Here is a 94,386-nt window from a genome sequence, read left to right as displayed (position 1 = left end):
AGGCCGCGGCCCGATCGAAGTCGAGCCGCGGGTTCGCCTCGAAGAAGTGGAAATGCGAGGTCACGCTCACCGGAACGGCGGCGGTGTTGCGCACGGCCAGGATCACCATCGGGTTCGGCGCGGCGACCGTGTCCGAGGCGGGCAGGACCGCCCCCGGGGCCCGGTCGTCGCGCTCCTGAGCGCCGAAGGGCTCACTGATGGCGGCCAGGCGGGTGCCGTCCTCGAAGACGGCCTCGACCTGGATCTCGGTGACGATGTCGACGACCCCGGGAAGCACGTCGTCCGGGCCGAGGACGCTCCGGCCCCGCTCCAGGGCCTCGGCCAGGCGCAGCCCGTCCCGCGCCGCCTCGCACACCGTGTCGGCGATCAGGGCGGTCGCCTCGGGAACGTTGAGCCGCAGGCCGCGTGCGTGCCGGGCGCGGGCCAGTTCGGCGGCGGTGAAGAGCAGGAGCCGGTCACGTTCGGTGGGGGTCAGGGGCATGACGTCCCCCGACCGTCCCGCCCGGCGCGGACGCCGGTCGAAACCATCATGATCATTCCTTCCTCCGGAAGGCGGGCGAGGGAATGGCCGGGGCCAGGACATCGCCGTCCGGATGTGTGGTGCGCGAGGCGACGACCGAGGGCCGGTGGCGCGCGGGGGACGCCTCAAGGGGTGCGTCGAGGAGTACGGGCCGGGCGCGGGCCCGTGAGGTGGCACGGGCCGGCCGGCGGTCCGAAGGGGCGGGAGGTTCGGTCCGCCCTGCTCGGAATCCTCACTCTGGCATTGACTGAAAATTCAGTCAAGAGTCTGAACAGACCTGGGTCCGCAAGGAAACATGGGCGTCCGGAGGGAGACGTGCGGGTGGCGGGCAGGAGTCGGGCGGAGGGTGGCGCGAGGAGCGCAGGGCCGAGACGGCCTGGCGCGCAGAGGCCGGCCGGTCCGGGCCGCGCTAGGGCGCTGCGGGGAGGGGCCGGGGTGCGGAAGGGCCGGGGCAGGGAGAGACCGGGGCACGGCAGGGCCGGGGCGCGGAGCGGCCCCGGCGGGCGTCGTCAGCCCCGCCCGAGCCCGGCCAGCTCGGCGTCGATGGCGCCCCGCATCAGCTCACGGGCATGGTCGATCTTGATGCCGCCGCTCAGCCAGCGCATGCTCAGCCCTTCCAGCAGGGCGGTGAGCCGCTCGGCGGCCGCGGCGAGGGCGGAGGCGGGCACCATCGGCTGGACCTGGCCCAGCAGGGCGGCCACCTCCTGGACCCACACCAGGGTCGCCCGCGCCAGGTCCTCGCGCAGGACCTCGTCGAAGACGGCGCTGGCCCGCAGTTCGCCCCAGGCCGAGCTGTTCTCCCGTACCTCCACGGTGTCCTGGAGTTCCAGCAGGAGGGTCTCCTCCAGCTCTTCGCGCGGCGTGAGCGGCGGGTCGTCCGGGTCGCGGTCGGTGGTGTAGCGCTCGGCGCGGTCGTTGATGAACTCCAGCGTCTGGCGCAGGACGCCCGTGCGGTCCTTGAAGTGGTAGTAGATCAGGGCGGTGGAGACGCCGGCCTCGGCCGCGAGTTCCTCCACGCGCAGCCCGCGCACACCGCGCCGGGCGATCACCCGAGCGGCGGCTTCGAGGATCTGAGTACTACGAGACGACATGCTCCGCACCCTACCGGGATGATCGGGTGCGTACGTACGCGGCCCGTCACCAGGAGTGCCGGACGGCGCGCGGGTCGCCCCGGCGGGCGGGGCCGACCGGGGCGGCCCGGCCATCAGAGCGCCGGCGGAACGGCCGGGTGGGACTGGGTGGCGCAGTGGATTCCGCCGCCGCCGGAGGCGATGCCGTCGATCGGGAGCTGCTCGACCCGGTAGCCCGGGTAGGAGGCCCGGAGGATGGCGTGGGCGACGTCGTCGGCGACGCTGTCGCCGAACTGCGGTGCGATCACCGCGCCGTTCGCCGTGTAGTAGTTGGTATAGCTGGACAGGAACTCCTCACCCCGGCCGCGGATCTCCCGCCGGTCCGGTCCGGGCAGTTCGGTGACGGTCAGACGGCGACCCCGGGCATCGGTGGCGCTCCGCAGCGCCCGCGCGGTCTCCTCGTAGACGGCCACCCACTTCTTGTCCGCGCCGGGGCCGGGCTTGTCGAGGATGACGTGGCCGGGGGCGACGAAGCGGGCCAGGCAGTCGATGTGACAGTCGGTGATGTCCTCGCCGGCGAGGCCCGGCACCCAGATCACCTTGTCGATGCCGAGGGCCGTCTTCATGGCCTGCTCGACCTGAGCCTGACTCATGCCCGGGTTCCGGTTGGCGTTCACCATCGAACTGACCGTGGCCAGCAGGGTGCCGTCGCCGTCGGTCTCCAGCGACCCACCCTCGCCGACGAAGCCGGCGCGGATCCGGTTCACCTCGTACTCGGCGAGGAGCGTGCGCGCCGCCGCCGCGTCGTTGGCGAAGGGCTGCGCGAACTTGGTTCCGGCCTTGCCCCAGCCGTTGAAGTCGGTGTCCACACCGGCGACGGCGCCCGGGGCGACGACGAAGGTGGGCCCGAAGTCGCGGATCCAGAGGTCGTCGTTGGGGATGTCGATGACCTGGATGCCGTAGTAGGCGCCCGGTCCGCACTGGTAACGGGCCTCGGCGACCTGGCCGGGGCGCGCCAGCATCACGACCGGCTCGTAGCGCGAGATCACGTGGGCCACCTCGGCGATGTCCCTGCGTACCGCCGCGAGGCCGCCGCCCCAGACCGAGGAGAGGGCCGGCCAGGCCATGTACGTACGGATGTGCCGGTCGGTCTCGGCGGGCATCCGGAGCGCGCCGGTGCCGTTCGGGGCGGCCGAGGCCGTCTGCACCAGCGAGGGGAGGGTGGCGCCGAGGGCCGCCAGCGGCAGGGCCGCCGCGCCGAACTGGAGCACTCGGCGGCGCGAGGTGCGGGGGTTGATATCCATGGTGACTCCCTGATGAGGAGGGGCGGGATGGACGGCATCCTGCCTTAACTGAAAATTCAGTCAACCCTTTCGCGTGTCGCGACGTCGCGCGGACGTGGTTCCACTTCGGGGGATCAGCTCTTGCGGAAGTGGTCGACGGCGATCGTCACGGAGCCTGCGGAGGTCGCCTCGACGAGCCGTACGATCGCGAGTTCCCGCTGGTCAGGGCTTCGCACACAGAAGGGGCGCTCCTTGGCGAGCACCTTGAAGGGCAGGGTCGTCACGGGCCGGGTCTCGATGCCCCGGGCGCAGTCGTCCGGGGTCAGGTCTCCGTTTCCGTCGGCGACGTACGCGTCGGACTCCTCGGGCAGCACGAAGGCGTCGGAGCCGCGCGCGAGGTACCAGGCGGCGCTCTCGACGGGGACCACCTTCCCGGCGCGCAGGTCGAACTCGTAACCGGAATCCGGGGCGGTGAGCTCGGCCTGCGGATATCCGGGCACGTACGCGGACGCCGCGGGCCGGGAGGGGGACGCGGCGGGTTCCGCGCGGACGGGCCGGACGGCCTTCAGCGCGATGGGTCGGCCGCCCGGCGTGTACGCCAGGTAGACCACCCCCATGCCGCCGGAGCCGAGCCGGGCGTGGAGGCGATAGCCACCGATCTCGTGGGGGTCGTCGGCGGACAGGGCCGTGAGGACGGACTGTACGCCGGGAAGCTGAGCGAACATGCGGTGGCTCTTTCAACGATGCGGCAATGACCTGGGCCGCATCGTGCCGCTAACTAAAGTTTCAGTCAATGTGTGACAATGCGAGACGCACACTGCCAGAAGGGAGGATCGACCGGTGTCGGATCGAAGAAGGGCCATCCTCGAGGGCGCCGCCCGGGTCATCGCCAGACGCGGGGTCCGCGGGCTGCGGGTGACCGATCTGGCGGCCGAGGCCGGCGTGTCGACCGCCCTGATCTACTACCACTTCCAGGACCGGACCGGAATCCTGCGGCACGCCCTGGCCTTCATCGGCGACCGGGCCGACCGCTACACGGGGGCCGCCGGCGAGGTGGGCGCCGCGCCCTCGACCGCGGACCCGCACCGGCTCCTGGAGCGGATCCTGCTGCTCGAATTCCAGGACCTGCCCGAGGTGCGCGAGAACAGCACGGCCTGGGGAGAGCTACGGGCCCACACGATCTTCGACCCGGAACTGCGCGAGGAGCTCACCGCGGCCGGCGCGGCCTGGGTGGAGGAGGTCGCCGACCTGCTGGCGGCGGTGTGCCCGGCCGCACCCGGCGCCGCCGTCACCGCCGCGGCCGAGCGACTGACGGCCCTCCTGGAGGGGCTGAGCAGCCGCTGGCTGAGCGGCCTGCTGCCCGCGGCGCACGCGCGTCACCTGATGCGCGGGGCGATCGAGGTCGAGATCGGGCAGCTCGGTACCCGGGCCCACGAAAATTGACTGAAATTCCAGTCAGTGCGACAGTGGTCGACATCCGCCGCACCCCTCGTGTCGTTCACTCCCCCACCCGCCGGTCCGTCCTCCGTACCTTCGCCGGGATCGGCGCCGCCGTCTTCGGTGCGGCCGCCTGCGGTCCCGCCGAGTCCGGCGAGCAGCCCGGACCCGGCGGCTCGCCCCAGCCCGCCGCCGACGGAAAGCGCCGGTTCGGCGCCGAGTGGGAGAGCCACACCCGCACCTTCATGTCCTGGCCGGCCCTCGCGTCGGTCTGGGAGCAGGATCTTCCCTACGTACGCGAGGACATCGCCCGGATCGCGCGGGCCGTCGGCGGCTACGAGGAAGTGATCATGATGGCCCGCCCCGACCAGGTGGACGCGGCACAGAAGGCCGTCGGCTCGCAGGTCGAGGTGATCCCGCTCGCGGTCGACGACCTGTGGGCCCGGGACACCGTCCCGGTGTTCGTCGAGGAGGGCGACAAGGTCGTCGGCGTCGACTTCAACTTCAACGGCTGGGGAGGCAAGCAGGAGCACACGAACGACGCCCAGGTGGGGCGCCAACTGCTGCAGAAGTACGGGATCCCCCGGGTCCAGGCCCCGCTCGTCGCCTGAGGGCGGCTCCTTCGAGACCGACGGCGAGGGCACCCTGATGGTCACCGAGAGCTCGATCGTCAACGACAACCGCAACAAGGGGAAGTCCCGGGACACCATCGAGGCCGAGCTCAAGCGGACCCTGGGCGTCCAGAAGGTCATCTGGCTGGCCGGCGTACGCGGCGAGGACATCACCGACGCGCACGTGGACAGCCTGGTCCGCTTCACCGCCCCCGGAGTGGTCCTGTTGGACCGCGCCCACCCCAGCACCCCGCCGGACTCCTGGTCCCGCTCCGCCGACCAGGCGAAGTCCGTCCTGTCGGAGTCGACGGACGCCCGCGGCCGCCGTTTCGAGGTCATCGACCTGCCGCAACCCGACCTGAACCGCATCACCGGTGAGGGCGACGACTTCGTCTCCACCTATGCCAACTTCTACGTCGCCAACGACTCGGTGTTCATGCCGCAGTTCGGGGACCGCAAGGCGGACGACCGCGCCCGCGGCATCCTGCGGGAGCACTTCCCCAAGCGGGACGTCGTCATGGTGAAGATCGACACCATCGCCTCGGGCGGCGGCGGCATCCACTGCTCGACCCACGACCAGCCCGGCAAGCCGGCCGCCTGATCCGGCAGCGGCCGCGCCCCGCTCCGCACCACCCCGTACGCCGCACCCCAGACCCCACACCCCGCACCTCCGGAGCCACCTTGTCGAACTCCCACCGCCCCGCACGACCCGTGCGCCGTGTCCCGCTGCTGCCGGGCATGGTCCTGATCGCCATCGTGGCGGCGGGCACCGTGGGCGCGTGGCTCCAGTTCGGGGAACGCCAGGCCCTGGACACGGTGTACACGGCGGGGCGCGCCGACCGGGACCGCGTCGACATCAGCGCCACGATCCAGCGCGTCGACGCCGCGGGCCGCGAGATGACCTTGCGCGTCCTGGTCACGCCCCGGGGCGCTCTGGCCGAGGCCGACGGGGTCTCCCCCGCCGAGGACCTCACGATCCAGACGTCCACGGCCACCCGGGGCGATCTCAGCTTCAAGGCCCACCAGCGCATCGCCACGACGGACGTACCCGTGGCCCTGACGGGCGGCTCGATCACGGACTACCCGTTCGACTCCTACGGGGCGGACGTCGAATTCGGGGCGGTGCTCGGTGGGGAGAAGGTCCCGGTCCGGGTGACGCTCTCCAACAACGACGTCCTCTTCGCGGCGACGGTCGACGCCTCGACGACTCAGGGCATCGCGGTCCTCGACATCGGTCTGGCCCGGTCCACCAGCGTGTTCATCTTCGCGATCTTCATGATGCTCGCGATGTGGGCGCTCGCCGTCTCGGTCCTGATCGGCGGCTGGTACCTGGTCACCCGCCGCAAGGGCCTGACCTGGCCCGCCCTCGGCTGGATGGCCGCGACCCTCTTCGCGCTGGCCGCCTTCCGGAACACGGCCCCGGGCTCCCCGCCCATCGGCTGCCTGCTCGACTACATCGCCTTCCTCTGGGCGGAGACGGTGATCGCGTTCTGCCTCGTCACCGTGGTCGTCGCGGGCATCCGCGCCGAACCCCCGGCGACGGCGCCCTCGGACGCGGCCTCGGACACCCCCTCGTAGGCAACCGTCGGCCGGCGGAGAACACCCCCGCAGATCGCCCTCGCGGGCGAGCCCGTTGCCACAGGCCTGCCCTGGGCGGGACCGGGACGGCCTGGCCCGCTCCCGCGACGGCCGCCGTAGGTGCGCTCCGCTGACCGCGCCGTACCGGGTCCACCGGATCGCCCCGCGCAGCTCACGGCACGGGCCCGGCTCCGGCCTGACCGGAGGCGCCGAACCCCGTGAGGTGACCTCCCGGTCCCCTCGCCTCGCCGTCCGGGTCGGGGTGCGGCTGCAGCCAGCCGCGGATGGCGGCCTGGACGCCGGCCTGGAACCGGGTGTCGGCACCGAGTTCCTCCAGCATGCGGGTGATCCGCCGGCGGGCGGTGTGCACGTGCACACCGAGCCGGCGGGCGATGGTCTCGTCCTTCAGACCGGAGGCGAGCAGCCCGAGCAGTTCGCGCTGGTCCGCGACGAGCGGGCTACCAGGGCTGCCCACGGGGGTGGCGCGCGCCCACAGGGACTCGAACAGAGGCAGCGCGGCCCGGTGCACCAGGGAGTCGCCGAACACCAGGGCCGCCCCGTCGGCTCCACGGACTCCGTCCACCCCGTCGACTCCGTCGTCGCCGCCTGGCTGCGGGGGCAGCAGGCACGTACGCCTGTCCACGAGGACCAGGCCCGTCGGCAAGCTCCGACCGATCCGGGCCTGGAGGCCGAGTCCGGTGAGGGCGATCAGTTCCTTCGCCCGGTCCGGGAAGTCCGTGCCCCGCCGATCGGTGACGGTCCGTACGACGACGCCGCGCGCCAGCAGACGGCGTATGCGGTCTTGTCCGACCGCCCCGAGCGCCCCGAGCGCCCCGGCGACCCCGACCTCCCGGGCCTCCCCGGCCTCTTCCCGGCCGGGAGACTCAGGTGCTCCTTCCGTGCGGTCGAGGATCAACACCTCCGTCTCCGCGGCGTCGAGCAGGGTGTCGAGGCGGGCCCGGGCGGCGTCGGTGCCGTTGAGGATCTCGATGCCGGCCACGGCGTCGGGGGGTGGCGCGGGCTGCGGCGGAAGCCGGTGGGCCAGCCGGTCGGCGTAGGAGCGCAGTGAGTTGAGGTCGGCCGACTCCTGGTGCAGGAGGGCTTGCCTGCGCTGGATGAGTACGCGCAGCACGGAGGCCGGATCGGCGGCCGTGTGCGTCCCCGGCCAGCTGTCTCCCTGCGTGCGGGCCGGGGTCCTGTCGTGCGGGTCGGTTTCGATCATGCCGGGGATTTTGACCGCCTTCACAGAGCCCCCACAAGTGTGCATGGCCACTTCTGAGGGGGTCCCGGCTCTGGTCGGCAGCCGTCCGCGCCGCTTGCATGGCGGCAACTCACAGCAATGCATCAGGCACTCATGGTTGAGGAGACCCCTTGCCCGAGCTCAGCGCAGGTTCGACGGCATCCACCCCTGCCGGACGAAAGATATGGCGGAAAGACCTCCGCTCCGCCGGAGCGATCGCGGTTCTGTTGGCGGCCGCGATGACCCTGCAGGCGTCGCCGGCGTGGGCCGCGGACCCCGGCCCCTCGAACGCCTTACCCGGCCAGGACACCGCGACCCCGGTGCTCGTCGAGGGCATACGGGAGCCCGTGGACGCCAAGGCCGCCCCGGCCGACGCGGCACGGCAGCACCTCGCCGCGAACAAGAGCCGCTACAGGATCCCGCGGGCGGGCAGCGACCTCGTCCCCCTGGCGGCGACGACCACCGGGTCGAAGGACGAGACGGTCCGGCTGCAGCAGAAGCACCGCGGCGTCCCCGTGCTGGGCGGCCAGTACGTCGTGCGCATGCAGAAGCAGGACGGCAAGCGCGTGGTCACCGGTACCTCGGGGCACTACTTCACCGCGCTCAGCACCGACGTCACCCCCCAGGTCACCGAGGACGTCGCGGTCCGTCGCGCGGTGACCGCAACGGCCCGCCGGCTGGGAGCGGCCCTCGACAAGGGCCAGGCACCACGGTCCGAGTCCGGTGATCCGGCGGCCACCGGCATGACCGGTGAGGCCAAGGGGCTCGTCGTCCTGCCCAAGGGGGCCGGCGTCCTCGCCTACCGCGTCACCGTGCGCGGCACGGCGCCCGGCACCGGGGCACCGGTCGTGGACGAGGTGTACGTGGACGCCCGCTCGGGCTACCCGGCGCTCCAGTACAGCGCGCTGAAGACGATGGCGGCCCCGGCGGCCCCGGCGGCCGGTGAGTTCGCCGAGAGCCCGACGGCGGACGGCCCGCCGGCCGCTCCCGCGAACCTGGTCCCGGAAACCGGGTCCGGGGCCCGGCTGAGCGGCGCCGCGGCCTCGCTGGACATCGCCTACGACCCGGCGGCCGGCAGCTACCTCCTCGCGGACGCGGGCCGTATGCGCGCCACGAGCAAGAGCCTGCTGTCCACGTGGGACGCCCGTGGCAAGTCGGTGTCGGAGACCTCCGGCAGGTGGCCCTCCGGCATCACGATGTTCTCCTCCCCGAACACCTCCTTCGGTGCGGCGGCGACGGACTCGGGAGCCGTGGACGCCCACTGGAACGCGGGCCAGGTCTACGACTTCTACAAGAAGAACCTCGGGCGCGACAGCCTCGACGGGAACGGCGGGACCGTCAACTCCCTGGTCGGCGTGACGTACTACGGCCAGCCGTACGCCAACGCGTTCTGGGACGGCACCAAGATGGTCTACGGCATCGGGGACAAGGAGTTCAAGCCGATGTCGGCCGACACGGACGTCGTCGGCCACGAGATGACCCACGGCGTCATCGAGCACACGGCGAACCTGGTCTACGCGGGCCAGTCCGGCGCCCTGAACGAGGCCCTGGCCGATTACTTCGGCAACGCGATCGACGTCACCGCGAGCGGGACGCCGATGGGCGATCCGACCGCCGGCCTGATCGGCGAGGACCTGTGCCGTACGAAGGCGGCCGCCGACTGCGCCCTGCGCGACCTCAACGACGGGGCCACCACCTCGAAGAGCTTCCTGGGCGTGTCGTTCGCCACCGACAACGGCGGCGTGCACCTGAACTCGACGATCTTCTCCGGCGCGCTGTGGGACATGCGCGAGGACCTGGGCGGCGCCCTGGCGGACAAGATCGTGTACAAGGCCGTCACCGAGTACATGACGCCGATCGACGGGTTCACCGAGGCCCGGGGAGCGGTGCTCGCGGCGGCCAAGGCGCTGGGCGCGACCGCCGGCCAGCAGAACGCCGTCAAGCGGTCGTTCAACGCCCATGGCATCGTCCCCGGTTGGGAGCAGGCCCTCGGCGTCGACACCGACACCCTCTTCGGCAAGCTGAACACCACCGACTCCGGAGTGGGCGCCGGCGGCGGCTGGTGGACGGCCTCCAAGTCCGACGACGACGGCTCCGAGCCCTACTCCGTGTACGCCGGCCGCCTGGACGGCAAGGGCGCCCCGAAGGTGATCAGCCCCAACGACGGCCGCTACCACACCGCCCCGGCGACGGACGGCAAGACCGTGGTGTGGACGGCGTACGGCCCGACCTCGGTCGACGTCCTCTCCCGCCCCGTGGCCGGTGGCCCGATCAAGACCCTGTACAGCTCCGTGACCGGCGTCGCGGGCCTGCGGGTGGAGAAGAACACGGTCGTGTTCGAGGAGTACGACATCCTCGGTGGCCGGCACGTCGGCTACCTGCGCCCCACCGACAAGGCCCCGGTCTTCACCGACGGGAAGAAGTGGAACACCCTGACCGCTCTCCCCTCCATCAGTGACAACAAGATCGCCTACGCGAAGCTCTACGCGGAGGCGGGTTCCTACCGGCTGGGCGTGGAGGTCGTCGACCTCGCCACCGGCAAAGCGGTCATGACGGAGCAGCTCGACGAGCCGGTGAGCCTCGGCCAGACCGGTATCAACGGCAAGAACGTCTTCTGGCTGTCCGACACCGACGAGAGCGACGGCGGTCTGACGTCGGTCATCAGCTCCGGCCTGGACGGCCGCGGCGCCTTCATCGTCAGCAGCGAGCACAAGCCGGGCGCCTTCGTCGCCTCCGACCTGACGGTCTCGCAGGAGGCGCTGACCCTCGTCGCCCGGACGCCCGACACGCGCTACCGCAACGAGTCGCTGCCCAAGCTGTGGCAGCTGACCACCGACGGCTCCCGCCGCGAACGGGTCTCCTGCAACCGTGGTGAGCAGAGCTACCCGGCGGCCGGGGCGGGCCGCCAGGTCACCTGGCTGGACGCGACCACCGGCTCCACCGACCTGGTGGTCCGGGAACGGCCGGCCGGCACCTGCTGATCCCTCCCGCCGAACCACGGGGCCGACGGCTGTACCGTCGGCCCCGTCCGCGTGCCGCAACCGTGCCGGACCCGTACCGGGAGCGCCCCGGGTCGGGCGGACGGGCCCGCCCACCCCCGTGGCGCGGCCCTCACTCCCCGGCGTGCGCGTCGGCGCGGGCCGCCCGGCGGGCCTCCAGCGCGCGCTTCACCCGCGGCCATTCCGGCCGGGTGATGCTGTAGACCGCCGTGTCGCGGATCCAGCCGTCCCGCATGACCATGTGCTGTCGGAGCACGCCCTCGTGCGTCGCGCCCAGCCCGGAGATCGCCGCCCGTGACGTGGCGTTCCGTACGTCGGTGAGCAGCTCGACGCGGTTCATCCCCATCGTCTCGAAGGCGTGCGTCAGCATCAGCAGCTTCGCCTCGGTGTTGGTTCCGGTCCCCTGCCAGGACCGGGCGAGGAAGGTCCAGCCGATCTCCACCCGCCGCTGCGCGGTGTTGATCATCATCAGCCGGGTCGAGCCGACGACCCGGCCCGTCACCGCGTCCACGGTCGCGTAGGGGATCTGCGTGCCCTCGGCGCGGGCGGCCATCGCGTCCTCGATGAACCCGCGGACGTCGTCCGGGTGCGGGACGGTCGTCACCGCGAGCTCCCACAGGTTGCCGTCCCGGACCGCCTCGCACAGCGCGTCGTGGTGCCGCGGCTCCAGCGGCTCCAGTCGCACGCGCTCCCCCACGAGTTCCCCCGACGCCTTCGCCCGCTCCATGCCCGACCTGCCCGTCCCCCGGTCCATCACGACGGGCCGACCCTACGCGGCGCCGGTCCTCGGCCCCACCGAGTTTCGCCCGGCGGGACGGCCGCAGGGGGCGGGGGCGGGCCGGTCCCGGCCCCCGCGCGCTCAGACCAGTTCGGGCTGCGGCTCGCGTCGTGGTTCCGGCACCCGCGCTCCCGCGGCGGCCGCGTCCTGCCGTTCCCACTGCCTGGTGGTCCGTACGTAGCCGTAGATCACCGAGCCCATCGCCAGGAGGAGCAGCGGCCCGAACACCCACGGGTAGGCGGCCAGCTGCGTCGACAGATAGCGGTACGAGACCAGGTACGCGACGAACACCGCGAAGCCGTAGCCGGTCAACAGGACGCCGGGCCGGTCCCAGCCGCGGGCGAGCGAGCGCAGCCCCGTCTCGATCGTGACCGTGAACACCACGCCGGCGATGATGTCCGCGCCGTAGTGGTAACCGAAGCCCAGCGTGGCGCCGAGGGTGGCGATCAGCCAGAAGGTGCCGGCGTAGCGCAGTGCCCGTGGGGCCTTGCGGGAGTGGATGAAGATCGCGGTGGCCCAGGCCGTGTGCAGGCTGGGCATGCAGTTACGCGGGGTGAACTCGTCGAAGGGCATCGGGCCGGGGGCACCGAGGGGCGGCGGCGTGTTCGGCCAGAGGTCGGCCATCGCCCACTGTCCGCCGTCGGCGCCGTAGGCGAAGATCGGCCCGACCACCGGGAAGATCATGTAGATGCCCGGCCCGAGCAGGCCGATGACGAGGAAGGTGCGCACCAGATGGTGGCTCGGGAAGCGGCGCAGGGTCGCCACGTGGCGCAGCTGGTACAGCGCGACGGCGACCGCGGCCACCGCGAGCTGGATGTAGACGAACTCGAGGACGCGGAAGCCGACCGTGCCGGTGGCCTCGACGATCCGGCCCGCCACCCACGAAGGGTTGCCCAGCGCGTGATCGGCGGTCGCCACGTACTGGTCGAGCACCGTCGGGCGGGTCTTGGAGGTGATGAACAGCCAGGTGTAGCCGGTCTTGCGGCCGGTCACCAGCAGCAGGGCCAGCCCCACGCCTTTGAGCAGCAGGAGGCGCTCCCGACCGGTACGGCGCGTGACGGCGATGACGGCCCAGGCCAGGGTGACCCACAGCGCTCCGGTGCCGAACATCATCTGGGCGCCGACGGCCCACCGTACGAGCCAGAGGACGAGGTCGATGCCGATGGCGGCGGCGAGTCCGATGAACCGCTGTCGCCAGGTGAGCACCACCATCATCAACGCCATGCTGGCGTAGAGGACGGTTCCCGACTTGGGGGCGAAGATCACCTCTCGGGCCTGGGCGGTGATCGGGCCCGGTACGTCGTACCAGCGCGCGGCCAGCTCCAGTGCGACGAGGAATCCGAGGGCGATCGTGCTCACCACGGCCCAGAGCAGGGCCCGAGGTCGAGGCCGCCCGGAGGGGCTGGTGCCGTCACCTGTTCGAGAGAGAACCCGCGATATCGTTGATGTCAATTTCCGGCCGCTTATCGTGGTCCAACGTGAATATTGTCAGATCGAACATGTTAACGGAGTGGGCACGTTTGATTGAGCGTGGGTGCGCCGATCAGTTCGCCCGGGTGCCGGCCTTGATCGGAATGACCTGAGCGGAGAATTCCGCTCCGATCGCGGGGTCGGGTGTCGCCCGCCCCACGGGCGCGGCACGGGCGACCCGGGACCGCGCTGTACCTTGGGTCGTTCCCTCCCCCGTACGCCCCACCTGACAGGTCTGCTCCCCTTGTCCCACTCAGCTGTGTCCATATCCGCGCGACTGCGCGACTTCCGCCCCTCCTGGCTTTCGCCGAAGGTGCTGCGCACCGAGGTGCTGGGCGGGCTGGTGGTCGCCCTGGCGCTGATCCCGGAGGCGATCTCGTTCTCGATCATCGCCGGGGTGGATCCGGCGATCGGGCTGTTCGCCTCCTTCACCATGGCCGTCACCATCTCCGTCGTCGGCGGGCGGCCCGCGATGATCTCCGCCGCCACCGGTGCGGTGGCCCTGGTCATCGCGCCGCTGAACCGGGAGCACGGGTTCGGCTACCTGGTCGCGGCGGTGATCCTGGCCGGGGTGTTCCAGATCGTGCTCGGCGCGCTGGGGGTGGGCAAGCTGATGCGGTTCATCCCGCGCTCGGTGATGGTCGGCTTCGTCAACTCGCTCGCCATCCTGGTCTTCATGGCCCAGGTGCCGGAGCTGCGGAACGTGCCGTGGGCCGTCTACCCGCTGCTGGCGGCCGGGCTGGCGCTCATGGTGCTGTTCCCGAGGATCACCACGGCCGTGCCGGCCCCGCTGGTGGCGATCGTCGTCCTCACGGTGATCACCGTCGCCGCGGGCATCGCGGTACCGACCGTCGGGGACAAGGGCGCGCTGCCCTCCTCGCTCCCGACGCCCGGACTGCCCGACGTGCCGTTCACCGTCGACACGCTGGCCACGGTCGCCCCGTACGCCTTCGCCATGGCGCTCGTCGGGCTGATGGAGTCCTTGATGACGGCGAAGCTGGTCGACGAGATCACCGACACCCGGTCCTCCAAGACCCGGGAGTCCGTCGGGCAGGGCGTCGCGAACATCGTGACCGGCTTCCTCGGAGGTATGGGTGGCTGCGCGATGATCGGCCAGACCATGATCAACGTGAAGGTCTCCGGCGCGCGGACCCGGCTCTCCACCTTCCTCGCGGGCGTGTTCCTGATGGTGTTGTGCATCGTGTTCGGCCCGGTCGTCTCCGACATCCCGATGGCCGCCCTGGTCGCCGTCATGGTCATGGTCTGTTTCGCGACCTTCGACTGGCATTCCGTCGCGCCCGCGACGCTCAGGCGGATGCCGGCGGGCGAGATCACCGTCATGGTGCTGACCGTGGTCTGTGTGGTGGCCACCCACAACCTCGCCGTGGGCGTCGTGGCGGGATCGGTCACGGCGGTGGTCGTCTTCGCCAAGCGGGTCGCCACGCTCGCCGATGTCACGGCGATCACCGACCCGGACGGCGGCCGGGTCGTCTACACCGTGACCGGGGAGCTGTTCTTCGCCTCCTCCAACGAACTCGTGGGCCGCTTCGACTACGCCGGCGACCCCGTCGAGGTCGTCATCGACCTGTCCGCCGCGCACATCTGGGACGCCTCCTCGGTCGCCGCGCTGGACGCGATCGAGCACCGGTACGCACAGCGCGGCAAGAGCGTTCGGATCATCGGGCTGAACGAGCCCAGCGCCCGTCTGCACCGGACGCTGAGCGGTGAACTCGCCGCCACCGGCTGACCGCGGTTCCTCGGGAGCCGTAGGAGCCGCGGGAGCCGGTCGAGGCGTCCGGTGAGGACGACGGCCGACGTCAGTCGCTGATCGCGATCTTGCCGTTGGCCGGGACGGGCTCGGGGATCGCGGTCGACCTGCTCGCGGTGAGGCCCTTGAGCAGCTGGGCCAGGTCGACGCCCGTGGTGGAGCCGAGCAGTTCCATCCCCTGGGCGACGTTCTCGGCGACGGTGCGGGAGAGCCGGTTCGCTCCGTCGGTGGAGATGACGGTCATCTTGTCGATGGCGCCGAGCGGTTCGGCCGCCTTGGCGACCACCTGCGGGAGCACCTCGACCAGCATCTGGACCATCGCCGCGTCACCGTAGCTCTCGAAGGCGTCGGCCTTCTTCTGCATCGCCTCGGCCTCCGCCGCGCCCTTGGCGGCGATCGCCGCCGCTTCCGCGTCGCCCTCCAGGCGTACCGCGTCGGCGATGGCCGCACGGCGGGCTCGTTCGGCCTCACCGCGCTTGGCGCCCTCGATGGCCTCGGCCTCGGCGAGGGCGGAGCGTCGCTGCTTCTCGCCCTCACCCGTCAGACGGGCCCGCTCGGCCTCCGCCTGGGCGGCGGCGATGGCGGCGAGGCGCTCGGCCTCGGCCTGCTTCACGCGGGCCACCCGCAGCGCCTCGGCCTCCTGCTCCGCCTGGTAGCGGCGGGCGTCGGCCGGCTTGCGAACCTCGGTGTCGAGCTGGCGGTCGGTCAGCGCGGCCTGCCGTTCGGCCACCTTCTCCTGTTCGGCCAGGATCTGCTGCTGCCGGTCGGCGTCCGCCAGCGGGCCGGCGGCGTTCGCCTGGGCGGCGGCCGCGTCGGTCTCGGCCTTGATCTCGGCCTGGCGCAGGTACAGGGTGCGCTGCGCGACCGCGATCTCCTCCTCGGCCTTCAGCCGGGCCTGTTCGGCGGCCCGGCGGGCGTTGGCCTCGGCGATGTCGGCCTCCTGCTTGGCGCGGGCGGCCTCGGGGCGGCCGAGGTCCTCCAGGTAGGAGCCCTCGGTGGTGATGTCCTGGATCTGGAAGGCGTCCAGGACGAGGCCCTGCCCGGAGAGACTGGCCTCGGCCTCCTCCGCCACCTGCCCGGCGAAGGCGGCCCGGTCGCGGATGATGTCCTCGACCGACATCCGGCCGACGATGGCGCGCAGCGCGCCGGAGAGCACTTCCTGGGTGAAGCCGACGATGCCGTCCTGCTGCTGGAGGAAACGCTGGGCGGCGGCGCGGATGGCGTCCTCGTTGCCGCCGACCTTGACGATCGCCACGCCTTCGAGGTGCGCCTTGATGCCGCGCAGCGTGACCGCACCGCGGACGGCGATCGGGATGTGCCGGCTGGACAGGTCGAGGGTGTAGCGCTGCTGGACGAAGGGCACGACGAACACTCCGCCGCCGACCACGACCTTCTGGCCGCTGGTGTCGGTGAAGATCTGTCCGGTGGCCGGATCGGTGGACTTCTTGCCGCGCCGGCCCGTGATGAGGAAGGCCTCACTGGGCCCGGCGACCTTGTAGCGGGTGACGACGACCAGTGCGAGCAGCACGAGGAGTACGACCACTCCCACGACCGGAACGACGACTGAACTCATGGTGGATCCCCCCTGCCCGCGCTCACGAGGGCAGATCGGTGGCGGATGGGTAGGAAGGTGAGGCGCCCGGGCCGGCTTTCGGGTCGGCGCTCGGGTCAGCGTTCGACGGCGCGCACGCCGACCGACGTCGGTGACGGCGTCGCCGTCACCCACACCTCGGCGCCGCGGGCGACCGGACCGTCGGCGGTCGCGGCGTACTTGACCGGTTGGCCGCCCAGCCGCAGCATGACCTCGCCGTACCCGCCCGCGGGGATGGCGGTGACCACGGTGCCGGCCGACCCGACGAGCTCGCCGTGGCGCGGGGCGGCCCCGCTGCCGTCCCGGGCGAGGGCCAGGCTCAGCCGGTACGTCGACCAGCCGGCCCCCGCACCGGCCACGGCCCCGGCGGCGGCCGCCGCTCCCGGCCCGAGACCTGTGGTCCCGAGCACGATCGCCCCCGTGAAACCGAGCATCGAGACGAAGCCCGCGATCACCGGGAGCGACAGCCACCCGTCGAACAGTCCGTCCAGGGCGCCGTCGAAGACACCTTCGAGGACCCCGTCGAACACCAGCGAGGCGGCCAGCAGGACGATTCCCCCGATGCCGAGACCCAGAAACAAGTCCATGAGCACCTCCCCACTCAGCCGGTATCACCGCCGGACAAGAGCATCGTGCCGGAGCACGAGAGCGTCGCACATTGCCTACCCTCGGCAATCTTTACGACTCGTTTACGCCGTGGTGCGGCAGGAGGGGTCAACCCGTGGTCCCGGGCCAGCCCAGCAGTCGCGCGCCGATCACCGCGGTCTGGAGGGTGTAACGGTCCGCCGACTCCGCCGGGTTCGCACCGGTGAGGGTGTGGACGCGTTCGAGCCGGTACGTCAGGGCGCGCACGCTGAGCGAGAGCCGGCGGGCGGTCTCCGTGGCCACGCAGCCGCTGTCGAAATAGGCGGTGAGGGTGTCCAGCAGGGGCCGGTGGCCACCGCGCGCCTGGCGGAGCGGGCCCAGGACACTCTCCACGAGGTCGGCGAGGGCTTGCCGGTCACGGCTGAGGACCGGGTAGACCAGGAGGTCGGAGGCGTGCAGCACCGGCCCCGCCAGGCCCATCCGTTCGGCGAGATCGAGGGCGTTGAGGGCCTCCTCGTAGGAGTGGACGACTCCGCCGGGGCCGGGGTGGGAGCGGCCGACGGCGACCCGTCCGCCGTCCGTCGCGGCGTGCGCCTGCTGGGCGAAGTAGGCCAGGACATCCGGCTGGTCGCCGGGGGCCACGCAGATCAGGCTGCCGTCCTTGGTGGCCAGCAGGATGTGCCGGGTGCCGAATCGGCCGAGGACCGCCTCCTCGATGCGGCGCGCCACGGGGTAGCCGTCGCCGTACGGCTCGGGACCGGCGGCCACGGCCACCGCGTGGGCCTGCGACAGGCGCAGCCCGAACCGTTCGGCCCGCTCCGCCAACAGGCCCAGCCCGCTGCGCCCGTACAGCAGGTCGTCGATGAACTCGCGCCGGGCTGCCTCCTCCTGACGGACCGCCTGACGCTGGGAGCGCTCGTACCCTTCGACGAACGCGTCCACCGCCTGCTCGACGGCGGCCAGCAGGGACGTCTGCGAGCGCGTCCGGACGCTCTGGGCGGCGGCCAGGTGGTCCCGTATCAGCCCGCGCAGCGGCAGACCCGCCTCCGCCGCGAGCTGCCCCTCGGCGCGGCGGGACTCCAGCTCGTCGCGGGTGAGGCGGCGCCCCGTGACACACACCTGCCGCAGTATGTCGACATATTCGCCGAGCCGCTCCTCCGGCACTTCCCGGTCCGCCACGTTCTTCCCCCGCTCCCGACGCGCACCTTCACCCGCCACCGACTCGGGACCAGGGTGGCACGTGCGGGGGGCGGTCCCGGCACCGGGACCTGGGGTTCTCCCGCCGATCGGTCCGCGCTCAGCCGCTCGCGCGGGGGGTGGCGCGGGCGAGCAGCCCGTCGACGAACGTGCGGAGACCCTCGGGGTAGACGTCCCGCGCGGCCAGTTCGGCCCATCGGACGCCGATGGCGGCCAGGTGGGGCACCTGGGCGGGGTCCAGGTCGTCCCGGTAGGCGAAGGGCCGGCCCTCGCCCTGTCGGCGGGCGGAGTGGGCGCGTACGAGGACCTCGCCGACGGTGAAGTACCAGATGCTGCGGAAGACGTCGACGCTCTGCTCCGGTGTGCATCCGTGGTCGCCCGCGCCCGCCACGACGGCTTCGACCATCCACATCGCCGATTCGTCGAGGAGGCCGACAAAACCGTCGGCCGAGAGGACCTCCGCCGCCCAGGGCCAGGCCGTGAGGGCGTCGTGCATCGCGGTGGCGGCCGCGACGATGCGCTCGCGCGGTGCGTCGGGCAGTGCCGGACGCCCGATCTGCTCGATGTGGTGGTTGAGCAGGAGGAGCAACAGGTCGTCCTTGTTGCGGATGTGGTGGTACAGGGTCGTCGCTCCTACGCCGATCTCGGCGGCCAGGCGGCGGATCGTCAGCTTCTCCCAACCGTCCTCGTCGATGAGCCGACGGGCGGTCACCAGGATCTGCGCACGGGAGGTCAGGGGCGGCCGGCCGGTGCGGCCGTGCGATGCGGGCGCTCGGGACATCGTCCCATCATGCCGCCCCGCCGCCCTTCGCCTCACCACGGGTGCGCATCGGATCCCGTGTTCACGGCGGGCTCTCCCGTGCTACTTTCGGAACGCGTTCGGAAATCCAAAGACCAATGTCTTGAGAGGAGTTCGTGATGACGCACGACTCGGCAACCCAGCCGGGGCGCACGCTCGCGGCGGTGGCACTCGTGCAGTTCATGGTTTCGCTGGACCTGTCGGTCGTGAACGTCGGACTCCCGCGCATCGCCGCCGGCCTCGGCTTCGGCGCGGTGGATCTGACCTGGGTGATCCATGCCTACGCCCTCACCTTCGGCGGTCTGCTCCTGTTGGGCGGCAAGGCCGCCGACCGCTACGGCCGCAAGCGGATCCTGCTGCTCGGACTCGGCCTGTTCGGACTCGCCTCCCTCGCCGGCGGCTTCGCGCAGGAACCGGGCCACCTCGTCGCCGCCCGAGCCGTACAGGGTGTCGGGGCCGCCCTGCTGGCTCCGGCCGGGCTGGCACTGCTGACCGCGACGTTTCCCACGGGCAGGGCCCGGGTGCGGGCCTTCGGGACGTGGAGTGCGACCAACGCCGCCGGCGGCGCGCTGGGCGTTCTGCTGGGCGGCCTGCTCACCGAGTACGCCGGCTGGCGGTGGGTCATGTTCGTGAACGTGCCGATGGCCGCTTGCGCGTCGGTCCTGGCCTGGCGCGGTGTCGCCGCCGGGCCGCCGGCCGCTCGCGGTGGCCGCCCGGACGTGCTCGGTGCCGTCCTGGCCACGGCGGGCATGACCTTGCTGGTGTTCGGCGTCGTCCGCACGGACCGGTACGCGTGGACCTCGCCGGTCACCCTGACGACCCTGACGGTCGCTGCCGCACTGCTGGCCGCGTTCATCCGTGTCGAGACGGCCACCACCCGAGAGCCGCTGCTCCGGCTCGGCCTCTTCGCCAACCGCTCGGTCGCCGGCGCGAACGCCTACACGTTCCTGATCGGCGCGGCCATGACGCCCAGCTTCTACTTCGTGTCCCTCTACCTCCAACACATCCTCGGGACGGGGCCCGCGCGCACCGGGCTGATGTTCCTGCCGTTCGCCCTCGCCGTGGTCACCGGCTCCGTGCTCGCCGTCACCTTCGGCCACCGGCTCGCCCCCCGCACCCTGCTGGTCGTCGGCGGACTCCTCGGGGCGACCGGGCTGGCCTGGTTCGGCCTGATCAGCCCGGGCGGCGCCTTCCTCACCGACGTCCTCGGACCCTCGATCGTCACCGGCACCGGCTTCGGGCTCTGCCTCGGCCCGGTGACCTCCCTCGCCACGCTCGGCGTCGCGAGCCACGAGACCGGCACCGCCGCCGGCCTGCTCAACAGCTCGCGCCAGATCGGCGCCTCGATCGGACTCGCCGTCCTCGGCGCCGCGGCGCACCGACGCGCCGGTGGGACCGCGACACCCACGACATCCACGACGCTCAACGACGGATACGCGCTCGGTCTGAGCCTCGGCGCCGTGCTCCTGGCCGCCGCGGTCCTCGTCGCCCTCACCGTCCTCCGGAGGAGCGCCCCACCGGCCCGGGTCGAGCGGACCGAGGACCACGACCCACTCCCCGCCCGCTCGTCCGGGCGCCCTTGATCACGGCGTGCCACGCCGGCACGCGAACACCGATGCGTACGACGAAGACAGGAGGCCCATGACCACCACCGAGCCCGCCCCGACGAGGGAGCGCTCCGCACCCCCGCCCGAGGCCGATTCCGCGACGGGACCCAGCCTGAGGGGGCTGCTGCGCCCGTACTACCCGAGTTTCGCCGCCGTCGTGATCCTGCAGGTCGTGGGCGCCCTCGCGGGTCTGCTGCCGCTGCTGGCGGTCGTCGAGCTCGGGCGTGCCCTCCTGTCCCCCGCCCCGGTCGATCACGATCATGTGGGGAGCGTCGTCCTCACGGGTGCGGCCGGCCTCTTCGTCCGGCTGCTGTGCACGGCCGCCTCGTCCGGGATCGGACACATCGTCGACGGCCAGGTGCAGTTCGCCTTCCGTCGGCTGCTGGCGGCCCAGCTCGGGCGCGTGCCGATCGGCTGGTTCGCCCGGCGTCGGACCGGCGAACTGGCCAAGGTGGTGGGCGAGGACGTGAGTGCCGTGCACCCGTTCATCGCCCATACTCCCGGAGAGCTCGTCTCCGCGTTCGTGGTGCCCCTGGTGTCGCTGGTCTACCTGTTCACCATCGACTGGCGGCTGACCCTGATCACGCTGATACCGGTGGTGTCGGCGGTGGCGCTGGTCCCCCTGTTGATGACCCCGACCCGGCTGCGCGAGCAGCGGGAGTTCGACGCGGGCATGGGGCGGATCGCCGACTCGGTCGTCGAGTTCGTGGAGGGCATCGCCGTGGTCAAGGCGTACGGCGGATCCGGGCGGGCCCACCGTCGGTTCCGCGCGGCGACCGACGACTTCGTCCGCATCTTCCGCCGGTGGGTGCACGGCGTCTCCACCGTGGCCGCGGGGATGCAACTCGTCCTGTCACCGCCGTTCGTGCTGCTCGTCGTCCTGATCGGCGGTACGACGCTGATCACGAACGGCGACCTTGCCCCGGCCGACCTGCTGCCCTTCCTCCTGCTCGGGCTGGGCCTGACCGCTCCGGTGGCGGCCCTGGGCCACGGCTTCGACGAGATGCAGGCCGCGGGGCGCGCGGTCGGCCGGATCCGGGAGGTACTCGACGTACCGCCGCTCCCGGAGCCCGCGCACCCGGTCGCGCCGCGGGGACACCGGGTGGAACTGCGTGACGTCCGATTCGGCTACGACGCCGATCGCGAGGTGCTGCGCGGAATCGACCTGGTGCTCGAACCGGGCACGGTCACCGCGATCGTCGGGCCGTCGGGAAGCGGGAAGTCCACGCTGGTGCGGTTGCTGCCCCGGTTCTTCGACCCGACCCACGGGCGCGTCCTGGTCGGCGGTGTCGATCTGCGCGAGCTCGCCGCCCGGGACCTCCACCGGATGGTCTCCTTCGTCTTCCAGGACGTCTCCCTGTTACGCGCGTCGGTCGCGGACAACATCGCGCTCGCGGTCCCCCACGCCGACCGGGAGGACGTGGTGCGCGCCGCCCGGCAGGCGCAGATCCATGACCGGATCCGAGAACTTCCGCGCGGATACGAGTCGGTGATCGGCGAGGACACCGGGCTGTCGGGTGGCGAGGCACAGCGGATCTCGCTCGCGCGCGCCCTGCTGGCCGACACACCCGTTCTCGTGCTCGACGAGGCGACCGCCTTCGCCGACCCGCGGACCGAACTGGCGGTGCGCCGGGCCCTGACGGCACCCACCGGTGATCGGACCGTTCTCGTCATCGCCCATCGGCTGGAGACGATCATGGACGCCGACACCGTCGTCGTGCTCGACGACGGAGTCGTCGTGGAGCGCGGCCGGCCCGCCGAACTGCTCGCACGGAACGGGATGTTCACCGCGCTCCGGCAAGCACACCGATCGGCGGTCGCCGCCGAGGACGAAACCCACGATGACGTACCGCGAGGAGGCGAGCCCCGATGATCCGTACGCTGCTACGCGTGCTCGGCCACGAACACGCCCGGCCCGTGCGTCGCACCGTGGCCCTGATGACGACGACCGCCCTCGTCGAGGGCGTCTCCTACGCCCTGCTGGTCCCCGTGCTGCGGGCCCTGTTCGGCAGCAATCCCGAGGACGCCTGGCCCTGGCTGATCGCGTTCGGGGCCGCGATCGCCGGCTACGCGGTCCTGCGCTTCGTCAGCGACCGGTCCGGTTTCCGTGCCGGGACCACGCTGTTGCGCGGTACGTACCACCGGCTCGGCGACCACCTGGCCCGACTGCCCATCGGCTGGTACGACGCCGGCCGTGTCGGGGAGGTGTCCGCCCTGGCCGGCCGGGGCGTCCTCCAGGCGATGAGTGTGATCGCGCACCTGCTGGCACCGTTCGTGTCCGCCGTGGTGACCCCCCTGACGATCGTTGCCGTCATGTTGGTCTTCAACTGGCAGTTGGGGCTTGCCGCGTCGGCCGCCGTACCGGTCGTGGCGGCGATCCAGGTGTGGACGGGACGCTCGATGGCCGCGATGGACGCGGAGCGCCAGGAACGCGACCACGAGGCCACCGCGCGCGTCGTCGAATACCTCCGGGCCCAGCCCGTGTTGCGGGCGGGCGGGCGGACCGCGGAACGCTTCCGTGTCCTCGACGACTCGTTGCGGGAGGTCCGGCGCGCCTCCCGCCGGACGGCGGTGACGGCCCTGCCCGGTGTGGTGGGGCTGACCCTCGCGGTGCAGACGGCGTTCACCGTCGTACTGGCCCTGGGCGCCTTCCTCGCGCTCGGCGGGCACCTCGGTGCGGCGGAGCTCCTGGCGTTCCTGGTGCTGGCCGCGCGCTGCGCGGATCCGCTGCTGTCGCTGTCGGACATCGGCGGCCGGCTCCGCGGCGCACGGCACGAGCTGACGCGGCTCGACGCGGTACTGTGCACCGCACCGCTGCCGGAACCGGCCGAGCCGGTCCGACCGGTATGCCATGACCTGGAGTTCGAGTCCGTCGTCTTCCGGCGCGGGGCCCGGACGGTGATCGACGGCATGTCGCTGTCCGTGCCGCAGGGCCAACGGCTCGCCGTCGTCGGGCCGTCGGGCGCGGGCAAGAGCACCCTGCTGCACCTGCTCGCGCGGTTCTTCGACGTGGACGCCGGCGCTGTACGGGTGGGAGGTGTGGACGTACGCGCGATGAACGCGGAGGTGCTGATGGAGCGAATCGCCATCGTCTTCCAGGACGTTCACCTCTTCGACGGCACGATCGAGGAGAACGTACGCCTCGGCCGCCCCGACGCCGACGAGGCCGAGGTGCGCGCGGCGGCCACCGCGGCGCGGCTGGACGAGGTGATCGAGCGGCTGCCCGGCGGATGGGCGGCACATGTCGGCGAGGGCGGCGCGAGGCTGTCGGGTGGTGAACGCCAGCGCGTCTCGATCGCCCGAGCCCTGCTGAAGAACGCGCCCGTCGTGCTGCTGGACGAGGTGACCTCGGCGCTGGACCCGGTGAACGAGGCCGCGGTCCACGAAGGCATCGAGCGCCTGATGGCCGGCCGGACGGTGGTCATGGTCGCGCACCGGATGCGGACGGTCCGACGCGCCGATCGTGTCGTCTTCCTGGCCGACGGCCGGATCCTGGAGGAAGGCGACCACGACGCGCTGCTCCGCCGGGACGGCCGCTACGCCGACTTCTGGAACGCGTCTCTGACACCGGCGGCGAGCGAATGAACCGTCAGGCGGCTCGGTCCCCGAGAACGACCGAGAGGCCGCATCGGATATCTCCGATACAGCCTCTGATCTGCGACTCTTTCGAGTCGGGACGACAGGATTTGAACCTGCGACCCCTTGACCCCCAGATCGATGGGTCGGAGAGAAAATCACGACATACGCCACAATCCAAGGACGCACAGCGGGCATGCAGGCACCTGCCGTGCACTCGCCGACATGGGCGGTGGTCCCCAACTGGTCCCCAAGGGGCGCCATCTGGCCTACGGGGAGAAGGCGGGTGCTCTCGCCGGCTTCGCTACTTCGGGGGGAGCGTGCAGGCGAAGGCCACCGCCGTCGTCACCCAGTGCCGCAGAACGGAGTCTTCCGCGAGGGCAGGGCCTGCGACCGTCACCCAGCCGCGCATCGGGCGGCCGGTGAAGTCCATGGGCCGGGCCTCGGGCCGGGCGAGCGCCTCCTCGGCCCGGTCCGGACCCACCCGGGCGATGAGCTCGTCGCCGACCACGCCCACGCTCATGTGTCCGCCCAGCAGGAAGGACAGACCGCCGAACATCCGCTTCTCGGTGATGTCCGGCCTCTCGCCGAGCTGCTCCCTGATCCGCTGGGCCAGGCCCTCGTCGTACGTCATGGGCCCACTGTCCCGCAGGGCCCCATGACGTGCCGGGCGGAGCACCGGGCGTGACCATGAGGAGATGGAGCCGCCATCGCTGCGTTCACGGTGCGGGGCTGCCTCCTGTCGGCTCGGCGGCCGCGGCCGGCAGGTCTTGCACCTGTCGGTCGTAGTCGTCGAGCAGCTGGCGCAGATGGTCCAGTGACTCGGCCGGTACGTCGGCCGGAGCGGACTCCACGACGTAACGGGCCGCCGTGACCAGTGCGGACAGTTCGTACACGTGGAACGTGCCTCGGAGTACCGCCGGGCGCAGCCTCTCCAGCAGCATCGGTCAGCCCTTGGAACGTACGTACTCGACGACCTGTCCCAGCTCGGAGGCGAACTGGTCGTAGTCCTCCTGCATGCCGTTGATGTAGGCACTCCAGCCGAGACTCGCCTTCGCGTAGTGCACGGCTTCCCGGATCTCCTCATCCGAGGCACCGAAGAGCTTGGCGGCCTCGGCGTGGAACAGGCTGCAGTACCGGCACTTGGTCTCGGCGTGCAGCCCGACGCCGATCAGCTCCTCGTACTTGTTCGGGATCAGCGTCTCGCCGAGTTCGATCCGCTTGAAGATCTCCCACTCCGGGCCCAGCAGCTCGGTCGGGATGCTCTGGAAGAAGTGCGGCACCAGGCCCAGGGTTTCCTTGATGTCCGCTTCGACATCGGCGCGGCTGACCGCGGTCGTCATGACGAGACCCTCCTCCGAAGGCTCCGCGTGCCCGACCGGGCTCGCCCGCGCTGGTCGCGAGCGTGTAGGCACCGGTCATTACGACCGCACGTCACTGCCCCGGCGGAGAACGCCCGCCGGCACCGGCGGGCCCTCACCTCAAGCCTACGCATCTCCACCGTCTCCGGCGACGGACGAGGGTCGGCGCCCACGCGGGCACCTCCTCCCGGGCGCGCCTGCCGGGGGCCGCGTATAGCGTGGAAGAACAGCGACCGGCAGGTGACGCCATGACGAACAAGAGCTACGACGCCATCGTCGTCGGGGCCCGTTGCGCGGGTGCGCCGACCGCGATGCTGCTGGCCCGCCGGGGCCACCGGGTGCTTCTGGTGGACCGCGCCCGCTTCCCGAGCGACACCGTCTCCACACATCTGATCCACCCGCCGGGCCTGGCGGCGCTGGACCGCTGGGGCCTGCTGAGCCGGGTGACCGCCGGCGATCTGCCGGAGATCACCACCTACGCCTTCGACCTCGGACCGCTCACCCTGGCGGGCTCACCGGCCGGGTGCGGGTTCTCCGGCTCGTACGCTCCCCGCCGCACCGTCCTGGACAAGATCCTCGTGGATGCAGCATCGGAAGCGGGCGCCGAGGTACGGGAGGGATTCTCCGTCGAGGAGCTGGTGACGGGCGGCGAGGGTACGGACGGAGCCGTCACCGGGATCCGGGGGCGCGAACACGAGGGCCCCCAGGTGGCGGAGCACGCCCGGGTGGTGATCGGCGCGGACGGTGCCCACTCGTTCGTCGCGCGGACCGTCGGAGCCGCCCCGTACTCCGAGAAACCGAAACTGCAGGCCAGCTACTACACCTACTGGTCAGGGCTCGGGTTCGAGCACTTCGAGGCCTTCCTGCGGCCCGACCGGGCGTTCGCGGGCTGGCCCACCAACGACGGCCTGACCCTGCTCATCTGCAGCTGGCCGATGCACGAATTCGAGGCGCACCGGGCCGACGCCGAGAGCGAGTACCTGGCCACCATCGCGCTGGCGCCCTCCCTCGCCGAGCGGACCGCCTCGGCCACCCGCGTGGAACGGCTCGTCGGGACCGCCGTCCCGAACTACTTCCGCACACCCTACGGACCGGGCTGGGCCCTGGTCGGGGACGCCGGCTACCTCAAGGACTTCATCACCGCGCAGGGCATCCAGGACGCCTTCCAGGACGCGGAGCTGTGCGCCCGGGCCGTCGACGAGGCCCTCACCGGACAACGCCCCTTCGAGGACGCCATGCGGGACTACCAGGAAGCCCGCGACGGGCGGGTACGGGAGATGTACGAGTTCACCGCCGACTTCGCCCAGCTGGACCCACCGACCCCGGAGCAGCAGCAGATGTTCGGCGCCATCGCGCAGCGGCAGGAGGCGATGGACGGGTTCGCCCGGGTGATCGCCGGGGTGACCGCTCCCTCGACGTTCTTCTCCGACCCGGCCCTGGCTCCGGCGGCGGGCTGAGGGCCGCCCGTCCGTCCCAGGGGACGGGACGGATGGGACGGACGGGACGGCGAGGCCGGGATGCCGATGATCAGCCCAACCCCTTCTTGACCGTCCGAGGATCCCGATGAAGGTCGACGTGCTGACCGAGACCGTGATCGCCGTTCCGTGCGAGCAGGTCGCCGCCTATGTGGCCGACCCCTCGCACGCGCCGGAGTGGTACGAGAGTCGCACCGGTCACGGCCTCACGACCTGCGCGGCGGCTCGTCCGGGCGGACGGCGTGGCGGGCGGCGGGGTTGACGAGGGCGTGGCGGGGATCGGTGGCGCGGGTGATGGCCGATTCGACCGAGGCGACACGGTCGGCCAGGAGGCCGAGGGCCGCCACCGCGCGGGTGAGGGGGTCCGAGTCCGGGCCTCCCAAGGCCTCGGCGCGGACGTGGGACGCCTTGATCGCAACCCAGCGGGCGGCCTGGGGCGGGGTGAGCGTGCCCCGGAGTTCGGCGAGCTTGAGCAGATTGGCCTCGGCGCCGGAGGTGAGGGTCTGCGCCTCGGCGGCGTAGTGGTCGTCGAGGAGGGAGGTGAGCTCGGCGTCGTTCATGACCGGGTCGATGCGTGCGGCGATCTTGTTCATGTTCCGGTACGAGCCCTGGAGCCGGAACGGCGGCTCGGTACGGGTGGCGTCGCTCTGGGCGGCGGAGGCGATGTAGGCGGCGTTGACCGCGAGGACCGTGGTGCGGGCGGTCAGCAGGTGGCGCAGGACCGCGAGGATCCGGTCCCGTTCGGCCGGGGCGTACGGATGGGCCAGCCGGTCCGTGTGCGCGGTGGGGTCGCCGTCGGCGAGCCGCAGCAGGAGGTCCAGGTCGGCGCGGTCACGGCCGGCGAGCTGGGCCAAGGCCGGGTTCGAGGTGAGGGCGTTCTCCACGAAGCTGGCGGCGAAGGCCTCCTCCTTGCCGGTCAGGACGTCGCCGAGGTTCCACACGTCGGCCCGGTTGGCCAGCATGTCGGGAATCCGGAAGCGCTCCCCGGACTCGGTGTAGGGGTTGCCGGCCATGCAGACGGCGAAGCGCTTGCCGCGCAGGTCGTAGGTGCGGGCCTCGCCGTTCCACACGCCCTCCATCCGGCGGGTGGAGTCGCAGAGGGGGATGAACTTCTGGAGGAGCTCCGGCGAGGCGTGCTGGATGTCGTCCAGGTAGAGGAGGGTGTTGTTACCCGCCTCCAGCGCGAAATTGATCTTCTCGACCTCCTGGCGGGCTGTGGCGTCCGGGGCCTCAGCCGGGTCGAGGGAGGTGACCGCGTGGCCGAGGGCCGGGCCGTTGACCTTGACCAGGACCAGGCCGAGCCGGTCGGCGACGTATTCCATCAGGGTCGTCTTGCCGTAGCCGGGCGGGGAGACGAGCAGCAGGAGGCCGCTACTGTCCGTGCGCCTGGTCTCGCCCATGGTGCCGATCTGCTTGGCGAGGTTGTCGCCGATGAGCGGGAGGCAGACCTCGTCGAGGAGGCGGCCACGGACGAAGGAGGACATCACTCTGGGGCGGTACTCGTCCAGCCGCAGCCGGGCCCGTTCGGCCGCGACGAGCGCGGTACGGGTCCGCTGGTAGGCGCGGAAGCCGGGGACCTCTGAGGCCGCGAAATCGGCGGTGCGGGCGAGGAGTTCGTCGATGCGGATGGTCAGGGTCCGGTCGGCGGCGATGCGGGGGTGCCTGCCGAACAGGCCTTCGGCGGTACCGGTCAGCTCGGCGTCCGACTCGTATCGGAGAAGGTCCGGGCAGAGTTCGACAGCCACGGCCTCCGCGAGGTCGCCGGGGCCGAGCGGCTCGCCGGTGGCTGCGGCGTACGCGGTGAGCCAGGCCTCCACGAGCTGACGCCGGTCCGCGGGTACGGGCAGGGCCGCGAGGTCTTCGTCGTAGGCCGAGGTGCCCACCGAACGACGGAACTTGTCGAGCAGGGTCCGGGTGGCGGCACGGGTGACGAACCCCTCGGGGCCGCCGGCCAGCTCCTCGAAGAGGTACTCGGCGCACTGCCGGCCGGCGCCCATGGCCCCGGCCAGCTCCTCCTGGAACGCTGCGATCGCCGCTGTCGGTCCGAAGGCCGTCCGGACGCGGGCGAGCGAGGCCGCTCGGCGGGTCCAGGTCGCCCGCTCGGGGCCGGTCGTACGGTGTGCCCAGAACAGCTGGGCCTCGGCGCGGACCGCCGCCGTGTGGCGCAGCAGGCCCGCGCCCTCGTGCAGGCGCAGGAGAACGGTCAGGATCGCGGTCGCGTCGTGGTCGTGGACCCCCCGCTCGTAGCCCTCGTCGTACGCGGCTTCGGCTGCGCGGCGCACGAGGTCGGGCAGGTCGGCCCCGGCCAGGGCGTCGGGTCCGTGCTCGGTGAGGAGTCGTACGGCCAGGTACTCCGCACGGTAAACCTCGGCGTTCTCGGAGGCCAGCGTCCGGCCCCAGTAGGGACGGGTGGCCGCGAACTCCGGGTCGGTGACCGGGGAGCGGTAGTCGGTGCCGGTGAGCGCGAAGGCGAGGCCGTCGCCCTGCGGGACCACGGTGAGGTCGAGCGGCTGAGTGTTGACGGCGAAGCGGTGCCGTCCCAGGCGTACGGTCCGGCCGCCGTCCGCGTACAGCTCGGCGCGGTCGCGCAGGGCGCGGGCGGCCTCCTGCCGGGCGGCCTTGACCCGGCCGTCGAGCTCCTCGGCCCGGGTCCGCTCCCCCAGCTCCCGCAGTTCGTCGGCGGTGCGGCGGACCTTGGAGACCATCGGATCGGAGGCGAAGAAGGTGCTGACCGCGTCGGCGTCCGGGAGTCCGGCCGCGCGGCGGCTGACGGTCTCCAGGATGCGTGCGGCCGATTCGGCGAGTCGCTCGGCCCGGCGGGCCCGCTCGTCCTGAAGGGTCTGCTTGCGGGAGGAGAACGCCTCGTAGACCTCGGCGCGCCGGTCGGCCAGTTCGGTGAGAAAGGTGTCGGAGTCCGCGAACCGGGCTTCCAGGTTCTCCAGCCTCAGCAGCAGGCGGGCGAGCTGGTCGTCGCACGCTTGCGGGGTGTCGGCCGCCGCAAGCGCTCCGGTGACGGCCTGGCTCAGGAGGGCGGACTCGGCGGCGAACTCCGCCCGCCCCTCGTGGACGAGGAGTTCGCGGCGGCGCGCGTCGAGGGTGGCGCGGGCCCGGTTGGCGCCGCCGAGCACGTCGGCGATCCGCTCCAGGATGCCCGTACGGACCGTGGCGTCGCCGGTCTCCAGTCCGGCGACGACCTCGGTGACGGTGCTCAGGCTCTCGGCCGACTCGTCGAGGCGGGCGAGCAGGGGCGCCGCCTCGGCGACGGTGGTGATGTCCGCCGCCGCCGTGCGGATCCGGGCGATGTCCTCGTGGTAGCCGGTGAATGCGTCGGTGTGCGCGAGGAAGGCCACGGCACGCCCGGCGAAGGACGCGATGTCGGCCTCGACGTCGGCGGCCAGCCCGTCGATGCGGTCGGTGTCGGAGTACCGGATCTCCTTGAGTGTGAGCACGTGCCCGTGGGCGCGGCGCAGCCCAGTCAGCAGGTTGATCCACTCGCCGGTGGTGCGGGGCGCCTCGCCACGGGCCGTCCGCACCAGCGAGGTGGTCTCGGCCTCCGCCTCGTTGACGGCGTCGGCGGCCCGGCGGGTCAGTTCCCGCACGGTTTCGAACTCGGTCACCACCTGCTCGGCGGTGGAACGGAGCTCGTCGAGTGCGGCCTTGAGGCCGCCGAGGTCGGCCTCGCCCAGCCAGTGGTGGCGGTCGGCCGCCCGTACGCAGGCTGCGACGAGCGTCTCGTACACGCCGGTGGTCGGAGTCGTGTCCCGTGCGGTGTTGGTGAGGGACAGGAGGTCCGAGATGCCGCGTACGAGGTCGGCGTTGCCGATGCGCGCGAGCGGGCCGGAGCCGGTGGGCCGGGCTGCGGCATGGGTGTCGGAGACGTACGGGGAGCCCCACCGCTGGAGCGGGTGCACGCGGGCCGGCTCCTGCGACTCGGCCCGCAGGACGAGGAGGTCGCCGTCGTCGAAGAGGGCGTATCCGTGGCAGGAGAGCGGGGCGGCGACCTCGTGGCGGATCACGTTGTACGGGAGGAGCAGGCTGCGTCCCTGGGCGCGGGCGTGGAAGACGTACAGCACGTCCTCGCCGTTGGGCGAGCGCACGGTCCGCTCGAACTCCAGGCCTTCGGTGTCGATGTCGAAGGTCTTGGGACCGCCGGTGGCGAGGTGGTAACCGCCGGGGAAGACGATCCCCTGGTCCTCGGGCAGTCGGCGTGCGGCCTGTCCGATGCCGTCGAGACGGACGACGGTCTTGGTGGCGGTGTCGAAGACCAGGTGCCGGCGCGTCTCCTCCTTGTACGGGCGCACGCGCAGCAGGAGCAGCGGACCGACCCGGGCGTGCTCGACCTCCGCGTCGGCGAGGGACTGGAGCGGGTCCTCGACGGGCTCGGCCCATATGCCGCGGTCGGTCTCGGTGTCGTCCTCGGTCTTGACGGTCAGGCTGCCGCCGACCGTCGTGACGAACACGTCGCCGCCGATGGAGACGTGCGGGTGTCGGCCGGGGACGTGGTCCTCGCGGGTGGTGGCCGTCCACTCGAAGTCGTGGGCGGGCGGCAGGATGTGGTCCCGGTCGCCCTGTGCGTCCAGGAAGGAAGCGGTGCCGTCGGTGGGGTGCAGTGTCCAGCGCAGGGCCCGGATGTCCTCGCCGGCCTCGCCGGTGCGGAAGACGGCGAGCAGTTTGCCCTCGACGTGGTGCAGGCGCAGGAGGCGGGCCTGGCGGTAGTACCGGTGGAGGGCTGCGAATTCACGGAGGAAGGCCGGGTCGTCCAGCAGTCCGGGGACGGCGTCCCCGGGGAGCGGGTTCAGGTCGCGGTCGTGCAGGGCGAAGACGTCGGCGACGGCGGTCTCGGGCGCTCCGCCGGGGAAAGCGTTGTAGCCGAAGAGCAGGGCGTCGCCCACGGCCACGACGTCGCGGGGGACGCAGGCCCGCTCGGTGCGCAGGCTGCCGGTGCTTTCGAGGGCCAGCCCGATGGAGCCGAACTCCGCGGTGCGCAGGGTGTTGAGGGCCTCGGTCCGCCGGGCCAGGTCACCGGCCTGGGTGGTGAGGCGGTCGCGCAGCACCTCGTAGGTACCCGCGTCCAGAGGGGACGGGCTGGTCATGGGTGGCTCCCTGCGGGTGCGTGCGGCCGGCTGTGTTTTCGGGTGGACTCAGGGCCCCTGGGGCCACCGCGTCGTGCGCGGCGGCCCCGGTCGGCCCTCGGCTCGGGTCAGGCCTTGGCGGACCCGTTGAGGCCGGCGGTGTTCAGGCGCGCGAGCGGCATGTCGGCGAGTCCGAGCTGCCCCGCCTTCTCCAGCAGCTCGCCGAGCTGTCCGGACTGTGCGCCGCCGCCCTGCATGAGCTTCATCAGCAGAGCCGACACCGTCAGGTTCTGGACGTCCGCCGTGGAGACGGAGCTGAGTACCCGTGTGACGTCCTCGGTGAAGTCGGACGTGCCGTCCAGCCAGGGCCCCGCCAGGCGCTGCGCGGTGTCGGAGTTCTGGACGAAGGCGTCGACCCCCTTGCCGAGCGAGATCGAGGAGACGAGACGGTCGAAGAACACCGAGTCGCCGCCGACGATGTTGATGTCGGCCTTCTCCAGTCCGGCCGCGACCACCATGGCCTGCGCCTCGGCGACCTGCCGCTGGACTTCGAGCCCTGCCAGCCGGATGTCCTTCTCCGCCGCCAGGCGCAGGCGGTACTCCTCGTGGGTGCGCGAGGCCTCGTCCAGCGCGGCCATCGCGGCCGCCTTCTCGGTGAGCCCGGCCGCCTCGGCCTTCAGCTTCTCGCCGATCATCGCGGCCTCGGCGCTCGCCTGTGCCTTCGTACCCTCGGCCTGCGCCCTCAGCCGCGCCTCGGTGGCTCCGGCTTCCGCCAGGCCGGTCTTCTCGATGGCGTCGGCCTCCTTCTCCCGTACCTGCACCGCCGCCAGCCCGGGCGCCGCGGTCTCGGCCTGGATGCCCTCCGCGAGGCGGAGCTTGGCGCGGGCGTCGAGGTCGGCGGACCTGACCCGCGCCTCGGCGAGGGTGATCTCCTCGGCCGCGCGGTGTACGGCGGCCTGTTCGGCGGCCTCCGCGGCCTTGATGTCCTTGACGAGCTTCTCCTGCGCCTCGGCCTCGGCGGCGATGACGATCGCCTGCCGGTTCCGTTCGGCCTCCTCGACGGTGCGCAGCCGCTTGATCGATTCCTCCTGCTCGGCGACGGTACGGTCGACGGCGACCCGCTCGCGGATGACCTCGGCGATGTCGCGACGCTCCGCTTCCACTTCCTTCTCGGCGGAGATCCGGGTCAGTGAGGTCTCCCGCTCCCGGGCGATCACCTCCAGCTGGCGGTCCTTCTCGATCCGCTCGCTCTCGATGGCGATGACCCGCTCACGGTTCTTCTCCGCGACGGCGACCTCGCGAGCCTGGTTCTCGCGCTGGATGCCGAGCTGCTCCTCCGTCTTGAGGAAGGCGCTCTGCGCGCGCAGCCGCTCCTCCTCCTGCACGCGCGCCGTCTCGGCCTCCTCTTTGGCCCGTACGGTCTCGATCTCGCGGCGCTGCTTGATCTCGGCGTCGGCCTGGCGGCGCTCCAGTTCCAGGATGGCCTCGCGGGCGTCGACGTTCTGCCGGGTGATCTCCTTCTCCTCCGTGCGCTGGAACTCGTTCGTGCGCACGTGCTCGATGGCCGTCAGCTCGGTGATCTTCCTGATGCCCTGGGCGTCGAGGATGTTCGCGGCATCCAGCTGGCTCAGCGGGGTCTGCTCCAGGTAGTCGATCGCCGCGTCCTCCAGGCTGTAGCCGTTCAGGTCGGTGCCGATGACCTGGATGATCCGGTCCCGGAACTCGTCGCGCTTGGTGTAGAGGTCGGCGAAGTCGAGCTGCTTTCCGACCGTCTTCAGGGCCTCGGAGAACTTGGCGTTGAACAGTTCCTGCAAGGTCGCCTTGTCGCTCGCCCGCTGGGTGCCGATCGCCTGGGCAACCTTGATCACGTCCTCGACCGTCTTGTTGACCCGTACGAAGAACGAGATCCGGATGTCGGCGCGGATGTTGTCCTGGCAGATCAGGCCGTCACGGCCGGTCCGGCTGATGTCGATGGTCTTCACCGAGATGTCCATGACCTCGGCCTTGTGCAGCACGGGCAGCACGACCTGCCCGGTGAAGGTCACGTCGACCTTCCGCATCTTCGAGACGATCAGCGCCTTGCCCTGCTCGACCTTGCGGAAGAGCCGGCTGACGATGAAGAGCAACGCGACCGCGATGAGCAGGACAACGGCGATGAGCACGCCGATGCCCAAGGAGATGGCATCCATGGTGATTTCCTTGCGATGAAGGTGCACTGAAGTGCGGTGAGAGGCGCAGCGGCCGGGGTTCAGCCGGCGGTGCGGGGACCGAGATCCGCGTCGAACGGTGCGACCCAGAAGAACTCGCCGCGCTCGTCGTATGCGTAGAGCAGGCCGGAACTGCCGTGGGTGAGCGGATCGGAGCCGGTCTGACGGACCTGCACGACGGCGGTCGAGCCGTCGGCGGCTGCCACCTCGGCCTGCCCGAAACGGGCGTCCACCCGGCCGGTCCGGACCACGGCGATTTGACCGATGAAGTCCTGGCGCGAGGGCGGCGGATCATCGGGCTGGAACACCCGGCGCAGCGGGCGTACCAGCAGGCCCGTTACGCCTCGGGCGACGAGCAGCGCAAGGGCGAGCAGCACGAGGGTGGAGCCGCCGCCGACTCCCAGCCGGTCGGCCAGCACGGTGCCGGCGAGGCTGGTGAACCAGGCGACGGCGATCAGCACCGAGGCGGAGACGGTGAGCGGGACGCCCGGCGCCCCCAGAGCGGAGGACCCGGCGTCGGATTCCCACGCGTCGTGCTCGACGACGCCGCACAGCACGACCAACCAGTACACGACGACCACGGCCAGCGCGACGGTGAAGATCCCGGCGGGGAATCCCAGGGCGGCATCGATGAACTCGTCCACTGATTCCGCCCCCTCGTTCTCGGCCGCCTGTCGGGCCGGGTGCCGCGGGTCCCGGCACCCGGCACGTTTCCGCCACCCGGCACCGGGACCATCCCCCGTGTCCCCCGCACCCATCCTGGCAAGCGGGCCCGGCCCTCGGCATTGCCGGATACCAGCAGTCTTTACGGCATCTTGATGCCGAGTGCAGGCTGAACGTGACGATCTGCCAACCTTGACCGCTGTACGTCAACAGCGCGTCGGCAGCACATCAAGATCCAGGAGACTCCGTGGCAGGGCGGGACATACCCGAGGACTATCTCGACGGCTTCGTCCGGATCCTCACCGAGGTCGTCGAGACCGGCCGTCGACTCACCCGCGAAGAACTGGAGTCACGACGGGCGGTCGGCGAGCGGGCCGCCGAGGCCGGGTTCGGGCTGCGGCCCCTGGTCCGGCAGTACCACTCGGCGACCCGCACCGCCTGCCCCGACCTGCCCCGCGCCCCCCTCGACCGGGTGCTCGCCGCTGTCGAGCAGGTGGTCGACGCCCTCGCCGAAGGACACGAGCGGGCGCAGCTGGTGGCCGTACGCAAGGAGGAGGCGGCCCGCAGGGAGTTCATCGACGACCTCCTGTACGGCCGGAGCGATCCCGGGCATCTCGCCGAACGTGCCGAGCGGTTCGGTCTGCTGCTCTCCCACACCCATGCGGTCGCGGTCGCCGAGGGAGCGGAGGAATTCGACGACATCCACCCGGCGGTCCAGCGCGTCGAGCGGGCGCTGGTGGGGCGGTTCGGGAACCGGCGGATCCTGCTCACCACCAAGGAAGGGCGTCTCGTCTGCGTGGCGCCGGCCGACCAGGACGACGTCCTCATGTACTTCGCCAAGCAGGCGCACGCCGGTACCGACGGCGGCCGGGTGGCCATCGGCCGTCCGCATCCCGGCGCGGGTGGGGTCGTCCACTCCTACGAGGAAGCGCTGAACGCCCTCGAACTGGCCGACCGCATGCATCTCGAGGACCCGGTGCTCCGCGCCTCGGATCTCCTGGTCTACCCGGTCCTGACCCGGGACCGGCAGGCCATGGCCGATCTGGTCCTGAGCACCCTCGGGCCGCTGACGCAGGCACGGGGCGGAGCCGGCCCGATGCTGGATACCCTGATCGCCTATTTCGACTCGGGCTGCAACGCGACCGAGGCGGCGCGGCGGCTCAGTCTGAGCGTGCGGGCCTTCACCTACCGCCTGGAGCGCATCCACCAGTTCACCGGCGCCAACCCGGCCGACCCGGCCCACCGCTACACGCTCCAGACCGCCGTCATCGGCGCCCGGCTCCTCGACTGGCACGCCAAGGACCTGTGACACCGCCGGCGGCGAGCGAATCCGTTGCCGGATTCCGGCAAGGGCCGACCCGGATTTCCGGTCATCAGGGTCCTGTCAATGACGCGTCAAGAACGTATAAGGTCGATTGTGGTGTGCCGGGAAGCCTGGTCGGCGAACAAGGGACAACTCTCTTTTCCGATCGGGGGCCCATCTCATGGTGCTTGTCGCGGTTTTCGGTGTGGCACTGCTGGTCGCGGTGCTGCTGTCCGGGCTCGCCGCCCGCACGATCCTGTCCACCTCCTTCCTCTTCCTCGTCGGCGGGGCGCTGGTCAGCGACGGCTTCCTGGGGCTGATCCACATCACCCCGGACAGCGACATCGTCGCCGTCACCGCCGATCTCGCCCTGTTCGCGGTGCTGTTCACCGACGGCATGCACGTGTCCTTCCCGGCCCTGCGCAGCGCCTGGAAGAACCCGGCACGCGCCCTGGGTCTGGGGATGCCGCTCGCGTTCGTGTTCATGGCCCTGGTCACGCACTACCTGGTGGGTCTGGACTGGACGACCTCGTTCCTGGTGGGCGCGGTGCTGGCGCCGACCGACCCGGTGTTCGCGTCGGCGATCGTCGGGCGCAAGGAGGTACCGGCACGGCTGCGGCAGCTCCTGAACGTGGAGAGCGGCATCAACGACGGCCTCGCGCTGCCGGTCGTCCTGCTGCTGATCGCGGCGGCGGGCCCGGCAGCGGGGTCCGCAGAGGCGTCGGCGTCGAAGATCGCACTTGAACTGGCTCTCGGCCTCGTCTTCGGTGTGGTGCTGCCGCTGCTGGTGAGCGGGCTCGTGCGGTTCCGGCTACTGGGGGCCGAGCCCAAGCTCCAGCCGCTGCTGCCACTGGCGACCGGCGTGATCCTGTACGCGGCCTGTCACCTCACCCACGCCAACCCCTACCTCGCCGCGTTCTCGGCGGGAGCGGTGCTCGCCTCCGTTTCCCCGGAGTCGAAGCACGCGTTCGAGCCGCTCGGCGAATCAATCGCCGAGCTGGCCAAGTTCGCGGCCCTGCTCGTCTTCGGCGCGCTGCTCACCCCGCAGCTGTTCGGTGACCTGTCGTGGGGCGGGTACGCGGCCGTGGTGCTGGCGATCGTACTGATCCGGCCGGCGTCGCTGCTGCTGTCGCTCATCGGGACGCACTTCGACCGCCGCGAGAAGCTGGCCGCGGCCTGGTTCGGGCCGAAGGGGTTCGCCTCGGTGGTATACGGGCTGCTGGTGCTCCAGTCCGGGATCCCGCAGGCCGAGGAGGCGTACACCCTGATCGCGGTCTGCATCGCGTTCTCGATCATCGCCCACAGCAGCACCGACGTGCCGGTGGCCCGGATGTTCCGCGTCATCGACCTCGTCGGCATCCCGGACGCGGACGATCCCGTCCTCCACACCCCCACCGAGGCGAACGGAGCCGCCCATGCGCGCACGTGACCTGGCAGCCCAGTACGAGACCGTCACCCTCCGGACCGACGCCCTGGAAGCCGCCCGGCTCATGGCCGGCCATCGGCTGCCCGGACTGCTGGTCCTGGACGATCAGGGCGCCCCGAAGGCGATCCTGCCCGCCTCCCAGATGATCCGGATGCTGGTGCCGGAGTACGTCATCGAGGACCCCACCCTGGCGGCGGTCATCGACGAGAGGCACGCCGACCGGCTGTGCGCCGCCCTGGCCGGACGCACCGTCGGCGACTGCCTGCCGCCCAAGGCCCCGGCACCGCCGGTGGCCGTACCCGATGACACCGCGCTGGAGGTGGCCGCCCTCATGGCACAGCAGCGCAGCCCACTCGTCGCGGTCGTCGAGCGGCACAAGGACGGCACCTCCACGCTCCTCGGTGTGATCACCGCGGCGCACCTCCTGGACCGGCTGCTCGACGTCACCCCGACCCCCTGACTGGAGACCCGTGAGCGACTGGCACAGCTGGGCGGCGATCGCCGTCTTCGTCGGCACGTACGCCCTGATCATCAGCGAGAAGGTCCACCGGGTCGCCGCCGCTCTCGGCGGCGCCGGCCTGATGCTCGCGATCGGGGCGACCGACGACGTCTCGGCCTTCTACTCCGAGGACTCCGGCATCGACTGGAACGTCATCTTCCTGCTCCTGGGCATGATGATGATCGTCGGCGTGCTGAAGAAGACCGGCATGTTCGAGTACCTGGCCATCTGGTCGGTCAAGAAGGCCAGGGCCCGGCCCTTCCGGGTCATGGCCATGCTCATCGTCATCACCGCGATGGCGTCGGCGCTCCTCGACAACGTCACCACCGTACTGCTGGTCGCCCCGGTGACCCTGCTGGTGTGCGAGCGGCTGAACCTGCCCGCCGCGCCGTTCCTGATCGCGGAGGTACTGGCCTCCAACATCGGTGGCGCCTCCACCCTCGTCGGCGACCCGCCGAACATCATCATCGCCAGCCGGGCCGGCCTGACCTTCAACGACTTCCTCGTGCACCTCGCCCCGCTGTGCGTGGTGCTGGTGGCCGTGCTGGTCGGGCTGTGCCGGTGGATGTTCCGCAAGACCTTCGTCTACGACGAGGACCGCGCCGCCGAGATCATGGCGCTGGAGGAGAAGGAGGCCATCAAGAACCCCCGCCTCCTGGTCCAGGGCCTGATCGTCCTCGCCCTGGTCATCGCCGGCTTCGTCCTGCACCCGGTCCTGCACTACGAACCCAGCATCGTCGCCCTCCTCGGCGCGGGCCTGCTCGTCGCGATCTCCACCGTGGAGACGGGCGAGGTCCTGGCCGAGGTCGAGTGGCCGACCCTGGCCTTCTTCGCGGGCCTGTTCATCATGATCGGCGGCCTCATCGACACCGGCGTCATCAAGGAAGTGTCCGACGCCCTCGCTAGTGCCATCGGCGGCCGAGAACTGGGCGGTTCCATGCTGATGCTCGGCGCCTCCACCGTGCTCTCGGGGGTCGTCGACAACATCCCGTACGTCGCCACCATGGCCCCCATCACCAGCGACCTCGTCCAGTCCATGGGCGGCGACAGCGACCACGTCATGTGGTGGGCCCTCGCCCTCGGCGCCGACCTCGGCGGCAACGCCACCGCCATCGGCGCCTCGGCCAACGTCGTCGTCCTCGGCATCGCCGAGCGGAGCCGCCAGCCGATCACCTTCTGGCAGTTCACCAAGTACGGCCTCGTCGTCACCGTTGCCACGACAGCCATCGCGGCCCTCTACATCTGGCTCCGCTACTTCGCCCTGGCCTAGACCACTCGACTGAAGGAGTCGCCCATGCGGTACGACGACGAACCGGTCTTCAAGCGCGGGAAATGGTCGAAGCGCTACTACTACAACCCCGACAACCCCATAGGGCTGGCACTGATCGTCGTCAGTCTCGTCGTGGCAGGCACCATGTTGCTGCTCATGGCGAACCGGGCCGGTCCCTTCGAGCCAGCTCCCGACCCGAAGCCCTGGAACCCGCCCAGGTACGAGTACTCATGGCCGCCGACCTCCACTGCTCCCCCAGGGCCCTCTGCCGGCCCGTAGCCATCGGCCACGCGACGCGGGCCGTTACCGAGGTCGCCCGACCAGGGAACCTGCCATCACCAGCCCCGTGGTGAGCAGGGACATCCCGATGACTACAGCCTGGAACCCCTGAAGGGACATGGCGTAGAGCACGACACCCAACCCGGTGACAGGACCCCCGAGCAGTACGAGCACGATGCCGGCGCGAAACTCGGACAGGTTTCCTCGGGCCCATGACAAGAATCGGCTCGGCATCATCGGGCTCATCGGGGACCTTTCGAAGCGGGGCGAACCGCGCGCTCAGCTCGGATCAGCAGAATGACGGCGGCCACCACGCATGCGAGCGCGACGAGGCCGCAAGCGGTCACGACACATGCCGAAGCATCAAGCATGCGAGGGATCGCGTTCAGCGGAGCCGGCGCATAGATGCACAGGACGGCACAGGCGTACGGATGCACCGCCGCGCGCACCGAAAGCCGGGGCGGCGTCCAACCGGCGAGCATCGCCACGGCCATCGGGAGGATGAGAACCGTGGCGAAGGCGAGGGCAAGCGCCTGATACACCGGGTTCCCGTTCATCTGTGCCTCTCTCCTGGAAGCCTCCGCAAGACGCCGTCGCGGCTGAGTCGTACCCAAAGTCGGGGGACAACGCCGCAAGGCGGGCGCGCCGGCTGTCGGCCGAACGAGGCCTGCCCCGCCCAGGTCGGGACGGACACGGACGACATACCGTACGCCGTCTTCCCTCGGCGGCCCGTGGGCACCGCCCGCCGAGGGAACGTCCAGTAGGAGGGTTCAAGCCTTGGCCAGCTCGGCCGCACCGAAGGAGACGTTGAACCGGTCGCACCAGATGGTGACGCTGGTGTAGTCCGCGACGTTCACATCGGCGGGGATCTCGTAGTTCTGGTCGCCCTTGTTGCCCTTGAGCTTGCCCAGGCTGACGTACTTGCCGTCATCGAAGACGCCCCAGCCGTCCGCACCTTCCTTCACGGGGGCGTCGGTGAGCCATACCCGCAGGTCGGGACCGTTGCTGGTGTCGAGGTTCTCCAGCCGCAGGGTCTGGGAGCCATCCGGCAGCCGGATCAGTTTCACGGTGCCCGTGGTGGCGTGTTCGTGGCTGATCAGGGATCCCTGGGCAAGGGTCTGCGGTCCCGCAGGGGCCGGAGAGGGGCTCGTCGAAGCCTGCGCCGGTGAGGAAGCGGCAGGTGGGGCGGCCTGGGCCGTCGGCAGGGCTTCGCTGACCCGGTCGTCCTGCCAGAGCTTCCACGGCTGGAACCAGTACAGCCCGGCGCCCAGCACCGCCAGGGCCGTCACCGCCGCCCAGCTGATCAGCCGTCCGCGCCGCTTACCGTCTGCCACTGCCGCTCCTTCTCACCGTCCGGATCCTGCCCCGCACGCGCATTCAACCTGCTCAGGTTCCTGTTTCGCCATGCCGAACGGATGACGGATCTCTTACGTCCGGCCTCTTCAGCGCTGGCGCGCGGCGAGCCACACCGCGGCTGCGGCAGCGAGCGCCAGGGCTCCGAGAGCGAGAAGTGGCAGTCCGGGAGTGCCGGGCAGCACGTACATCACCGCACCGGCCGCCGTCAGGATGATCCCGAAGGCGAGCAGAGGCGACAGCGGACCGGGCCGGGCTCGGCGTGGCATGCGGAGAGGCTCCTGGTCGGGAGGGAGTACAGACAGGTCCAGCCTCCCATGCCGCAGGGGCGGGGTACAGGCCCGCCCCGCGGCCGCGCGTCACAGGGTGCGGAGCTGGGTGGTGAACGCCTGCCTGCTTGTTCATCATCTGGGTGACCTTCCAAAACGGCGGTGCACAGCGAGATGGCCGACGCCGGGCAGCCCCACCGCCGGAAGCCGTCTTCGCCTGGGCCGCCTGTCTGCCGCGGGCTACCGGAGGTCGATCGTCGGTGTGCAGCCCTCAGGTCTCAGGCACCTGGGGTACGCACCGCTCCTCGTCCGAGCAGCTCGGCCAAGCCACGGCGGGTGGCGGCCAGGACGACGCGGTCCTGAGGTTTGAGGACGTAGCCGGGGTGGAGGTCCCAGACGAGAGCGGGCTGCTGCGCGGGGTCGTCGCCGGGGGTCGTGGCGAGGTCGGGGCGGCGGTCGTCGGGGGCCGCGGTGTCCAGGGCGATGACCCGCCAGGCGCCGGGGCGGAAGGACTCGGTGATGGTGCGCCCCTCCAGCTCCGGGTGTCCGGCCACGTCGACCGCGGCGAACAGCAGGACCCGGCGCTCCACCGGGATGGCGCCGAGGATCTGGCGGCCCATCATCGCGCCGGCGAAGGCGGGGGCGGCGAGGTGGGTGACGCTGCGGCTGCGGGTGAGGGCGGTGGGGTGGGCGGCGCGCAGGGTGCGGTAGACGGCGGTGGCGAAGTCGTCGTCGTACAGCCGCATCACGACCCGCACCTCGGGCTTGACGGAGCGGGCGTACAGGGCGGCTTCGAGGTTGGTGGTGTCCGAGCTGGTCATGGCCAGCAGGGAGTGGGCGCGGTGGATGCGGGCCGCTTCGAGGACGCCTTCGTCGGTCACGTCCCCGATGACGACCGGGACGTGCAGGCGGCGGGCGAGTGCGACGCCCCGTGCTTCGGGGTCCGATTCGACGCAGACGACGGGGATGCCGAGCTCCCGCAGGCGGGCCAGCACGCGTGCTCCGATCTTGCCGAGTCCGAGCAGGACGACATGGCCGGACAGTCGGCGTGGTGGCCGCCGCAGAGCCGTGGCCGTACGGAACGCGCCGAGGCCTTCGAGTGCCGCTGCCACGAGGACCGGCAGGAGGAGCAGTCCGACGAAGCCGGCGAGGATCTGGAGGAGCTTGCGCTCCGGCGCTTCCTCCACGGCCGGGTCGTTGATGGCGAAGAGGTCGAGGAGCGTGATGTAGGCGGCGTGCAGGGGGTGGTCGCCGGTCGTCACCCACGCGCCGACCGCGAGCGCCGCGACGGCGGCCACGATCCCGGCGAGGGACCAGTTCAGCCGTCGGGAGAAGAGCGAGGAGACCGGGAAGGACACCGGGGCCAGGCCATGCCCCCGCTGCGCCGGTCTCTCGTGCGCCACCGCTTCGAGTGCCACAATGCCGCGCCCGGTCGCGGCCGTCACAGCCCTGTCGTCCGGCAGGAGTTGAGGGCCGCGGGCCCCGCTCAGTTCGGATCCCTCGCTTCCCGTGGGGTCGTTCGTGGTCGCCGACAGGAGGGCCAGGGTGCACAGGCCCGGGTCGGCGACCTCGCCCCGCCCGGGCGGCTGTCGCTCCACCGCGCGCAGGAGCAGGCCGTCCGCCTGAACCACCTTGCTGGTCCCGGCGATCGCCGAGGCAGCGAGGGCCGGCGCCGCCGTGTCCGCGTCGGAGAGGACCGTCGTCGAGGAGTCCAGCTCGCGCAGGTCGATGCCGGGCTCGGCGACGAGTGCGGCCTGGTCCAGGAGCTCCTCCAGATGCTGGCCGAGCTTGCGGTTGTAGAGCCGGATCACCAGACGCAGCCTGGGGTTCAGCCGCCGCGCCACCAGGGCGGCCCGTACGTTCCTCTCGTCGTCCTCGTAGACGAGAGCCAGCGCGGCGGCATCCGCCACCCCGGCCGCGGCCAGCACCTCCTCGTCCGGCTCCACCGCGTCCAGCAGTCGCAGCGCGTCGTCGGCAGGTCGCGTCCCGGCCTGGGACCGCCCCCTCGCGACGGGCACCCGCCCCAGGAGGCCCGGCCACCGCCCCGCGCTCGGCTCGGGACCGCCGGTCGCGGGCGCCACGAGGGTCACGCGCTCCCGGTACACGTCGCGCAGCTCGGCTGCCAGTCGGCGGGCGAGGCCGTCGTCGCCACAGACGACCATCCGGCCTGCGGCGTGGGGCTGTTGGGGAAGTGCGGGTATCGAGGACACCGCCACAGGATGCCGTGCGGTGATCCACTTCCGGCACCCCCACGCCGTCTGCGTCTCGCGCCTGCGACCGGCCCCTTGCCGCACCCTCCCATCAAACGTTAGTCTCTAACAAAAGTTATTCACTAACATTTGGAGTCGGTGGTGGGAGAGAAGACGACCGCCCTCGTCGTGGGAGCCGGGCCGACCGGTCTCGCCACGGCCTGCGCGCTGCGCGCGTCCGGGATCGCGGTCAGGGTCATCGACGGGGCGCCTGGCCCGTCCAGGACCTCCCGCGCCCTGGGACTCCAGCCGCGCGGGATCGAGGTCCTGGAGCGACTCGGAGCTCTTGGCGACCTCCCGAGGCGGGCCGTGGCCATCGGTCAGGTGGTGACGTACGTCGAAGGGAAGCCGGCCGCGCGGCTCCAGGTGGGCCGGAGGACGAAGCTCGTGACCAGGCCGGGGCTGATCATTTCCCAGGCGGAAGTGGAAGCCGGCCTCCGCCGCCGCCTCGGAGCACTGGGGACGGAGGTGGAGTGGCGCCGCGAGGTCACCTCCGTCGTCCAGGATGGCGACGGCGTGCGTGTCGGATTTTCCGATGGCGGGTCCGAGCACGCCGACTGGCTGGTGGGCTGCGACGGCGCGCACAGCGGCGTACGCAAGGCGGCCGGGATCGACTTCCCGGGCGTCCCCGTCATCGAGCGCTTCCTCCTCGCGGACGTCCGGGCGCCGCTTCCACTGCCCCGCGGCGCGGTGTGCGTCTGGCTGCACGGCGACCGGATGCTGGGCGCCTTCCCCCTGCCCGGCGAGGACGTGTGGCGCCTGATGGCTCCCGCCCCCTCCGACCACCCGGGGGATCTTGGCCCGGCGGAGGTGCGGGCCCTCCTGGCCGAGGCACTGGAGGCGCGCTCCGGCATCCCGGCCGCCGCCGTGGGCGAGGGCCTGTGGACCTCGACGTTCCGCATCCATCGCCGCCTGGCCTCGACGTACCGCCAGGGAAGGGTCCTGCTGGCGGGCGATGCGGCGCACATCCACAGCCCGTTCGGCGGCCAGGGCATGAACACCGGGCTCGGCGACGCGGAGAACCTCGCATGGAAGCTGGCCCTGGTGGCCGACGGGCGGGCAGCGGAACCGCTCCTGGACACCTACGAGGCCGAGCGCCGCCCCATCGCCGAGGAAGTGCTGGCTTCCACCAGCGCGATGACCCGCCTGGTCGTGGGCGACACCCGTCTCGCACGCGCCCTGCGCAATCACGTGTTCGTTCCGCTGATGAACAGGCCGTTCGCCCAGCGCGCGCTGTGGGAGAAGTCGTCACAGCTGAAGGTGACCTACCGCGGAGGACCGCTCGCCGGCCGATCGCTCCCCGGCCGGGGCCCGCACGTCGGTGACCGCGTTCCCGACCTGGACTGCCTGCGCACCGACGGACGCGGGACGCGCCTGCACAGCGCGCTGGGCGCCGCCTGGGCAGTGCTCACCTCACACCACGACGTCCCCGGCCATGCGGCCGTGGTGCGCCGCCGCCTCGGTGAGACCGCGGTGGTTTCGCTGACCGCGCGGGACCTCCCCAGCCCGGCCATGCTCGTACGGCCCGACGGGCACCTCGCATGGCAGGGGAACTCCCCTGCCGACCTCGACCGGGCCCTGACCCGCATACTCGAACGCGGCGGCGTCCGCTGACCACCCTCCGACCGAAGGAAGACGTCCATGGGCTCGTCCCCGACCGCGCCGACGGGTCTGCGTGAGCGCAAGAAGGCGCAGACACGGCGGACGATCCAGGAGGTGGCGCTGCGGCTCTTCCTGGAGAACGGGTACGACGCGACGACCGTCGAGCAGATCGCCGCAGGAGCGGGCGTGTCTCACATGACGTTCTTCCGGCACTTCCCCACCAAGGAAGCCGTGGTCGAGTCCGACGACTACGACCCGATGATCGCCCGCCTCATCGAGTCCCGTCCCCCGCACGAGGACTGCCTGACCGCCCTGCACAGCGCACTCGGCGAGGGCCTGCGCACCGTGTACGCGGCGGATCGGGACGCCCTGCTTGTCCGTACGAGGCTCGTCCTGACCACGCCGGCCCTGCGGGCCCGGGTCTGGGAGAACCAGTACGCCACCCAGCAGCTGTTCACCGAAGCCCTCGCCGGGCGGAGCCCCGGGCAGAGCGAGCTGGCCGTCCGGGTCCTCGCGGGCGCCGCTCTGGCAGCAGTGACGACGGCGCTCACCCTCTGGGTGGAGGGCGACGGCGGCCGGGAGCTGCCGGAGCTCGTGGACGAGGCCTTCCTCGCCCTCCACGGCCCCTCCGGCGACTGATCCGTTCGCTCAGCAGAACCTCAGTTCCGGATAACGATCGGGTCACCGACCCCCGGAAGCTTGCGGCCGACAAGCATCGATGTGATCCACACCACTAAAGGATGCGTAAAGGCCGTGCTAAGAATGCCCAACTCCGCTTTCGGCCAGCCCTTGGCCGGATCACGGATTGCCGGCACGCACCGGCTTTGCACGGCCAGGGAGGTCGCGGTCCGAGTCCACGGACCGAGACGCCCAGGGTCGCCGATCGGACATCGGCGTTCGCTCATGCCCTGCCTTCACCACCGTCGCACCGCACTGCGCCGGTTCTGCGCCATCGAGGTAAAAACCTGATGTCACTCGACTCCATCACCAGCTCCGTCGACGAAGCGGTCAGCGGCTTCTTCGAGCCCATAGCCAAGTGGCTCGGCGAGGTCGTCTTCTACTCCGTCCCGGTGGGAGGAACCGACCTCCCCCTGATCGTGGCCTGGCTCGTCGTCGCCGGCCTCGTCTTCTCCGGCTGGTTCGGTCTCGTCCAGATACGCAAGTTCCGGCTCGCCGTGAACGTGGTGCGCGGCAAGTACGACGAGAAGGGGTCGACCGGTGAGGTCAACCACTTCCAGGCGCTGACCGCCGCCGTCTCCGGAACGGTCGGGCTCGGCAATATCGCGGGTGTCGCCGTCGCCGTCTCGATCGGTGGCCCGGGTGCCACCTTCTGGATGATCCTCTGCGGCCTGCTGGGCATGGCCACGAAGTTCGTCGAGGTCACCCTCGGGGTGAAGTACCGCGAGGTGCACGCCGACGGGACCGTCTCCGGCGGCCCGATGCACTACCTGCCCAAGGGCCTGGCCGAGCGCTTCGGCGCCCGCGGCAAGACCCTCGGCAAGGTCCTCGGCCTGCTGGCCTCCGTCATGATCCTGTTCTTCGGGCTCTTCGGCGGCAACCTCTTCCAGGTCAACCAGTCCTACGCCCAGCTGGTGTCCGTCACCGGCGGCGAGGGCGGCATGATCGGCTCCTCCTCCGGCGCCCTGTTCTTCGGCATCCTGATCGCCGCCATCGTCGGCATCGTGCTCCTCGGCGGCATCCGCTCCATCGCCTCGGTCACCAGCAAGCTCGTCCCCGCCATGGCCGGCATCTACATCGCCGCCTGCCTCGTCGTCATCCTGGTGCACGTGGCCGAGGTTCCCGCAGCCCTCTCCAGCATCATCGAGGGCGCCTTCAACCCCGCAGGCGTCGCCGGCGGTGTCCTCGGCGCGCTGATCATCGGCTTCAAGCGGGCAGCGTTCTCCAACGAGGCCGGCCTCGGCTCCGCGCCGATCGCCCACTCCGCGGTCAAGACCGAGCACCCCGCCAGCGAGGGCCTCGTCGCCCTGCTCGAGCCGTTCATCGACACCGTCGTCATCTGCACCATGACCGCCCTGACGATCGTGATCGCCAACCCGGCCAGCTATGTCAAGCTCCGCGAGGGCGGTGAGTCGATCGGCGGCGTGACCATCACCTCCGACGCCTTCGGCACCGTCCTGCCCTGGTTCCCGTACATCCTCACCATCGCGGTGATGCTGTTCGCCATCTCCACCGTGCTGACCTGGGGCTACTACTGCATGAAGGCCTGGACGCACCTGTTCGGCCGCAGCAAGGGCAGCGAGCTCACCTTCAAGGTCATGTACACCCTGTTCGCCGTCGCCGGCTCGCTGCTCACCCTGCAGACGCTGATCGACATGGCCGACGCGGTGCTGTTCATGCTGGCCGTCATCAACATCATCGGCCTCTACCTGCTCGCCCCCGTCGTCAAGCGCGAGCTCAACAACTTCCTCGACTTCGTCCGCCGCCGCGACGCCGGCGAGCACACGGACGCCCACGAGGACGACGACCAGGAGCCGGTGAAGACCACCGTCTGACCGCCCCCGCGGCCCGGCTCCTCGAGCGGGTTCGCCCTCCACCTCGCGCCTTGGTGGACGGCGGGCCCGCTCACCCACTCGTACACGTTTCAGCAGGTGGAAAGCCTTCTGGTGAGATCGACAGCACCCGGCTAGAGTGTAAAGAACGCGTCAAGAAGGCTGCTGTTCAGCCGGGCGCGGGGTGTGCCGGGAAGTCTGGTCGGCGTCCCAGGGGCCGTATGCCCTTCCACCGACGCCCCGGAGGTACAACGATCATGGCCGCCCCACGCGAGCGCGCACCGTTCCTCGGCATCCTGCCCTGGCCCGAACGCCAGGCGATCGCCTCCGCCCTGCGCACCGAGACCGTCGGCGGCATGGTCCTGCTCGGCGCCGCCCTGGTCGCCCTGATCTGGGCGAACAGCCCACTGAGCGGCCTCTACGAGCAGATACGCGACTTCCACTTCGGGATACCCGCCCTCGGCCTCGACCTGTCGGTCGGCCACTGGACCGCCGACGGCCTCCTCGCCGTCTTCTTCCTCGTCGCCGGCATCGAACTCAAACGCGAACTCGTCGTCGGCGAGCTCCGCACCCCCGCCACCGCCGCCCTCCCCGTCATCGCCGCCGTATGCGGCATGGCCGTACCCGCCGCCCTCTACGCGCTGACGGCCGGTCTCGGCGGCGGTAGCCTCGACGGCTGGGCGGTACCGATGGCCACGGACATCGCCTTCGCCCTCGCCGTCCTGGCGGTCATCTCCACCCACCTCCCCTCCGCCCTGCGCGCCTTCCTCCTCACCCTCGCCGTCGTCGACGACCTCGGTGCGATCCTGATCATCGCGGTCTTCTTCACCAGCGACCTGAACCTGTGGGCGCTGGGCGGCGCCTTCGCCGGACTCGGCGTCTTCTACCTCCTCCAGCGCCTGCGCGTGCGCGGCTGGTGGTGGTATGTCCCGCTCGGCATCGCCATCTGGGCCCTGATGTACAACGGCGGCGTCCACGCCACCGTCGCCGGCGTCGCCATGGGCCTGATCCTGCGCACCACCCGCGACAAGGCCGAGAACGCCTCCCCGGCGAGCCGGGTCTCCCACCTCCTCCACCCCTTCTCGGCGGGCGTGGCCGTCCCCCTCTTCGCCCTCTTCGCCGCCGGGGTCAGCATCTCCGGCCCCGCCCTGGCCAAGGTCTTCACCACGCCCGAGCCGCTCGGCGTCGTCATCGGCCTCGTCGCGGGCAAGGTGATCGGCATCTTCGCCGGCACCTACCTCGCCGCCCGCTTCACCAAGGCCCGGCTCAACCCCGACCTCGCCTGGGCGGACGTCCTCGGCCTCTCCGTCCTCGCGGGCATAGGCTTCACGGTGGCCCTGCTCATCGGCGAACTCGCCTTCCCCGGCCAGGAGACCGGCGAACACGTCAAGGCCGCCGTCCTCATCGCCTCACTCACCGCCGCCGCGGTCGCGGCCGTCCTCCTGCGACGCCGCAACAAGATCTACCGGCACCTGTACGAAGAAGAGACAGTCGACGCCGACGCCGACGGCATCCCCGACATCTACCAGCGCGACCTCACCCCGGACCTGGAGTTCACCGCCAGGCACTGACATCGGGAGCGCACGTGGGAGCGAGTCTTGTGGCCGCGGCGGTCATCGCCGCGGCCCTGGTCATCAGAACCGCCCTCGCCGAACTCGGGGAGCCCGGAAGCGGCCGACGCCAGTGGACGTTCCTCACCGACTCCCGCGCCGCCTCCGCGGGGGCGGTCACCGGCCTCGTTCTCGGCCTGCTGGGCTGGCGGCAAGCCGGCGGCGAAGGCGCCGTATGGGCGGGACTCGCCGGGGTCCTCGTCGCGTTCACCGTGGGCCAGGGCCGTCGGCCCCGATGACCCCACCACGGCCGCGCCTCCCGGATCCAGCGGCAGGAATCGGGAGAGGGCCGTTCGGTGGAATCGGCCGCCCCTGCCCGGCCCATCCCTGCGTTTGTGGCGATGCATGAAGGGTGGCCGCCCCTGCCCCGGACTGCGGCGGCCCTGTCGCTCGTAGGGAGCCTGTGTGAGCACCTCTGGTTCTGCGCCGCTCCGTACCGCTGAGGACTGGAGCAACCGCCACTACGCAGAGGCGATGCGTACACGGCGGGGTGATCTGTCACTGCGCGATGCGGATGGCTGGTGCTGTCCCCTGGACGTCGAGAGGTGGTGTGCGCGAGCGAATGCCGGTGATCACGCCGTGCTGCGACGCTGCAGGGGGCGCGTACTGGACATCGGGTGCGGGGCCGGACGACTGGTCGAGGCTCTGCTCCACCGCGGCCACCCCGCACTCGGGATCGACGTGTGTCCGTCCGCCGTGATCACCACGGTACGCCGGGGTGGCGCCGCACTTCGCTGTTCGGTGTTCGATCCGGTTCCCGATGAGGGCACGTGGGGAACGGCCCTGCTCATCGACGGCAACATCGGCATCGGCGGGGACCCCGGCAGGCTCTTGCGGCGGATCAGGGACCTCGTCCACGGCCAGGGACTGCTGATCGTGGAGACCGCCTCCGGCGACGTGGACGAGCGCCGTCGCGTCCGGATCCACGCAGGGCAGCGGGCCGTGAGCGGCGTCTTCCCCTGGGCGGTGGTGGGTACCACGGCTCTGGGCCGGTACGCCCGGATGTCGGGCTGGAGACCGGCCGAACGGTGGACGGCGGGCGAGCACCGTCACTTCGTGGCCTTGCGCGCCTGCCGCTGATGGCGCGCCGCTCGCCGTCGAGGCCCCGATGCGTGCCAACTGCGGACCAGGAAGGTGGCCGCCGAGGCGGCGAAGAGGGCAGCGGTGATCAGCAGCCAGCGCCCGAGGAACACGTCGGCCGGGAGTGCGGTGGCGGCGGTGTAGTGGTCGACGCGGCGCAGGATCAGCGGCCACCAGACCAGCAGCAGGAGTCCGGAGACGAAGGCCGGCACCCGCACGTAGTTGACGCTCGGCCTCGGCGGCCCCTCCCCCGCGCCCACCCTCCCCCGGAACAGCAACTGCACGGCCCCGTCGGTCACCGCGTACAGGGGAAGGAGTACGAGGTCGTGGAGGAGCGCCGCCCCGACGAACCACAAGGCCACTCCCACGGCATCCCCCTTGAGCAGCCGCACACCCGCGTAGACGGCCAGCGCGAAGGAGGCCAGTACGAGGACCAGGTGGAGCGGGGAGGCTCCGTAGCGTCGGCGGAAGGTGGTCGCGACGCTCATGCCGGCGCTCCGAAGGTGAGGCGGGTGACCCATTTGGTGTTGTGGACGCCGGGAGCGCCGGGGACGATCACGCGGGCCGGGTAGCCGTGGTCGGGCGAGAGGACGGCCCCGTTGACGCGTACGGCCAGCAGTGAGCGGTGGTCGCGCACCTGGTTGTCCCTCAGGACGACCGAGCTGAACGGCCCTCCCCGCTGCACGGATTCCACCAGGGCCTGCGGTGTGTCGGTGCCCAGCCCGACGAGGGCTGCCAGATCGGTGAGCCGTACGCCGCTCCACAGCTGGTCTGGGGTCGACCAGCCCTCCACGCAGGCGATGGGCAGGGCCGCCTCGTGCTGCTCCATGGCCAGCAGTCCCTCGCGGGTGAGGACGACTTGGCTGCCGGCGCTGCGTACGGTCAGCCGCCAGGCGGGGCCGATGTCACTCGCCCGGATGCCGACGGATGCCGCGGTCTTGTTGATCTGGAAGCCGTTCGGCCCGGAGCCGGGGTCCTGGCCGTGCGGGGCGAGCAGCGCGGTCCGGCGCCACCAGCCGCCCACGCTCTGCCCGGCCGTCACCACGAGCAGCGCCAAGGACCCGAGTCCGACCATGCCCAGGGCGCCCCGCCGGGAGATGGTCGGGGGCGCCGGTCGGGGCGAGACCAGCCCGGCCGCCTGCTCCGTGCCCGCCTCGGGCTGCGCCGGTCCGGCCCGCACGGCGCGGAGCGCTCGCGGCAGACGGGAGGCCACGTGCACGACGAAGGCGCCGATGAATACCCACGCCCCGTAGAAGTGCAGGACGTAGAAGGAGCCCGGGAAGATGTAGTGCAGCTGCACGTTGAGGATGCCGGTGACGAACTCGAATCCGGCCCCGCCCACCAGCAGGAGCAGGGACAGGCGCTCGATGCCGTGGCTTACCGACCGCACGGGCGGCCACTCGAACAGCTTGGGGATGACCGACCACAGCTTCGCCAGCAGTACCGGCACGAGGACGACGCCCAGGACCACGTGGACGCCCTGGTTCACCCGGTAGAGCCAGTACGGCGAGGTCGGCCAGGAGAACAGGTAGAAGCCGAGCCACCCCTTGTCCGGCGTCTGGTCGTTGACCGCCGACAGATCGGGGTTGTACGCCGCGTACGAGAAAAGGCCCGTCACGAACAGCAGCGTGACCCCGACCAGCAGGACGAGCCCGAACACGGCGGTCAGCCAGGGCCCCCGCAGCGGGCTGCGCCAGAACTCCGGACGCGCCGGACCCGGCGGCGGCCCTGGTGGCACGGCGGAACGCAGAGCAGCACGCACGCGCTCCAGGCCGAACCGCTCCTCTTCGCCAGAGGCCGATGCGGAGTCACCGGGCTGATCCCGCTTGCCATCAGTCGCACCCACCGGGACACCTCCGTACACACCGGCCTTAACGGACACTCTCCACTGGGGAGAACATGCCGCACCTGGACGGCGACCGGTCGCGTGACACGCCATGCGGCTCCGTTGGCCGGAACACAGGGCCCCCACCACCCTATGACCCGCGTCACATGCGACTCCTGTCAGGAATCGGGGCGCTGTCCCGCTCAAGTCTCCGAGAGCAAGCGAACCGACAGGAGCGTCACATGAAGCACCGCATCGTCGTCCTGGGCGCCGGCTACGCCGGGGCCTACGTGGCCGGGACCCTGGCCCGCCGGCTGTGCTCGGCGGACTCCGCGATCACCGTGGTCAACGCCGAGCCGGAATTCGTCCAGCGGCTGCGGCTGCACCAGCTCGCGGCCGGCCAGGAGATCGAGGCTCCCCAGCTCGCCGACGTTTTCGCGGGCACGGGGATCGAGCTGCGCCTGGACCGGGTCACCGCCGTCGACCCCGAGCGCCGGGTCGTCGCGGTCACCGGTTCCGGCGGGTGCGGTGAGGTCGGCTACGACACGCTCGTGTACGCGCTCGGCAGCCATGGCGACGACCGCGCGGTCCCCGGCGTGGCCGAGCACGCCTTCGACGTGGCCGCCAGGCCTTCGGCGCTGCGCCTGCGCGAGCGCCTGGACAGCCTGAGCAAGCGGGGCGACAGCGGGAGCGTGCTGGTCGTCGGCGACGGGTTGACCGGCATCGAGACCGCCACCGAGATCGCCGAATCCCGGCCCCGCCTGTCGGTGACGCTGGTCGCCCGCGGCGAGCTGGGCGCCCTGCTCTCCTCCGGAGCCCGCGGCCACCTGCGCCAGGCCTGCGACCGGCTGGACATCACCGTCCTGGAGCGCACCAGCGTCGAAACCGTCGAAGCGACGCGGGTGCTGTGCGCCGATGGCACAGCCCTGGCGTCCGACGCGACCGTGTGGACGGCCGGGTTCGCGGTCGACCCCATCGCCGCCGCCGGCGGGCTGGAGGTCACCGAGAACGGACGGATCATCGTCGACCGCACCATGCGGTCGCTCTCGCACCCGAACGTCTACGCCGTCGGCGACAGCGCCTACGCCATCGGCGACAACGGCCTGCCGCTGCCGATGTCCTGCGCTTCGGCCGGCTACACCGGCATGCAGGCGACGGCCGCGATCGTGGGACGCCTGACCGGCCGCAAGATCGCGAACACCAAGCTGGAGTACCCGGGCAACCACATCAGCCTCGGACGGCGCGACGGGATCCTGCAGATGGTCGACGACGAAGCGCAGGCGAAGCCGAAGTACATGGGCGGCAGGAAGGCCGCGCGGATCAAAGCCGGCATCCTCAAGCTGTCGCTGTGGACCACCTCGCACCCGACCTTCGGCCTGCCCAAGCACAAGCACCACCTGGCCGCCGTGCCGAGCGCGTCCGTCGAGAAGGCGGCCGCCCAGCCCCCTGAATCGGTGATCATCTAGGGTGACCCGCGTGGACAGCACCGCCAGTGATGGCTCCGACACCAGTCGGTTCGAGGCCGGCCGGAACCGGCTGGCCTCGCTGGCGTACCGGCTGCTGGGCTCCGCCGCCGATGCCGAAGACGCCGTGCAGGACGCGTTCCTGCACTGGCAGGCCGCCGACCTGCAGTTGATCAAGGTGCCGGAAGCATGGCTGACCAAGGTGGTCACCAACCTGTGCCTCGACCGGCTCCGCTCGGCACAAGCCCGCCGCGAACGCACCGCCGGCGCCTGGCTGCCCGAACCACTCCTCGACGGCGACCCGATGCTCGGTCCTGCCGACACGTTCGAGCAGCGCGAATCGGTCTCCCTGGCCGTGCTGACCCTTATCGAACGCCTGACACCCATAGAGCGGGCCGTCTACGTCCTGCGCGAAGCCTTCTCCTACAGCCACGCCGAGATCGCCGAGATCCTCGACGTGACCGAGTCCGCAAGCCAGCAGCACCTCCACCGTGCCCGCCGGCGCATCACCACCGCACGCCGCGCCGGCGGGGAGGTCGACCCGGCGTCCGCCCGCAGAATCGTCGAGGAATTCCTCTCCGCCGCGTCCTCGGGCCGCACCGAACGGCTGGTGGCGCTGCTCGCCGACGACGTGATCGCGATCTCCGACGGCGCAGGCCTCGCCGAGAAGCTGCTGCGCTACGACACTCCGCAGCGCGTCGCCGCCGTCGCACGGGCCGGCTTCAAACCCACCCCCGCGAAGCAGCGACTGGCCGGCGGAACGTCCGCCGTCCACTACGCGCTCGTCAACGGCGCCTCCGCCATACTCTTCGTGGTCGGCGACCAGGTCGTCGGCGCCGTGACCTTCGACATCGCAGACGGCAAGATCGCAACCGTGCGCGGCATCGCCGCCCCCACCCGCCTGATCCGCATCACCGAAGCCTGGCGACAGCACGGACCGGACACACCGCTCATCAGCCAGTGGTGAGCCGGCGGACGTACTGTCACAGCACACTTGCCGCCGGCCGGTGACCGGACCGGGTGCGCAGTTTCCGCACGGGTACAGGCGGTGTACCAGCAGCAGACGAAGGCCGTGCTCGCGATCTCCGGAAGCCGTTCTCTTGGCGCAGTGACAAGGGAAACTCGCTGGTCACGGTGCTCCTGGGCGACACGGTGGTCGCGTGTGGTCGCAGGCTGGAACCATCCGTCTCCCTCCGCCTCCCGGAGGCGATCCCTATGCGCACCAGCATCGGCCGCGGCCGTATCTACCGCCGCTGTGGCTGCAGGGACAACCATCGCTGTCAGCTCGGCACACACTGCCCCCACCTCGTCACGGACAGCGAGCACGGCACCTGGAGCTTCGCCGTCGACGTCCCCGCCCCGGACCACCGCCGCACCACGGTGCGCCGGGGCGGATTCCCCACCCAGGACACGGCCGAGGAGGCCCTGCGGCAGTTCCTCGAGGGCGAGGCCGGCGGGTTCGACGCCGACCCGAACCAGACCGTCGCCGCCTACCTGAACGCGTGGCTCACTGAGAAAGCGCTCGTACTGAAGCCGACCACGATGGCCCGGTACCGCGGCTACGTCCGCAACGACCTCATCCCCGCGTTCGGGACCCTCAAGCTCGACCAGCTCGCACACCGCCACATCTCGGCCTACGTCACCTGCCAGCTCGCCGCCGGCCGCGGCCGGACCACCCTCTACCGGTGCCTGGCCACCCTCTCCAGCGCCCTCGGCGACGCCGTCCGGCAACACCGCCTCCCCCACAACCCGGCCAGTCCCCCCGTCCTACGGCGACCGCCGTCCCCGGAGCGGAGAATCTGGACGGCGGAGGAGGCCGCCCGCTTCCTCTTGCACTGCCATCAGGCCGATCCGGAGATGGCCGACCTGTTCGAGTTCCTCGTCGGCACCGGCATGCGCAAGGGCGAAGCCCTCGGCCTCCACTGGGACGACGTCCACCTGGCGGAAGGCGTCCTCTACGTGCGCTGCACCCTCTCCGCCATCGACAACAACCGGCTCGTCGTCACGACGCCGAAGACCCGATCCAGCCGCGGCTGGGTCGCCATCTCACCCCGCGTCGCCACCGCCCTCCGGCACCGTGCACAAACAACGCCTCGCACCTGCGGCAATCCTGACGACCCGTTCGCCGGACTCGTCTTCAGCCGGCCCGACGGCCGCCCGTTCGGACCACACCAGGTTCTCGACCGGCTCCACCGGCTCTCCGCCGAGGCCGGCGTCCCCAGGATCACGGTCCACGACCTGCGGCACCTGGCCGCCACCATCACCATCACCGCCGGCGTGCCCCTGACCGTCGTCTCCAAGACCCTGCGGCACTCCACCCTGTCGACCACCGCCAACATCTACAGCCACCTCACCCAGCAGGCAGCCCGCGAAGCCGTCGACACCATCGACCACACCCTCACCGAAGCCGAGAAGACCAACCACCAAACGGGCCATACGGCGTGGCTGCGACCACCACGCGACCACATCCACCGGCTCCGCGAAGCCCTCCGCCGACTCCGCTCCCCCGCGCCGACGGCCTCCAGCGCCACGGCCGACCGGCCACAAACCGGGCGTGCGACCACACTGCGACCACCATGGCTCCGGACGCACGAAAGGCCGCCCTCTCATTAGCGAGAGAACGGCCTCCGACCTGCGTAAACGCTGGTCGGGACGACAGGATTTGAACCTGCGACCCCTTGACCCCCAGTCAAGTGCGCTACCAAGCTGCGCCACGTCCCGTCGTGCCTGCGACCTGGGGTTTCCCCCTGCTCGGCGGCACATGCAGAACATTACCCCACGCCGAGGGGTGTGCATGCACGGGTAATCGGCGAGGGGCAGGATGGGGTGGTGAACGCACGGGATCGGGATGTCGACGGGCGGGCGCGCAGTGCGCGGCCCAGGGATGGGCTGGGGCGGCCGCTCCCCTATGGGGAGGCCGGGGTGGAGCGGCAGCCCGAGGGGGTGGTGCGCTCTTCCGGGGAGACCGTGCGCGAGGCGCAGCGCCTACTGGACGCCGGGATGCCGTTCCACGCGCACGAGGTGTTCGAGGACGCCTGGAAGTCGGGTCCCGAGGCCGCGGCCCCGCTCTGGCGGGGGCTGGCGCAGCTCGCCGTCGGGTTGACGCACGCCGCGCGCGGCAACGCGGTCGGCGGGGCGCGGCTGCTGCGGCGCGGGGCCGCCGGGATCGAGGGGCTGGACGGGGGCCCGTACGGGGTCGACGTGCCGGGCCTGGTCCGGTGGGCCGGGGAGCTGGCCGGTCGGGTGGCGGACGGGGGCCCGGCCGTCGACGCCGCGCGGGAGGCGCCGAGGCTGGGGGAAGGGAAGGTCTAGACGGCCGGCTGGAGGAGGTCCCAGCGGTTGCCGTACAGGTCTTCGAAGACGGCGACCGAGCCGTACGCCTCGTGGCGCGGCTCCTCCAGGAAGCGGACGCCCTCCGCGGTCATCCGGGCGTGGTCGCGGGCGAAGTCGTCGGTGTACAGGAAGTGGCCGACGCGGCCGCCGGTCTGGTCGCCGACGCGGGAGCGCTGGGCGTCGTCCTTGGCCCGGGCCAGGAGGAGAGCGGATTCGGTGGCGCCGGGCGGACGGACCACGACCCAGCGGGAGCCGTCCGGACGTGCCGTGTCCTCTGCGAGGTCGAAGCCGAGGGCACGGGTGTAGAAGTCGATGGCCTCGTCGTAGTCGTGGACGAGGAGGGCCGTGAGGGCGATGTGCGATGCCATGGCCTCATTGTGTCCCGGGCGTCGCCGCCAGCAGGATCACGTCCAGTCGGCGGGGGCCGTGGACGCCCTCCACCCGGTCCAGTTCGATGTCGCTGGTGGCGGAGGGGCCTGAGATCAGGGTCAGGGGGCGGGTCGGGTCCAGGAGGGGCAGGGCCTGCGGGACGGAGTCCACCACCTGGTCCGGTACTCGGATCACACAGATGTGGTGGTCCGGGATCAGGGTGATGCGGCGCCGGCCCTGGTCGGGGCCGCCGTCGAGGACGATCGTGCCGGTCTCGGCGACGGCCAGGGCGCAGCCGGTGACCACGCTGTCGACCCGGTCCAGTTCGTACGGGGTGGAGCCTTCCCGGTCGGGTACGAGGGTGGGCCCCTCGGTCGGGAGCCAGTGCGGGGGCAGGCCGGGCGGGGCGAGCACCGACCGGGCGCCCCGCTCGGCGAGCAGCCGCGTCAGCAGCGCGGGGAGTTCCTCAGCGTCGGTGCGGTGGACGACGGCCCGGTACTCGGCGAGGTGGGTGGCGAGCAGGTCCACCCGCTGCGCCGGGGTGCGGTCGCCGTGGACGGGGAGGTAGTCGCGCGGGATCTCCGGGGACGGGCCGTCGGGCAAGGCCCGGCGGATCCGGCCCAGGATGCGGTCCTTACCGCTCATCGCGGGTGCTCCGTTCCCGGGCCCACCAGTCGCGGAAGGACTCCGGCGGCACGGTGGGCAGTTCGCGGCTGTCGGTCCAGGCCCGCCCGGCCCCGGGGAGCCGGCGGGGGGCCAGCCGCCGGGCCCTGGCCAGCAGGCGCTCCCCCGCGCGCAGGGCCCCCGGGTGGTCCAGGAGCAGCCGGGCGGCGCGCATGGCGGCCCGTTCGGCGGTGCGGCCGTCGGCGGGGCGGAGGGTGACGCGGATGCCGTCGCGGGTCACCGGGCCGCCCTGGGCGACCCGTTCGCGGAGGTGGACGAGCACCTCGGGGATGTCGATGGCGACCGGGCAGACCTCGTAGCAGGCTCCGCACAGGGTGGAGGCGTAGGGCAGTGAGGCGTCGATCTCGCTGCCGGTGCCGCGCAGTTGGGGGCTCAGGATGGCGCCGATGGGGCCCGGGTAGACGGAGCCGTAGGCGTGGCCGCCGGCGCGTTCGTAGACCGGGCAGACGTTGAGGCAGGCGGAGCAGCGGATGCAGCGCAGGGCCTGGCGGCCGGTCTCGTCGGCGAGGGTGTCGGTGCGGCCGTTGTCGAGGAGGACGAGGTGGAAGGCGGTGGGTCCGTCGCCCGCGGTGGTGCCGGTCCACATCGTCGTGTACGGGTTCATCCGCTCGGCCGTCGAGGAGCGCGGCAGTGTCTGGAGGAAGATCTCCAGGTCACGGAAGGTGGGCACGACCTTCTCGATGCCGACGACGGAGATCAGGGTCTCGGGCAGCGTCAGGCACATACGGCCGTTGCCCTCGGACTCCAGGACGACCATCGTGCCGGTCTCGGCGACCATGAAGTTGGCCCCGGACACGGCCACCTTGGCGCGCAGGAACTTCTCGCGCAGGTGCAGCCGCGCCGCCTCGGCGAGTTCCCGTGGGTCGTCGCCGAGGGCTGCGGGGGCCGGCCGGCCCCAGTCGCCCATCTCGGCGCGGAAGATGTCGCGGATCTCGGCCCGGTTGCGGTGGATGGCCGGAACCAGGATGTGGGAGGGGCGGTCGTGGCCGAGCTGCACGATGAGTTCGGCGAGGTCGGTCTCGTACGCGGCGATCCCCGCGGCCTCCAGGGCCTCGTTGAGTCCGATCTCCTGGGTGGCCATGGACTTGACCTTGACGACCTCCCGTTCTCCGGTGGCGCGGACCAGGTCCGTGACGATCCGGTTGGCCTCGTCCGCGTCGGCGGCCCAGTGGACGGTGCCGCCGGCCGCCGTGACCGCCTCCTCCAACTGCAGCAGGTAGCGGTCGAGATGGTGCAGCGTGTGGTCCTTGACGGCCTTGCCGGCGGCGCGCAGTCGGTCCCAGTCGGCGAGTTCGGCGACGGCCCGGGCGCGTTTGTCGCGGATGGTGTGCGTGGCGTGCCGGAGGTTGGCGCGCAGCACCTCGTCGTGCACGGCCTCGCGCGCCGCCTCGGGAAAGGCGGGCGGGGCGGGCGGGGCGGGAAAGCCCGGCATGCCCAGGTGGGTGCCCGTCACGACAGCGGTTCCTCCTCGGTGGCGGCCAGGATCTCGGCGAGGTGCAGGGCCCGCATCGGGCTGTCCGCGCGGCGGAGCAGACCGTCCAGGTGGGCGAGGCAGGAATGATCCGCGCCGCACAGCACCTGGGCGCCGGTGCCGGCCGCTGCCGTGATCTTGTCGGTTCCCATGGCGGTCGAGACGTCGGCGTTTTTGAGCGCGAAGGTGCCGCCGAAGCCGCAGCACTCCTCGGCGCCCGGCAAGTCGACCAGGTGCAGCCCCTTGACCGCGGCCAGCAGCCGACGCGGCCGGTCCCCGAGCCCCAGGCCGCGCAAGCCGTGACAGGAGGGGTGGTAGGTGACGGTGTGCGGGAAGTACGCGCCGACGTCGGTCACCCCGAGCACGTCGACCAGGAACTCGGTCAGCTCGTACACGCGCGGCGCGAGGGCGGCGGCCGCCTCGGCGAGTTCGCCACCGCGCCCCTCGGCCGCCGCCTTCCGGCCGATGCGCGGGTAGTGCTCGCGGATCATCGCGGCGCAGGATCCGGACGGGGTGACCACGTACTCGTGTCCGGCGAAGGCCCGCGCGGTGCGCCGCATCAGCGGTTCCGTCTCGTGCCGGTAGCCGGTGTTGTACTGCGGCTGGCCGCAGCAGCTCTGGGCCGCCGGGAAGTCCACGCCGACCCCGAGCCGCTCCAGGAGGCGTACGACGGCGATGCCGGTCCGCGGGTAGAGCGCGTCGTTGACGCAGGTGACGAACAGGGCGGCGCGCATGATGGGCACAATAGCCCGGTGAAGAAGTTCTCAGTGATCGGCATAGGCGCGGGCGACCCGGACCATCTGACCCTCCAGGCGGTCAGGGCGATCGGCGCGGCGGACGCATTCCTCATCCTGGAGAAGGGCGAGGAGAAGGCGGATCTGACCGGGCTGCGGCGGGCGATGCTCGACGCGCACGCCCGTCCCGGCCACCGGCTGGTGGAGGGCCGCGACCCGGACCGGGACCGGACGCCCGCCGACTACACCCCGACGGTGGACGGCTGGCGCAGCGCGCGGGCCGAGCTCTTCGAGCGCTTCATCGCGGAGGATCTGGCGGACGGCGAGACCGGGGCGTTCCTGGTGTGGGGCGATCCGTCCCTCTACGACTCCACGCTCGCGATCCTCGACGAGGTGCTGGAGCACGGCCGGGTGGCCTTCGAGCACGAGGTGGTGCCCGGCATCAGCAGCATCTCGGCGCTGCTGGCGCGGCACCGGACCACCTTGAACCGGGTCGGTCGTCCGGTCCAGATCACCACGGGGCGCCGGCTGGCCGAGGGCTGGCCCGAGGACGTGGACGACGTGGTGGTGATGCTGGACGCGCGGCACGCCTTCACCGCCCACCTGGACCAGGACCTCTACATCTACTGGGGGGCCTACGTCGGCACCCCGGACGAGATCCTGGTCTCGGGCAAGCTCGCGGAGGTCGCCGGGCGGATCGAGGAACTGCGCACCGAGGCCCGCGCCCGCAAGGGCTGGATCATGGACACCTACCTGCTCAGGCGCGGCTGAGGTAGGACGGGAGGACGGCGGCGAGGCGTTCGTACTCCTCGGGGCGGTTGTAGATCTGGCCGCAGACGCGGATGCCGCCGCCGCCCGGCCAGGGCCAGATCAGTACCCGGATGCCCTGCTCGGCCGCGATCCGCTCACGCAGCTCGCGGGCCCGGTCCGGGGTCTCGGCGACCCCGGCCGGCAGGCGCAGGGTGCGCATGGCGAGGGCCTCGCCGGGCGGGAGCGGGGTGAGCCCGGGGAGGCGGCCGAGGAGGGCGGCGCCGTACGCGGCGAGCGCGCTGTTGTGGGCCCGGACCTCGGCCGCGTCGAGGCGTTCGAGGAGGTCGAGCCCGTCGGGGGCGGCGAGCCAGCCGGTGTAGTCGGCGGTGGCGCGGTTCTCGACGGAGCGCGGGAAGCCGTGCTGGTCCTCCCAGGACGGTACGAGGGCCCGGATGCGACCGCGGTGCTGCGGGGCGACGGCCAGAACGGCGGTGCCGGAGGGCGCGTAGCCCCATTTGTGGAGGTTGCCGAACCAGAAGTCGGCGCCGCCCGCGAGGGGGTCGGCCAGCATGCCCGGGGCGTGGGCCCCGTCGACGACGGTGGTGACCTCGCGGGCGCGCAGGTCCGCGAGGAGTCGGGGCGAGGCGATGATCCTGGCCGTCGGCGAACTGACGTGGTCGAGTACGGCCACCCGCGTACGGGGTGTCAGCGCGGCCAGCACGGTCTCCCGTACGGCGTCCTCGTCGGGCAGGTGGGGGTCCAGGGCCACGGTGGTGACGGGGGCGCGGCGGGCGGCGGCCGCGACGACGGTGCCGTAGCCGTGGTCGGTGACCAGGATCTCGTCGCCGTCGGCGAGCGGGACGGCGTCCAGGGCGAGGTTGGCGCCCTCGGTGGCGTTGGCGATGAAGGCGATGCCGTCGGGGTCGGCGCCGAGGTGCGCGGCGATCCGGGTACGGGCCTCGGCGAGCCGGTCCGGGACGGCGATGAAGAAGGCGTCGGGGTCGGCGTGGACCTCGGCGCGGAGCGCGGCCTGGGCCTCCTGCACGGGGACGGGCACCGCGCCGAAGGAGCCGTGGTTGAGATGGGCGACGCGGGGGTCCAGGCGGAACAGGGCGGGCCCGCCGGGGAACTCCTGGGCGGACCCGGCGTGACGTATCGGCTCGGTCACTGTTCCTCCGGGGATGCGGCGTGGCTGTCCTTCGGATCATCTCCCGCCGCCGCGGGCTCCGGTAGACCGCCACCGCCGCCGAAGGCCCGGCGCGCGTACGCGAGCAGCTCGCGCACGGCGGGACCGTGCGCGTCCCGCCAGACCAGGCAGAGCAGGGCGGGGATGTCGATGTCGTCGATGACGCGGGCGCTGAGGCGGTCGCGGTAGCTCTCGGCCATGGACTCGCTGAGGACGGCGACGCCCAGGCCGCGTGCGGCGAGGTCGGCCATGGCGTCCGCGGCTCCCGCCTGCAGGGCGATCACCGGCCGGAGCCGTTGTGCGGCACAGGCCTGGTCGAGGACCGTGCGCAGGCCGGTGCCCGCGGGCATGCAGATGACCGGGTGGTCGGCGAGGTCGCGCAGGGTGACCCGGCGTCGGTGGGCCAGCGGGTGATCGGGCGGGACCGCGACGACGAGTCGCTCGCTGACGAGCGTGAGGGCGTCCAGTCCGGCCGGGGCGGCGGTCGCGGTCCCGATGAGGGCCACGTCGACCGTGCCGGCGCGGACCCCGTGGACGAGCCGGTCGGAGTGGTCCTCCAGCAGGGCGATCTCCACGCCGGGGTGGGCCCGGTGGAAGGCGGCGAGTGCGTCGAAGAGCGGGGTGACGGTGCAGCCGACGACCATGCCGACCGTGACCCTGCCCCGGATCACACCGGCCACGTCCCCCACCGCCTGGCCCACCGCCGCGGCGGCGGCGAGCGCGGCCCGGGCGGGTGCGAGCGCGGCCGCTCCGGCGGCGGTGAGGGTGGCCGTACGGGCCGAACGGTCGAACAGCTCGGCGCCGAGCTCCCGTTCCAGTTGGCGGATCTGGGCGCTGACCCCGGACTGGCTGATGTGCACCCGCTCGGCCGCCCGGGTGAAGTTCTGCTCCTCGGCGACGGCGACGAAGTAGGCGAGCTGCCTCAGTTCCATGACTGTGGATTCTAGTGACCAGAAGATCCATCTGTTGGACTTCTGGTCACGGGAAGATCAGGCTGGAGGCACGAAGCGCAGCGGACGTACCCACCCCCAGGAGGCAGTCGTGTACGAGAAGGCGATGCGGCCCGAGGACATCACCCGCCTGTTCGTCGAGCGTTCCAATGCCGGTGACGCGGCGGGGGTGGCCGCGCTCTACGAGGAGGACGCGGTCATGGCGTACCCGCCCGGGCAGCTGACGGTGGGCCGCGAGGCGATCCGCGGCCTGTGGGAGAAGGTGCTGGCCCACCGCCCCGTCTTCGAGCCCGAGGCGCCGCTGCCGACGCTGGTCAGCGGTGACATCGCGCTGACCTCGACCCCGCCGAAGGACGGTTCCGGCGCCCGTGCGCAGGTCGTCCGGCGTCAGGCGGACGGCAGCTGGCTACGTCTGCTCGACCAGCCGGAATTCGTCCCGCCGACCGGCTGACCGCCGCGCGGGAGCCTTCGGCCGGTACGACGGTGCTCGATCCGCTCAACGGCTGAATCCACGGCGGACACGGCCGGGCGGCGGGCGTGGCGTCGGGATCCGTGCGGGTCGTCGGGGGACGATGCCGCGGTGCGACTTGATCACGTGTCCTATGCGGTGGCCCGCGACAGCTTCGTCTCGACCGTCCAGTGGATCGGATCGGCTCTTGGCGCCGGGTTCGTCGACGGGGGCGTGCACCCGCGATTCGGCACCCGCAATTTCATCCTCCCGCTGAGCGGCGGCACCTACGTCGAGGTCGTCACGACACTCGACCACCCCGCCGCCGACCGCGCGCCCTTCGGCCAGGCGGTCGCGCGCCGCGCCGCCGAGGGAGGCGGCTGGCTCGGTTGGGTGGTCTCCGTCGACGACATCACCCCGGTCGAGGCCCGCCTCGGCCGCACCTCGGCCGAGGGCCACCGTGTCCGCCCCGACGGGTTCGACCTGAGGTGGAAGCAGATCGGCCTGCTGGAACTGCTGGACGACCCGCAACTGCCCTATTTCCTCCAGTGGACGGTTCCCGTCGAGGAACGCCCGAGCGCCGACCCGCGCACCTCCACCACCATCCACGGGGTCTCCATCGCCGGCGACGCCGCCTCCATCGCCGAATTCCTCGGCGAACCGGCCGACCACCCCCTCGACCAGATCGACGTCACGTGGGTCGAGGACGACGAACCGGGCCTGGTCTCGGTCGAGTTCGCCACCGCCCACGGTCCGGTCACGATCTGACCGAGGCCCGACCGGCCACCTGGGTCGTCTCCTTCGGGATCTTGTCGGCCCGGCAAAATCCGGATGAGACGCCCTAGGAGTCCCGGCCGCTGGTCGCCGCGTAGTACTGGAGGTCCTGCACCTCCACCTTGTGGTCCACCCGGTACGGCAGGTCGACCTTGACCCCGCCCTTCCCGTCCCGGACGACCTGCGCCGAGCTGGTGCCGGCCTTCAGCGGCAGCAGCTGCGAGTGCAGCCCGGCGGGTGCCTCGTAACCGCCGTCCACGCTGCCTACGCTCGTGCGGACGGATCCGGCCCCGGTGAGGAAGCTGAGGACCTCCACCTTGTCCCGGGGCGGGGCGCTCCCCTTGCGGAGCGACATCACCAGCGACTGGTCGCCCGTCGGGTCGGCGTCCGCGAACTGCGTGCGCGCGGACAGGTAGAGGGTGTCCCGGACGATCTTCGGCCAGCCGCCCGTCTTGAACTTGGTCAGGTAGTACGAGGTCAGGTCCAGGTACGCGTAGCCGTTGTGCAGGGAGGGCGCGAACTGGCTGCCCTCCGAGTAGTCGTTCCAGGTGGTGAGCTGCACCCAGTCGGCGCCGTCCTCGATGGCGCGCGTCCAGGTGGAGCGCAGGGTCGCCGTGTTGCCCGCCTCGTCGTAGATGCCCTGGTTGGGGCGCGCGTCCTGGACGGACACCGGCTGCATCCAGATCTTGCCCATGTCATGGGCCCGCCGGACGTCCCGCGTGGAGCTCTCCTGGCCGACGTAGCTGCGACTGCCCCACTCGGAGAAGCCGTGGCTGATCGGGGCGAACTCGCCGCTGTGGGCGCCGAAGTCGAGGAAGAGCGGGACGAAGGCGGTACGGATGCCGTGCTCGGACTTCAGGAGCGCGATGACCTCGGTCCACCAGGTGACGCTCTTCTCCTCCGCCTTGAACGGGGAGACCACGAGGCGGCCGTCGGGGAGCCGGTGGGCGGCGGAGGCGTCGGCGAGGGTGGCGATCGCGTCGGCGAGCACGGCGGGGTCGTCGGTCTTCAGGGAGGTCATGTCCGGCATCAGCATGATCTTGAAGGCCGGGTCCACCGAACGGGCGGCCGCCATCAGCAGGTTGCTGCGGTCCCAGTTCTTGCCGGAGAGGGAGAGCAGGTCGAGGGTGAAGCCGTCGATACCCGCCGCGTGGGCCGTCCGCACCTCCTGCTGGAGGTTGGCGTACTCCCAGTCGCCGCTCTTGGGGGTCACCGGCAGGGGACGGTCGCGCAGCAGGCCGCCGTAGCGGCCGTGCTTCCCGCTCTCGCCGTCGGGGTTCAGGTAGTTGCGGGTGTAGTAGTCCCGGTCCGCGGCCGCGTTGTCGAGGGAGAGCGGGTAGGGGGTGAAGTAGTGGGCGAACACCAGCTTCTTGCCCGCTTCGCCCGAGCGCAGGGCGGCAGGCGCGGGCATGTCGAAGGGCAGGGCTCCGGTGGGGCGTTCGGCCCCGGAGTCCACCACGCCCTCGGGGTTGCCCTTGGCGGCCGCCCCCTTGGTGGGCGCCGGGGGCTCGACGGGGGACGGGGAGCTCGCGCCGGGTGCGCCGGGCGAGCCGCCGGTCGCGGTGGCCGCCGGGAGGCCGGTGCCGGGGGCCGTGGCACCCTGGACGGAAGCCGCGTCGTACGGGTCCCAGGCGATTCCGGTGGCCGTGCAGACACCGACCAGGAAGAAGGCGGAGAGCAGCGTGGCGAGCAGGGGCCTGCGCCCCCGGAGGGCCGACCGGCGTCGGTGCGACACGGGTCCGGCCGCCCGGCCCGCGCCCTGTGCCCGCCGGGCCGCCCGCCCGCCCGCACGATGCCGTGCTCGCCGGTCCGTTCCCCGGTCCGCTGTCATTCTGGTCCCTCCCGCGAATATGCCCCGATGGGGGGCTGCACAGCAGTAGAGCCCAATCCCGGCTTCCGGACAACCGTTCCCAGGGGCCGGAGTTCGGGTGCGTACGTCACACGGATGACGGGAACTACGCCGCCCGTCCGGCGGCCCGTGCGGAGTCCCCACCTGGGCCTCGGCGAACCCGCTCTTCGGAATGCGACATTCCCCTAGCCTTATGGCGCAAGTGGCGCATAATCGTCGTCACGCGGCTCGAATGAACCCTCTTGCCGCACGTGGTCACGCATGCAATGAGGGCATCGTGCCGATGGGGGAATCCGGGGCCATGGGGGAAGCCGGGTCGATGAGGGAACAAGGCTTATCCGGAACGCTGCCGGCGACGTCTGCCGAGATGTCCCGACTGCTCACCGCCGTCCGGCGGGGACGGGTCCTGACCGTGGCGGGAGCCTTCCGTGAACCGCGGAGCCTGCTGGTGCGGGAGATCGCGCGGCGGATCGCGTCCAACTTCTACGACGGGGTGGCCGTCGTCGCCATGAACCCGCACCACGGCGGGTACGGGGTCCGGGAACTCACGGCCGAGCTGGGCTCCGTACCCGGTGTGCACGCGCCGGCCCGAGGGACGGCGAACGCCGCCTCGTGGCTGGCCGAACGGGACATGCTGCTCGTCCTGGACGGCGCGGAGCAGCTCGGCCCGGACGCCTTGGCCTGGCTGCGGAACCTGCTGACCGTGGCACCGGGGCTGCGGATCCTGGCGGCCGGGCGGTCCCCGCTGGCCTTCGAACAGGAGCGGATCCACCGGCTCTGATCCACGGCTGGGGGCATCCTCGGCTCCGGGCGTCCACGGTGCGAGTCCCCCGGGCCTCGTCGCCGGGATCAGCCCAGTTGACGGCTGAGCTGCCGCCACACCGGGGCCGGGCAACGCCCCTGCGGACGGGACTTGAGGAACATCCCGTAGTCGACCAGGCGCGGGGTCCGGCCGAACTCCACCCAGTGGGCGCGGCCTGAGGCCTTGTCCCAGCCGTCGTTGGGGATCCGGATGTGGTCGGCGCGCCCGTCCTTGTCCTTGGTGGTGATCTGGGCGACCTCCACGTGGCCGGGATGGACGGCCAGCACGACGCAGTAGTGGCGCAGCTGTCGCGCCGGATCCTCGCGCAGCGGCACCATGGCCAGCCAGATCTCCCCCGGCGCCGGCCGGTGGGTGCCGACGGCGACGCGCGGGCCGCCGCGGGAGGCGTCCCACCGGCGGACCGCCACGACGAAGGCGAGCGCCACCAGACCGGCGGCCATGCTCTCGGCCACGGCCCGGACGTTCCACACCGGGTACTCCCCGACCCTGCCCTCCGTCCACCACAGCGCCGCGGCGACGAGCGCGAGCAGGGCCGCCGCCCGGACCGGGACCAGCCACCGGGCACCGGTCCGGCGGCGCGACGCGAACAGGGCGAGCAGTAGGGCCACGACGGCCGGTATCGCGTAGACGACGAGGTACTGGCCGAAGCCGTGCAGTCGCTGCGGCGGCGACTGCTCGGCCAGCAGATCGGGCAGGGCCACGGGCACCGCCAGCAGATAGCCGACGGTGGGGAGGACGAACAGCACGAGCAGGAGGCCCAGGCAGCCGATGCCGCCGCAGGACGTGTCGGATCGACGTGCCACAGAACCCCCAGAGCGATGTCGGTGAAGCCTCCCGGGCGCCCCGGGGCACCGACCCCGAACGCTAGCGCAGGGCCCACTCCTCGGCCAGGAGTCCCATGACGACCTCGTCCTGGAAGGCGCCGTACACCCACGCCGACCGGCGCAGCAGGCCCTCCTGCACGAAGCCGGCGGCACCCGCGGCGCGGATCATCGCCGCGTTGTCGGCGAGGGTCTCCAGCTGGAGGCGGCCGAGCCCACGCACGGTGAATCCGTAGCGGCACAGCAGCTGGACGACGTCCTGGCCGAGCCCCCGCCCGCGCATGCCCGGCCGCAGGGAGATGCCGAGGTGGGCGCAGCGGTTGTGGGTGTCGATGCCCCAGAGCAGGGCCTCCCCGGCGGGCTCCCCGGAGGACAGCTCCACCACGGTGAAGACGGCCGCGTCCTCGGTGGGCGCACCCACCTCGTACGGGGAGTGGCCGCCGGTGGCCGACCGCGGACTCCAGGGCCGGGAGTCGGCCCGGGAGCGCGTCACGACGTCGTCGTACAGCTCGGCGTGCAGAACGGGTACGTCCTCGGGGAGGCGGGCGCGCAGGCCGGCCAGGTGTCCGCTGATCACCGGCCCTTCCTGGCCGCCGTCGGGCGCGGGCCGCAATCGGGTTTCGCCGCGCCCGCCCCGGACTCCGCTCCGGACACGACCCCGCATTCCGCTCCGGACACCGGCCTGGACACGACTCCGCCCCGGCCGGGCACGGGGCCGGCCGGGGCGGAGCGGATCACGTCGTCACGGGCGACGCGTGGGTACGGCTGTCGGCATCAGCCCAGGAGGGCGAGCGCCTCGTTGAGGGTCGCGGACGGGCGCATGATCGCCGCGGCCTTCGTGGCGTCGGGCTGGTAGTAGCCGCCGATCTCGGCCGGGGAGCCCTGCACCGCGACGAGCTCGGCGACGATGGTCTCCTCCTGCTCCGACAGGGCCTTGGCGACCGGCTCGAAGGCCTTGGCCAGCTCGGCGTCGTCGGTCTGCTTGGCCAGCTCCTGCGCCCAGTAGGTCGCGAGGTAGAAGTGGCTGCCGCGGTTGTCGATGCCGCCCAGCTTGCGGCTCGGCGACTTGTCCTCGTTGAGGAAGGTGCCGGTCGCGCGGTCCAGGGTGTCGGCCAGCACCTGGGCGCGGGCGTTGCCGGTGGTGGTCGCGAGGTGCTCGAAGCTGGCGGCCAGCGCGAAGAATTCGCCCAGGCTGTCCCAGCGCAGGTAGTTCTCCTTGACCAGCTGCTGGACGTGCTTCGGGGCGGAGCCGCCGGCGCCCGTCTCGAAGAGGCCGCCGCCGTTCATCAGCGGGACGACCGACAGCATCTTGGCGCTGGTGCCCAGCTCCAGGATCGGGAAGAGGTCGGTCAGGTAGTCACGCAGCACGTTGCCGGTCACCGAGATGGTGTCCTCGCCGCGGCGGATGCGCTCCAGGGAGAAGGCGGTGGCCTCGACCGGGGAGAGGATCTTGATGGTCAGACCCTCGGTGTCGTGCTCGGCGAGGTACGTCTTGACCTTGGCGATCAGCTGCGCGTCGTGGGCGCGGTTCTCGTCCAGCCAGAAGACGGCCGGGACGCCGGTGGCGCGGGCGCGGGTGACGGCGAGCTTGACCCAGTCCTGGATCGGCAGGTCCTTGGTCTGGCAGGCGCGGAAGATGTCGCCGGCGGCGACCTCCTGCTCCAGGACCGTGTCGCCCGCGGCGTCGACCAGTCGGACGGTGCCCGCGGTGGCGATCTCGAAGGTCTTGTCGTGGCTGCCGTACTCCTCGGCCTTCTGGGCCATGAGACCGACGTTGGGGACCGAGCCCATGGTGGACGGGTCGAAGGCGCCGTGGGTGCGGCAGTCGTCGACGACGACCTGGTAGACGCCGGCGTAGCTGCTGTCCGGGAGGACGGCGAGGGTGTCGGCCTCGGCGCCGTCCGGGCCCCACATGTGGCCCGAGGTGCGGATCATGGCCGGCATCGAGGCGTCGACGATGACGTCGGACGGCACGTGCAGGTTGGTGATGCCCTTGTCGGAGTCGACCATCGCGAGGGCCGGGCCCTCGGCGATCTCGGCGTCGATCGAGGCCTTGATCGCGTCGCCGTCGGACAGCGCGCCCAGGCCGTTCAGGATCGCGCCGAGGCCGTCGTTGGGCGACAGGCCGGCGGCGGCCAGGGTCTCGCCGTAGCGGGCGAAGGTCTTCGGGAGGAAGGCGCGGACCACGTGGCCGAAGATGATCGGGTCGGAGACCTTCATCATCGTGGCCTTGAGGTGCACGGAGAACAGCACGTTCTCGGCCTTGGCACGCTCGATCTGGTCGTTGAGGAAGGTGCGCAGCGCGTCGACGTGCAGGACGGACGCGTCCACGACCTCACCGGCGAGGACCGGTACGGACTCGCGCAGCACGGTGGTGGTGCCGTCGGCGGCGACGTGCTCGATGCGCAGGGTGCCGGCCTCGGCGATGACGGTGGACTTCTCCGTGGAGCGGAAGTCGTTCTCGCCCATGGTGGCGACGTTCGTCTTCGACTCGGTGGTCCAGGCGCCCATGCGGTGCGGGTGCGTCTTGGCGTAGTTCTTGACCGAGGCGGGGGCGCGGCGGTCGGAGTTGCCCTCGCGCAGGACCGGGTTGACGGCGCTGCCCTTGACCTTGTCGTAGCGGGCGCGGATGTCGCGCTCCTCGTCGGTCTTCGGGTCGTCCGGGTAGTCCGGGAGGGCGTAGCCCTGGCCCTGGAGCTCGGCGACCGCGGCCTTGAGCTGCGGGATCGAGGCCGAGATGTTCGGAAGCTTGATGATGTTGGCTTCCGGGGTCTTCGCCAGCTCGCCGAGCTCGGCGAGGGCGTCGGCGATCCGCTGGCTCTCCTGGAGGTACTCCGGGAAGACGGCGATGATCCGACCGGCCAGGGAGATGTCACGGGTCTCGACATTCACACCGGCCGTCGACGCGTACGCCTGGATCACAGGCAGGAAGGAATACGTCGCGAGGGCCGGGGCCTCGTCAGTGTGCGTGTAGATGATGGTCGAGTCAGTCACCGGATGCTCCGCTCCACAGTCTGCGTCTCTCGTCTGCAACATTGCTCGACATCAAGATATCTCGTGATCGGGCCGGTCAGCACAGCCCCCGGCCGCCAGTCCGCGAGACGCATGTCACGCGGCGCCCGACGGCCCCCGGAAATGCCGAGAGCGCCGCCCCACGGCCGTGGCCGGCCGGGGCGACGCTCGGGCGTTCAGGCCTTGATCAGGCCCGTACGACAGATCAGGCGGCGTAGGCCTTCGGGTCCGCGCCGTACTGGTTCGGCTGCGGCTGACCGGCGGTGGCGGTCAGGACGAGCAGCCAGATGCCACCGATGAACGGCACGAAGGCGATGAAGTACCAGGCGCCGGACTTGCCGAGGTCGTGCAGACGACGGACGGTGACGGCCAGGGTCGGCACGAGGGTACCGAGGAAGTACAGGCCGACGAGCAGCGGGTAGGTGCCCAGCACGCCGTCGAGGATCATCAGGACGATCGCGATGGCCACCTGGAAGAGGGTGAACATCCAGTACTCCTGGCGGCGCGCGCGGCCGGAGAACACGGCGTACTTCTTCAGGACATCGGTGTAGTGGTTCATGAGGGTCCCCCCAGAGGACGGTTGGTTCGGCCCGTCCTGCTGGAGCAAGCCGGGGCAGAACTTATGCCCCCCTTACGTCGCGGTCAAGCCACTTATGGGGAGGCCAAATCGGCAGGACCGCCCGATTTCCGGCACCGGAGTTACGACTTCGGGACACAGCACCGACACCATGTCCCTGAACGTCCGAAACATCCGTAGATGAGGCCCACTTGACGCCCCCGCGATTGTTCTGATCGTTACCCACATCGTTATCCCCCCGCGACACCGCGGGCCGGGACGGGGAGGAGGGCTCCCGACCCGGCCCGCGACCCGCGGCCCAGCGTCAGCCGATGTGGAAGGAGTCCCCGTAGACCTTCCAGTCGAGCGGCGTGTCGAGGTTCAGGTTGCCCTTCTTCAGGAAGACCCGCTGCGCGGTGTCGACCCGGCTGGTGTCGCTGTGCGCCTCCTCCTGCTTCATCGCCCAGACCCGGGCGTCGAGGAAGGCATTCAGGTAGGCGGTCTCGTTGCCGCCCTGGGACGGGGGCTTGGCCTTGGTCAGGGCGCGCTTGCGGATGTTGCGGAAGCTGGTGGGGTCGCCGCCGTCGCCGTGCATGACGATGGCGTCGTAGTAGATGAACTGCCCCAGTACGCCGACCCCGTCGGCCTTGCCCTGTTTCACGGACGGGTTGAAGTAGACCCGGTCGCGCTCGCGGTCCTGGGCCTTCCTGAAGTCGGCGTCCTGGGCCGCCTTCGCCCAGTCCTTGGTGAAGTTCGGGTCGAGTCCGGCGTGCGAGTCGCTGCCGTCGACCTTGCGCAGAGCGGGAAGGTACTTGGCGAGGACGTTGCCCGGCTTGATCTGCGTGTAGTACTCGACGAGGTCGAGCATGTCGCCGGTGCCGGAACAGAATCCGATGATGCCGGCCGTGTAACCGCGGCCGTCGTCTATGTCCTCGATGTACTTGTACTGCGCCTTCCAGTCCAGCGAGGAGTTCTCCGCACTGGAGACGATCTTCATGGCGATCTCCTTCTTCGCCGGATCGTCGAGTCCTACGGCTGCCGCCGCGGCGGTCTCCGCCACGGCGGCGGGGGCCGTGGTGGCGTGGGCGGCGACGGGGACGGCGATCAGTGCGCTGCCGAGCAACGCACCGATCGCCAGCATCTTGCGGCGGGGGGTGAACACAAGGCCTCCATCTGGTAGTTGAGGCGTCCCAGCTTCGTTAGGAAACTTTACTACCAGATCTGACGGCAGCTCAATACCCGGGCGCGCCCCAAGGAATGGCCGCGTCCGGTCAGAGCCAGCCGTTGCGCCTGAAGCCGCGGTGGATGACGAAGCAGGCGAGCGCCATGACGCCGAGGACCAGCGGATAGCCGTAGGTCCAGTGCAGTTCGGGCATGTGGTCGAAGTTCATGCCGTAGACCCCGCAGACCATCGTGGGCACGGCGACGATGGCCGCCCATGCCGTGATCTTGCGCATGTCCTCGTTCTGGGCGACGGTCACCTGCGCCAAGTGGGCCTGCAGGATGGAGTCGAGGAGGTTGTCGTAGGCGCCGATCTGTTCCGTGGCCCGGGTCAGGTGGTCCGCCACGTTGCGGAAGTACGCACGGGTCTCCGGCGGGATGACCGGTATCGGCTGCGTGGCCAGCTGCTGGAGCGGCCGGCTCAGGGGTGCCACCGCCCGCCGGAGCTCGAGGAGTTCACGCTTGAGCTGGTAGATGCGTCCCGCGTCGCCGCGGCCGCCGTCCTCGCTGAACACCGCTGTCTCGACGGCGTCGATGTCGTTCTGCACCGCGTCCGTCACCGCCACGTAGTCGTCGACCACGTGGTCGGCCATGGCGTGCAGAACGGCCGCCGGCCCGTTGGCCAGTTGCTCCGGGGCGGCCTCCAGCTCCTCGCGGACCGGACCCAGCGTGCCGCGGCCGCCGTGCCGGATGGTGATGATGAAGTCCTGGCCGGTGAAGGCCATCAGCTCGCCGGTCTCCACCACCTCGCTGGTCGCGGTCAGCTCCTCGTGCTCCACGTAGCGCACGGTCTTGAAGACGGAGAACAACGTGTCGTCGTAGCGCTCCACCTTGGGACGCTGGTGCGCGTTCACCGCGTCCTCGACGGCGAGGGGGTGCAGGCCGAACAGCTCGGCCAGCCCGGCCAGCTCCGACCTCGCCGGCTCATGCAGGCCGATCCAGACGAAGCCGTCCCCCGTCTTGCGGACCCGGCGCAGCGCCTCCTCGACCTCGGCGCAGTCGTCCTGCCGTACGCCGTCGCGGTAGACGATGCAGTTGACCACCGCACTGCCGAGCGGGGAGCGGGCCGGATGGCTGAGGTCGATGGCCCGCCGGTAGCTGCGCCGCACGACCCGGCGCAGGTTGCTGAACATGGACAACGGCGTACTCCCCTTCGGCGGATCAGCGGCCAGTCTGCCATCGGCGCCGGAACGCTCGCGTCCGGGCTCACCGCCTCGGGGGCTCCGCCGCCCGGCTCAGACCCGGTCGATGAACACGCTCGTCGACTTCACCCGCGCCGTGGCCCGCGCGCCCACCTCCAGCCCGAGCTCCTCCACCGCCTCGCGCGTCAGCAGTGACACGATGCGGTGCGGCCCGGCCTGGATCTCCACCTGCGCGTCGACCGTACCCAGCTTCACCCCGGTGACGATGCCGGGGAAGGCGTTGCGGGCCGAGGTGTACGGGGCCTCCTCGCCCTCGGCCCCCTCCTGCGCGGCCTCCACGCAGAAGGCGGCCAGGTCGGGCCCGTCCACCATCCGCCGGGTGCCCTCGCGGTGGGTGGGGAACCGTTCGGCATCCGCCCAGCGCCGGGCCGTGTCGACGCTGACGCCGAGCAGCCGGGCGGCCTGGCCGATCGTGTAGGACTCCATGGTCCGCAGCTTAGGGGGTGGCCTGCGGCGGGGTCAGGACGCGGGGTTGCGGAGCGCCTCCCGGGCCGCCGCCGCGATCACCTCCGCGACCGTCGACAGGGCGGGCGAGTCGAGCCTCCACTGCTGCCAGTACAGGGGGACGTCCATCGGCCGCAGCGGCTCCAGCAGAACCAACTGCCCCGTCCGCACCAGCGGTCTCGACTGCTGCTCCGGCACCAGGCCCCACCCCAGGCCGGCGACCACCGCGTCCCGGAACCCCTCCGAGGTCGGTATGTAGTGCCGTACCGGCCCCGCCCCGACCGCGGCGTCCCCCGTCAGCGCCCGGACGAAGGCGTCCTGGAGGTCGTCCTTCCGGTCGAACACGATCGTCGGCGCCTCCCGCAGGTCCCGCTCCGGCTCCCCCGTCAGGTACCGGGCCGCGAACGGCGGACTCGCCACCGGCAGGTACCGGGCCAGGCCCAGCATCCGCACGCTGCAACCGGCCACCGGGTCGGGCGAGGAGGTCACCGCCGCCATCACCTGCCCCTCCCGCAGCAGCGCGGTCGTGTGCGACTCGTCCTCGCGATGGAGCTCGATGCACACCGGCGGATCCTGCGGCACCCGAGCCAGCGCGGGCAGGAACCAGGTGGCGAGGGAGTCCGCGTTCACCGCGATCGGCAGCCGGACCGGGCCCATCCCGTCGGCCATCCCCAGCTCGGCGCGCGCGTCGCGCTCCAGGCGGGCCAGCTGCCGGGCGAAGCGGACCACCACCTCCCCGGACTCGGTCGCCCGCACCGGCTTCGTCCGCATCAGCAGCACCCGCCCGGTCCGCTGCTCCAACGCCTTGACCCGTTGGCTGACCGCGGAGGGGGTCACGTGCAGGGCGGCCGCGGCCGCGTCGAAAGTGCCCTCGTCCACCACGGCGAGCAGCGTGCGTACCTGGTCCAGCGGAAGTTCATCCATCACGAGTGCTAATGGTACGTAAAAATCTTTAGCTGTACTGAATCCACCCAGCTGCCTACCGTCGATGTCATGAACTACGGCATCGTCACCGCGGCCCTGGCCGGCTTCGGCACCGGACTCTCCCTCATCGTCGCCATCGGCGCGCAGAACGCCTTCGTCCTGCGCCAAGGCGCGCGCCGTCAGGCGGTCCTCGCCGTGGTCGCCATCTGTGCCCTCTCCGACGCGGTCCTCATCACCCTCGGCGTCGCCGGCGTCGGTGCCTTCGTCACCGCCTGGCCGGCCGCCCTGACGGTCGTCGCACTCGCCGGGGGCGCGTTCCTGATCTGCTACGGAGTCCTCGCCGCCCGCCGGGTGCTGCGGCCCGCCCCCGGCGCCGCCCTCACCACGGAGGGCACGACGAGCGGGTCCGCCCGCCGGGCCGTGCTGACCGCGCTGGCCATGACCTGGCTCAACCCGCACGTCTACCTGGACACCGTGCTGCTCCTCGGTTCCCTGGCCGCCGACCGCGGGGACCTGCGCTGGGCCTTCGCCGTCGGGGCGGTGCTGGGCAGCCTCACCTGGTTCGCCGGACTGGGCTACGGGGCGCGGCTGCTGAGCGGCCCGCTCGCCCGTCCGGGTGCCTGGCGCGTCCTGGACGGGCTCGTCGCTGCGACCATGGTCACCATGGGCGGCCTGCTGCTGGCCCGCGCCTGAACCCGCACGTCGGCGACGCCGACCCGATCCTCAGGAGCCTGCCGTGCCCGACCGTCCCTCCCCGCTCGTGGCCACCTCCGGGGTCGTCCTGGACACGCGCGGGCGGGTCCTCGTACTGACCGCCCCGGGCCGGACGGACCCGGAGCTTCCGGGCGGAGTGGTCGAGGGCACCGAGACCCCGGAGGAGGGGCTGGCCCGCGCACTGCGTCAGGGGCTGGGCATCGCTCGGCGGGCCGGCAGGCTGCTGGCGGTGGACTCGCGGCCGACCGGCGCGACCGGCCCGCCCGGCCGCTCCCTGATCGTGCACGTCCACCTGGTCGGACCGCTCCCCCTGTCGGAGGTCGCGGCGATCGCGCTCCCCGGCGGGGAGGGCGGCGAGGCGCGCTGGCTCCCGCCGGAGGCGGCCTGTGCGCTGCTGCCCGCCCCCGTCGCGCCCCGGCTGCGCGCCGCGCTGGCCGCCCTGCACGCCGGGTCCTTCGCCCACCTCGTCGACGGGGTGCCCCAGCCCGGCAGCCCGGCCGGTCTGGACCCGGCCCGGCGCGTCGCCCTGGAGCACTCGGGCACCCTCGACCCGGCCGACCATCGGGCCGGCCGCCCGAAGGCGGTGACCGCGGCGAGCGTGCTGTTCACCGGCTCCGACGGCAGGATCCTGCTGGTGCAGCCCGCGTACGGCCGGTCCGACCGCTGGAACCTGCCGGGCGGCGGCATCGACAGCGACCTCGGGGAGATCCCGCGCGCCGCCGCCCGGCGGGAGGTCCGGGAGGAACTGGGCCTGGACCTCGCTCCGGGTCGGCTGCTCGCCGTGAACTGGGCCCACAAGGCCGGTCGGCCCGCCCGGATCCGCTTCCTCTACGACGGCGGCGTCCTCGAGGACCCCGTCCTCGCCCGGATCCGACTGGACCCCACCGAGCTCCTCCAGTGGCGCACCGTCACCCCCGCGGACCTCCCCGGCCTGGTCAAACCCGCCCTGCGCCGGCAGATCACCGCCTGCCTGACCGCCCGCGCCACGGGCGCCGGTCCGCTGGAACTGCACGCCGGCCGACCCTGACCGACGGGCGCGGCCGCCGCCGCGCCGGGCCGCCGCGGCGGGGTTACCGTCGGCGGCATGGACGGTGATCGTCAGCGGTGGCGCCAGTGCCTGCTCGCCGGGGCGGTGTTCGCCGTGTGCATGGCGGGCACCACGCTGCCCACCCCCCTGTACGGGCTCTACCAGGAGAAGTTCGGGTTCTCCGAGCTGGTGGTGACCGTCGTGTACGCCGTGTACGCCTTCGGGGTGATCGGCGTCCTGCTGCTGGCGGGCAACGCCTCGGACGTCGTCGGCAGGCGACCCGTGCTGCTGGCCGGCCTGGCCTTCTCGGCAGCCAGTGCCGTCTGCTTCCTGTGCGCCACCGGCATGGGCTGGCTGTACGCGGGCCGGCTGCTGTCGGGGCTGTCCGCCGGGCTGTTCACCGGGGCCGCCACCGCCTACGTGATGGAACTGGCGCCGAGCGGCGGTGCCTCGCGGGCCACCTTCGTGGCGACGGCCGCCAACATGGGCGGCCTGGGCTGCGGCCCCCTGCTCGCCGGAGTGCTCGCGCAGTACGCCGCCTGGCCGCTGTACCTGCCGTTCGCCGTCCACCTGGCGCTGGTGGCCGTCTCGGCCGGTGTCCTGGCGCGGCTCCCCGAGACCGTGCGCGACCGGCAGCCCCTGCGTGCCGTACGACCACAGCGGCCCGGCCTGCCCCCGCAGGTGCGGTCCGTGTTCGCGCCCGCGGCGATCGCCTCCTTCGTCGGCTTCGCGCTGTTCGGGGTGTTCACCTCGGTCAGCCCCGCCTTCCTCGCCGAGTCCTTGGACGTGCACAACCGCGCGGTGAGCGGACTGATCGTCGCGCTGGCCTTCTTCGCCTCGACCGCCGGACAACTGGTGGTCGGCCGGCTCGGGGTGGGCCGGTCGCTGCCGCTGGGCTGCGCCGGGCTGCTCGCCGGGCTGGCGCTGCTCGCGGGCGCGCTGTGGTGGGACCTGCTGGCGCTGGTGGTGGCGAGCGCCGTGGTCGGCGGGTTCGGGCAAGGCCTGGCGTTCCGCGGGGCCCTGGCAGCGGTGGCCGCGGCCTCGCCGCCGGACCGCCGGGCGGCGGTGATCTCGATGCTGTTCGTGGTGGCGTACACCGGCATCTCGCTGCCGGTGATCGGGGTGGGGCTGCTGGTCGACCCGATCGGTCTGGAGGGCGCCGGTCTGGTGTTCATCGCCTGCATGGCCGTACTGGTCGTGGCCGCGGCCGGGTACCTGCTGCGCCGCCCGGTACGGGCCCACGCGTGAGGCGCGGGCCGCGTCCGACGCGGCTCACGCCGGGTCCGCGCCGCCGGTCAGTCGATCCCCAGCGGCGGATCCTGGCTCGGCGTGCGGGTCCACGGCAGCGCCGGCCGAGGGTGTGCGTGCTCGTGGCCGTCCTGGCCGGGATCGCGCCGGCCCGCCATCCGGCGGCGCCGCGCCGGCCGGGGGCGGGACGCACGACAGGCGGGGGACGGCGGGCGGGGCGACCGATGCGCGTCGGCATCGGTCGCCCTCCCACCATCACCCCGCCTGTCGAAGCAGCCGGTCGGACGGCGAGCGTTCCGACGGATCAGACCGCCGGAACCGGGTAGGTCGGGTACTCGACGCCGGACACGTGCTGGACCACACGGATGACCTGGCAGGAGTAGCCGAACTCGTTGTCGTACCAGAGGTAGAGGATGGCGTTGTCGCCGTCCACCTTGGTGGCGCCCGCGTCGACGATCGAGGAGTGGCGCGAACCGACGAAGTCCATGGAGACCGCGTCGGGAGCCGTGGTGAAGTCGATCTGACGCTTGAGCGGCGAGTGCAGCGAGACGTCGCGGAGGTAGTCGAGGACCTCGTCGCGGGTGGTCTCACGGCCCAGGCGCAGGCTCAGGATGGCGATCGAGACGTCCGGGACGGGGACGCGGATCGAGCTGCCGGTGATCGGGGCCTTGAGGTCGGGCAGCGCCTTGGCGACGGCCGAGGCGGCGCCGGTCTCGGTGATGACCATGTTGAGCGGCGCGGAGCGGCCACGACGGTCGGCCTTGTGGTAGTTGTCCAGCAGGTTCTGGTCGTTCGTGAACGAGTGGACGGTCTCCACGTGACCGCGCAGCACACCGTACTCGTCGTCCATGGCCTTGAGCGGCGGGACGATCGCGTTGGTGGTGCAGGAGGCGCAGGACAGGATCTGCTCGTCCGGCTTGATGGTGTCGTGGTTGACGCCGTGGACGATGTTCGGGACGTCGCCCTTGCCCGGAGCCGTCAGCACGACCTTGTCGATGCCGGGGCGCAGGTGCTTGGACAGACCCTCACGGTCGCGCCACTTGCCCGTGTTGTCGATGAGGATGGCGTCCTTGATGCCGTGCTCGGTGTAGTCCACCTCGGACGGGTCGTTCGCGTAGATCACCTTGATGGCGTTGCCGTTGGCGATGATCGTGCTGTTCGCCTCGTCGACGGTGATCGTGCCCTGGAACTGGCCGTGGATCGAGTCGCGGCGCAGCAGCGAGGCGCGCTTGACGATGTCCTGGTCGCCGCCCTGGCGGACGACGATGGCCCGCAGGCGCAGGCCGTTTCCGGAGCCGGCCTTCTCGATCAGCAGGCGGGCGACGAGGCGGCCGATGCGGCCGAAGCCGTACAGGACGACGTCGCGGCCGTCACCGCGCTCGAGCTTGTTCGCGCCGGTGGCGCCGGCGACGGCGTCGGCGGTGAACTCGGCCACCGAGAGGCCGCGGTCGTCGCTCTTGTAGTCCGCGGCGAGCATGCCGATGTCGATCTGGGACGGGCCGAGATCGAGCGTGGTCAGAACCTGCAGGAACGGCAGCGTCTCGGTGACCGAGAGCTCCTCACCGGCGATCTGACGGGCGAATCGGTGGGTCTTGAGGATGCTGACCACCGACTTGTTCACCAAGGAGCGGCTGTGGAGCAGGATCGTGACGTCCCGCTCCCGGTGCAGCTTCCCGATGATCGGGATCATCGACTCCGCGATCTCCTCGCGGTTCTTCCAGCTGGTGAACGAGTCCTCATTGACAGTCACAGGATTATCTTTCGAGCTAGGCGGTGCTCATATGCTAACCCGCCGCCATTTTGGTCACTTAAGCGGTACCCACCGTGTCGGGAACGGGCACTATGTGACATCAATTTGTACGTTTTAGCAATGGTTTGCCGCTAGAAGGTGCCTCAGAACCTTCGCCGGAGCCTCATCCCGAGCGGGCGGCCGTCCGGGTCCACCAGCGCCCGGTGCAGCGGGGTGGCGAGCGCCCGCCGCGCCGTCCCGAGCTCCGGACGGGCGTACCGGCGCAGCCGTCCCGGCGGGCGCGGGCAGTGCCGGCCGCCCTCGTACCAGGCGTCGAGCGCGGCGGCACTCTCCGCGAAGAGATCGAAAGCGGACACAGGGTCGCACAGTGCGTCCGTCGCCCCGGCATCGGTGTGCTCGGCCATGAGTTCCAGGCGCAGTTCGCGGGCGAAGAACCGGGCCCCGTCGCCGAGACCGCCCGGGTCGGCCGGAGGCCGCGGATCGGTGCGCTCGTCGTACACGACGCAGCTGAGCTCGGAATCATGGCTCCAGGAACGGAGGTTGATGTTGTCCGAGCCGATGGAGGCCCATACGTCGTCGATCACGCACGCCTTCGCGTGGACGTAGACGGGGGTTCCGGCCCGGTTCTCCAGGCCGTACACCGCGACCCGGTCGCCACCGGCCTCGCGCAGCTCGTCCAGCGCCTTGATCCGCCCGATCAGGTTCATCGGCAGCGTGAGCGGACCGGTCTGCTCCGGGACCGTGGGAACGACCCCGATCAGCCGCAACCCCGGATGCCGGCGCAGGGCCCGGGCGAAGCAGTCCACCACCCGGGGCGACCACAGGTACTGGTCCTCCAGGTAGATCAGCGACCGGGCCCGCCGCAGCGCCTTGGTGTACCCCCGCGCGATGCTGCGCTCGCCGTCGGGGGCGAAGGGGTAACCGCGCAGCAGCCGGTTCGGGTAGGTCCGCAGCAGTTGGACGGTGTGCGTCCCGCACCGCGCCGGGTCCGGGGTCTGCCGTGGCAGCGGGTCGGCGCTGACGTCCTCGCGGTGCATCCGCTCCCGCAGCCGGGTCAGCGGGCTCCGGCTGAGCGGAGCCGGATCCTCCCACCGTTCGCGGAAGACGGCCTCGACGTCGCCCACGACCGGGCCGCGCAGGGCCAGCTGGAGGTCGTGCCACGGCGGATGCGGCCCGTAGGCGGGGGCCAGGGGCAGTGACTGCCGGTCCCCGGCGTGCGTCGCGTCGTCGTTGCGGTTGCGACAGAGGTCGATGCCGCCGACGTAGGCGACGTCCAGCTCCGGGCGGCCCGGATGGCGCAGCACCACGAGTTTCTGGTGGTGGGAACCGCCCGGCCGCACCCTCATGTCCAGCAGGCACTCCGCTCCGGCCTCCGTGAGCTCCGCGCCGAAGCGGAGGTTCTCCTCTTGGCTGAAGCGAAGACCGTCCAGGTGGGAGCGCCACAGCAGACCCTTCACGACGACACCCCGCTCGGCCGCCCGGCACAGGACCGAGCCGATCTCGGTGCCGGGTCCGTCGAGCCGTTCGTCGGGGTCGCCGCGCCAGTCGGTGAACAGCAGCAGATCGCCCGGGCCCATCCCGCGGACGGCCGCCAGGAGCTCCGCGAAGTACACCGCTCCGTGGACCAGGGGGCGTGCGTGGTTCCCCCGGGACCAGGCCGCGCCGTCCGGGCGACGCCGATCCAGGCGCGTCGCCGGGTTGCCCCGTTCACCCGGTTCCAGAAGCCAGTCGGCACGGGGCATCGCTCCGGCCCTCCGATCGCACTGGAGTACGGCAGTCCCAGGCTAGCCGCGTCCGCGGGGCTCGGCCCGTCGGAGGCGGCCCGCGCCGGAGGGCCCTCGGGGGCGGGCCCGTCAGCGCACCGGTTCGGCCGTGGCTCCCCGGGCCGGGCCCGGCCGGTCTGCCGCTCCGCGGGGCGTGGCGTCGGCGGTGGCGGTCCCGCGGTGGGGTACGTCGGCCATCCGCCGCTCCGGGCCGCGGCGGCGCAGGTAGCGGTAGCCGAGGAAGGCCGCCGGGCCGAAGAACACCTGGGCCGGGATGAGGGCCGGCGCGTGGCCGGTGGCCGCGGCGAGGACGTGCAGCGTGGCGACCGGGGCCACGGCGCCGAAGAGGGTGACGAGCGTGATCCCGGTCCGCAGCCCCGGCGTCCCGTACGCCTTGTACGCGGTGGTGGTGAACAGTGCGTACGCCAGCAGGTCGCCCATGCCGACCACCGCGCCCAGGTCCTCGCCGATGCGCAGGCCCGCGGCGGGGGCGTACGGATACCCCTGGACGGCGTCGGACAGCTGCTGGGTCAGGGGTACGACCCAGGCGAAGAAGGCGTCGTACGCGGTCAGCGCGAGCAGGAACCACGCGACGTTCTTCAGCCGCATCCCGCCCTGCACGTTGAGGTTCGTGGCGGAGACCACGATCAGCACGACGACGGCGCTGTTCGCCACCCAGTACGGCGGCGCGGTCTCGCCGAAGGCGAGGTGGCAGCCGAGCACGCTCGCGATCAGTACGGCGATCAGCGACCGGCGCAGCCGGGCGTTCCCGATCACGGGCTGGTAGCCGACGGACAGTCCGCCTGTGAAGACGAGGGCGAGCACCACCGGCAGGACCGCTCCGGGCAGCGTCAGGTAGATGTACGGCAGGGCCAGGACGAAGCCCATCATCATGAAGATGTCGCTGCCGTTGAAGACGCCGACGGGCGGCCTCGGCGTGCGTACGGCACGGAAGTAGGCGATCGCGCCGGCGCACGCGCCGACCGCCAGGACGAGGGTGACCGCGAGCTGGAAGAAGACGCTCATGCCTGGCTCCGGGTGAAGGTGTGCTCCAGCAGATCGCAGCGGAGGGGGAAGAGGCGCGCGGCCTCCTCCTCGTCCACCGGCAGGACCGTGACCCGGGCGTCGACGGCCCCGGCCCGCAGTCGCTCGGTCACCTCCGCCACGGTGACCTCTTCGGACGCGACCTCCACGTGCAGCCGGCCGTCCGCGCCGACCTCCGCCCGGTGGCGGAGCGGGAACGGCAGGCCCGGGGTGCCGTCCAGCGCCTCCACGATGTCGCGCGGGGCCACGATGCCCGCGACGGTGCGGTGCAGTTGGCCGGCTTTGCCGAGGATGTGGGAGACGGCGGGCACGGCCGACAGTTCGCAGCCGGGCTCGCCCTCCAGGGTGCGGACCACGTCACCGGTGTTGTAGCGCAGGACCGGCATGCACTCCCGGTAGGGGAAGTAGGGGGTGATCGTCAGTTCGCCGAGCCGACCGGGGGCCGCGGGCCCACCCGTCTCCAGGTCGAGGACCTCGGTGTAGCCCATGTTGGGGTCGATGTGGAGGTGCCGCTCACCACAGGTGCGGCCGCCGACCGGGAGCAGTTCCGTCATACCGAAGGAGTCGCCCACGGTCCTGGCGCCGAAGGTCTCGCGCAGGGCGTCCGACAGGCTCCGCGACAGCATCTCCCCGCCGGCGTAGATCGCGCGCAACGCGAAGTCCTGCGGTCCGTAGCCGCGTCGTCGGGCGGCGGTGACCATCTGGCCGAGGTAGCTGGGGTTGCCGGTGAGGATGGTGGGTCGGGCGCCCCCGCCCGCGCCCAGCAGGTGCTCGACGGACTCGTCCGGCGGGATCTGTCCCACGACGTGGCAGGAGGCGTTGGCGAGCCGGCACACCTCCACGTCCTCCTGGACGGCGGCCGTCGCCCGAGAACTGAGGTTGATCTGCATCCGGTCGCCGGGCCCGAGGTCACCGCGCAGCACCAGGGACAGGGCGATCAGCGCGGGCCACAGCTCCATCTCGTAGCGGGAGAGCCAGATCTGCACGGGGCGGCCGGTGGTGCCGGTCGTCTGGGTCGCCAGGTAGGGGGCGCCGCACAGGAAGTCGGCGGGACGTTCGATGAGGTCGGCCTTGCGGGTCACGGGGATCCTGGTGAGCGTCTCGACGGACACGCCGTCGAGGTCGATGCCGGCGAGCCGCTCCCGGTAGAACGGAGAACGCGTGGCGAGCCTGCGCACGGTCCGCCGGAGCGCGCGGTCCTGCAGGTCCCGGCGTTCGTCGGGGTCGGCGAACGGTCCGTCGGCCAGTTCGTCGACGTCGTCGCCCAGCGACCCGAACTCCTCCAGTGTGCGGAGGGCGTCGGCGACCAGTCGCTCGACGGCCCGTACGTTCAGCCGCCGGCCGAACACCATCGCCATGGCCACTCGAACCTGGCGGACACCGGTCTCCAGCACGCGTACCTCCCTGGGGCGTGGCGAAGGGGTGGGGGCGACGCGCCGCCCCCACCCCTCACTTCTTCGTCAGCTGGAAGAACAGGTGGAGAAGAAGACCGCCGTCATGGCGCCCATGACGTACTTGAACTGCTTGGCGCTCGTCCTGATCGCACTCATCGGATCCTCCTTGCTCGTTCCGGTCGGACGGAACCTCGGGCTCTTCCCAAGCCGCCGTGACGTTCCGTCACTTGGACGAGACGACAATGGCGCGATCGGGACGCGCGGGCAATGATCTGGTCCATTCAACGGACCGGTGAACGGGGGACGGCACCTCTCGTACCTCCGACGAGCCGGTACGAACGGGGAGTTCTGGTTCCGTCCGACCGATGGGGCCAGGCGTGAAAGGGGGACCGCCCATGGCCAGATCCGGCACAGAGGGGCGGGGCGTACTGGAAGGTGCCTTCGCGTTGATGGAGGTGCTCGCGGAGGGCGAGGAGGTCGGGCTGACCCGCCTCGCGACGGACGCGGAGCTGCCGAAGGCGACCGCCCACCGGCTGCTGGGCCAGTTGGTCGCGCTGGGCGCGGTGCAGAGCCGCTCCGGCCGCTACCGACTCGGGGCGCGGGCCTTCCGCCTGGGTCAGGCATGGCACCCGGCGCGGGCGCTGCGTGCGGCATCGGCCCGACCGCTGCGCGAGCTGGCCTCCGCGCACGGCCGCCTGAGTCTCAGCCTGTCGGTGGCGGAGGCGGGCCGGACGATCGTCGTCGCGGGTCTGCGCGGCGAGGTGGACGACGTGTTTCCGCTGAGGTCGGGCGTCGTACTGCCGTCCGGGAGCGCGGCCGAGCTGATCCTGGCGGCCGCCGCCCCGGTGGGTGACCCGCCGGAGGGGCGGTCGGCGGCCTCGTGGGCCCGCGAGGTCGCGCAGGTCAGGGAGCGGGGACTCGCCTTCGAGTACGGGCAGTGCGTGAGCACCCTCTCGTGCGTGGCGGCGCCGATCCTGTCCGCGTCCGGGCAGGTGGTCGCCGCGGTGGCGGCGACCGCCCTCGACCCCCGGCAGATCGCCCCGCTGGGCGAGTCCGTGGCCCGGGCGGCGGCGATGATCAGCGCGAACCTGTCCCGCCGGTCGGCCACCGCGGCCCGGCCCCACCGCGAACGGCCCGCCCACCCACCAGGCCCCCGCGCAGCGCATCCCGTCCTGGCGGGTCCGCGCCCGTAGCCAGCCGACCCGGACAGCGAGGGGGCCGTGCCGGAATCCTCCGGAGCGGCCCCCTCGACCGGGCCGGAGTGCCGACGGAGGGTGACCGTGCCACGCTGATTCGGGGGAACGCCGAATCCGGTACGCCGGAGCGGCTCTGCCACCGAGGAGACCGACATGGCCAGTGACGCCAGCAGACCCGGGACCACTCCGTCGCAGCCCAGCGCCTGGCATGCGCCCACATCGGGTACGACCATCACGGCAGGTGCCCTGATGGTCTTCGCGGGCGCCATGGCGATCTTCGAGGGGATCGCGGCTCTCGCCAGGGACGACCTGTTCGTCGTGACGCGGCACTACGTGTTCGAGTTCAGTCTGACGGGCTGGGGCTGGGTTCACCTGATCGTGGGCATCGCCCTCGTACTCGCCGGCTGCGCGGTGTTCACCGGAGCCCTGTGGGCACGCTTCCTCGGTGTGGCCATCGCCGGTCTCGGCGCGATCGCCAATTTCCTGTGGCTGCCGTACTACCCGTGGTGGGCGGTGATCCTCATCGCCGTCAACCTGTTCGTGGTCTGGGCGCTGTGCGCGGGCATGCAACGGGAGGCCGACGCGAGCACACCTCTCTGACCTGGTCCTGAGCAGCCCGGGCGGACCGAGCGGCCCGGGCAGTGTGCGGCATGGACGAGCGAGGGGCCGCTCCGGACGGATCCGGAGCGGCCCCTCGGTCATGCCGTGCGCGTGCCCCGTGCGGCCCAGGCCCGTGCCCGCAGCGGAATCGAGCCGTCCGCAGCCCGGGGCAGTGCCGCCCGCAACCGCTCGCGCAGCTCCGTACGGCGCTCCTGCGGCAGCGAGGCCACGTAGGCGGGCGCCGGCCCCTGCCCGCCCAGGAACGGCTGCCAGTAGTCGTCGAAATCCGAAAAATGGGTGGGGACGCCGATCGCCTCCACCGCGACGTCGTCGAGCCCCGCCCCGACCAGCAGCTCCCGCAGCGGCTCCCGGCCGCACAGCGGGAACCTGACGGCCTCGTCCAGGTCCCGGGCGTCCGGGTCCAGGGCGGACGCGGCGTCCCAGAAGGCCCGGATGGCCTCCATGCCGCCCTCCTCGAAGTCCCAGACGTACGCCCCCACCAGCCCCCCGGGCCGCACCGCACGCGCCATCTCGGCCGCCGCCCGGGGCGCGTCCGGTACGAAGTTCAGTACGAGCCCGCTGACGGCTACCGAGGCCGTGGAGTCCGCGAAGGGCAGGTTCACGGCGTCGGCCAGGACGAAGAGCGCCCGCGGATCGGTGATGTTCCTGCGTGCGTACCGCACGTAGCCGGGGGACGGATCGATGCCGACGACCGTCTCGGGTTCGGCCAGATCCAATACGGCCCGCGTCACCGCACCCGTGCCGCACCCGACATCCCGCCAGCTCCCCCCAGGAGCGGCGTCCAGCAGTCGGACGAAGTGGCGGGCCACCGAGCGGCTCCACCGCCCCACATACGGCTCGTACGCCTCACCCGTCGCCCACATCGGCCCGTACCTCTCCGGAAGACACATCCCTCGGGCCATCCTCCCGCGCAGGCGTCACGACCGCAGGACGCGCGAAAGGCCGCTCTCCCATGGATGAGAGAACGGCCTCCGACGTGCGTAAAGCACCGTCGGGACGACAGGATTTGAACCTGCGACCCCTTGACCCCCAGTCAAGTGCGCTACCAAGCTGCGCCACGTCCCGATGCACGCTGACCTGGGGTTTCCCCTGGCTGAACGCGCAGGAGAACGATACCGCACTTCGTGGGGTGGTCGCGCGCACCTTTCCGTCTCCGGGTCCGCACGACCTTCCTCACCCCGAGTCGTCGGTCAGCTCCGGGTGCGCGGCGATCAGGCGCTCGGGGGCCGCCTGGAGCCAGGAGTCGATGAGGATGGACCGCAGCTCCGCCTCGTTCCGCAGGGCCGCGAGCCGGACCCTGATCCAGGCGTAGTGGTCGTCGTGGCCGGCCCGCAGGAAGAACTTCTCGGGCTCCGCCGCGATCAGCTCGGCCCTCTCCTCCTTGGGACACTTCACCCCGATCGAGGTGTCGTCGTCGGCCAGTGAGACGAAGATCTTCCCGCCCACCCGGAAGGTCGGCATGCCCCAGGCGAGCTTCTCACTGCTGTCCGGAAGCGACAGCGCGATCAGGCGGACGTCCTGCGCGGTCGTGGCCATCCCCGAGACTCCTCTCCAGCCACCGGTGAACCCGTGTCCGACGACCGTAGCCCCCCGCCACCGACCATGCCGCTCACGCCCGCCGGTCCTCCCGCTCGTGCACCAGGGCCACCAGGTCCGCCGCGAGGTCCTTCACGGTGGCGAGGCCCTCCGTCCCCCAGCGCCGCGGCACCACGTCCACCGCGCACACCGCGCCCAGGACGATCCCGCGCCGGTCGATCAGTGGTGCGCCCACGTACGAGCGCACCCCGCTCTCGTCCACGACCGCGTTGCCCGCGAAGCGCGCGAAGTCCCGTACGTCCTCCAGGACCAGCGCCCGCCGCCGCACCACCACGTGCGGGCAGTAGCCGTGGTCCCGGGCCAGCACCCGCGCCGGGTATCCACTCGCCGGGGCCTGCGCGGCGTGGTGCAGCCCGGCGAAGAACTGGCGTTCCTCGCCGACGAAGTTGACCCCCGCGTACGGAGCGGCGAGCGCGTCGGCGACGCGCCGCGCGAAGGCGTCCAGTTCGGGGTCCGTTCGATCCCCCAGGCCCAGCTCGCGCAGCCGGACGGCCCGTGCGGGAGCCTCCCGGTCCACCGGCGTGAGCAACAGGTGTCCGGTCGATTCGTAGTACGTCATGGCGGTTCCCCCGACTCCGAGGACGAAGAGCTGACTGCGGACATGCACAACAGATGGCGGACGAGGGCGGCCAGCGCCCCCGTACCGGAGCTCGCGAGACGCGCGTCGCACCGTACGACGGGCACCTCGGGCCCGAGCCCCACCGCCTCGCGGACCTCGTCGGGCCCGTAGCGGTGACCGCCGTCGAACTCGTTGACGGCGACGATGAAGCCGATCCCGCGCCGCTCGAAGAAGTCCACGGCGGGGAAGCAGTCGGCCAGGCGGCGGGTGTCGGCGAGCACCACCGCCCCGAGCGCGCCCGCGCACAACTCCTCCCAGAGGAACCAGAAGCGGTGCTGCCCCGGAGTGCCGAAGAGGTAGAGCACATGGCGCTCGTCCAGGGTGATCCGGCCGAAGTCGAGCGCGACCGTGGTCGTGGTCTTGTCCTCGACGCCGTGCAGCGGGTCGCGGCTCGCGCCGACTCCGCTGAGGAGTTCCTCCGTACTCAGCGGTTCGATCTCGCTCACCGCGCCCACGAAGGTGGTCTTGCCCGCTCCGAACCCGCCCGCGACCAGGATCTTCAAGGTCGCGGGCGGGACCGGAGCGCAGGCGGGGCCTGGGCCCTGGACGGGGGTGGGGCCGTGGCCGGGGGCGTCACAGTCGTCTACGTAGGCCATCGAGCACCGCCAGCAGCAGGGACCGGTCGTCGGCGGCGAACGAGGCTCCGCCGGGGAACCGCGGCGCCCGCGCCATGACGGCCCCGTGTTCCATCAGGTCGGACAGCAGCACCTTCACCACGACGGCGGGCAACCGCAGCTGCCCGGCCACCTCGGCGACGGTGACGCCGGCGGCGCCCGCGCACATCCGCAGCGCCAACGTGTGCTCCGTCCCGAGCGGGACGTGCGGCCGTACCCCGGTCGCCGTCACCAGCGAGAGCAGGTCGAGCGTGAAGCCCGGCCGGGTCCGCCCCCCGCTGGCGGTGTACGGGCGCATCACGCGGCCCGCCGAGTCGTCGATCCACGGTGTGTCCCGCCCCTTCGTGTACGCCCCCGTCCCGCGGGACCTCATCGCTCCGCGTCGGCGACCGGCCGCCGCGGCGGGGCCGCGAGGTACGGACGCACGCTCTTGACCAGCATCGCCATCTCGTAGCCGAGCACCCCGGCGTCAGCCTCCCGGTCGGCGAGGACCGCCAGGCAGGTGCCCGAACCGGCGGCGGAGACGAAGACGAGGGCGGTGTCGAGCTCGACCACGACCTGCCTCACCTCCGCGCCCTCCGCGAAGCGGGAGCCGGCGCTGCGGCCCAGGGAGTACAGACCGGAGGCGAGGGCCGCCAGGTGGTCGGCGCTGTCGGCGTCCAGGCCGTGCACGCAGGTCACGAGCCCGTCGGCGGTGAGGATCACGGCGCTGCGCGTGTACGGCACGCGCTGCACCAGGCCGCTGAGCAGCCAGTCGAGGTCGGAGAGCCGGCTGCCGGTCTTCGTCGCCACTTCGCCGCCCATGGGGGTGCGCTCCTTGCTGATGAGGTGAGGGGTCGGGGTCATGCCTGGTTCTCCGACTGGGCGAGGCCGAAGCCCCGTTGGAAGGCGGCCATCAGGTTCGGGTCGTGCACCGGCTGATCGGGGTCCGCGGCCCGCCGGGGGGCGGGGGCCTCGCGGAGCTGGGGCGCGAGGTGCTCCTGGGCCCGGCGCCGGGGCAGCCGCGGCCGGTCGCCCGCGTCGGGGACGCCGGGTGCGGGCTCGGCCGCGGGCACCGTGTCGGTCGCCGCCACCGGTTCGGGCGCGGGCACCGTCTCGGGCACGGGCGCCGACCAGGCCACCGCCGCGGTCGGTGGACCCGGGGCGGGCCCGCCCCGGGGATCGGCCGCCGGCGCCGACCAGGTCACCGCCCCGGGGCCGTCCGCCTCGGCGGACCGGGGTGCGGGCAGGGGCGTGGGACGGGGCCGGCGCGAGGGCTCCGGCCGGGGGCGGGGAACGGGGGTGGACGGGGAGTGGGACGGGGACACCGACGCGGGTGCGGGTGCGGGGTGCGGCTCGGGGTCGGGCGCGGCGGCCACCGGGTCCCCGGACACCGGCCATCCCTCGGGCAGGGGCGTCGGCCGGGGCATCCGTACCGGCTCCAGCGGCGGGGTCGCCGACCCCTGCCCGGTCCCCCACGAGGTGGCCCGAGAGCCCCCCGCCGCGTCGGCCGCGGTGGGCGCCTCCGCGCCGAGCAGCTCCTGCGGCAGGACCAGCACGGCGAGCACGCCGCCGTAGATGTTCGACTTGAGCTCGACGGCGATTCCGTGCCGGCGGGCCAGCGCCGACACCACGAACAGTCCGATCCGGCCGTCCGCCAGCAGATGCCGGACGCTGATCTGGTCGGGGTCGGCGAGCAGGGCGTTCATCCGGTGCTGTTCCTCGGCCGGCATGCCCAGTCCCCGGTCCTCCACCTCGACGGCGATCCCGGCGGTGACCCGCTCGGCCCGCAGCACCACATCGGTGTCGGGGGCGGAGAAGACCGTGGCGTTCTCGACCAGTTCGGCCAGCAGGTGGACCACGTCCGCGACGGCGTGTCCGCGCACGCTGCCACCGGCCGGGGGCACGACCTTGACCCGGGTGTACTGCTCGACCTCCGCGACGGCGGAGCGGAGCACCTCGCTCAGGTCGATGGGCCGGGTCCACTGGCGGCGGGACGCGGCGCCGCCCAGTACGGCGAGGTTCTCGGCGTGGCGGCGGATCCGGGTGGCGAGGTGGTCGACGTGGAAGAGCTCCTTGAGCAGGTCCGGGTCCTCGACCGTGTCCTCCAGCTCGTCCAGCAGCGAGATCTCCCGGTGCACCAGGGACTGGAGCCTGCGCGCGAGGTTGACGAAGACCTCGACCTTGCGCTCGGTGTCGGTCGGGGCGGCCGGTCCGGCCAGCCGCAGAAGAGTCGTGTGCGCCTCTTCGCGGGCGCCGCGCAGCTCCTGCGAGAGCAGCCAGAACTCGTCCATCCCGGCCGGGTCCCCGCCGGGCGGCGGCGTGCTCGGTCCGCCACGCACCGGACGGGGCGGGGTCTCGCCCCGTTCCAGCCGGTCGGCGGCCGTGCGTAGCTCGCCCCGGCCGCGCACGCTGGAGCGGCGCAGCGCCTCGCACCGGTCCCGTACGGCCTTGCCGGCGCGCTGCGCCCCGAGGAGGGCCGCGGCGAGGGCGCCCACCACGAGGAGGGCGCAGCCGGTGAGCACCGGCCACAGCCGGGCGTCGCGCTCGCCCGCTCCCCCGCCGAGCTGGAGGGTGAAGATCACCGCGGCGGCCCCGCTGAGCGCGGCGGCGAGCGTGGGCAGTACGGCGGCCCGCACCAACAGGGGGCGTATCTGCCGGCTGGGACCGGTGACGGCGTGTCTCGACGGTGCGTGGCGGGCGGCGCGGAGTCCGGACATCTGCGTCCTCGGTACGTGGGGCCCGGCCCCCAGCGTTCCCGGGGCCCGGTGTTGATCACCGAATACCCACGCTAGACCCCATCGCAGCACCCCCGACCGCCAGTTGGCGAACTTCGCCGGGGTGCTTCCCGCTCCCGGTGGAGCGCTCGCACAGCAGTCCGAATGCGCCGGTCAGGCCCTGGGGCCGCCCCGGCGCCGCCCCACGCCGGCCAGGTCGGCCGCTCGACCGGTCCGGACGAGCGACCGGCCGCCCCGACGTGCCGGGGCGGCCGTGACATCCGTGCGGAGCGCGCGCTACGAGCCGACGGGCTCCTGCTTCTCCTGGCCGCCCGCCGCCGCGGATCCCAGCCGTGCCGTCGTCCCCGCCACCGACCCGGCGCCCAGCGCGGGTACGGACGAGGGGCCGTCGACCGGGCCGCCCGCAGCGGCCCCGGCGACGAAGGGCCGCCACCACGGCAGACGCGGGGCGTCGGTGGCGTTCGGCTCGAAGGGCTGGCCCGGGATCGGCAGTGCGACGGCCGCTCCGGCCCCGTCGGCCGCGGCCAGCGTCCCCTCGCCCGGCTCGTCCCACGGGTGCAGGGCCAGGTTGAAGGTGCCCCAGTGGATCGGCAGCATCGTGCCGTGCGGGGTGCCGCCCTGGAGGTCGAGGTGGGCGCGCATGCCCTCCTCGGGCGTCATGTGGATGTCGGGCCAGTACTCCGAGTAGGCACCGATCTGGATCATGGTGGCGTCGAAGGGCCCGTGCTCGGCGCCGATCTCCTCGAACCCGGGGAAGTAGCCGGTGTCGCCGCTGTGGTAGATCCGGTGCTCGTCGCCCGCGACGACCCAGGACGCCCACAGGGTGTGCTGCTGGTTGCGCAGGCCGCGGCCGCAGAAGTGCCGGGCGGGGGTGGCCGTCAGGGTGAGACCCGCGATCTTGATGCTCTCGTTCCAGTCCAGCTCGCGCAGCCGGTCGGCCGGTACTCCCCAGCGCTCCAGGTGCGCGCCGACGCCCAGCGGAACGGCGAAGACCGTGTCCGTACCGGCCAGCGCCTTGATCGTCGGCAGGTCGAGGTGGTCGTAGTGGTCGTGCGAGATGACCACGACGTCGACCCTGCCCAGCGAGGCCAACGGGACCGGCACCGGGTGCAGCCGCTTGGGACCGGCGAAGGGGAAGGGGGAGCACCGCTCGCCCCACACCGGGTCGAACAGCACCCGGCGCCCGTCGATCTCCGCGAGCACGCTGGAGTGCCCCATCCAGGTCAGCCGCAGGCCGCTCACCGGCGGCTTCGCCAGGTCCGCGAGGGTCGTCGGGTGGACCGGGATCGGCGCCGCGGGGCTGCGCCGTACCCGCTGCTCCCGGTGGAAGTAGATCTTGGCGAACTCCGCCATCGAACCCGAGGGCCGATTCCGGGCCCCGACCGGGTTCTGGAAGACGCCGTCGGCGAAGTTCGGCGAGCGGCGGATCCGCTCCAGCCGGGCACCGGACGGGTCCGCACCGAAGGCTTCGGGCCGCAGGGCACGCAGCCGCGGACGCAAGGGACGGGAGCCGGTCAAAGCGCCTCCAGGGAGGATGGGGTCAGGACGGTCGTCGCTCTACGACCATCCCAACGCACACCGACCCCGAAGGATTCCGCTTCCGGCTCCCGCACCTGCCGGGGAGCGTCCCGGACAGCACTAGAGCGGCAGCAGGTCCGGCCGCTTGGCCTCCACGTGGTCACCGGAGGACTCCCCGCGCAGCCGTCGGCCGATCCACGGCGCGAGGTGCTCGCGCGCCCACTGGATGTTGTCCCGGGTCACGTCCACCGAGCCGCGCGGCCGCTCCGGGGGCCACGGCTGGTCGGGGTCGGCCGGCACGTCCAGGCCGAGCACCTGGGCGGCGCGCAGCGCGACCCGGGTGTGTCCCTCGGGCGAGAGGTGCAGCCGGTCGGTGTCCCAGGCCCGCCGGTCCTGTACGGACCTCAGCGACCAGAGGTCGAGCACCGGGCAGTCGTAGCGGTCGGCGATGGCGCGGACATGGGCGCTGTACGTCGCCACCTTGCCGCGGAGGTGCTTGAGCACCGGTACGCCCCGGGTGTCGAAGCCCGTGGTGATCATGACCAGTCCGACGGCGCCGGTGAGGTCGGCCACGGCCGCCTCGAACCGCTCCGCCACGTCGTCCGGGTCGGTCCCGGGCCGGATGATGTCGTTGCCGCCCGCGCAGAAGGTCACCAGGTCCGGTGCGAGGGCCTTGGCCCTCGGGAGCTGGTCGGCCACGATCTGGTCGAGGAGCTTCCCCCGCACCGCCAGATTCGCATACCGGAAGTCATGCTCCTCGCGCTGATCGGCCAGGAGCACGGCGAGCCGGTCCGCCCAGCCGAGATAGGAATCCCCGGGTCCCGGGTCCCCCACACCCTCGGTGAAGCTGTCCCCGATCGCCGCGTACGAGCCGATGGTCTTGAGTTTGGTCGTCGTCGCTGCCACGGGACACCATCCTTCACTCCCGCAAGCAACCTACGCCAACGTAATAAGGGGTTGACGGACCGTGATCTCTACCACGCGGGGGATAAGGAATAAGTACACGTGAGGCCGGGACCCCCCTCGGGTCCCGGCCTCACGCGTGTCGGTGGTTCGACGGCGGGTGCCGTCAGAGGCTCGCGCCCTTGGAGCGGAGGTAGGCGATCGGGTCCAGGTCCGAGCCGTAGGACGGGGTCGTACGGATCTCGAAGTGCAGGTGCGGGCCGGTCGAGTTGCCGGTGGAGCCGGAGAGGCCGATGCTCTGCCCGGCGGTGACGCTCTGGCCGGAGGAGACGGAGAGCTGGGACAGGTGGGCGTACTGGGAGTACTTGCCGTCCGCGTGCCGGATGACGACCTCGTTGCCGTACGAGCCGCTCCAGCCGGCCGAGACCACGGTGCCCGCGCCGACCGCCTTGACGGTGGTGCCCATGCTCGCGATGAAGTCGACAC

The 94,386-nt window shown here is 71.8% G+C and carries 84 protein-coding genes, 2 tRNA genes and 1 pseudogene (1 of these 87 running past the window's edge); 33 read left to right on the top strand and 54 right to left on the bottom strand.

Annotation, left to right across the window (positions count from 1 at the left end):
• From ureA to ACGFYY_RS12965, 4 genes are all read right to left on the bottom strand, one after another.
• Positions 1-481 (bottom strand): urease subunit gamma (ureA, locus tag ACGFYY_RS12980; protein ID WP_393708926.1); only part of this gene is annotated, 481 nt, incomplete at its 3' end.
• Positions 482-1,029: 548 nt separating this feature from the next.
• Entirely contained in the window at positions 1,030-1,611 is a 582-nt protein-coding gene (locus ACGFYY_RS12975) for a TetR/AcrR family transcriptional regulator (protein ID WP_393708924.1), read from the bottom strand.
• A 113-nt stretch (positions 1,612-1,724) separates the two neighbouring features.
• On the bottom strand, positions 1,725-2,894 hold the full coding sequence (locus ACGFYY_RS12970) for an agmatine deiminase family protein (RefSeq protein ID WP_393708922.1): 1,170 nt from the start codon (positions 2,892-2,894) through the stop codon (positions 1,725-1,727).
• Positions 2,895-3,007: 113 nt separating this feature from the next.
• On the bottom strand, positions 3,008-3,598 hold the full coding sequence (locus ACGFYY_RS12965; RefSeq protein WP_393708920.1) for a hypothetical protein: 591 nt from the start codon (positions 3,596-3,598) through the stop codon (positions 3,008-3,010).
• 115 nt (positions 3,599-3,713) lie between these two features.
• Here ACGFYY_RS12965 and ACGFYY_RS12960 point away from each other — a divergent pair, with 115 nt between their 5' ends.
• From ACGFYY_RS12960 to ACGFYY_RS12950, 3 genes and pseudogenes are all read left to right on the top strand, one after another.
• Entirely contained in the window at positions 3,714-4,316 is a 603-nt protein-coding gene (locus ACGFYY_RS12960; RefSeq protein WP_393708918.1) for a TetR/AcrR family transcriptional regulator, read from the top strand.
• 239 nt (positions 4,317-4,555) lie between these two features.
• Positions 4,556-5,522: pseudogene (locus ACGFYY_RS12955) on the top strand (agmatine deiminase family protein).
• Between the two features lie 80 nt (positions 5,523-5,602).
• The gene (locus ACGFYY_RS12950) at positions 5,603-6,499 is read left to right on the top strand and encodes a DUF4436 family protein (protein WP_393708916.1); all 897 of its coding nucleotides are present in this window, start codon (positions 5,603-5,605) and stop codon (positions 6,497-6,499) included.
• Between the two features lie 172 nt (positions 6,500-6,671).
• Here ACGFYY_RS12950 and ACGFYY_RS12945 read toward each other — a convergent pair whose 3' ends face one another.
• Positions 6,672-7,721, bottom strand: a complete 1,050-nt coding sequence (locus ACGFYY_RS12945; protein WP_393708914.1) for a hypothetical protein — start codon at positions 7,719-7,721, stop codon at positions 6,672-6,674.
• A gap of 257 nt (positions 7,722-7,978) precedes the next feature.
• Between ACGFYY_RS12945 and ACGFYY_RS12940 the strand changes: the two genes are divergently transcribed.
• Entirely contained in the window at positions 7,979-10,720 is a 2,742-nt protein-coding gene (locus ACGFYY_RS12940; RefSeq protein WP_393708912.1) for a M4 family metallopeptidase, read from the top strand.
• Positions 10,721-10,850: 130 nt separating this feature from the next.
• On the opposite strand, the gene ACGFYY_RS12935 is transcribed toward ACGFYY_RS12940, so the two are convergent.
• Entirely contained in the window at positions 10,851-11,465 is a 615-nt protein-coding gene (locus ACGFYY_RS12935) for a GNAT family N-acetyltransferase (protein ID WP_393708910.1), read from the bottom strand.
• A gap of 132 nt (positions 11,466-11,597) precedes the next feature.
• Complete coding sequence (locus tag ACGFYY_RS12930; RefSeq protein WP_393708957.1) at positions 11,598-12,890, bottom strand: DUF5933 domain-containing protein; 1,293 nt, start codon at positions 12,888-12,890, stop codon at positions 11,598-11,600.
• Positions 12,891-13,245: 355 nt separating this feature from the next.
• Between ACGFYY_RS12930 and ACGFYY_RS12925 the strand changes: the two genes are divergently transcribed.
• A complete protein-coding gene (locus tag ACGFYY_RS12925; RefSeq protein WP_393708908.1) occupies positions 13,246-14,733 on the top strand; it encodes a SulP family inorganic anion transporter in 1,488 nt (495 codons plus the stop codon).
• Positions 14,734-14,803: 70 nt separating this feature from the next.
• Here the strand turns inward: ACGFYY_RS12925 and ACGFYY_RS12920 are convergent, their stop codons facing one another.
• The 4 genes from ACGFYY_RS12920 to ACGFYY_RS12905 all read right to left on the bottom strand — a co-directional run bounded on the left by ACGFYY_RS12920 (position 14,804) and on the right by ACGFYY_RS12905 (position 18,908).
• Complete coding sequence (locus tag ACGFYY_RS12920; protein WP_393708906.1) at positions 14,804-16,327, bottom strand: SPFH domain-containing protein; 1,524 nt, start codon at positions 16,325-16,327, stop codon at positions 14,804-14,806.
• Positions 16,328-16,422: 95 nt separating this feature from the next.
• Positions 16,423-16,932 carry a hypothetical protein gene (locus tag ACGFYY_RS12915; RefSeq protein ID WP_393708904.1) on the bottom strand — a complete coding sequence of 170 codons (510 nt, stop codon included), beginning with the start codon at positions 16,930-16,932 and terminating at the stop codon, positions 16,423-16,425.
• A gap of 127 nt (positions 16,933-17,059) precedes the next feature.
• Positions 17,060-18,109, bottom strand: coding sequence for a helix-turn-helix domain-containing protein (locus ACGFYY_RS12910; RefSeq protein ID WP_393708902.1), 1,050 nt, complete (start codon positions 18,107-18,109; stop codon positions 17,060-17,062).
• A 118-nt stretch (positions 18,110-18,227) separates the two neighbouring features.
• Positions 18,228-18,908 (bottom strand): TetR/AcrR family transcriptional regulator, encoded by a 681-nt coding sequence (locus ACGFYY_RS12905; RefSeq protein ID WP_393708899.1) that lies wholly within the window; start codon positions 18,906-18,908, stop codon positions 18,228-18,230.
• Positions 18,909-19,045: 137 nt separating this feature from the next.
• On the opposite strand from ACGFYY_RS12905, the gene ACGFYY_RS12900 reads away from it, so the two are divergent.
• From ACGFYY_RS12900 to ACGFYY_RS12890, 3 genes are read left to right on the top strand one after another with little or no spacing between them, the layout of a single operon-like run.
• Complete coding sequence (locus ACGFYY_RS12900) at positions 19,046-20,509, top strand: MFS transporter (protein ID WP_393708897.1); 1,464 nt, start codon at positions 19,046-19,048, stop codon at positions 20,507-20,509.
• A gap of 58 nt (positions 20,510-20,567) precedes the next feature.
• Entirely contained in the window at positions 20,568-22,406 is a 1,839-nt protein-coding gene (locus ACGFYY_RS12895; RefSeq protein WP_393708895.1) for an ABC transporter ATP-binding protein, read from the top strand.
• On the top strand, positions 22,403-24,118 hold the full coding sequence (locus tag ACGFYY_RS12890) for an ABC transporter ATP-binding protein (protein ID WP_393708892.1): 1,716 nt from the start codon (positions 22,403-22,405) through the stop codon (positions 24,116-24,118). The genes ACGFYY_RS12895 and ACGFYY_RS12890 overlap by 4 nt, the downstream gene beginning before the upstream one ends.
• 295 nt (positions 24,119-24,413) lie before the next feature.
• On the opposite strand, the gene ACGFYY_RS12885 is transcribed toward ACGFYY_RS12890, so the two are convergent.
• The 3 genes from ACGFYY_RS12885 to ACGFYY_RS12875 form a co-directional block, all read right to left on the bottom strand.
• A complete protein-coding gene (locus tag ACGFYY_RS12885) occupies positions 24,414-24,743 on the bottom strand; it encodes a TfoX/Sxy family protein (RefSeq protein WP_393708890.1) in 330 nt (109 codons plus the stop codon).
• Positions 24,744-24,828: 85 nt separating this feature from the next.
• Positions 24,829-25,053 carry a hypothetical protein gene (locus ACGFYY_RS12880; RefSeq protein ID WP_393708888.1) on the bottom strand — a complete coding sequence of 75 codons (225 nt, stop codon included), beginning with the start codon at positions 25,051-25,053 and terminating at the stop codon, positions 24,829-24,831.
• A gap of 3 nt (positions 25,054-25,056) precedes the next feature.
• Positions 25,057-25,452, bottom strand: a complete 396-nt coding sequence (locus ACGFYY_RS12875) for a carboxymuconolactone decarboxylase family protein (RefSeq protein ID WP_393708886.1) — start codon at positions 25,450-25,452, stop codon at positions 25,057-25,059.
• Positions 25,453-25,718: 266 nt separating this feature from the next.
• On the opposite strand from ACGFYY_RS12875, the gene ACGFYY_RS12870 reads away from it, so the two are divergent.
• Entirely contained in the window at positions 25,719-26,927 is a 1,209-nt protein-coding gene (locus tag ACGFYY_RS12870; RefSeq protein WP_393708884.1) for an NAD(P)/FAD-dependent oxidoreductase, read from the top strand.
• A 224-nt stretch (positions 26,928-27,151) separates the two neighbouring features.
• On the opposite strand, the gene ACGFYY_RS12865 is transcribed toward ACGFYY_RS12870, so the two are convergent.
• The 3 genes from ACGFYY_RS12865 to ACGFYY_RS12855 form a co-directional block, all read right to left on the bottom strand.
• Positions 27,152-32,038 carry a DNA repair ATPase gene (locus ACGFYY_RS12865; protein WP_393708882.1) on the bottom strand — a complete coding sequence of 1,629 codons (4,887 nt, stop codon included), beginning with the start codon at positions 32,036-32,038 and terminating at the stop codon, positions 27,152-27,154.
• A gap of 107 nt (positions 32,039-32,145) precedes the next feature.
• Positions 32,146-34,206, bottom strand: a complete 2,061-nt coding sequence (locus tag ACGFYY_RS12860; protein WP_393708880.1) for an SPFH domain-containing protein — start codon at positions 34,204-34,206, stop codon at positions 32,146-32,148.
• A gap of 59 nt (positions 34,207-34,265) precedes the next feature.
• The gene (locus ACGFYY_RS12855) at positions 34,266-34,868 is read right to left on the bottom strand and encodes a hypothetical protein (protein ID WP_393708878.1); all 603 of its coding nucleotides are present in this window, start codon (positions 34,866-34,868) and stop codon (positions 34,266-34,268) included.
• A 266-nt stretch (positions 34,869-35,134) separates the two neighbouring features.
• On the opposite strand from ACGFYY_RS12855, the gene ACGFYY_RS12850 reads away from it, so the two are divergent.
• The 5 genes from ACGFYY_RS12850 to ACGFYY_RS12830 all read left to right on the top strand — a co-directional run bounded on the left by ACGFYY_RS12850 (position 35,135) and on the right by ACGFYY_RS12830 (position 39,664).
• Positions 35,135-36,196, top strand: a complete 1,062-nt coding sequence (locus ACGFYY_RS12850) for a PucR family transcriptional regulator (protein WP_393708876.1) — start codon at positions 35,135-35,137, stop codon at positions 36,194-36,196.
• A gap of 175 nt (positions 36,197-36,371) precedes the next feature.
• Positions 36,372-37,619, top strand: a complete 1,248-nt coding sequence (locus ACGFYY_RS12845; RefSeq protein WP_393708874.1) for a cation:proton antiporter — start codon at positions 36,372-36,374, stop codon at positions 37,617-37,619.
• Complete coding sequence (locus ACGFYY_RS12840; protein WP_393708872.1) at positions 37,606-38,076, top strand: CBS domain-containing protein; 471 nt, start codon at positions 37,606-37,608, stop codon at positions 38,074-38,076. Before ACGFYY_RS12845 ends, ACGFYY_RS12840 begins: the two co-directional genes overlap by 14 nt.
• Positions 38,077-38,086: 10 nt before the next feature.
• A complete protein-coding gene (locus tag ACGFYY_RS12835) occupies positions 38,087-39,385 on the top strand; it encodes an ArsB/NhaD family transporter (protein WP_393708870.1) in 1,299 nt (432 codons plus the stop codon).
• Positions 39,386-39,409: 24 nt separating this feature from the next.
• Complete coding sequence (locus ACGFYY_RS12830; RefSeq protein WP_393708868.1) at positions 39,410-39,664, top strand: hypothetical protein; 255 nt, start codon at positions 39,410-39,412, stop codon at positions 39,662-39,664.
• 242 nt (positions 39,665-39,906) lie between these two features.
• On the opposite strand, the gene ACGFYY_RS12825 is transcribed toward ACGFYY_RS12830, so the two are convergent.
• The 4 genes from ACGFYY_RS12825 to ACGFYY_RS12810 form a co-directional block, all read right to left on the bottom strand.
• Positions 39,907-40,221 (bottom strand): hypothetical protein, encoded by a 315-nt coding sequence (locus ACGFYY_RS12825; RefSeq protein WP_393708866.1) that lies wholly within the window; start codon positions 40,219-40,221, stop codon positions 39,907-39,909.
• A 213-nt stretch (positions 40,222-40,434) separates the two neighbouring features.
• Positions 40,435-40,998 (bottom strand): DM13 domain-containing protein, encoded by a 564-nt coding sequence (locus ACGFYY_RS12820; RefSeq protein WP_393708864.1) that lies wholly within the window; start codon positions 40,996-40,998, stop codon positions 40,435-40,437.
• Positions 40,999-41,106: 108 nt separating this feature from the next.
• Positions 41,107-41,286 (bottom strand): hypothetical protein, encoded by a 180-nt coding sequence (locus ACGFYY_RS12815; protein WP_393708862.1) that lies wholly within the window; start codon positions 41,284-41,286, stop codon positions 41,107-41,109.
• A 278-nt stretch (positions 41,287-41,564) separates the two neighbouring features.
• Positions 41,565-43,448, bottom strand: a complete 1,884-nt coding sequence (locus tag ACGFYY_RS12810; protein WP_393708955.1) for a potassium channel family protein — start codon at positions 43,446-43,448, stop codon at positions 41,565-41,567.
• A gap of 189 nt (positions 43,449-43,637) precedes the next feature.
• On the opposite strand from ACGFYY_RS12810, the gene ACGFYY_RS12805 reads away from it, so the two are divergent.
• The 6 genes from ACGFYY_RS12805 to ACGFYY_RS12780 all read left to right on the top strand — a co-directional run bounded on the left by ACGFYY_RS12805 (position 43,638) and on the right by ACGFYY_RS12780 (position 50,337).
• The gene (locus tag ACGFYY_RS12805; protein ID WP_393708859.1) at positions 43,638-45,149 is read left to right on the top strand and encodes an FAD-dependent monooxygenase; all 1,512 of its coding nucleotides are present in this window, start codon (positions 43,638-43,640) and stop codon (positions 45,147-45,149) included.
• A 27-nt stretch (positions 45,150-45,176) separates the two neighbouring features.
• Positions 45,177-45,776 carry a TetR/AcrR family transcriptional regulator gene (locus ACGFYY_RS12800; protein ID WP_393708857.1) on the top strand — a complete coding sequence of 200 codons (600 nt, stop codon included), beginning with the start codon at positions 45,177-45,179 and terminating at the stop codon, positions 45,774-45,776.
• Between the two features lie 329 nt (positions 45,777-46,105).
• The gene (locus ACGFYY_RS12795) at positions 46,106-47,650 is read left to right on the top strand and encodes an alanine/glycine:cation symporter family protein (protein ID WP_393708855.1); all 1,545 of its coding nucleotides are present in this window, start codon (positions 46,106-46,108) and stop codon (positions 47,648-47,650) included.
• Between the two features lie 254 nt (positions 47,651-47,904).
• Complete coding sequence (gene nhaA / locus ACGFYY_RS12790; RefSeq protein ID WP_393708853.1) at positions 47,905-49,218, top strand: Na+/H+ antiporter NhaA; 1,314 nt, start codon at positions 47,905-47,907, stop codon at positions 49,216-49,218.
• Positions 49,219-49,232: 14 nt separating this feature from the next.
• A complete protein-coding gene (locus ACGFYY_RS12785) occupies positions 49,233-49,496 on the top strand; it encodes a hypothetical protein (protein ID WP_393708851.1) in 264 nt (87 codons plus the stop codon).
• A 340-nt stretch (positions 49,497-49,836) separates the two neighbouring features.
• On the top strand, positions 49,837-50,337 hold the full coding sequence (locus ACGFYY_RS12780) for a class I SAM-dependent methyltransferase (protein ID WP_393708849.1): 501 nt from the start codon (positions 49,837-49,839) through the stop codon (positions 50,335-50,337).
• Here ACGFYY_RS12780 and ACGFYY_RS12775 read toward each other — a convergent pair.
• Complete coding sequence (locus ACGFYY_RS12775) at positions 50,307-50,825, bottom strand: hypothetical protein (RefSeq protein WP_393708847.1); 519 nt, start codon at positions 50,823-50,825, stop codon at positions 50,307-50,309. The genes ACGFYY_RS12780 and ACGFYY_RS12775 overlap by 31 nt on opposite strands.
• A complete protein-coding gene (locus tag ACGFYY_RS12770; protein ID WP_393708953.1) occupies positions 50,822-52,087 on the bottom strand; it encodes a molybdopterin-dependent oxidoreductase in 1,266 nt (421 codons plus the stop codon). The genes ACGFYY_RS12775 and ACGFYY_RS12770 overlap by 4 nt, the downstream gene beginning before the upstream one ends.
• Positions 52,088-52,404: 317 nt before the next feature.
• Between ACGFYY_RS12770 and ACGFYY_RS12765 the strand changes: the two genes are divergently transcribed.
• The 3 genes from ACGFYY_RS12765 (at position 52,405) to ACGFYY_RS12755 (ending at position 56,238) form a co-directional block, all read left to right on the top strand.
• Positions 52,405-53,628, top strand: a complete 1,224-nt coding sequence (locus ACGFYY_RS12765; protein WP_393708845.1) for an NAD(P)/FAD-dependent oxidoreductase — start codon at positions 52,405-52,407, stop codon at positions 53,626-53,628.
• A gap of 10 nt (positions 53,629-53,638) precedes the next feature.
• Entirely contained in the window at positions 53,639-54,592 is a 954-nt protein-coding gene (locus tag ACGFYY_RS12760; protein ID WP_393708843.1) for a sigma-70 family RNA polymerase sigma factor, read from the top strand.
• A gap of 248 nt (positions 54,593-54,840) precedes the next feature.
• Positions 54,841-56,238 carry a tyrosine-type recombinase/integrase gene (locus tag ACGFYY_RS12755; protein WP_393708841.1) on the top strand — a complete coding sequence of 466 codons (1,398 nt, stop codon included), beginning with the start codon at positions 54,841-54,843 and terminating at the stop codon, positions 56,236-56,238.
• A gap of 31 nt (positions 56,239-56,269) precedes the next feature.
• On the opposite strand, the gene ACGFYY_RS12750 is transcribed toward ACGFYY_RS12755, so the two are convergent.
• Positions 56,270-56,346, bottom strand: a tRNA-Pro gene (locus tag ACGFYY_RS12750).
• A 69-nt stretch (positions 56,347-56,415) separates the two neighbouring features.
• Between ACGFYY_RS12750 and ACGFYY_RS12745 the strand changes: the two genes are divergently transcribed.
• Positions 56,416-56,937: a DUF309 domain-containing protein gene (locus ACGFYY_RS12745; RefSeq protein ID WP_393708839.1), complete on the top strand. Its 522-nt coding sequence runs from the start codon at positions 56,416-56,418 to the stop codon at positions 56,935-56,937.
• Here the strand turns inward: ACGFYY_RS12745 and ACGFYY_RS12740 are convergent.
• The 4 genes from ACGFYY_RS12740 to ACGFYY_RS12725 are packed head-to-tail and all read right to left on the bottom strand — an operon-like array spanning position 56,934 to position 60,216.
• Positions 56,934-57,326, bottom strand: coding sequence for a VOC family protein (locus tag ACGFYY_RS12740; RefSeq protein WP_365265187.1), 393 nt, complete (start codon positions 57,324-57,326; stop codon positions 56,934-56,936). The genes ACGFYY_RS12745 and ACGFYY_RS12740 overlap by 4 nt on opposite strands.
• A 4-nt stretch (positions 57,327-57,330) precedes the next feature.
• The gene (locus tag ACGFYY_RS12735) at positions 57,331-57,972 is read right to left on the bottom strand and encodes a lactate utilization protein C (protein ID WP_365265185.1); all 642 of its coding nucleotides are present in this window, start codon (positions 57,970-57,972) and stop codon (positions 57,331-57,333) included.
• Positions 57,962-59,464, bottom strand: a complete 1,503-nt coding sequence (locus tag ACGFYY_RS12730; RefSeq protein ID WP_393708836.1) for a lactate utilization protein B — start codon at positions 59,462-59,464, stop codon at positions 57,962-57,964. The genes ACGFYY_RS12735 and ACGFYY_RS12730 overlap by 11 nt, the downstream gene beginning before the upstream one ends.
• Positions 59,461-60,216, bottom strand: coding sequence for a (Fe-S)-binding protein (locus ACGFYY_RS12725; protein WP_393708834.1), 756 nt, complete (start codon positions 60,214-60,216; stop codon positions 59,461-59,463). Before ACGFYY_RS12725 ends, ACGFYY_RS12730 begins: the two co-directional genes overlap by 4 nt.
• Before the next feature lie 18 nt (positions 60,217-60,234).
• Between ACGFYY_RS12725 and cobF the strand changes: the two genes are divergently transcribed.
• Positions 60,235-60,987 carry a precorrin-6A synthase (deacetylating) gene (gene cobF / locus ACGFYY_RS12720; protein ID WP_365265181.1) on the top strand — a complete coding sequence of 251 codons (753 nt, stop codon included), beginning with the start codon at positions 60,235-60,237 and terminating at the stop codon, positions 60,985-60,987.
• Here the strand turns inward: cobF and ACGFYY_RS12715 are convergent.
• Positions 60,974-62,134, bottom strand: a complete 1,161-nt coding sequence (locus tag ACGFYY_RS12715) for an aminotransferase class V-fold PLP-dependent enzyme (RefSeq protein ID WP_365265179.1) — start codon at positions 62,132-62,134, stop codon at positions 60,974-60,976. The genes cobF and ACGFYY_RS12715 overlap by 14 nt on opposite strands.
• A complete protein-coding gene (locus ACGFYY_RS12710) occupies positions 62,131-63,084 on the bottom strand; it encodes a LysR family transcriptional regulator (protein WP_393708831.1) in 954 nt (317 codons plus the stop codon). Before ACGFYY_RS12710 ends, ACGFYY_RS12715 begins: the two co-directional genes overlap by 4 nt.
• A gap of 124 nt (positions 63,085-63,208) precedes the next feature.
• Here ACGFYY_RS12710 and ACGFYY_RS12705 point away from each other — a divergent pair, with 124 nt between their 5' ends.
• Together ACGFYY_RS12705 and ACGFYY_RS12700 are read left to right on the top strand one after the other, a co-directional pair.
• Positions 63,209-63,553 carry a YybH family protein gene (locus tag ACGFYY_RS12705; protein ID WP_393708951.1) on the top strand — a complete coding sequence of 115 codons (345 nt, stop codon included), beginning with the start codon at positions 63,209-63,211 and terminating at the stop codon, positions 63,551-63,553.
• Between the two features lie 129 nt (positions 63,554-63,682).
• Entirely contained in the window at positions 63,683-64,318 is a 636-nt protein-coding gene (locus tag ACGFYY_RS12700; protein ID WP_365265175.1) for a VOC family protein, read from the top strand.
• Positions 64,319-64,391: 73 nt separating this feature from the next.
• Here the strand turns inward: ACGFYY_RS12700 and ACGFYY_RS12695 are convergent, their stop codons facing one another.
• Positions 64,392-66,059, bottom strand: a complete 1,668-nt coding sequence (locus ACGFYY_RS12695; RefSeq protein ID WP_393708829.1) for an endo-1,3-alpha-glucanase family glycosylhydrolase — start codon at positions 66,057-66,059, stop codon at positions 64,392-64,394.
• A 481-nt stretch (positions 66,060-66,540) separates the two neighbouring features.
• Here ACGFYY_RS12695 and ACGFYY_RS12690 point away from each other — a divergent pair, with 481 nt between their 5' ends.
• The gene (locus tag ACGFYY_RS12690; protein ID WP_393708827.1) at positions 66,541-66,954 is read left to right on the top strand and encodes a hypothetical protein; all 414 of its coding nucleotides are present in this window, start codon (positions 66,541-66,543) and stop codon (positions 66,952-66,954) included.
• A gap of 68 nt (positions 66,955-67,022) precedes the next feature.
• Here ACGFYY_RS12690 and ACGFYY_RS12685 read toward each other — a convergent pair whose 3' ends face one another.
• The 8 genes from ACGFYY_RS12685 to ACGFYY_RS12650 all read right to left on the bottom strand — a co-directional run bounded on the left by ACGFYY_RS12685 (position 67,023) and on the right by ACGFYY_RS12650 (position 75,176).
• A complete protein-coding gene (locus ACGFYY_RS12685; protein ID WP_393708825.1) occupies positions 67,023-67,799 on the bottom strand; it encodes a hypothetical protein in 777 nt (258 codons plus the stop codon).
• A 61-nt stretch (positions 67,800-67,860) separates the two neighbouring features.
• Positions 67,861-68,394 (bottom strand): GNAT family protein, encoded by a 534-nt coding sequence (locus ACGFYY_RS12680; RefSeq protein WP_365265167.1) that lies wholly within the window; start codon positions 68,392-68,394, stop codon positions 67,861-67,863.
• 197 nt (positions 68,395-68,591) lie between these two features.
• Positions 68,592-70,811 carry an NADP-dependent isocitrate dehydrogenase gene (locus ACGFYY_RS12675; protein WP_393708822.1) on the bottom strand — a complete coding sequence of 740 codons (2,220 nt, stop codon included), beginning with the start codon at positions 70,809-70,811 and terminating at the stop codon, positions 68,592-68,594.
• Positions 70,812-71,034: 223 nt separating this feature from the next.
• Positions 71,035-71,388, bottom strand: a complete 354-nt coding sequence (locus ACGFYY_RS12670; protein ID WP_393708820.1) for a DUF805 domain-containing protein — start codon at positions 71,386-71,388, stop codon at positions 71,035-71,037.
• Positions 71,389-71,710: 322 nt separating this feature from the next.
• Positions 71,711-72,526 (bottom strand): chitosanase, encoded by an 816-nt coding sequence (locus ACGFYY_RS12665; RefSeq protein ID WP_393708949.1) that lies wholly within the window; start codon positions 72,524-72,526, stop codon positions 71,711-71,713.
• A 130-nt stretch (positions 72,527-72,656) separates the two neighbouring features.
• Complete coding sequence (gene corA, locus ACGFYY_RS12660; RefSeq protein ID WP_393708818.1) at positions 72,657-73,739, bottom strand: magnesium/cobalt transporter CorA; 1,083 nt, start codon at positions 73,737-73,739, stop codon at positions 72,657-72,659.
• Between the two features lie 102 nt (positions 73,740-73,841).
• The gene (locus ACGFYY_RS12655) at positions 73,842-74,234 is read right to left on the bottom strand and encodes a molybdopterin-binding protein (RefSeq protein ID WP_030009938.1); all 393 of its coding nucleotides are present in this window, start codon (positions 74,232-74,234) and stop codon (positions 73,842-73,844) included.
• A 33-nt stretch (positions 74,235-74,267) separates the two neighbouring features.
• Entirely contained in the window at positions 74,268-75,176 is a 909-nt protein-coding gene (locus ACGFYY_RS12650; RefSeq protein ID WP_393708947.1) for a LysR family transcriptional regulator ArgP, read from the bottom strand.
• A gap of 69 nt (positions 75,177-75,245) precedes the next feature.
• On the opposite strand from ACGFYY_RS12650, the gene ACGFYY_RS12645 reads away from it, so the two are divergent.
• Genes ACGFYY_RS12645 through ACGFYY_RS12635 form a run of 3 tightly spaced genes read left to right on the top strand, consistent with a single transcriptional unit; the run spans position 75,246 to position 78,165 of the window.
• Positions 75,246-75,869, top strand: a complete 624-nt coding sequence (locus tag ACGFYY_RS12645) for a LysE/ArgO family amino acid transporter (protein WP_365265156.1) — start codon at positions 75,246-75,248, stop codon at positions 75,867-75,869.
• Between the two features lie 43 nt (positions 75,870-75,912).
• Positions 75,913-76,917, top strand: coding sequence for an NUDIX domain-containing protein (locus ACGFYY_RS12640; protein WP_393708815.1), 1,005 nt, complete (start codon positions 75,913-75,915; stop codon positions 76,915-76,917).
• Positions 76,918-76,974: 57 nt separating this feature from the next.
• A complete protein-coding gene (locus ACGFYY_RS12635; RefSeq protein WP_393708813.1) occupies positions 76,975-78,165 on the top strand; it encodes an MFS transporter in 1,191 nt (396 codons plus the stop codon).
• Between the two features lie 304 nt (positions 78,166-78,469).
• Here ACGFYY_RS12635 and ACGFYY_RS12630 read toward each other — a convergent pair whose 3' ends face one another.
• From ACGFYY_RS12630 to ACGFYY_RS12615, 4 genes are all read right to left on the bottom strand, one after another.
• Entirely contained in the window at positions 78,470-79,915 is a 1,446-nt protein-coding gene (locus ACGFYY_RS12630; protein WP_365265148.1) for a glyceraldehyde-3-phosphate dehydrogenase, read from the bottom strand.
• Positions 79,916-80,058: 143 nt separating this feature from the next.
• Positions 80,059-81,657, bottom strand: coding sequence for a phospholipase D family protein (locus tag ACGFYY_RS12625; protein WP_393708810.1), 1,599 nt, complete (start codon positions 81,655-81,657; stop codon positions 80,059-80,061).
• A gap of 111 nt (positions 81,658-81,768) precedes the next feature.
• Positions 81,769-82,704 (bottom strand): hypothetical protein, encoded by a 936-nt coding sequence (locus tag ACGFYY_RS12620; RefSeq protein WP_393708808.1) that lies wholly within the window; start codon positions 82,702-82,704, stop codon positions 81,769-81,771.
• Positions 82,701-84,116, bottom strand: a complete 1,416-nt coding sequence (locus ACGFYY_RS12615) for a phenylacetate--CoA ligase family protein (protein WP_393708806.1) — start codon at positions 84,114-84,116, stop codon at positions 82,701-82,703. Before ACGFYY_RS12615 ends, ACGFYY_RS12620 begins: the two co-directional genes overlap by 4 nt.
• A gap of 395 nt (positions 84,117-84,511) precedes the next feature.
• On the opposite strand from ACGFYY_RS12615, the gene ACGFYY_RS12610 reads away from it, so the two are divergent.
• Positions 84,512-85,309, top strand: a complete 798-nt coding sequence (locus ACGFYY_RS12610; protein ID WP_393708804.1) for a helix-turn-helix domain-containing protein — start codon at positions 84,512-84,514, stop codon at positions 85,307-85,309.
• 156 nt (positions 85,310-85,465) lie between these two features.
• Positions 85,466-85,912, top strand: a complete 447-nt coding sequence (locus tag ACGFYY_RS12605; RefSeq protein ID WP_393708802.1) for a hypothetical protein — start codon at positions 85,466-85,468, stop codon at positions 85,910-85,912.
• 98 nt (positions 85,913-86,010) lie between these two features.
• Here ACGFYY_RS12605 and ACGFYY_RS12600 read toward each other — a convergent pair whose 3' ends face one another.
• From ACGFYY_RS12600 to ACGFYY_RS12550, 11 genes are all read right to left on the bottom strand, one after another.
• Positions 86,011-86,796 carry a class I SAM-dependent methyltransferase gene (locus ACGFYY_RS12600; RefSeq protein WP_393708800.1) on the bottom strand — a complete coding sequence of 262 codons (786 nt, stop codon included), beginning with the start codon at positions 86,794-86,796 and terminating at the stop codon, positions 86,011-86,013.
• 128 nt (positions 86,797-86,924) lie between these two features.
• Positions 86,925-86,998, bottom strand: a tRNA-Pro gene (locus ACGFYY_RS12595).
• Positions 86,999-87,106: 108 nt separating this feature from the next.
• Positions 87,107-87,469 (bottom strand): MmcQ/YjbR family DNA-binding protein, encoded by a 363-nt coding sequence (locus tag ACGFYY_RS12590; RefSeq protein WP_393708798.1) that lies wholly within the window; start codon positions 87,467-87,469, stop codon positions 87,107-87,109.
• A gap of 73 nt (positions 87,470-87,542) precedes the next feature.
• Positions 87,543-88,088, bottom strand: a complete 546-nt coding sequence (locus ACGFYY_RS12585) for a GAF domain-containing protein (RefSeq protein WP_393708796.1) — start codon at positions 88,086-88,088, stop codon at positions 87,543-87,545.
• Complete coding sequence (locus ACGFYY_RS12580; protein ID WP_393708794.1) at positions 88,085-88,744, bottom strand: ATP/GTP-binding protein; 660 nt, start codon at positions 88,742-88,744, stop codon at positions 88,085-88,087. The genes ACGFYY_RS12585 and ACGFYY_RS12580 overlap by 4 nt, the downstream gene beginning before the upstream one ends.
• Positions 88,722-89,135 (bottom strand): DUF742 domain-containing protein, encoded by a 414-nt coding sequence (locus ACGFYY_RS12575; protein WP_393708792.1) that lies wholly within the window; start codon positions 89,133-89,135, stop codon positions 88,722-88,724. The genes ACGFYY_RS12580 and ACGFYY_RS12575 overlap by 23 nt, the downstream gene beginning before the upstream one ends.
• Entirely contained in the window at positions 89,132-89,566 is a 435-nt protein-coding gene (locus ACGFYY_RS12570) for a roadblock/LC7 domain-containing protein (protein ID WP_393708945.1), read from the bottom strand. Before ACGFYY_RS12570 ends, ACGFYY_RS12575 begins: the two co-directional genes overlap by 4 nt.
• A 38-nt stretch (positions 89,567-89,604) precedes the next feature.
• The gene (locus ACGFYY_RS12565; RefSeq protein ID WP_393708790.1) at positions 89,605-91,461 is read right to left on the bottom strand and encodes an ATP-binding protein; all 1,857 of its coding nucleotides are present in this window, start codon (positions 91,459-91,461) and stop codon (positions 89,605-89,607) included.
• A gap of 294 nt (positions 91,462-91,755) precedes the next feature.
• The gene (locus ACGFYY_RS12560; RefSeq protein WP_393708788.1) at positions 91,756-92,997 is read right to left on the bottom strand and encodes an MBL fold metallo-hydrolase; all 1,242 of its coding nucleotides are present in this window, start codon (positions 92,995-92,997) and stop codon (positions 91,756-91,758) included.
• Positions 92,998-93,117: 120 nt separating this feature from the next.
• Entirely contained in the window at positions 93,118-93,903 is a 786-nt protein-coding gene (locus ACGFYY_RS12555) for an SGNH/GDSL hydrolase family protein (protein ID WP_393708786.1), read from the bottom strand.
• Between the two features lie 163 nt (positions 93,904-94,066).
• A protein-coding gene (locus ACGFYY_RS12550; RefSeq protein ID WP_393708784.1) for a peptidoglycan DD-metalloendopeptidase family protein crosses the window boundary here: on the bottom strand, positions 94,067-94,386 show its 3' portion. Its footprint extends 655 nt past the window's final position; only the last 320 of its 975 coding nucleotides appear in the window; its start codon lies beyond the right edge, outside the window; it ends in the stop codon at positions 94,067-94,069.

The organism is Streptomyces sp. NPDC048331, from assembly GCF_043201215.1.
GTDB lineage: Bacteria > Actinomycetota > Actinomycetes > Streptomycetales > Streptomycetaceae > Streptomyces.
The sequence above is the reverse complement of the archived record's forward strand: the minus strand, read 5'-3'. Positions and strand labels throughout refer to the sequence as shown.

Coding starts and splice junctions, on each gene's coding strand:
- ACGFYY_RS12975 (WP_393708924.1), bottom strand. CDS start 1,611: ATGTCGTCTCGTAGTACTCAGATCCTCGAAGCCGCCGCTCGGGTGATC.
- ACGFYY_RS12970 (WP_393708922.1), bottom strand. CDS start 2,894: ATGGATATCAACCCCCGCACCTCGCGCCGCCGAGTGCTCCAGTTCGGC.
- ACGFYY_RS12965 (WP_393708920.1), bottom strand. CDS start 3,598: ATGTTCGCTCAGCTTCCCGGCGTACAGTCCGTCCTCACGGCCCTGTCC.
- ACGFYY_RS12945 (WP_393708914.1), bottom strand. CDS start 7,721: ATGATCGAAACCGACCCGCACGACAGGACCCCGGCCCGCACGCAGGGA.
- ACGFYY_RS12940 (WP_393708912.1), top strand. CDS start 7,979: ATGACCCTGCAGGCGTCGCCGGCGTGGGCCGCGGACCCCGGCCCCTCG.
- ACGFYY_RS12935 (WP_393708910.1), bottom strand. CDS start 11,465: ATGGAGCGGGCGAAGGCGTCGGGGGAACTCGTGGGGGAGCGCGTGCGA.
- ACGFYY_RS12920 (WP_393708906.1), bottom strand. CDS start 16,327: ATGAGTTCAGTCGTCGTTCCGGTCGTGGGAGTGGTCGTACTCCTCGTG.
- ACGFYY_RS12915 (WP_393708904.1), bottom strand. CDS start 16,932: ATGGACTTGTTTCTGGGTCTCGGCATCGGGGGAATCGTCCTGCTGGCC.
- ACGFYY_RS12905 (WP_393708899.1), bottom strand. CDS start 18,908: ATGTCCCGAGCGCCCGCATCGCACGGCCGCACCGGCCGGCCGCCCCTG.
- ACGFYY_RS12900 (WP_393708897.1), top strand. CDS start 19,046: ATGACGCACGACTCGGCAACCCAGCCGGGGCGCACGCTCGCGGCGGTG.
- ACGFYY_RS12895 (WP_393708895.1), top strand. CDS start 20,568: ATGACCACCACCGAGCCCGCCCCGACGAGGGAGCGCTCCGCACCCCCG.
- ACGFYY_RS12890 (WP_393708892.1), top strand. CDS start 22,403: ATGATCCGTACGCTGCTACGCGTGCTCGGCCACGAACACGCCCGGCCC.
- ACGFYY_RS12885 (WP_393708890.1), bottom strand. CDS start 24,743: ATGACGTACGACGAGGGCCTGGCCCAGCGGATCAGGGAGCAGCTCGGC.
- ACGFYY_RS12880 (WP_393708888.1), bottom strand. CDS start 25,053: ATGCTGCTGGAGAGGCTGCGCCCGGCGGTACTCCGAGGCACGTTCCAC.
- ACGFYY_RS12875 (WP_393708886.1), bottom strand. CDS start 25,452: ATGACGACCGCGGTCAGCCGCGCCGATGTCGAAGCGGACATCAAGGAA.
- ACGFYY_RS12870 (WP_393708884.1), top strand. CDS start 25,719: ATGACGAACAAGAGCTACGACGCCATCGTCGTCGGGGCCCGTTGCGCG.
- ACGFYY_RS12865 (WP_393708882.1), bottom strand. CDS start 32,038: ATGACCAGCCCGTCCCCTCTGGACGCGGGTACCTACGAGGTGCTGCGC.
- ACGFYY_RS12860 (WP_393708880.1), bottom strand. CDS start 34,206: ATGGATGCCATCTCCTTGGGCATCGGCGTGCTCATCGCCGTTGTCCTG.
- ACGFYY_RS12845 (WP_393708874.1), top strand. CDS start 36,372: ATGGTGCTTGTCGCGGTTTTCGGTGTGGCACTGCTGGTCGCGGTGCTG.
- ACGFYY_RS12840 (WP_393708872.1), top strand. CDS start 37,606: ATGCGCGCACGTGACCTGGCAGCCCAGTACGAGACCGTCACCCTCCGG.
- ACGFYY_RS12830 (WP_393708868.1), top strand. CDS start 39,410: ATGCGGTACGACGACGAACCGGTCTTCAAGCGCGGGAAATGGTCGAAG.
- ACGFYY_RS12825 (WP_393708866.1), bottom strand. CDS start 40,221: ATGAACGGGAACCCGGTGTATCAGGCGCTTGCCCTCGCCTTCGCCACG.
- ACGFYY_RS12815 (WP_393708862.1), bottom strand. CDS start 41,286: ATGCCACGCCGAGCCCGGCCCGGTCCGCTGTCGCCTCTGCTCGCCTTC.
- ACGFYY_RS12810 (WP_393708955.1), bottom strand. CDS start 43,448: ATGGTCGTCTGTGGCGACGACGGCCTCGCCCGCCGACTGGCAGCCGAG.
- ACGFYY_RS12800 (WP_393708857.1), top strand. CDS start 45,177: ATGGGCTCGTCCCCGACCGCGCCGACGGGTCTGCGTGAGCGCAAGAAG.
- ACGFYY_RS12795 (WP_393708855.1), top strand. CDS start 46,106: ATGTCACTCGACTCCATCACCAGCTCCGTCGACGAAGCGGTCAGCGGC.
- nhaA (WP_393708853.1), top strand. CDS start 47,905: ATGGCCGCCCCACGCGAGCGCGCACCGTTCCTCGGCATCCTGCCCTGG.
- ACGFYY_RS12775 (WP_393708847.1), bottom strand. CDS start 50,825: ATGAGCGTCGCGACCACCTTCCGCCGACGCTACGGAGCCTCCCCGCTC.
- ACGFYY_RS12765 (WP_393708845.1), top strand. CDS start 52,405: ATGAAGCACCGCATCGTCGTCCTGGGCGCCGGCTACGCCGGGGCCTAC.
- ACGFYY_RS12755 (WP_393708841.1), top strand. CDS start 54,841: ATGCGCACCAGCATCGGCCGCGGCCGTATCTACCGCCGCTGTGGCTGC.
- ACGFYY_RS12740 (WP_365265187.1), bottom strand. CDS start 57,326: ATGGCATCGCACATCGCCCTCACGGCCCTCCTCGTCCACGACTACGAC.
- ACGFYY_RS12735 (WP_365265185.1), bottom strand. CDS start 57,972: ATGAGCGGTAAGGACCGCATCCTGGGCCGGATCCGCCGGGCCTTGCCC.
- ACGFYY_RS12725 (WP_393708834.1), bottom strand. CDS start 60,216: ATGCGCGCCGCCCTGTTCGTCACCTGCGTCAACGACGCGCTCTACCCG.
- ACGFYY_RS12710 (WP_393708831.1), bottom strand. CDS start 63,084: ATGGAACTGAGGCAGCTCGCCTACTTCGTCGCCGTCGCCGAGGAGCAG.
- ACGFYY_RS12705 (WP_393708951.1), top strand. CDS start 63,209: ATGCGGCCCGAGGACATCACCCGCCTGTTCGTCGAGCGTTCCAATGCC.
- ACGFYY_RS12690 (WP_393708827.1), top strand. CDS start 66,541: ATGTCCCGACTGCTCACCGCCGTCCGGCGGGGACGGGTCCTGACCGTG.
- ACGFYY_RS12670 (WP_393708820.1), bottom strand. CDS start 71,388: ATGAACCACTACACCGATGTCCTGAAGAAGTACGCCGTGTTCTCCGGC.
- ACGFYY_RS12665 (WP_393708949.1), bottom strand. CDS start 72,526: ATGCTGGCGATCGGTGCGTTGCTCGGCAGCGCACTGATCGCCGTCCCC.
- corA (WP_393708818.1), bottom strand. CDS start 73,739: ATGTTCAGCAACCTGCGCCGGGTCGTGCGGCGCAGCTACCGGCGGGCC.
- ACGFYY_RS12655 (WP_030009938.1), bottom strand. CDS start 74,234: ATGGAGTCCTACACGATCGGCCAGGCCGCCCGGCTGCTCGGCGTCAGC.
- ACGFYY_RS12650 (WP_393708947.1), bottom strand. CDS start 75,176: ATGGATGAACTTCCGCTGGACCAGGTACGCACGCTGCTCGCCGTGGTG.
- ACGFYY_RS12645 (WP_365265156.1), top strand. CDS start 75,246: ATGAACTACGGCATCGTCACCGCGGCCCTGGCCGGCTTCGGCACCGGA.
- ACGFYY_RS12635 (WP_393708813.1), top strand. CDS start 76,975: ATGGACGGTGATCGTCAGCGGTGGCGCCAGTGCCTGCTCGCCGGGGCG.
- ACGFYY_RS12625 (WP_393708810.1), bottom strand. CDS start 81,657: ATGCCCCGTGCCGACTGGCTTCTGGAACCGGGTGAACGGGGCAACCCG.
- ACGFYY_RS12620 (WP_393708808.1), bottom strand. CDS start 82,704: ATGAGCGTCTTCTTCCAGCTCGCGGTCACCCTCGTCCTGGCGGTCGGC.
- ACGFYY_RS12610 (WP_393708804.1), top strand. CDS start 84,512: ATGGCCAGATCCGGCACAGAGGGGCGGGGCGTACTGGAAGGTGCCTTC.
- ACGFYY_RS12605 (WP_393708802.1), top strand. CDS start 85,466: ATGGCCAGTGACGCCAGCAGACCCGGGACCACTCCGTCGCAGCCCAGC.
- ACGFYY_RS12600 (WP_393708800.1), bottom strand. CDS start 86,796: ATGTGGGCGACGGGTGAGGCGTACGAGCCGTATGTGGGGCGGTGGAGC.
- ACGFYY_RS12590 (WP_393708798.1), bottom strand. CDS start 87,469: ATGGCCACGACCGCGCAGGACGTCCGCCTGATCGCGCTGTCGCTTCCG.
- ACGFYY_RS12585 (WP_393708796.1), bottom strand. CDS start 88,088: ATGACGTACTACGAATCGACCGGACACCTGTTGCTCACGCCGGTGGAC.
- ACGFYY_RS12580 (WP_393708794.1), bottom strand. CDS start 88,744: ATGGCCTACGTAGACGACTGTGACGCCCCCGGCCACGGCCCCACCCCC.
- ACGFYY_RS12575 (WP_393708792.1), bottom strand. CDS start 89,135: ATGAGGTCCCGCGGGACGGGGGCGTACACGAAGGGGCGGGACACACCG.
- ACGFYY_RS12570 (WP_393708945.1), bottom strand. CDS start 89,566: ATGGGCGGCGAAGTGGCGACGAAGACCGGCAGCCGGCTCTCCGACCTC.
- ACGFYY_RS12565 (WP_393708790.1), bottom strand. CDS start 91,461: ATGTCCGGACTCCGCGCCGCCCGCCACGCACCGTCGAGACACGCCGTC.